This window comes from Microcoleus sp. AS-A8, assembly GCA_039962225.1.
Lineage (GTDB): Bacteria > Cyanobacteriota > Cyanobacteriia > Cyanobacteriales > Coleofasciculaceae > Allocoleopsis.
In genome coordinates this window covers 692,058-807,400 of record JAMPKV010000001.1, presented here as the reverse complement: position 1 = coordinate 807,400, position 115,343 = coordinate 692,058, and the positions used below count along the sequence as shown (strand labels likewise).

At 47.1% G+C, this 115,343-nt stretch carries 87 protein-coding genes, 1 tRNA gene and 1 pseudogene (2 of these 89 cut by a window edge); 42 read left to right on the top strand and 47 right to left on the bottom strand.

The window, feature by feature from the left end:
- On the bottom strand, positions 1-680 hold the 5' end (the start) of the coding sequence (locus tag NDI48_03095) for a DUF3769 domain-containing protein (protein ID MEP0830188.1). Its footprint begins 1,789 nt before the window's first position; only the first 680 of its 2,469 coding nucleotides appear in the window; the start codon lies at positions 678-680; its stop codon lies off the left edge, out of view.
- Positions 681-875: 195 nt separating this feature from the next.
- A complete protein-coding gene (locus tag NDI48_03090) occupies positions 876-992 on the bottom strand; it encodes a photosystem II reaction center protein I (GenBank protein MEP0830187.1) in 117 nt (38 codons plus the stop codon).
- 416 nt (positions 993-1,408) lie between these two features.
- On the opposite strand from NDI48_03090, the gene glgP reads away from it, so the two are divergent.
- On the top strand, positions 1,409-3,970 hold the full coding sequence (gene glgP / locus NDI48_03085) for an alpha-glucan family phosphorylase (protein MEP0830186.1): 2,562 nt from the start codon (positions 1,409-1,411) through the stop codon (positions 3,968-3,970).
- A gap of 43 nt (positions 3,971-4,013) precedes the next feature.
- On the opposite strand, the gene NDI48_03080 is transcribed toward glgP, so the two are convergent.
- The 3 genes from NDI48_03080 to recN form a co-directional block, all read right to left on the bottom strand.
- A complete protein-coding gene (locus NDI48_03080) occupies positions 4,014-6,245 on the bottom strand; it encodes a CHASE2 domain-containing serine/threonine-protein kinase (GenBank protein MEP0830185.1) in 2,232 nt (743 codons plus the stop codon).
- A 767-nt stretch (positions 6,246-7,012) separates the two neighbouring features.
- Positions 7,013-9,640: a GAF domain-containing protein gene (locus tag NDI48_03075; protein ID MEP0830184.1), complete on the bottom strand. Its 2,628-nt coding sequence runs from the start codon at positions 9,638-9,640 to the stop codon at positions 7,013-7,015.
- A 508-nt stretch (positions 9,641-10,148) separates the two neighbouring features.
- On the bottom strand, positions 10,149-11,951 hold the full coding sequence (gene recN, locus NDI48_03070) for a DNA repair protein RecN (GenBank protein ID MEP0830183.1): 1,803 nt from the start codon (positions 11,949-11,951) through the stop codon (positions 10,149-10,151).
- A 387-nt stretch (positions 11,952-12,338) separates the two neighbouring features.
- Between recN and NDI48_03065 the strand changes: the two genes are divergently transcribed.
- The 3 genes from NDI48_03065 (at position 12,339) to NDI48_03055 (ending at position 18,094) form a co-directional block, all read left to right on the top strand.
- On the top strand, positions 12,339-14,405 hold the full coding sequence (locus NDI48_03065; protein ID MEP0830182.1) for an AarF/ABC1/UbiB kinase family protein: 2,067 nt from the start codon (positions 12,339-12,341) through the stop codon (positions 14,403-14,405).
- Positions 14,406-14,941: 536 nt separating this feature from the next.
- Positions 14,942-16,411, top strand: coding sequence for a hypothetical protein (locus tag NDI48_03060; protein ID MEP0830181.1), 1,470 nt, complete (start codon positions 14,942-14,944; stop codon positions 16,409-16,411).
- A gap of 279 nt (positions 16,412-16,690) precedes the next feature.
- A complete protein-coding gene (locus NDI48_03055; protein MEP0830180.1) occupies positions 16,691-18,094 on the top strand; it encodes a hypothetical protein in 1,404 nt (467 codons plus the stop codon).
- A gap of 83 nt (positions 18,095-18,177) precedes the next feature.
- Here NDI48_03055 and NDI48_03050 read toward each other — a convergent pair whose 3' ends face one another.
- The 5 genes from NDI48_03050 to NDI48_03030 form a co-directional block, all read right to left on the bottom strand.
- Positions 18,178-20,250: a serine/threonine protein kinase gene (locus NDI48_03050; GenBank protein MEP0830179.1), complete on the bottom strand. Its 2,073-nt coding sequence runs from the start codon at positions 20,248-20,250 to the stop codon at positions 18,178-18,180.
- 177 nt (positions 20,251-20,427) lie between these two features.
- Positions 20,428-22,290: a serine/threonine protein kinase gene (locus NDI48_03045; protein MEP0830178.1), complete on the bottom strand. Its 1,863-nt coding sequence runs from the start codon at positions 22,288-22,290 to the stop codon at positions 20,428-20,430.
- Positions 22,291-22,679: 389 nt separating this feature from the next.
- Entirely contained in the window at positions 22,680-23,810 is a 1,131-nt protein-coding gene (locus NDI48_03040) for a CO2 hydration protein (protein MEP0830177.1), read from the bottom strand.
- 235 nt (positions 23,811-24,045) lie between these two features.
- Entirely contained in the window at positions 24,046-25,551 is a 1,506-nt protein-coding gene (locus NDI48_03035; GenBank protein MEP0830176.1) for an NADH-quinone oxidoreductase subunit M, read from the bottom strand.
- Positions 25,552-25,708: 157 nt separating this feature from the next.
- Entirely contained in the window at positions 25,709-27,607 is a 1,899-nt protein-coding gene (locus NDI48_03030) for an NAD(P)H-quinone oxidoreductase subunit F (GenBank protein ID MEP0830175.1), read from the bottom strand.
- A 681-nt stretch (positions 27,608-28,288) separates the two neighbouring features.
- On the opposite strand from NDI48_03030, the gene NDI48_03025 reads away from it, so the two are divergent.
- The 7 genes from NDI48_03025 to NDI48_02995 all read left to right on the top strand — a co-directional run bounded on the left by NDI48_03025 (position 28,289) and on the right by NDI48_02995 (position 34,884).
- A complete protein-coding gene (locus NDI48_03025; protein ID MEP0830174.1) occupies positions 28,289-28,600 on the top strand; it encodes a carbon dioxide-concentrating mechanism protein CcmK in 312 nt (103 codons plus the stop codon).
- A gap of 93 nt (positions 28,601-28,693) precedes the next feature.
- Complete coding sequence (locus tag NDI48_03020; protein MEP0830173.1) at positions 28,694-29,035, top strand: carbon dioxide-concentrating mechanism protein CcmK; 342 nt, start codon at positions 28,694-28,696, stop codon at positions 29,033-29,035.
- 205 nt (positions 29,036-29,240) lie between these two features.
- Positions 29,241-29,543: a EutN/CcmL family microcompartment protein gene (locus tag NDI48_03015; GenBank protein MEP0830172.1), complete on the top strand. Its 303-nt coding sequence runs from the start codon at positions 29,241-29,243 to the stop codon at positions 29,541-29,543.
- 332 nt (positions 29,544-29,875) lie between these two features.
- Entirely contained in the window at positions 29,876-31,636 is a 1,761-nt protein-coding gene (locus NDI48_03010; protein MEP0830171.1) for a ribulose bisphosphate carboxylase small subunit, read from the top strand.
- A 187-nt stretch (positions 31,637-31,823) separates the two neighbouring features.
- Entirely contained in the window at positions 31,824-32,552 is a 729-nt protein-coding gene (locus tag NDI48_03005; protein MEP0830170.1) for a carbon dioxide concentrating mechanism protein, read from the top strand.
- A gap of 160 nt (positions 32,553-32,712) precedes the next feature.
- Positions 32,713-33,498: a BMC domain-containing protein gene (locus tag NDI48_03000; protein ID MEP0830169.1), complete on the top strand. Its 786-nt coding sequence runs from the start codon at positions 32,713-32,715 to the stop codon at positions 33,496-33,498.
- Between the two features lie 426 nt (positions 33,499-33,924).
- Complete coding sequence (locus tag NDI48_02995) at positions 33,925-34,884, top strand: LysR substrate-binding domain-containing protein (protein ID MEP0830168.1); 960 nt, start codon at positions 33,925-33,927, stop codon at positions 34,882-34,884.
- Here the strand turns inward: NDI48_02995 and NDI48_02990 are convergent.
- Both NDI48_02990 and NDI48_02985 read right to left on the bottom strand, forming a co-directional pair.
- The gene (locus NDI48_02990) at positions 34,881-35,996 is read right to left on the bottom strand and encodes an ABC transporter permease (protein MEP0830167.1); all 1,116 of its coding nucleotides are present in this window, start codon (positions 35,994-35,996) and stop codon (positions 34,881-34,883) included. The genes NDI48_02995 and NDI48_02990 overlap by 4 nt on opposite strands.
- A 15-nt stretch (positions 35,997-36,011) precedes the next feature.
- Entirely contained in the window at positions 36,012-36,884 is an 873-nt protein-coding gene (locus NDI48_02985) for a metal-dependent phosphohydrolase (protein MEP0830166.1), read from the bottom strand.
- 255 nt (positions 36,885-37,139) lie between these two features.
- Between NDI48_02985 and NDI48_02980 the strand changes: the two genes are divergently transcribed.
- The 6 genes and pseudogenes from NDI48_02980 to NDI48_02955 all read left to right on the top strand — a co-directional run bounded on the left by NDI48_02980 (position 37,140) and on the right by NDI48_02955 (position 42,445).
- A tRNA-Gly gene (locus NDI48_02980) sits at positions 37,140-37,211 on the top strand.
- 210 nt (positions 37,212-37,421) lie between these two features.
- Positions 37,422-38,330 (top strand): transposase, encoded by a 909-nt coding sequence (locus NDI48_02975; GenBank protein ID MEP0830165.1) that lies wholly within the window; start codon positions 37,422-37,424, stop codon positions 38,328-38,330.
- Positions 38,331-38,361: 31 nt separating this feature from the next.
- Entirely contained in the window at positions 38,362-38,607 is a 246-nt protein-coding gene (locus NDI48_02970; GenBank protein MEP0830164.1) for a transposase, read from the top strand.
- A 98-nt stretch (positions 38,608-38,705) separates the two neighbouring features.
- Complete coding sequence (locus NDI48_02965) at positions 38,706-39,443, top strand: 2-phosphosulfolactate phosphatase family protein (protein ID MEP0830163.1); 738 nt, start codon at positions 38,706-38,708, stop codon at positions 39,441-39,443.
- Between the two features lie 158 nt (positions 39,444-39,601).
- Positions 39,602-40,417, top strand: a pseudogene (locus tag NDI48_02960) (serine/threonine protein kinase).
- Positions 40,400-42,445: an NACHT domain-containing protein gene (locus NDI48_02955; protein ID MEP0830162.1), complete on the top strand. Its 2,046-nt coding sequence runs from the start codon at positions 40,400-40,402 to the stop codon at positions 42,443-42,445. Before NDI48_02960 ends, NDI48_02955 begins: the two are co-directional and overlap by 18 nt.
- 85 nt (positions 42,446-42,530) lie before the next feature.
- Here NDI48_02955 and pheS read toward each other — a convergent pair whose 3' ends face one another.
- Complete coding sequence (gene pheS / locus NDI48_02950; protein MEP0830161.1) at positions 42,531-43,535, bottom strand: phenylalanine--tRNA ligase subunit alpha; 1,005 nt, start codon at positions 43,533-43,535, stop codon at positions 42,531-42,533.
- 230 nt (positions 43,536-43,765) lie between these two features.
- Between pheS and surE the strand changes: the two genes are divergently transcribed.
- Positions 43,766-44,572 (top strand): 5'/3'-nucleotidase SurE, encoded by an 807-nt coding sequence (gene surE, locus NDI48_02945; GenBank protein ID MEP0830160.1) that lies wholly within the window; start codon positions 43,766-43,768, stop codon positions 44,570-44,572.
- 114 nt (positions 44,573-44,686) lie between these two features.
- Here the strand turns inward: surE and NDI48_02940 are convergent, their stop codons facing one another.
- Positions 44,687-45,292 carry an HD domain-containing protein gene (locus tag NDI48_02940; protein ID MEP0830159.1) on the bottom strand — a complete coding sequence of 202 codons (606 nt, stop codon included), beginning with the start codon at positions 45,290-45,292 and terminating at the stop codon, positions 44,687-44,689.
- A gap of 322 nt (positions 45,293-45,614) precedes the next feature.
- Positions 45,615-47,408 (bottom strand): GTPase HflX, encoded by a 1,794-nt coding sequence (hflX, locus tag NDI48_02935; protein ID MEP0830158.1) that lies wholly within the window; start codon positions 47,406-47,408, stop codon positions 45,615-45,617.
- Between the two features lie 428 nt (positions 47,409-47,836).
- On the opposite strand from hflX, the gene NDI48_02930 reads away from it, so the two are divergent.
- Positions 47,837-48,091: a hypothetical protein gene (locus NDI48_02930; protein MEP0830157.1), complete on the top strand. Its 255-nt coding sequence runs from the start codon at positions 47,837-47,839 to the stop codon at positions 48,089-48,091.
- 140 nt (positions 48,092-48,231) lie between these two features.
- Here NDI48_02930 and NDI48_02925 read toward each other — a convergent pair whose 3' ends face one another.
- From NDI48_02925 to NDI48_02905, 5 genes are all read right to left on the bottom strand, one after another.
- Entirely contained in the window at positions 48,232-49,929 is a 1,698-nt protein-coding gene (locus tag NDI48_02925; protein ID MEP0830156.1) for an ATP-binding cassette domain-containing protein, read from the bottom strand.
- A 228-nt stretch (positions 49,930-50,157) separates the two neighbouring features.
- Positions 50,158-51,429, bottom strand: coding sequence for a GNAT family N-acetyltransferase (locus tag NDI48_02920; protein MEP0830155.1), 1,272 nt, complete (start codon positions 51,427-51,429; stop codon positions 50,158-50,160).
- A 23-nt stretch (positions 51,430-51,452) separates the two neighbouring features.
- Positions 51,453-52,253, bottom strand: a complete 801-nt coding sequence (locus tag NDI48_02915) for a PhzF family phenazine biosynthesis protein (GenBank protein ID MEP0830154.1) — start codon at positions 52,251-52,253, stop codon at positions 51,453-51,455.
- A gap of 40 nt (positions 52,254-52,293) precedes the next feature.
- Positions 52,294-53,064: a phosphatase PAP2 family protein gene (locus NDI48_02910; protein MEP0830153.1), complete on the bottom strand. Its 771-nt coding sequence runs from the start codon at positions 53,062-53,064 to the stop codon at positions 52,294-52,296.
- Positions 53,065-53,110: 46 nt separating this feature from the next.
- Complete coding sequence (locus tag NDI48_02905) at positions 53,111-54,328, bottom strand: transposase (protein ID MEP0830152.1); 1,218 nt, start codon at positions 54,326-54,328, stop codon at positions 53,111-53,113.
- A 281-nt stretch (positions 54,329-54,609) separates the two neighbouring features.
- On the opposite strand from NDI48_02905, the gene NDI48_02900 reads away from it, so the two are divergent.
- Positions 54,610-54,747 (top strand): hypothetical protein, encoded by a 138-nt coding sequence (locus tag NDI48_02900; protein ID MEP0830151.1) that lies wholly within the window; start codon positions 54,610-54,612, stop codon positions 54,745-54,747.
- Between the two features lie 43 nt (positions 54,748-54,790).
- On the opposite strand, the gene NDI48_02895 is transcribed toward NDI48_02900, so the two are convergent.
- The 6 genes from NDI48_02895 to NDI48_02870 form a co-directional block, all read right to left on the bottom strand.
- A complete protein-coding gene (locus NDI48_02895; protein MEP0830150.1) occupies positions 54,791-55,168 on the bottom strand; it encodes a response regulator in 378 nt (125 codons plus the stop codon).
- 253 nt (positions 55,169-55,421) lie between these two features.
- Positions 55,422-55,685 (bottom strand): hypothetical protein, encoded by a 264-nt coding sequence (locus NDI48_02890; protein MEP0830149.1) that lies wholly within the window; start codon positions 55,683-55,685, stop codon positions 55,422-55,424.
- A gap of 211 nt (positions 55,686-55,896) precedes the next feature.
- Complete coding sequence (locus tag NDI48_02885) at positions 55,897-57,636, bottom strand: diflavin flavoprotein (GenBank protein MEP0830148.1); 1,740 nt, start codon at positions 57,634-57,636, stop codon at positions 55,897-55,899.
- Positions 57,637-57,710: 74 nt separating this feature from the next.
- Entirely contained in the window at positions 57,711-62,060 is a 4,350-nt protein-coding gene (locus NDI48_02880) for a filamentous hemagglutinin N-terminal domain-containing protein (protein MEP0830147.1), read from the bottom strand.
- Between the two features lie 100 nt (positions 62,061-62,160).
- A complete protein-coding gene (locus tag NDI48_02875) occupies positions 62,161-62,523 on the bottom strand; it encodes a hypothetical protein (protein ID MEP0830146.1) in 363 nt (120 codons plus the stop codon).
- Between the two features lie 59 nt (positions 62,524-62,582).
- Positions 62,583-64,301: a diflavin flavoprotein gene (locus tag NDI48_02870; GenBank protein MEP0830145.1), complete on the bottom strand. Its 1,719-nt coding sequence runs from the start codon at positions 64,299-64,301 to the stop codon at positions 62,583-62,585.
- A gap of 654 nt (positions 64,302-64,955) precedes the next feature.
- Here NDI48_02870 and NDI48_02865 point away from each other — a divergent pair.
- Positions 64,956-65,975, top strand: a complete 1,020-nt coding sequence (locus NDI48_02865; GenBank protein MEP0830144.1) for a CBS domain-containing protein — start codon at positions 64,956-64,958, stop codon at positions 65,973-65,975.
- Between the two features lie 8 nt (positions 65,976-65,983).
- Entirely contained in the window at positions 65,984-66,784 is an 801-nt protein-coding gene (locus tag NDI48_02860; protein MEP0830143.1) for a pantothenate kinase, read from the top strand.
- A gap of 13 nt (positions 66,785-66,797) precedes the next feature.
- On the opposite strand, the gene NDI48_02855 is transcribed toward NDI48_02860, so the two are convergent.
- Both NDI48_02855 and NDI48_02850 read right to left on the bottom strand, forming a co-directional pair.
- Positions 66,798-67,637: an alpha/beta hydrolase gene (locus tag NDI48_02855; GenBank protein MEP0830142.1), complete on the bottom strand. Its 840-nt coding sequence runs from the start codon at positions 67,635-67,637 to the stop codon at positions 66,798-66,800.
- A gap of 137 nt (positions 67,638-67,774) precedes the next feature.
- On the bottom strand, positions 67,775-68,230 hold the full coding sequence (locus NDI48_02850) for an NUDIX hydrolase (GenBank protein ID MEP0830141.1): 456 nt from the start codon (positions 68,228-68,230) through the stop codon (positions 67,775-67,777).
- A gap of 427 nt (positions 68,231-68,657) precedes the next feature.
- Here NDI48_02850 and NDI48_02845 point away from each other — a divergent pair, with 427 nt between their 5' ends.
- Positions 68,658-68,846 carry a hypothetical protein gene (locus NDI48_02845; protein ID MEP0830140.1) on the top strand — a complete coding sequence of 63 codons (189 nt, stop codon included), beginning with the start codon at positions 68,658-68,660 and terminating at the stop codon, positions 68,844-68,846.
- A gap of 221 nt (positions 68,847-69,067) precedes the next feature.
- Here NDI48_02845 and argH read toward each other — a convergent pair whose 3' ends face one another.
- The 8 genes from argH to NDI48_02805 form a co-directional block, all read right to left on the bottom strand.
- A complete protein-coding gene (gene argH / locus NDI48_02840; GenBank protein ID MEP0830139.1) occupies positions 69,068-70,456 on the bottom strand; it encodes an argininosuccinate lyase in 1,389 nt (462 codons plus the stop codon).
- 134 nt (positions 70,457-70,590) lie between these two features.
- A complete protein-coding gene (locus tag NDI48_02835) occupies positions 70,591-70,839 on the bottom strand; it encodes a hypothetical protein (protein MEP0830138.1) in 249 nt (82 codons plus the stop codon).
- A gap of 27 nt (positions 70,840-70,866) precedes the next feature.
- On the bottom strand, positions 70,867-72,324 hold the full coding sequence (locus tag NDI48_02830; GenBank protein MEP0830137.1) for a PP2C family protein-serine/threonine phosphatase: 1,458 nt from the start codon (positions 72,322-72,324) through the stop codon (positions 70,867-70,869).
- Positions 72,325-73,922: 1,598 nt separating this feature from the next.
- On the bottom strand, positions 73,923-75,047 hold the full coding sequence (gene mraY, locus NDI48_02825) for a phospho-N-acetylmuramoyl-pentapeptide-transferase (GenBank protein MEP0830136.1): 1,125 nt from the start codon (positions 75,045-75,047) through the stop codon (positions 73,923-73,925).
- 264 nt (positions 75,048-75,311) lie between these two features.
- Positions 75,312-75,485 carry a hypothetical protein gene (locus NDI48_02820; protein ID MEP0830135.1) on the bottom strand — a complete coding sequence of 58 codons (174 nt, stop codon included), beginning with the start codon at positions 75,483-75,485 and terminating at the stop codon, positions 75,312-75,314.
- A gap of 163 nt (positions 75,486-75,648) precedes the next feature.
- Positions 75,649-77,226 carry a gluconokinase gene (gene gntK / locus NDI48_02815; protein ID MEP0830134.1) on the bottom strand — a complete coding sequence of 526 codons (1,578 nt, stop codon included), beginning with the start codon at positions 77,224-77,226 and terminating at the stop codon, positions 75,649-75,651.
- A 28-nt stretch (positions 77,227-77,254) separates the two neighbouring features.
- Positions 77,255-77,920, bottom strand: coding sequence for a DUF1361 domain-containing protein (locus NDI48_02810; protein MEP0830133.1), 666 nt, complete (start codon positions 77,918-77,920; stop codon positions 77,255-77,257).
- Positions 77,921-78,320: 400 nt separating this feature from the next.
- A complete protein-coding gene (locus NDI48_02805) occupies positions 78,321-78,482 on the bottom strand; it encodes a hypothetical protein (GenBank protein MEP0830132.1) in 162 nt (53 codons plus the stop codon).
- 886 nt (positions 78,483-79,368) lie between these two features.
- Between NDI48_02805 and rfbF the strand changes: the two genes are divergently transcribed.
- From rfbF to dprA, 8 genes are all read left to right on the top strand, one after another.
- On the top strand, positions 79,369-80,139 hold the full coding sequence (gene rfbF / locus NDI48_02800; protein ID MEP0830131.1) for a glucose-1-phosphate cytidylyltransferase: 771 nt from the start codon (positions 79,369-79,371) through the stop codon (positions 80,137-80,139).
- Between the two features lie 460 nt (positions 80,140-80,599).
- Complete coding sequence (locus tag NDI48_02795; protein ID MEP0830130.1) at positions 80,600-81,661, top strand: patatin-like phospholipase family protein; 1,062 nt, start codon at positions 80,600-80,602, stop codon at positions 81,659-81,661.
- Positions 81,662-81,777: 116 nt separating this feature from the next.
- Entirely contained in the window at positions 81,778-82,605 is an 828-nt protein-coding gene (locus tag NDI48_02790) for an SAM-dependent chlorinase/fluorinase (protein ID MEP0830129.1), read from the top strand.
- 103 nt (positions 82,606-82,708) lie between these two features.
- Entirely contained in the window at positions 82,709-83,368 is a 660-nt protein-coding gene (locus NDI48_02785) for a DUF2301 domain-containing membrane protein (GenBank protein MEP0830128.1), read from the top strand.
- 17 nt (positions 83,369-83,385) lie between these two features.
- Positions 83,386-84,150, top strand: coding sequence for a glucose 1-dehydrogenase (locus tag NDI48_02780; protein ID MEP0830127.1), 765 nt, complete (start codon positions 83,386-83,388; stop codon positions 84,148-84,150).
- A 442-nt stretch (positions 84,151-84,592) separates the two neighbouring features.
- A complete protein-coding gene (locus NDI48_02775) occupies positions 84,593-85,204 on the top strand; it encodes a hypothetical protein (GenBank protein ID MEP0830126.1) in 612 nt (203 codons plus the stop codon).
- 157 nt (positions 85,205-85,361) lie between these two features.
- Positions 85,362-86,009, top strand: coding sequence for a YdcF family protein (locus NDI48_02770; protein MEP0830125.1), 648 nt, complete (start codon positions 85,362-85,364; stop codon positions 86,007-86,009).
- Between the two features lie 33 nt (positions 86,010-86,042).
- Entirely contained in the window at positions 86,043-87,203 is a 1,161-nt protein-coding gene (gene dprA, locus NDI48_02765) for a DNA-processing protein DprA (protein ID MEP0830124.1), read from the top strand.
- A gap of 124 nt (positions 87,204-87,327) precedes the next feature.
- Here dprA and NDI48_02760 read toward each other — a convergent pair whose 3' ends face one another.
- Positions 87,328-89,316 carry a hypothetical protein gene (locus tag NDI48_02760; GenBank protein ID MEP0830123.1) on the bottom strand — a complete coding sequence of 663 codons (1,989 nt, stop codon included), beginning with the start codon at positions 89,314-89,316 and terminating at the stop codon, positions 87,328-87,330.
- A 222-nt stretch (positions 89,317-89,538) separates the two neighbouring features.
- Between NDI48_02760 and NDI48_02755 the strand changes: the two genes are divergently transcribed.
- A complete protein-coding gene (locus NDI48_02755) occupies positions 89,539-92,889 on the top strand; it encodes an alpha-mannosidase (protein ID MEP0830122.1) in 3,351 nt (1,116 codons plus the stop codon).
- Between the two features lie 153 nt (positions 92,890-93,042).
- Here the strand turns inward: NDI48_02755 and psbN are convergent, their stop codons facing one another.
- Positions 93,043-93,174 carry a photosystem II reaction center protein PsbN gene (psbN, locus tag NDI48_02750; GenBank protein MEP0830121.1) on the bottom strand — a complete coding sequence of 44 codons (132 nt, stop codon included), beginning with the start codon at positions 93,172-93,174 and terminating at the stop codon, positions 93,043-93,045.
- Between the two features lie 84 nt (positions 93,175-93,258).
- On the opposite strand from psbN, the gene psbH reads away from it, so the two are divergent.
- On the top strand, positions 93,259-93,462 hold the full coding sequence (gene psbH / locus NDI48_02745) for a photosystem II reaction center protein PsbH (GenBank protein MEP0830120.1): 204 nt from the start codon (positions 93,259-93,261) through the stop codon (positions 93,460-93,462).
- Between the two features lie 436 nt (positions 93,463-93,898).
- A complete protein-coding gene (locus NDI48_02740; protein MEP0830119.1) occupies positions 93,899-94,186 on the top strand; it encodes a TatA/E family twin arginine-targeting protein translocase in 288 nt (95 codons plus the stop codon).
- Here the strand turns inward: NDI48_02740 and NDI48_02735 are convergent.
- Positions 94,183-94,398 carry a hypothetical protein gene (locus tag NDI48_02735; protein MEP0830118.1) on the bottom strand — a complete coding sequence of 72 codons (216 nt, stop codon included), beginning with the start codon at positions 94,396-94,398 and terminating at the stop codon, positions 94,183-94,185. The genes NDI48_02740 and NDI48_02735 overlap by 4 nt on opposite strands.
- Before the next feature lie 68 nt (positions 94,399-94,466).
- Positions 94,467-95,186: a response regulator transcription factor gene (locus tag NDI48_02730; GenBank protein MEP0830117.1), complete on the bottom strand. Its 720-nt coding sequence runs from the start codon at positions 95,184-95,186 to the stop codon at positions 94,467-94,469.
- Between the two features lie 413 nt (positions 95,187-95,599).
- Between NDI48_02730 and NDI48_02725 the strand changes: the two genes are divergently transcribed.
- The gene (locus NDI48_02725) at positions 95,600-96,229 is read left to right on the top strand and encodes a CPP1-like family protein (protein ID MEP0830116.1); all 630 of its coding nucleotides are present in this window, start codon (positions 95,600-95,602) and stop codon (positions 96,227-96,229) included.
- Between the two features lie 224 nt (positions 96,230-96,453).
- On the opposite strand, the gene NDI48_02720 is transcribed toward NDI48_02725, so the two are convergent.
- Entirely contained in the window at positions 96,454-97,170 is a 717-nt protein-coding gene (locus tag NDI48_02720) for an SDR family oxidoreductase (protein ID MEP0830115.1), read from the bottom strand.
- Positions 97,171-97,724: 554 nt separating this feature from the next.
- Here NDI48_02720 and NDI48_02715 point away from each other — a divergent pair.
- Complete coding sequence (locus NDI48_02715; GenBank protein MEP0830114.1) at positions 97,725-98,819, top strand: hypothetical protein; 1,095 nt, start codon at positions 97,725-97,727, stop codon at positions 98,817-98,819.
- Positions 98,820-98,850: 31 nt separating this feature from the next.
- On the opposite strand, the gene NDI48_02710 is transcribed toward NDI48_02715, so the two are convergent.
- The 3 genes from NDI48_02710 to NDI48_02700 form a co-directional block, all read right to left on the bottom strand.
- Positions 98,851-99,231 (bottom strand): biopolymer transporter ExbD, encoded by a 381-nt coding sequence (locus tag NDI48_02710; GenBank protein ID MEP0830113.1) that lies wholly within the window; start codon positions 99,229-99,231, stop codon positions 98,851-98,853.
- 77 nt (positions 99,232-99,308) lie between these two features.
- Positions 99,309-99,992, bottom strand: coding sequence for a MotA/TolQ/ExbB proton channel family protein (locus NDI48_02705; protein ID MEP0830112.1), 684 nt, complete (start codon positions 99,990-99,992; stop codon positions 99,309-99,311).
- Positions 99,993-100,201: 209 nt separating this feature from the next.
- Positions 100,202-101,569: an NYN domain-containing protein gene (locus NDI48_02700; protein ID MEP0830111.1), complete on the bottom strand. Its 1,368-nt coding sequence runs from the start codon at positions 101,567-101,569 to the stop codon at positions 100,202-100,204.
- Between the two features lie 117 nt (positions 101,570-101,686).
- On the opposite strand from NDI48_02700, the gene NDI48_02695 reads away from it, so the two are divergent.
- The 4 genes from NDI48_02695 (at position 101,687) to NDI48_02680 (ending at position 106,226) form a co-directional block, all read left to right on the top strand.
- On the top strand, positions 101,687-103,195 hold the full coding sequence (locus NDI48_02695) for a UbiD family decarboxylase (GenBank protein ID MEP0830110.1): 1,509 nt from the start codon (positions 101,687-101,689) through the stop codon (positions 103,193-103,195).
- A gap of 124 nt (positions 103,196-103,319) precedes the next feature.
- Positions 103,320-104,240, top strand: a complete 921-nt coding sequence (locus NDI48_02690; GenBank protein MEP0830109.1) for a hypothetical protein — start codon at positions 103,320-103,322, stop codon at positions 104,238-104,240.
- A gap of 173 nt (positions 104,241-104,413) precedes the next feature.
- Positions 104,414-105,397 (top strand): hypothetical protein, encoded by a 984-nt coding sequence (locus NDI48_02685; protein ID MEP0830108.1) that lies wholly within the window; start codon positions 104,414-104,416, stop codon positions 105,395-105,397.
- Positions 105,398-105,773: 376 nt separating this feature from the next.
- The gene (locus NDI48_02680; protein MEP0830107.1) at positions 105,774-106,226 is read left to right on the top strand and encodes a hypothetical protein; all 453 of its coding nucleotides are present in this window, start codon (positions 105,774-105,776) and stop codon (positions 106,224-106,226) included.
- A 105-nt stretch (positions 106,227-106,331) separates the two neighbouring features.
- On the opposite strand, the gene NDI48_02675 is transcribed toward NDI48_02680, so the two are convergent.
- A complete protein-coding gene (locus NDI48_02675) occupies positions 106,332-107,156 on the bottom strand; it encodes an SDR family NAD(P)-dependent oxidoreductase (protein MEP0830106.1) in 825 nt (274 codons plus the stop codon).
- 1,158 nt (positions 107,157-108,314) lie between these two features.
- Here NDI48_02675 and NDI48_02670 point away from each other — a divergent pair.
- Positions 108,315-110,990, top strand: a complete 2,676-nt coding sequence (locus tag NDI48_02670) for a tetratricopeptide repeat protein (protein ID MEP0830105.1) — start codon at positions 108,315-108,317, stop codon at positions 110,988-110,990.
- 362 nt (positions 110,991-111,352) lie between these two features.
- Positions 111,353-111,640: a DUF3466 family protein gene (locus tag NDI48_02665; protein ID MEP0830104.1), complete on the top strand. Its 288-nt coding sequence runs from the start codon at positions 111,353-111,355 to the stop codon at positions 111,638-111,640.
- A 213-nt stretch (positions 111,641-111,853) separates the two neighbouring features.
- Here NDI48_02665 and NDI48_02660 read toward each other — a convergent pair whose 3' ends face one another.
- On the bottom strand, positions 111,854-113,467 hold the full coding sequence (locus tag NDI48_02660; GenBank protein MEP0830103.1) for a response regulator: 1,614 nt from the start codon (positions 113,465-113,467) through the stop codon (positions 111,854-111,856).
- 413 nt (positions 113,468-113,880) lie between these two features.
- Positions 113,881-115,343 carry the 3' portion of a PAS domain S-box protein gene (locus NDI48_02655; GenBank protein MEP0830102.1) on the bottom strand. The gene runs 3,286 nt beyond the window's last position, so the window shows 1,463 of its 4,749 coding nt (coding positions 3,287-4,749); its start codon lies beyond the right edge, outside the window; the stop codon is at positions 113,881-113,883.

Here is a 115,343-nt window from a genome sequence, read left to right as displayed (position 1 = left end):
TCATCATACTCTTGGCGGTCTGCCGTTAACTCAATCACACCACCTGTACCGAAGGGATTATCGGGTACGTTGGGCGTGGGTGTTGGTGTGGAAGGGGGTTGAGGGTTAACCTCGTCCTCATTGGGTGTGGGTGCGACTTCTTCTTCCGGTGAGGGTTGAGTCTCTGGATTGGGAATACTGAACTCAAATTCTTTCGCCTCTCCCCCACGCTCTTGAGTCACCAGACGCTTCACGTTTTGTGTGCCCAGTGTCACACTTAAGGCATCAGACGGTGAGACGTTCGAGGACGCAGAGGCTTGAAGCGTATTCGCTTCACTGACTAAAACGGGCGGGGAAGAACGGGTTGGGGGAGATAGGGCGGCGGAACTTGAAAAACTCTGGGAGCGATCGCTTTGCTGCTCTACTGCTTCACCTATCGATGGAGCTTCAGGGGATGGTCTGGAATATCCGACGGAAATAGGAGGGCCGAGTAAGGCGGCGCTTTTATAAGCCCTCAATGGAGAAAATTCAGGAGCAAACGCCTCTGGCGGGGTCGGTTTAGGGATTGTTCCGCTAGAAAGCGAACGACTCAGTCTCGCGCCCGGTGCCTCGATTGAAGCTTGTTCAAGAGTAACGGCATCGTTAGTCGTTACGGGCTGGATAATTGCAGGGGTTTCAGGCGGTTGAACGGGTTGGGGCATCTTTCAACAGTAAGAGTCGAAGGGACGGCTCCGAAACGTGAGCGTCCACCGCCCTGAATACTGCCAGGGCAAGGCACGCCTCGCCCTTTCAGACTGGGGGATGAAGCGGTAAGCTTTTTCGGCCTGCTAGACGACCAGCACCATCGGTGCCGCAGCCATCCAGAGTACCATGCTACGCTTAACCGTTGGAGTAAATTACTCCAAATCCCGTCGATTGGGGTTACGAGCCGGATCGTTTGACAAAAAGCCAAACACAAATAGAGCCACGAAGATACTAACAACGATATAGACCACAATTTTGAGGGTCACCATATTGATATCTCCCAGAGAGGATGAACAGCAGAATGTCTTAAGCGTTACAAAACGCTATAACTTTCTTAATCATACCCAAAGGTGGCTTCCTTTTTTTGGCTTGAATCAAGGAAACGGCGTCGCTCTCCAGCCGTCTGTGACTGTATTAGCTGGGCTTTGGTCAGCTATGACGCATCCTGGTTGTGTTGCGTTCCAGCCGATGGCAGAGAAGAGCGGGATCAGTGGATTGTAGCTAGGTAAAATCGGGTGCGTAGGGACACAAATAGAGTTTTTAACACAAGATCTAATTTCTATATGCCCACCCCTAAAAACTGCTTAGTGAGCATTTGTTGACAAAAAGAGTATTAAGGTCTCTCAATTTCAGCACAAGTAAGTACACAATATGATCCGAGTAAGACTTGGAACTTTGTCGCTTTATGCAGCCAATTCGCACGTTTAACGTCTCTCCTTCCCTACCGAAGCCGCTTGAACCCTTACGAAAGCTGGCTTACAACCTCCACTGGGATTGGAATGTCGAGACCAAAGATTTATTCCGACGTTTAGACCGCGATTTGTGGGAGTCCAGCCGCCACAACCCTGTCTTGATGCTGGGCACCATCAGCCAAGCGCGGCTTCAGGAAGTGGCGGAAGATGAAGGCTTTCTGGCCCAAATGGAGCGAGCCTCTCGACAGCTGGACGACTACCTCAAAGAGCGGACATGGTACCGCAAACATCGCGACAAAGGAGAGAAAACTGAATGCTATGCGTACTTCTGCGCTGAGTATGGTTTGACGGATTGTCTACCCATCTACTCCGGTGGCTTGGGTGTCCTGGCTGGAGACCACCTCAAGTCAGCCTCTGACCTAGGTTTACCTTTGGTAGCGGTCGGTTTGCTTTACCAGGAAGGCTATTTTGCCCAGTACCTTAACGCCGATGGTTGGCAGCAGGAACGCTATCCGATCAACGATTTCTACAATATGCCGCTTCACCTAGAGCGGAATGCCGATGGTTCAGAGCTGCGGATCGAAGTAGACTATCCAGGTCGTACTGTGTATGCCCGTATCTGGCGAGTACAGGTTGGAACCGTACCCTTATATCTACTAGACACAAATATTGAACCGAACAATCCCTACGACCACGACATCACCGATGAGTTGTATGGCGGTGACCTGGATATGCGGATTCACCAGGAGATGATGTTAGGGATTGGGGGGATGCGTGCCCTACAAGCGTTGGGATACAAGCCGACGGTCTATCATCTCAACGAAGGTCACTCGGCCTTTTTGATTCTAGAGCGCATCCGTAAGCTGATGCAGGAAGAAGGGCTGAGCTTCCATGAAGCGAAGCAGGTGGCCCAATCTACGCAAATTTTTACGACTCATACACCGGTCTCTGCTGGGTTTGACCTGTTTCCCCCCGATAAGGCCATGTACTATGTGGGTCACTATGCCAATATCTTTGGCTTATCGAGAGAGGAATTTCTCGGTTTAGGACGGGAAAACCCGGCGGATCTGGCCTCCCCCTTTAGTATGGCTGCGTTAGCGCTTAAGACAGCCAGCTATACCAATGGGGTCAGCTCCCTGCATGGAGAAGTATCACGGGTGATGTTCCAGGGGCTGTGGCCGAACCTGCCATTGCCAGAAGTGCCGATTACGTCGATTACTAACGGGGTACATGCTCGAAGCGTTGTGGCGAAGCCGACGCAGGAACTGTATGACCGTTATCTGGGGCCAAGCTGGTCGGATAAAGGGGCAGATGACCCCTTGTGGGAGCGGGTGAACTCAATTCCTGATGAGGAATTGTGGCGCAATCACGAGCGGCAGCGCTCGGAGCTGGTTGTGTATGTGCGGGAGCGGGTACTCAAGCATTTACGCGATCGCGGGGCACCCCCAACAGAACTGGCTCAAGTCAACGAAATCCTCGACCCCAGCGTTTTGACAATTGGCTTTGCCCGTCGGTTTGCCACCTACAAGCGAGCCAACCTGTTCATGCGCGACATGGAGCGGATTAAGAAAATCATGAGGGCCAACAAAGACCGACAAGTCCAGTTTGTGATTGCCGGGAAAGCCCATCCTAAGGACATGCCAGGGAAAGAATTAATCCGCCAAATCATCCGCCAGATTCGTGAAGCGGGCATTGGGGATCATGTGGTATTCGTCCCTGACTACGACATTTATCTGGCGCGGATGATGGTAGCTGGTTGCGATGTCTGGTTGAACACGCCTCGTCGCCCCAGAGAAGCCTCTGGAACCTCTGGGATGAAGGGGGCGATGAATGGTCTACCCAATCTCAGCATTCTCGATGGATGGTGGGACGAAGCGGATTATGTCCGCACTGGCTGGCCGATTGGTCATGGGGAAACCTATGATGACCCAGAATACGAAGATCAGGTCGAAGCCAATGCTCTCTACGAATTGTTCGAGGAGGAGGTTGTCCCCTTGTTCTACAATCGTGACAGCGAGGGAATTCCCAGAGGGTGGGTCGCAAAAATGAAAGACGCCATCCGGTTCAATACCCCGGTCTTCAACACGGCACGGATGCTGCGGGATTACGCCGTAAACGGCTATTTCCCAGCCAGTAATCGCCATTTTGCCATGACGGGCGACACCTACAAGCCAGCGAAAGAGCTAGCGAGTTGGAAGCGGCAGCTATTTGAACGCTGGTACGACATCAAAATTGAAGATGTTGACATCGCCGCCCCCGCCGATCTGATGGTCAATCAATCGGTCGCCGTCAAAACCCGAATCAATCTGGCAGGACTGAGTGCTGATGATGTCCAAGTGGAACTCTATCAAGGAGCTATCAACACCGATGGGCAAATTATGAACGGTATACCGGTCGTGATGGATTATCAAGGCACTGACGAAAGCCACCGTAGTATTTATACGGGTGATGTGGTTTACGGTGCGAGTGGGTTACAGGGTTTGTCCCTGCGGGTGTTGCCTAAACATGACTATCTTTCTAGTCCCTATGAGCTAGGTTTAGTACTCTGGGCTTAGAAGGGGTAAAAGGTTGAAGGTTCAAACCTTCAACCTTCAACTTTCAACTTTTGATTCGCTGCAAGTCTTCCAATACCTCAGCGGCTGATTGGTATCTTGCAGCGAAATGGTAACGCACCATCTTCTCTAAAACCGCAGCAAATTCTTCCCCGACACTCACTAAATGCCGCCAGATGACATCCCCCGATTCTGAATGCCCCAGTTGATAGGGCGGAATGCCCGTGAGAGCTTGAATACCAATCATTCCTAAAGCGTAAATATCACTGCTCAGCGTGGGGTGTCCCGCATATTGCTCGGCTGGAGCATAGCCACGAGTACCAATAGCAACGGTGTAATTTTCTTGATCTGTTGGCTCTTGGGGTTGAATCTGCTTGACTGCGCCAAAATCAATTAAGAAAAGTTGATTGTCAGATTCACGACGCATGATATTGCTCGGCTTGATATCCCGATGAATGACTTTGTGTTCGTGGATAAACACTAGAATTTCTAAAGTTTCCTTCAGAAAGTTAAAAACTTGCGCTTCGGGAAGTTTTTTATCCACTGGCAATTCATCACTCAGAGGATGACCTTCAACATATTCTTGAACTAAGTAAAACTCTTGCTTTTCTTCAAAATAAGCTAGTAACTGAGGAATATGAGGATGTTTACCTAACTTCTCTAAAATTTCGGCCTCAGTTTCAAACAGCCGTCTGGCAACGCCTAAAAATTTGTCATCACGGCGAGCCGGTTTTAAATGCTTGACTACACAAGTCGGTGTACCGGGTCGCTGAGTATCTTTTGCTAGATAGGTAAGACCAAACCCACCAGCACCCAAAACATTCTGAATGTCGTAGCGTCCAGCCAAATGTTGGGAGGTGTCTTGGGGTTGGGGTGCGACCTTATCCTTGGTGGGAGATGTAAAGTCTTCCGGCGTCGCAATTGCTGTGTCCCCATCATCGGGAGGCATATCCGTTGATTCAGGGATCGATACCTGGGAATCTGCTTTAGATGACTGGTGAAGCCTCTCTCTCAAGAGTTCTTGCAAAAGTGCTAGGTTACTCTCTTGCTCCTTCGCTTTTTGCTCAATATAACGGCGCTCTTCATCCGCTTTGCGCTTTTCTTGCTCAGCCTCGTAACCGTTGTAAGCGAGAACTCCAGTACTGGCAAAAATTAAACCTAAAGCGGGGGCTACGATGGGAATCCATCCAGACCCCAAAAATACGAATACTGAACTCCCTAACAACAAACTCAAGGCTCCAATCTCAGCAATGGCTAGCTGTCCGGGGTGACGGACAACCCGCACAACGACACCACCAGCCATTGACCACACCCAAATCCACAAGACTTCTCCCCACTCTGGCCAGAACCAAAACAGGGATTGTCCATCGAGGGCGCTACTGAGCAATTGACTGGCGATTTGACCATGGATCACGACTCCTGGGGTTCTCTCGAAGCGTTGCTGACCCGTACTATAGGGGGTATAGAGGAGATCGTTCAGGCTAGGGGCGGTTAGACCAATCAGGACGATGCGGTTTTTGATCCAGTTAGGGTCTACTCGGTCTTGCAGAACGTCCCTTAAGGTCACGCTTCGCGCCAGCGCGCCTCCAGAGCGGTAATTTAAGAGAATTTGGTAGCCGCCGGTATCCGCTTGTTGGTAGCCCCCGTCATTGGGGTCGAGCGGCTTTAAGCTCGCTTTACCCAGTTTGATGTGCTGTTGTGGGGTCAATTGCGGCTGTATTCCTTTTTGTTCCAAGTAGCGTCGTGCCAGTTGAAAGCTGAACGAGGAGTCACTCATGCAGCGAGAATTCGTCGGTGGCTCGCCAAGTAATAAAGCTCGCCTAACCACACTTTTGGCATCTACCGAAAAGTCACTGAAGCCAACACGTTCGATGGGAACCCCTGGGGGGGGTGGTGTGCCAGGATTATTGGAATCGCTGAGTTTGCAAACGGGAACAATGCGATCGCTATTTTTTAGCCGCGTTGAAAATTCAGCATGACCTGGGGGATAGGCAATATCCCGATAGATATCCAAACCAATGACGGCGGGTTGATGCTTTTCCAGCTTGGTCATTAGCTGATTGAGCAAGGCATCCTTTAGGGGGAACCCATAGGACTGAATATCGGCCTCCGTCCCCTCCACGATCAGCAGGCGATCGTCTAGTGGTAGTGCAGGTCGTAGCTGCATCATATAGTCAAACGCTGTCAGCTCTATAGGCTCCAACAGACGTAGCTGCCGACCCACCAACAGCAAACCCATAACCGTCAGACTGGCGATCGCCGCAGGATGTCTGAACACAGCACGACCGAAGTGCCACAAACTCCTTAGCCCCAGGTTAGAGCTTTTTGAAGGAACCAAGGCTAGAATCCCGCCTTTAGTTGCCTTGGTTAAGAGGGACGTAGTTTCTTTTGAGTTTTGAGTTAACTCCCCACTCGTCACTTTCACGTATCTGACCACTCACAACGAATAAATAAGCACGACGCGTAATTGCACCTTGATTCCCTGTTGTTGAGGTTTGTTTGAGCTTCTAGTGCTTCTCCAACTAGAATTTTTGTCTCTACACCTTCAACCCTATTTTTATGACTAATTTTCAGGGTTGCCATCCTATCTTAAATAACTAGTCTAAGGTTGTAGCCAGAGGTGGTCATGACATTTGGCGGCCTGCTGAATAACTAGGGATATCCTCCGGAGAAAGCTCGTTGCTGCTCAGAGCGTTATTATCCAGTTAGCTGACTTCAGTTTAATCAAAATGCCTAGATAGCATCGGCAATACACAACCGTGTTCATTCAGTAGACGACGATGATTCGATCACCATAAGCCTAATTATAAAAAACTACCCTACCCTAGTCGGCTCACTGCTGAAGATAGCTAGCTTTTCGTTGAGATTTGACAAGCTAGTCAATACCACTATAGAAGCTACAACACCCTATTGAAAGTTATGTCATGATTTATCTTATCTTTGCTCGCTAACGGATGGCTTTCCCAGCAGGGTAACTTGATATCCTTGTGGGAATTGCATCATAAAAAGCCCGCCGAAGCGGGCTGGGTATTTAATGCCTTCGTCCTACTTTTCCGTTAATGTCCAGACACCATCCCAGTCATCGGGTGGAGGGGCTTGGAGAAAATGCTGACAGCGCGTCAAGTGCAATGACGCCGCTTTATTTTCCTTGTCAATATCTTCGAGAATGGTGGCAAACTCAGTCATAGCACGGGTAAATTTCCGATTCAGGTAATGCTCTCGTCCTTTATGGTAAAGCTCGATGATTTCCTGCTTTTGCTCAGAAATGGACTCTGTGCGTAACCCCATCACTTCATAAATTCTGACGGGGTCGTTCTTACCTTTAACGCGAATACAATCTAGCTCCCTGTACCAAATTTTGTCGGCGCAGGGTCGGAAGGTATATTCGCTAATCACGATATCACAGCCGTATTGCTTACTCGCGCCTTCCAAACGAGAGCCTAGGTTAACACCGTCTCCAATAGCGGTGAATTCCATCCGCTTGCTAGAACCAATGTTGCCACTAATCACACTATCGGAATTAATCCCAATGCCAATTTTGATCTGTGGCTTGTTACAGGCTTCGCGACGTTCATTGAACTCTGCCAAACGGTGGCGCATTTCGACAGCTGTTTGCACCGACCTCCAGGCATGGTCTTTGAGGGGTAAGGGTGAACCAAAGACGGCCATGATGGCATCGCCGATGTATTTATCGAGGGTGCCTTTGTATTTAAAAATCACCTCGACCATCGACTCAAAATATTCATTCAACATCCCCACCACCTCTTCTGCCTCTAAACTTTCCGTTAAGGTGGTATAGCCGCGAATGTCGGAGAAGAGAATGGAAACATCCTTGCGATCGCCCCCTAATTTGGTGTCGTCAAGTCTCAGTAATTCCTCCGCCAGCTCCTGAGTCATGTAGCGATACATCGTACTCTTAAGCCGCTTCTCATCACTGATGTCTTCCATCACCACCAACGCCCCCCGCACTTTAGTCTCATCGTTGGCGTCGGCAATGGTATTCAGCGACAAATTCACACTGCGTTGTTGCTCAGGTCCCCCGGAAATTAATGTGCGATCAGGATAGTATTGCTTGCGATCTTTGGCGCTCTTTCCCTTTAAAGCGTCCTCTAACCATTGGGCAAATTTGTTCTCGTCTTTTCGTTCTTGGCCTTCAATGCGGAGGATATTCTTGACCAATTCTCCTTCTACACGTCTTTGTGCATCTAAGCCGAGTAGGTCTCTGGCTCTCTCATTCACCGCGATAATTTTGCCTTCTTTATCGGTCGAGATCACTCCATCCGAAAGACTTCGCAGAATATCGCGCTGCATTCGCTCTTGTTGCTTAACAGTGTCAAACAACTTCGCGTTTTGCAGGGCTACACCCGCTTGGATGTTAAACGCCTTCATGAATTCTTGGTCAACGCGATCGAAACTCGCTTTCCAACACTCCGGTGCGTTAGGCCAATCCGCTGGGTCATAGTCAGGAAATTCGCCCTGTTTCTTCTTGTTAATTAACTGCGTGACGCCGATCAATTCTCCATCGGCATTAAACACGGGCATACATAACAGGCTACAAGTCCGATAACCCGTCCTCTTATCAGTTTCTTTCGAGGTTTCAGAGCCTTCATGGTCATAAAGGTCAAACCCAATATTAACGGGTTCACCGGTGAGAGCCACTTGACCGGCAAAGGAACTCATTGAGCGCGGCAGGCGCATCTCTTGTAAAACGTTATTGATGGGAATTTTTGTCCACAAATCATCGCGATCATGGTCAATAAGCCACAGCGTACTGCGAGACGCATTCATCAGTTGCTGGGCTTCATCCATCACCTTTTTCAGGGTTTCTTCCAAATCTAAGCTGCTTTTGCTTAGGGAGTTGGTGGCGGATATTAAGGCTTGAGCTGCTCGTTGTTTTTGGGTTGCCCGCCGCAGCGATCTAGACGACTCCATAATCAGGCGAATTGAGGGGGCAAATTCCTCAAAAACTCTCTCGTCTTCAGAACTGAAACCGTTCAGGTCAATTTTTTCTTCTAAAGCCGCCTTTGGGTCGTGCTGGGGTTTTAATTTATTTAAGAGTTGGACAACGGCAACTAACTCGTCCTGCTCGTTCAACAGGGGTAACGCCAGCATTGTGTAGGTGCGGTATCCGGTTCTCTTAAATTGCTCTTTAGATGCACCAGAGCGCGGATCGTCAAAGAAATCGTAGGGAATATTAATAACTTTCTTGAAGGTCGCGACCTCACCCGCAATCCCTTGATCGGCAGGAATGCGAATTTCTAGGGAACCACCGCCTTGATCCTTAGCAATAATCGACCAGAGTTGATTTCTTTCTTCATCCAAGACAAAAATGGTGGTGCGATCAGCCGCCAGGAGTTCCCCGGTTTTTGTCGTAATGGAACGTAACATTTCATCCAGGATTGAGTCAAACCCTTGGGCATCCAGCAAGCTATCGAGCATGGATAAGGTTTGATTAACAACCTCTAGTCGGCCTTCTACCTCTGTAACGACTTGTTTAAATGTGTCTTGATTCAGAGGAGCCAGGAAGGCAGAAAAAGTTCCCTTATTAGTTGCTAAGGCACTGACAGATGAATGGTGCTGTGTGTCTGTCTTGGGTTCGTCGGATTGAGCAGAAACATCAATGGTTACTTCACGCGGTTCTAAAGCCGAGGGACGGGGAGATGCAGCGGTCATATGCTTTTCTCTACTGAAGCTCGAATTAAGAGATCTTTATTATCTGTGTGAGTCTTAATAAATTCCACTCACTCCTGTGCGTTGCCCACTTACTTGTTCCTAACCTTGTTGATAACGAAGTCAGTATATCCCACTCTAATTACCAGTTTAGTGTTTCAACAACACTTCAACAGCATCTAGGCGGATGTGGTCGCTAGAACACCGAAAAATTCCCACTCTGCCCATCATCTTGGCATCAACACAGAAAAGATATGTTGTCAGTTTTACAATTTTTTCTGGGTCTTGGCTTAAGGTCGCGTTAACAAAAGCGAACAGGGCACTGAAACAAGAAATCATAGCACATCAGTTTCGGGATTTTTCAAAAGACGGGGAGAGATTGTTTAGGCGCTTAAAAAAGGAATCTACCTGTCGGATTGGGTATCTACAGCATCGCCTTGAGCGTTAACGAAGAGGCTGCTTCAGACCTAGAAAAAGCCTACATTCCCATGGCTTTCTGGGTCGGCCTTCTCTAGTTTTGACGGGAGTGACGTGCTTTGGCGAGGAGAGACTCGGCGAAGGTCATTGCTTCTTGCGCCGAATGTCCACCCGCAAGCTGGGCAATTTCTTCGCGACGCGTTCCATGAGTATCTAGGAGACTGACGCGGACAACTGTGCGTCGATCGGTTAGTTCATCGCTTAAAAGTGGGTCATCAAGTTCTGGCATGGCTTGGCTATTTCGCTTAGAGGATGCTGATTGTTTTAAGGAATGTGAGAGCGGTTGGTCAATCACTTGTTTATCAACTCGGAAGTGTCGGTCTGCCATCGCGGCAATTAAAGGTTGGTGAGTCACACACAGAACTTGGTGTTGTTGACTGAGGTGGTGCAGTTTTTCGGCGATCGCTTGAGCCACACGACCTGACACTCCCACATCAATTTCATCAAAGATTAAAGTTCTGTGTGCGTCGTTCGTCATTGAGAAACAAGCTTTTAAAGCTAGTAGAAAGCGGCTCATTTCGCCACCCGACGCTGTAGCGGACAGTGGTTGCAAGGGTTCACCAGGGTTCGGCGAAAAATAAAAGGCCACTTGGTCTGCACCCGCTGCCGTCGGAGAGATAGGTGCAATTTTGACTTGGAATTGTACCTTTTTCATTGCCAGAGGCTTGAGTTCTTCAACCAAACGCTTTTCCAGTTCTTCAGCGGCTTTCTGGCGGAAATAAGTTAATTGATAACAAAGATTTGTTAACTTATCTTGACATTGAGCGTAGGTTTTTTCTAATTCTTCCAGGGATTGTCCCTCGCCACTGAGTTCAGCCAGTTCTGCCTGGAGTTTTTCATAGTGTGCGATCGCCTCGGTCAGGGTTGGCCCATATTTGCGACAAATTTGTTTGAGTGCCTGTATGCGCTCCTCGACCGATAGGAGACGCTCTGGGTCACTTTCAAGCCCATCCCCATAGGCATTAATTTGATGGGATGCTTCCACCACCTGTGCTAGTGCGGCACTCACCATATCGAGCAAGGGTTGCAACTGAGCATCGAAGCGCACCATATCATTTAACGTGGTTTCAGCCTCTCCCAATAAATCAGCCGCCGCTGTACCACTTTCATTTTGGTAGAGGGCTTGATAAGCTTGATAACTCTGCTGTTGGAGGTCTACAACATGGCTCAGGCGTTGGCGTTCTTGTTCAAGTTGTTCGAGTTCGTCAGCCTCTTTAAGGTTAGCCGCCTTAAGCTCCTGAGTTTGATACTCTAGCCAGTCGAGCCGTTGCAAGCGTTGTTGTTCGGATTGCCGCCGTCTCTCCAGCGCTTGCGCTGCCTCCTGACAAGTCATGTAGGCGGCTGCCACTTGATCGCGCTGCTGGAGTAGGGAAGAACCCCCATATAAATCGAGTAGCCCTCGTTGGTGCGAGGCAGCCATGAGAGAGACGGTTTGACCTTGAGCCGTAATTTCTACCAAGCGCTCACGCAGGCGATCCATCAAGGCGCGATTGACTAACACGCCATTAACCCGTGATCGCGATCGGATATTGCTGGGAGTCACCGCAATCTCCCGACTACAAACTAAATCCGCCTCATCGAGCAAATCTATCTCCTGCTCGCTCAGCCACGCGACTAAGGCGGCATCGGCTCGAAATGTGGCTTCCACCAGCGCCCGTTCTGTGCCGGTGCGAATGATTCGCTGGCTGACCTTTCCGCCCAACGCCACATCAATCGCATCTAAAATAATTGATTTGCCCGCACCGGTTTCGCCAGTCAATACAGTCAGACCCGTACCGAATTCCAGTTCTAGCTGATCAATCAAAGCAAAGTTTTGAATCCGCAAAGCAAGCAGCATAGCCATTTTAAACGTTTAATCGGGGTGCTGGCTGTTGAATCGATCCGAATGTGATCGATGCAGATTGAGTTCGACAGCCAAAATCTTGAATGATCCAGTGAGTAACAAAATTCTCCTAGAGGAAAGAGGCAATCTCAGCAAACCCTAACCATACTGGAAAGAAAGCATCAGGAGATGTAAAGGGCAGTTAAGCCGATAGGTTAGGGTGCCTACCAAAATTTAAGTGTAAATTTATTGTCAAGCGAACGGCGAAAGCAATTTTTGCCGAGCCAGGAAGATTGTGGGCATTGGGGCGAGTCCCATCCCAGAGTCACTGAGTTGAGTCATGCCCATAATCGTTATTGTTACAATACTTTACAGAGTCGCTCCTGTCGGTTCCTATTTAATATGAATCTTAAAACAGTTTCCCCAGCCCCCTCCGAAATAGACTCCAATCCTATGCCGGAAAAGCAGATTGTGTCAGTGCCAGCGGAACCCATCGCCATTGAGTATGAAGTCAGTCCAACGCCAGACCCATCGGAAGCCTTAGCGAATCAACCTCCGGTGTTCGCGACTGAAGCGCTACGCTACGATCCTGTGGCGATTTCGGCTCAATACAGTAAGGCACCCCTACAAGTGTTGGGGCGAATCTGGAATATTACCTTCCCCTGTGTGTCTTTAGCATTAGGGCTATGGTGGGATCGATTCGTGGGTCGCGATGTGATTAACAATCGGCGTCGAGCGATTCAGCTGCGGAAGATTTTGACGAGACTGGGGCCGGCCTACATTAAGGTGGGACAGGCGCTCTCAACGCGACCGGATTTGGTGCCGCCGATGTTCTTGGAAGAGTTGTCGCTGCTGCAAGACCAGTTGCCGCCTTTTCCCAATGAGCTGGCTTATCAATTTATAGAGGAAGAATTAGGCGCTCGTCCCCAGGAAATTTATGCTGAACTTACACCCGATCCCGTAGCGGCAGCTTCCTTGGGACAAGTTTACAAAGGTAAGCTCAAAACTGGCGAAACCGTCGCGGTGAAGGTGCAGCGACCCGGACTGGCACGGCGGATTGCGCTGGATATTTATATTCTGCGACGCCTCGCTCAATGGGCGCAAAACAATATCAAGCAGGTGCGGAGCGATTTGGTTGCCATTATGGATGAATTTGGCACCCGCATCTTTGAGGAAATGGATTATGCCCACGAGGGGCACAATGCCGAGCGTTTTGCTGAGCTTTACGGTCAACTCCAGGATGTTTATGTCCCCAAAATTTATTGGCAATATACGGGGCGTCGTGTCCTGACGATGGAGTGGATCACGGGCACGAAGCTGACCAATATGGAAGCGATTAAGGAGCGAGGCATCGATGCGCGCCATCTGATCAATGTTGGGGTTCAGTGTTCCCTGCGGCAGTTGCTAGAACATGGCTTCTTCCATGCTGACCCTCACCCAGGTAATTTGTTGGCAACGCCGGAAGGAAAGTTGGCGTACCTGGACTTTGGCATGATGAGCGAAGTCAAGCCTTATCAGCGTTACGGTTTGATTGAGGCGGTGGTTCACTTGGTAAACCGGGACTTTTCCGGTTTGGCTCATGACTACGTGAAGTTGGAGTTTCTCACGCCGGATACTGACTTGACGCCCATTATTCCCGCGCTGGCGAATGTGTTTAGCGATGCCTTGGGCGCGAGTGTAGCGGAACTCAACTTTAAGAGTATTACGGATCAGTTGTCGGCCTTGATGTATGAGTATCCGTTCCGAGTACCGGCTTACTATGCGCTGATTATTCGTTCGTTGGTGACGTTGGAAGGGATTGCGATTAATGTCGATCCGAACTTCAAGGTACTCTCGAAAGCGTATCCTTACATCTCGAAACGTCTATTAAGTGACCCGGCACCGGAATTAAGGGCGTCTTTAAAAGATTTGCTGTTTAAGGAGGGTAGTTTCCGGTGGAACCGCCTGGAAAACTTGTTGCGAAATGCGGCTATCAGTCAGGATTACGACCTGAATAAGGTGTTGAATCAGGCGCTAGAGTTTCTCTTCTCAGAACGCGGTGAATTTATCCGAGAGCAATTGGTGGATGAGATTGTCAAGGCGATCGATGCCTATGGGCGTCGGACGCTGGATAATGCGAGTTATTCGCTGCTCAAACGGATTGGGTTGGTAGAAAGCAGAACATCAACTGTGACAACGGGAGCTAATGCCCAGACGGCGGAGCATGTCAAGCGAATTTGGGAGATTTTGCAGGAGACACCCGGTTTTGACCCGATGCAACTGGTGCCGATCATTCCTCAGTTGTTGATGAAGCCGGAAACGCAGAAGATGGGGCAAAAAATTGCGGGGGGTTTGGCGCAGCGTGTGATTGCGCGGATGATTCGCGAAGCTTTACTCCAGGATGCACCCAAGGAAGAGGCACCCAAGGGTCGTAAGCCAGCACCCGCACCTCGGTTAGTTCTACCTCAGGCGGCGATCGTTCAACAATAAATGGGTAGGAATTCCTCTGATGGGGAAGATACCATTTTGTAATTTTTTGTAGTGCGGGTCTCTGACCCGCTTTTGCTTTAAAAGGGGTTTTTGTTGCCAAGACTCAAAAGATATTATCGTGCCGGAGAAAAAATTGTATTAAGAAACTATTAATTTATCCTCTGTGCGATCGCATCATATTTGACTCTCTAAATTTCCTCTGACTAAAGTTTGCAAATTGCCCATTTTTCTCCTCAACATTTCGGGGTTGATTGAGCCAAGTTTTGTCGGTGTCGCTAGTCTTTATGGAATGGGGAATTGATGAGACTCGTTAAGTTATTCCCTCACTTGTAAACCTCGATTGCAAATTAGTGCAGAATCTTTACTGAGCGTGTAAACTGTGCAATAGATCACATGCTTAGGTGACTCACCATTAGACGCTTCGGTGATTCTCCTCACAGAACACAGAGAGAAGCATCATCGTCTCCAAAGGCTTTCGCTCGCTAAGCGCACTCCAGCACTGCTGGTACTAACTGTGTGCCAGTTTACGATCGCCTATGGTATCTCCATGCGTCTTACCTCGTCTCAGTAGTAGACATCCTGTGGTTCGGAGTCTAGAGCAGAGCTTGGTGAATCTACCCAAGAAACCTGACTCTGCCAGCTTAGACCAATCCAACCCAGGATTAAAAAATCTTTCTCTTTCACAAGCACAAGACCTAATTTGTCAATTTTTTCTTGAGCAAATCAAGCAAAATTCGCCTGAATTAGTTTTACAGGAATTTAAACATTTATTTATTGAGCCAACGGGTGCACTGAACTCAATGCATCGTCAAGCCTTAAACTTGATTATTTCTTCAGGCTCCGAAGAAATGTTTTTGACGACCCTAAAACGGTCAATTTATATTCTGGTTAACAACTGGAACACCGAAAGACAGGCAAAGCATATACAGCAATTAGTACATCTGCTTTCAACATCTCTTGAACCCAAAAGAATATGTACGGTTATTCTCAAACGTTCAATATTGTGGCGACGTAACTTTGTCAATAGTCGGGATTATCAAGACCTAAAACTATTTGCCTCAAAATATGAAAATCGCAACCAAGAACACTGGAGCCAACGTTACAAATCTTATTTGCTAGTTTCTCAATCTGTTGATGTGAAAAAACCCTTAGAACAGCAAGAAGCAGCGCGAACCTACTCCCAACAACTGAAAGAGAAGTTTAAAATTGAGCTAGCGATGTATACGGCTCGATATTCGTTGGCGTCTGGTCAACAAAATAGCTTACCGAATCCAACTAGTCTCGGCGATGAAGTACTGCGTTTAATTCAAACAATCTTAAACAAACAAAATCGCTTCAGTTATACTAGTTTAGCTAGGATTTTTCTTGACCAAACTCAACAGCTTCGCTACAAGCATTTTAAACAAAGTCTTCTGAATTATTTATTATTTTCTACCTGTCATCAAGATTTAAGCAAGGCAATAAAGACCCAGATTGAGGCTCAATTAAGCACACTCTATCAATCCTACGATAACCAGCCTTGGGATAATGCTCTGCTGCTGAGAACTTGTAATCGCGTCATTGAGCATTTAACAACAGTCGATGGAGAAAATCCTTCTTTATTATTTATTTTATTGGCAACCCAGGGTAAGGCTCTGACTTTAGCCATTCTTCTGCTCAAGATTATTCTGATTTGTCCGCAAGCTCACACTCATTTAGAATGTCGTCTGGCTCAGCTCATTCAGTGCTATCAATGCCAATCTGAATCTGAATGTCAGTGGCTCACTCATTTTCTAGAAATTATTCAACTGATATTAACAATTTATGCTGACAATGTGCGATACGACTTGGTCAATATGTCAGCACGTAAGCCGGAAATCAATGCAAACGATCAGAATTTCTATCGCATTTTTTCTCAAATAAAATATGAAGTCAAAAAATTCCAATGTCAACTAAATAACCTCTCTGGCTTGATGCAGGGAGAAAAGTTAACTGGAGAGAATGCAACCGTTGTAGGAGCTGGATGAATGTAGTTTTAGCGTAGGAGAAGCGTGTACTTGTTGAATATCCTTAACTCACTTTAAGATAGATGCCAAAATTCCATCAGGTTCTCTACGGCGTAGGGAAATCGCCAACTTTCTGGGAACGAATACCAACCCTTGTGGACTGTGCCTAAGATCACCATCAATAAGTAATTCTGCTCACCGAAACTGAGAGATAGCTGTCATCACCTCAAGTAGGTTTCAATCACTCAACATAGTTAAGAAATCCTGGATACTAATTGGGTGACGGTTTCCTACTGTGGTATGGTATCTGCAAGTGTCTTGCCCCAACTCACTACTAAAGAGTCTCTAGTTCTGAGTCTAGAGCAAAGCTTGGTGAGCCTACCGAAGGAACCTTCCAGTTCAAAATTGGATAAATTGAACCGATCAGTACAGCATCTTTCATTTTTACAAGCGCAAGAGCTGATCTGCCAGTTTTTTATGGAAGAACTCCGGAAAAGCTCTCCTGAGTCAGTTTTAGAGAAATTTAACCATTTATTTATCGAGCCAGCAGAAGCTATCAACTCAACGCCTTGCCAAGCTTTAAAGATTATTATTCGTTCAGGCTCCGAAGAAACCTTTAGTTATACATTAAAACGGTCAATTTATATTCTGGTCAATAACTGGAGTTCGGCAAGACAGCAAAAGTACGTACAGCAATTAGTGCAACTCCTCTCCACTTCTCTCAATATTCAAACTCTATATAGTTTTACTCTGAAACGCCTAACACTTTGGCGACGCAACTTTGTTAACAGCCCAGATTACCAAGAACTGAAACTATTTGCTGCCAAATATGAAAATCGCAACCAAGGACACTGGAGCCATCGCTACAGCTCTTACTTGTTAGTTTCTCAAACCGCTGATGTGAGTAAACCCTTAGAACAGCAAGAAGCAGCACGAACTTATTCCAAGCAACTGAAAGCGCGATTCAAATATGAATTGGCTATGTACACGGCTCGTTCTTCATCTACCACCTGTCAACCCAATCCTTCACCCAACCCAACAAGCCTTGGTGATGAAGTAGTACGTTTAATTCAGAAAATATTAAAAAAGCGTAGCCGCTTCAGTTATTCTAGTTTAGCTAGAATTTTTCTTAAGCAAAATCAAGATATTTGCTACAAAAATTTTAAACAAAATATTCTCAATTATTTGTTTTTTTCTACAGATAATCCAGGTTTAGCCGAGACACTGAAAACTCATCTTGCTTCCCAGCTAAATATGCTTTATCAAGGGTACGAACACCAGCACTGGGATAATCGCTTACTGCTAAGAACTTGCAAGCGGTTGATCGAGTATTTAACGACAATGAATCAAAGGAATCCTTCTTTACTATTTGTTACTCTAATAACCCAAGGAAAATCCTTAACGCTGGCGATTCTTCTGCTCAAGATTGTGTTGCTCTGTCCCCAAACACACTCTCATCTAGAATGCTGTCTGGCTCAACTTATTCAATATTACAAGAATCAGCAAGAGGCTGAATGTGAATGGCTAATTAATTTCTTAGAAGTGATTCAATTGACCTTAACAATTTACATTGAAGATGTACAATATAATTTGGTCAATATGTCAGAAGGTAATCCCAATTCAAGGGCAACTGATGAGGAGAATATTTATCGGATTTTTTCTCAAATAAAATGTCCAACGGAATCGGATCAAAAGGCTGCTTGATTCAGCAAAATCAGCAACACGGTTGATTAAAGTGGGGCAGGTACAGGGGCGCTGATTTTACGGAAAATCGTTGTGCATGGTGATTACTGAACCGATGTTCTAGAGTTCAGTGAAACACACTGCCAAATATAGATCATAGGATCGCCTCCACCGCTGACTAGGGTCTGCCCAGAGGGGCTAAAAACGACACGATGAACCCAACGAGTATGACCTGTGAGAGTGCAAAGTTCTTGCCCCGTACTGGTGTCCCAAAGCTTAATCGTCCTATCATCACTACTACTGGCTAATATTTGTCCAACTCCTAACTCTTGAGCTTTGCCAAATGCCTGGGTGAAGGGAGCAGTTGAGGCTTGATTTCCACTCGCAGAAAACGTCATTCCCTCAACCGTGCCTTGTGAACGATTATCACCGGGGCTACGTCGGCTGTCCTTAGGGATATGACCCGCAAACGGCTCATAGATGGGACTAAAAGCAATAGAATAAATCGGTCCAAGATGACCTGTCAGGGTGCGAATTTCCCGTCCTGTCTTGAGATTCCACAGCTTAATCGTCGCGTCATCGCTACCAGTGGCAAGAGTCTGTCCATCTGGACTAAAGGTAACAGCACGAACCCAACTATTATGACCCCTGAGAATAGGAAATTGTCCCCCTGTCCTGAGATTCCAGAGCTTAATCGAATCCCCACTAGCTGCGACGAGGGTTTTGCCAGTGGGACTAATAGCGATCGCATTAATCCAACTGGTATCCCCTTTGAGGCGGCGAATTTCCTGCCCCGTCTTCAGATTCCATAGCTTAACCGCGCCACTATGATCAAGGCTGGCGAGAATCTCCTCCTGTGGACTCATCGCGATCGCATAAACACAGCCTGAATCCCTAGAAAACCAGTTCCCTAGAGTCAGGGTACCGATTTGCATCCCCGTACTGAGTTGCCATAGTTTAATGGTTTTGTCTTCACTGCCACTGGCGAGAATCTCTCCATCGGCACTCATGGCGATCGCAGAAACGGTCTTAGAATGCCCTCTGAGCGTACCAAGTTCCTCCCCTGTGGCTAGCTGCCAGAGTTTGATCGTGTTGTCATCGCTGCCACTAATCAGAATCTCCCCATCCGGTGTGATGGCAAGGGAACGAACGGGTTGAGTATGACCTTGAAGAGTATAAACACATCTCCAGTTCTGGAGGGGTGAGTTTGAGGCTGGAGTCACTCTAGGGGTTGGCGTTTGCGGGAACGCAGTCGCGGATGGTGCAGAAATGACTCTTGGCGTTCTGGTGCGGGGATAAACCGGAGAATTCAGGGCGTCGAGGACTTCTACAGCCGATTGAAAGCGCCGACTCGTTGCCATCTCCACCATTTTGTCTAATATTCGACCCAGACGACGAGTGACGGGACGGCTTAAATAATTCCGCCACATCCAGGTGGCTTCGCTAAAGGAATACAGATCAAAGGGTTCCGTCTGAGTCAGCAGATGCAGGCAGGTTACACCTAAACTATACAAATCACTGGAAAAAACAGCCTTGCCGCCAGCCTGTTCCGGTGCGGCATACCCCGCTGAACCAATGACAGTTCCGGTTCGGGCAAGGGCAGTCTTCGTAGTATATTTAGCCGCTCCAAAATCAACTAAAAGCAATTGCCCATCATCGCGACGAATGATGTTTTCTGGCTTGATATCTCGGTGAATAACGTTGTGAGTGTGGATAAATTCAACCACAGGCAGCAAACTGTGGAGTAAATCTCGAATCTGCCTTTCGCTCAAAATGCCTTCGGCTTTGAGAACTTGGGATAAGTTTTCCCCTTCAATAAACTCCTGCACTAAATACTGACGGTTATCCTGCTCAAAATGCGCTATCAATTCGGGAATTTGAGGATGTTTGCCCAACTCTTCCAAGCGCACGGCTTCTTGTTCAAAGAGTTCTGCCGCTTTCTGTCGGTTTGCCAGACTTTGGGCTTGTGGGAAAAATTGCTTGATCACACAGCGAGGTTTTGCGGGTTGGTCTTCATCCACCGCTAAGAAAGTTCTGCCAAAGCCACCTTGTCCAATGAGTTGAAGGGCGCGATAACGTCCTTGCAGGAGTAACTTAGAGCCGCAACTCTGGCAAAATTTCGCCCCAATTGGGTTGCTGGTAGCTCTGGCGCAATCAGGATTGAGGCAATAGCTCATAGGGGAAGGCAATCCTCAGATTGAATCTATAGTAAATCGTCAGGAAATGCCTCTTGGGTTGTGGGCGAGAATTCGTCCGGAAAGAGCGATCGCTCTCAACTAATCATCTTGCAGTAATTGTAGTTAATTATTATAGCGAGCTAACTGAGGTTTGTTCACACCGAGCCAATAAAAGCCTCAATCACATCGCCAAATCTTGATCGTTTTATCCTTGCTGCTACTCACTAAAATCTTCCCATCCCCGCTAAAGACAACGGAATAAATAGAGTCACTATGACCCGTAAGAGTGCGAAGTTCCTTCCCTGTACTCAAATGCCACAACTTGATACTGTTGTCATCACTTCCACTGGCTAAAATTTGTCCATCGGGTGTTATGGCTAGAGTCCGAACCCCTTCCGTATGACCCTTGAGTGTGCCAATTTCTTGCCCTGTTGAAAGTTGCCACAACTTGATCGTTTGATCATAGCTCCCACTGGCTAAAATCTGCCCATCGGGTGTGATGGCTAGAGATCGCACCCAGTCACTATGATCCGTAAAAGTGTGAAGTTCTCTACCTGTACTGACATTCCACAATTTGATGGTTTGGTCATTGCTACCACTCACCAGGATTTGCCCATCGGGTGTCATAGTTAAAGTACTCACCCAGTCATTATGACCCGTCAAAGTATGAAGTTCTTTGCCCGTCGATAGTTCCCACAATTTGATGGTTTGGTCGTTGCTAGCACTCGCCAAATTTTGCCCATCGGGTGTCATCGCCAGAGCACGAACCCAACGACAATGACCTTTGAGAGTGCGAAGTGGCTTCCCGGTTGCTAGTTGCCACAACTTGATTGTATTGTCATCGCTGCCACTGACTAAAATCTCCCCATCAGGTGTGATAGCCAGAGTCCTAGCCCAGTAGTTATGACCCTCTAAGGTGCGAATTTCTTTCCCCGTTGATAATTGCCACAACTTGATCGTTTGGTCTCCACTGCTACTTGCCAAAATCTCACGATCGGGACTAATCGTAACTGACCAAACGCGGCTGGAATGTCCTCTAAGAGTCTGAACACATTTCCAGGTTAAAGGTGGCAACTGTACAGTCGGCTGTGTTGAAAAAAGCGTTGAATTAAAGTACTGAGATTGTCGGACGGAGGGTGATTTAGTGGGAGCGATAGGTGTTTGAGACTCTAAGTCTCGAAGGACTTCAGCCGCAGATTGATAACGCTTTTTGGTACCATTTTCAATCAGTCGATCTAAGATATAGCCCAGTTGCTCACTCACCGGATTATTCAGCAAATATTGTCGCCAAACCCAGCTATCTTCACCGACATCAAACAATTCTAACGGGGAAATCTGAGTCAAAAGATAGAGGCAAGTCACCCCTAAACTATATAAATCACTTGCAAAACAAGCTTTGCCCCTCGCTTGTTCCGGCGCGAGATATCCAGGCGTTCCAATCGTCGTTCCTGTCATCAACAAGGCCGTTTCTTTGGCAAATTTAGCGGCACCAAAATCAACCAAAATGAGTTCTCGATTGGGACGACGAATAATGTTCGCGGGTTTGATGTCGCGATGAATGACTTGCTGAGAGTGGATGAATTCCAGAACGGGAAGTAAACTTTCCAGCAATTGTCGAATATGAGCTTCCTGAAAAACTCCTTCTGCTTCCAGTTTTTGGAGTAAATTTTGCCCGTTGATAAACTCTTGGATCAAATATTGGCGATTATCTTGAGTAAAATGCGCCAGCAGTTCGGGAATTTGAGGATGTTGCCCCAACTCATCCAGTCGCATCGCTTCTTGTTCAAATAAATCAGCGGCTTTTTGAATATTATTCGCGCCCTGAATTTGGGGATAAAACTGCTTAATAACACAACGGGGTTTTGAGGGTTTGTATTCATCCACAGCGAGAAACGTTCTGCCAAATCCCCCTTGTCCAATGAGTTCGAGGGCGCGATAGCGATCGCCCAACAGCAACTTTGAACCACAAGATTGACAAAACTTGGCTTCAGCTCGATTACCACTCGCTTTCTGGCATTCGGGATTTAGGCAATAGCTCATAACGCTCTTGAATGACTCTGAGGTGAAATGTTGATTTTTGTTTGGCTGTATCCTCGCAAAATCTTCAATGTATTGATTGATAGGATTCATCTACAATCGGGTTGGCTAACAACTCTCAAGAAGTTCAGTTATAGAGTTCCCCGAAACCTTGCGGAGTGGAACCATTTAGAAATAAAAATTGCAATTTATTTCTAAATCTTAGCAGCCCATGATTTGAGACGTTGGGCGATTCCTAATTCCCTTGGCGACTGCTATACATAGACGAAACAGTAGGGGGAAGGCATAAGTTCCCCCTACAGACTACCGATATTTGATTCTTGGGAAAAGCGCTATAGTTTTCCCTGGCAGGCTGAGCCTGTTTATTAGCGATTTCTAAGGGTTACAGCTTGCTATCCATTCACCTGATTGATGCGTGACTCTCTCAACCGATCCATCCACCCTTCCAAATACACGCGATTTTTCTGTTGTTGTTGGGGATCTGTGGTGTTAATTGGATAAGGTGCTAGCCCCAAAATTGCCGCTGTCGTGACACAAAACATTGATTTCTGGAAACTGATGCAAATTTGTACCCGTGCATCATCCTCTCCCCGACGCGATCGCTTATAAATATCGTGCATATAATCGGGCAGATAATGGCGCATATCTTGCATCAGCAGCGTCGGCGGAATTCCAGCCCCCCCAATGGGTAAGGGGTCGGCATACAATGCCCCATAAGCAAAGCGGCTTTGATCGGGAGAAATCTGGTTCGCCTGTGCATTGTAAGAAACCGTGCCAGGGAAGGGTGTGCCTCGGAAGAATACCGCCTCAACATAGGGCACGGCTGTATCCATCAGGAACGTCAAACCAGCGGATTTGGGGATAATTTCATAGGATTTACCCCGAATGTTTACCGAGTAGGTAATCGGTAGATTCGCGCTTTTTACTAAAGCGCTCTGGATCAGTTCGACAACTTCGGGAATTGTTGTAATTTTCCCCTGGTTATAGAGTTCCGACAGTTCTAAGAACATGTCACTCATCACCCGCCAGAATTGCCCTAACCCGCTGTAATAAGCCATCTGACGCGATTGTTCTAACAGAAAATCAGGGAACAGAAAGGAGAGTCCCTGTATCAGAGGGTTAGCCCGAAACTTGGCATCAATGGCTTGGCGCGATCGCTTCTCAAATTCCGGTGAATCCACATAGGCATCTAAACCACCCCCACCATGCCAAAACATGGCTTTCATGCAATATTCGGCATACTCAAAATTAATCCGATCTTGCCACCAGTGGCGGAGCAGCTTCTGAAAGGAAATTTCCCCATTAAAGTATTTAAAGAAGGGGAAAAATACCAAAAATTGATGTTCGGCAATGTAATTTAGATTTCGGGAATAGGCATCAAGCACGATACCGTAACTATGAAGAATTCCCACAACCTCCATGACATTTTCTGGCGAATCCTCTAACAATGCCCCACCAGCCATCAGTCGAGCAATATAGGATTCTAGTGGATGATTACGGGACTTTGTTTTGCTGAGTACCATTTAACTTCTCGTGATCTAACTGTGTTTTTAAAGCTGGGATTGAAAACCGTAGAACTCAGAATCTTTACATAGTTTAATATTTTTAGCTCTTCCAGCTACCCCGATTGCCCCAAAGACGAAAATTTTTCTTTTCCCATTTCCCAAATTCCTCAGTCTGAGAAGGATTGGCATTGCCCTCAGCCAAGGGAAGCAGGGGACAAAAGGGGTAGGGAGAAACTCGACCTTAGTCCTCCAGCTACTGTTCAGGCGGCTGTGGAGATACCTGAAGTGCAATAGTAGGTGATGACTTGATCATGGCGGCTGTCGTCGTTTCACTTAGAGTAACCAACCATCCGGGTTGGATTCCGAAGATCACGATCAAAATCGCTAAAACAATGGCTGGCATACGCTCTTTCCAGAGTACTTTCGGTAAATCGATCACCCGTATAGACAGACGGCCAAAAAAGGCGCGATCTAGTAACACCAAAAAGTAAACAGCGGTTAATCCCGTACCGATCATACACAGGAGAGTTTGTGTCGGGAAAATTGGGTAACTGCCCCGAAATACCAGAAATTCGGAAATGAACCCGACCATTCCCGGAATTCCCGCACTGGCCATCGCACCCAAAACCATCAAACTACCAATGAGTGGTAAACCCCGTTCCGGATTAAGTAGGCCATTGAGAATGTCTAAATCCCGTGAACCTGTCTTCTTATAAACGAGACCGACTAATAAAAACAGTAGCGCCGATATCAGACCGTGACTCACCATCTGGATGACAGCACCCACCAGCGAGAGGGGTGTGGCAGCAGCGGCAGCCAGGAGGATATAACCCATGTGAGCTACAGAGCTATAGGCTACCATTTTTTTCATATCGCGTTGGGAGAGTGCATTTAAAGCTCCATACAGCACACTCACCACTGCCCACAAGGCTAACCAAGGAGCCAGAATTGCCCAAGCATCAGGAAACAACCCTAAGCCAAAACGCAACAAACCATAGGTGCCTAATTTCAGCAGTACACCAGCTAGCAGGACAGAAATAGGAGTTGATGCCTCAACGTGGGCATCGGGTAACCAGGTGTGAAAGGGGACTAAAGGAATCTTAATTCCAAAGCCAATCAAGATAGCTCCCAGTAGCAGAAGTTGTTTGCCCATCGGGAGTAAAGACGCAAGATTCAGACTCTCTTGATAAGCAAAGTTTGGGGTACCACTCAAAAACACGACGCCCAGGAATGCCGCCAGAATTAACGCTCCGGAAACCGCTGTGTAAATCAAAAATTTGGTGGCTGCATAGCCTCTGCGTTGTCCACCCCAGATGGCAATCAACAAATAGAGGGGAATCAGTTCCAGCTCGTAAAACAGGAAAAATAGTAGCAAATCTTGCGCCAGAAAGGCTCCTGCCACCCCAGCATTCAATAACAGAATTAGCCCGTAATATAAACGGGGTCGTTCGATATTTTCTTCACTGCTATAAATCGCAATTCCCGTGAGCAATCCATTTAATATCAGCAAGGGTATAGATAGACCATCCACGCCCAGACTATAGGTCAAACCCAAAGCATCAATCCAGGATAGATGCTCCTGAAACTGCTGACTCCCTTCCCCAGGATTAAACTGAATTAGTAGTACAACTGACCAGATCAATAGCCCTGTAGTAAAGGCCAACGCCACTTGACGGGCACCCTTAGATGTGATGATTCCAGGCCAAAATCCCACAATTGCGGCACTTAATATTGGTACCCAAATCAAGGCACTGAGCATAATTTACGAGTCTCCTTTCTAAAACCATTCTGTCCTTGATCGAGTTAAAAGGTAGGCAATTCAAGGTTCACATCTGGGAAATCGGACGGTGAAAATTTATAACCTATAACCGACTCATCTTGCTCAATTACTCACCTTTTAACCTTCCATCCGTTGATTAGCGACCACTAATCAATGACCACTGCTCTAAAGACCACTGACTCAACGACCATTGACTCAAAGGCCAAATCATCAAAAGAGCCATCAGGCTGACTCCCAACAAAATAGTCAGTGCATAAAACTGGGTTTTACCTGAAGTGTTGTACTTCAAAGTTTGACCACTAAAAACGGTGACTAGACCTACGAGGTTGACTAATCCATCGACGATATAGCGATCAATCCATACCGTAATTTTAGAAGACAAATCCACGGCAAAAACAATGGTCAATCGGTAAAGGCGATCAATATAAAAGTCATAAGCCAACAAGTCTTGTACAAACTTTAAAGGCATCAGGACAGACCGCGACCAAGTTCTGGGAAGGTAAACAATTGACCCCAAAATGCAACCCACTAAGCTAGAGCCTGCCAATAAAAGCTGGGCGGGTTGAAATAAGTATTCGTACTTTGAGGGAGGCAACAGGGATAGTTGCTGTAGTAAAAGAGGCATGATCAGCGTCACTACAGTTAATATCACCATCGGTAAAGCCATGGGCCAAGTGACTTCTGGTGCGCGACGCGTCTTGGGCTGAGGGCTTCCTAAGAAAACTAAACGAAAGACACGGGTCAAACCAAAGGCTGTCACACCATTAACGACTAAAAAGACGACCACGAGCCAGAGATAGTCACTCCACAAAGAGTTAATCCCTTTACTCAGCGCCCAATAACCTCCCAGTGGCAAGAGTCCGATTAAACCTGCCGCACCGACCACAAAAGCACTGGTTGTAGCGGGCATTCGTGACCATAAACCCCCCATTTCCGTGAGGTTTTGGTTACTTGTGGTGAGAATGACGGAGCCAATGCTCATAAACAACAGGGCTTTGGCAACGGCATGGGCAACCAGCAAGGCGGCAGCCACATCGGGTCGCTGCACGCCGATGGCGATAAAAACTAGACCCAGCCAAGCGCTGGTGGTATGGGAGAGCGATCGCTTAATATCAATTTGGGCGATCGCGACAAAGGATTCTCCAATCGCCGTCACGGTTCCAATCACGATGAGAGTGGATAATCCCACGGGCGACAGCGATAAAACCGGCACTAGCTTAATCAGCACATAAGCACCGCAACTGACCACTAATGAATTCCGCAACAATGAGGCTGGGTTTGGCCCTTCCATGGCTTCATCGAGCCACAAGTGTAGAGGGAATTGGGCACATTTTCCCAGAGGTCCAGCAATCAACCCTAATCCCAGCAAGGTTGCCGTTGTTGGCGATAAGTTAGCGGTTTCTGCCCAGCGATACAAGTCCGGAAAGTTTAAGCTTCCCGCCATCGTCGCCAGCGCTACGACACCCATTAACAGCAAGACATCTCCCACCCGTTTGGTTAAAAATGCATCTCGTGCAGCGGTTACTACCAACGGCTGAGCATACCAAAAGCCTACGATTAGGTAAGTGCTGAGGGTGAGCATTTCCAGGAGGGCGTAAGTGAGGAATAGGGAATTACTAATCACAATTCCACTCATCGCTGCCTCAAAAAATCCCATTAAGGCAAAAAACCGAGCTAACGCCCAATCCTTCTCCATGTAACCCAGAGCATAGAGTTGCGCCAAGAGGCTCAGAGACGTTACCACCTCCATTGCCCCAGCACTAATGGGGGAGATTTCTAGTGCTAAAGATAGGTCTAAGTCAGCCACCTGCAACCAATGAATGACTAACTCTTGTGGGGGCTGGCTCAAGGCCGACCCTAAGAGTAACCAGCCATGAATACAAGCCAAGACCGTCATTGACAGGTTGAAGTAGGCTGCCGGTCGAGGGCCAGTGCGACGAATCACTCCTGTTGCCCAGGGGAGGGTTAAAACGGCTCCCACTAGACCATAAAAAGGAACCAACCAGCTTGTCTGAGTGAGAAACTCCTGAGTCACGCTTTCATACCTCCTTATCTCTCCTAGTTAATTAAATTTCCGGGAAAATAACTCCACAATTGTTTTTTAAAGAGCCAATTTTTATTTATCTCTAAGGAGTTAATATCGTTATTTTTGCTGGTTTTGTTGATTCTTAGACTTCCTCATCTCACGAATGCTTATTTTCCCAATATGCTTCCCTGATGGGTTTCTTTCATTCCCTAATTTAACCCCCAAAGATGCAGAAGGTTTACTGAGAAAAGCTACCCTAATCAAACCCATAAAACTAACTTATGAGTTTAAGTCGAGGAACTCCTTCACTTCTGGTCTGTACACTTAGGGTTGCACCCGTCAACCGTGAAGTTTTCTCAGAAACGTCAACTGTCAGGAATTTTAGCTACTAGGATTCCAGCTTAGAGACTTTATAAAGAAATTATAAATCAAAAGCGTCCCTTCTCGAAAACAGGGCGTTTTCCTTAAATCCTATAGCCGATAAACTAATAATGTTAAGTTTTTTTAACCTGTTTCATTGAGAATTATTATAATAAATTATATTGATAAAGTGCACCAAGCTTCTCTATGCTGGGTTTAGCACTAAATGAGAGAACTTTCTCACAGTAAAAATTGCACCCCTCGTCCGATTTTTCCTAAAGACTGATGGGTCGATGCTGTATTTGAGGAATCCACAGGAGAAAAGCACCAATGCCAATTGCTGTAGGAATGATTGAAACTAAAGGCTTTCCGGCTGTTGTCGAAGCGGCAGATGCGATGGTAAAAGCCGCTCGTGTCACCCTTGTGGGTTATGAAAAAATCGGTAGCGCTCGCGTCACCGTGATTGTGCGAGGAGATGTCTCTGAGGTGCAAGCTTCAGTGTCGGCTGGGGTTGAAGCCGCTAACCGAGTCAATGGGGGTGAGGTTTTATCAACCCACATCATTGCTCGTCCCCATGAGAACTTAGAGTACGTCCTGCCGATTCGTTATAGCGAAGCGGTCGAGCAGTTCCGTACTTTTTAGCGAATAGCCCCGACTGAGTCGGTTGACTTTCTTCGCGCTTGTTCTAGCAACACATATAAATCAAAAAAATCTTAGAATCTTGGAGCTAAATTCATGTCAATCGCCGTCGGAATGGTAGAAACTTTAGGTTTTCCTGCTGTTGTTGAAGCCGCAGACGCAATGGTGAAAGCCGCTCGTGTCACCCTAGTCGGTTACGAAAAAATTGGGAGTGGTCGTGTAACTGTAATTGTGCGGGGGGATGTCTCCGAGGTACAAGCCTCGGTAGCGGCTGGAGTGGATAATGTGAAGCGGGTGAATGGGGGTCAGGTCTTGTCTACTCATATTATTGCCCGTCCTCACGAAAACCTGGAATACGTTCTGCCGATTCGCTACACCGAAGATGTGCAGCAGTTCCGCGAGAGTACGAATGCCATCCGTCCGCTCAACCGCCCGTAGGACAGTCAAATCACTTGAGATTTTAGATTGCCGATCGCCTATTAAGGCGCTTTCTTCGCACCGGATTTGGATTAAAGGATTTTGGCAATCAGCGAGAGAATATCAAAACTGAGCTGCGGATTAATCATTTCCAATCCCCAATGAGGTGGGATGAACAGGAATAATCCTTGCACCTAAAATCCTAAATCCCAAATTTGGAGGGTTAATGCAAATTGCCAAAGTTCGCGGCACGGTTGTCAGTACTCACAAAGAACCGAGTCTAAGAGGCGTTAAATTCCTCTTGTTGCAACTCCTGGATGAAGAGGGACAGCCACTGCCCCAGTACGAAGTGGCAGCAGATATTGTCGGTGCGGGAATAGATGAGTGGGTTCTGGTGAGCCGTGGGAGTGCGGCTCGTCAGGTGGGGGAAAGTAACACTCGTCCGATCGACGCCATGGTAGTGGGCATTATCGATACTGTGAGTGTTGATAATCAAACTCTCTACAGCAAAAAAGATCAATATCGTTAGTAGGTTACAAGAGTGATAACGTTGGAGTGTTAGAAGCGCTCTTTAAGCCGCTAAGACTCACCAACGGTAGTGGCAAAAGCATTAAAGGATGAAGAATGAAGCATGAAGGCTAAACTTTCTCAGTTGTCGATGGTAAAAACTTGTGACTCCAACTCCCTTAATCCAACCCAACATTGATTGGCTCGGACAGAAGAGTCAGGAGGCATCCCATCCAACGGAAATGTTCGATGACTTCATACTTCAAACTTCACACTTTATCCTTTTTCATCTACTAGCTTTCAAGCCTATCCCTTACGCTTGTGTATCGCTTTTTCAGATAGGAGGAAGACTCGATGGCAGTCCGCAGCTACGCGGCTCCGCCGACCCCTTGGTCGAGCAGTTTGGCGGAACCTACAATTCATGAAACGGCCTACGTACATTCTTTTTCTAACATTATTGGGGATGTACATATTGGTGAGAATGTTTTGGTTTCACCAGGAACTTCCATTCGCTCCGATGAAGGGGGACCGTTTTACATTGGGGCAGGAACCAATATTCAAGATGGCGTTGTGATGCATGGCCTGGAAGATGGCCTGGTAGTGGGAGATGACCAGCAGAACTATTCAGTCTGGATTGGGAAAAATACCTCCATTACCCACATGTGCCTGATTCACGGTCCAGCTTACATCGGGGATGATTGCTTCATTGGCTTTCGTTCCACAGTGTTCAATGCCCGGATCGGAAGCGGTTGTATTGTGATGATGCACGCCTTAGTCCAGGATGTGGAAATTCCCCCCGGTAAATATGTGCCTTCAGGGGCGGTGATTAACAGCCAGCAGCAAGCCGATCGTTTGCCTGATGTCGAAGATGAGGATCGGCAGTTTGCTCTCTATGTCGTGGCCTCCAACGAGACATTACGCACAGGTTATCAATGCGCTGAGGATGAAGCCTGTATTGCACCGCTCCGAAATAAAATTTCTCATAAGTCTGACTCCAATGGTGTAAGCGAAGGCAATAACTCTTCCTTCAAAGCGCAAGCCACAGAAGCTTCACACCCTCTCAATAGTTCTCATAGTTCTAGTTCTAATAGTTCCATGTCTTTAACTACAGGATTAAATTCAGACGTTCAACAACAAATCCGTCAACTGTTAGCCCAGGGTTACCGGATTGGGGTCGAATATGCCGATGAGCGCCGCTTCCGCACCAGTTCTTGGAAGAGTGCCACCTCAATTCACTCGGAGCGCCAGTCTGAAGTGATAAGCGCTCTAGAAGAAGCGCTAGCAGAACATGCAGGTGAGTATGTGCGCCTAATCGGGATTGACCCTAAGGCCAAGCGCCGGGTTCTAGAGGAAATTATCCAAAAACCAGGTGATAACGGCTCAACGTTGAATGGCAAGACTACCGCCTCCCGCAGTAGCTCTAGCGCCGCCGCTCCTCGTAGTCAAAGTTCGGCCTCAGCGTCCAGTGCAGGATTAAGTTCAGACCTGACAACAAAGGTACGGCAACTGTTAGCCCAAGGCTACCGGATTGGAGTCGAATATGCCGATGAGCGCCGCTTCCGCACCAGTTCCTGGAAGAGTGCTACATCGATTCACTCCGAGCGCCAGTCCGAGGTGATGAGCGCCCTAGAGGCCGTCCTAGATGAACACGAGGGTGAGTATGTTCGCCTAATTGGCATTGACCCCAAGGCTAAGCGCCGGGTTATGGAGGAAATTATCCAAAGACCCGGTGGCAAACGGCAAGCAGCGAGTTCGTCTTCTGCCGCCACCAATGGGGCAGGCAGCTCAAGTAGCTATTCCTCGCGAACCGCAGAAACTTCAACATCTGGGAGTTCAAAATCCTCTAACACATCTTTAAAAAAAGAAGCTGTTGAGCAGATCCGTCAACTCTTAGCCCAAGGCTACACCATTGGGACCGAACATGCCGATAAGCGGCGCTTCCGGGTAGGCTCTTGGCAAAGCTGTAGCCCTATTCAATCGAATCAAATATCGGAAGTTCTCAATGGCCTAGAAGGCTGCATGGCTGAACATAGCGATGAGTATGTGCGGATGATTGGGATTGACCCGAAAGCTAAGCGGCGCGTCGTAGAGACGATTATTCAATCGCCTAACTAAAAAAGGATGAAGTGTTAAGGCTGAAGGATGGAAAATCTGAATAAGTGACACAAAAGGGTGGTAGCGCCTTTGGGTATTAGCACCTGATCAAGCCTGGGAGTCAGGAAAATTTATTCCCCTTCATACGGCATCTTTCATCCTTTAGCTTTGACCCTTCATTCTTTATCCTTCATCGTTATTAATAAGAATGCATTTGCCTGCACTGCCATGGAGCAGTAACTCTCATGTATATGCGGAAGGCGATGTGAGCATTGATGCTAGTGCCGCGATCGCGCCGGGAGTGATTTTACGCGCCGATCCAGATAGTAAGATTGTTATAGCTTCTGGTGTGTGTATCGGCATGGGATCAGTCCTTCATGCTCACGGAGGTACCCTGGAAGTGGAAGCAGGTGCAAATTTAGGTGCCGGTGTTCTGATCATTGGCAAGGGCAAAATCGGAGCCCATGCCTGTATCGGTGCCATCACTACAGTTTGGAACTCATCCATTGATCCGTGGCAAGTGGTGCCAGCCGCTTCGGTGGTGGGAGACAAAGGGCGTCAAATTTCTCAGCCCTCTCCAGTATCCACCCACACTCCTATCACTACAGCTCCGAGCGTGCCCGACTCGCCCACTAGCCCAACGAGTGGCGTTAACGAGAGCGATACTTACCCATCAACCTTCGTGAACCCTACGATAGATAGCTATCCCACAGGTCAGGAATCACTCAATGGGCAAGCCACCTCCAACCGAACGGTAACATCCGACGACGAGAAACAAGGATACCAGCCCCAGGAAGACACCCCAACTGAACCAACGGCAGCACAACCGACTTCAGAAGCGGGTCAAGCCGTTTACGGGCAGGGTAGCCTGGATCGAATTCTCAAGACCTTGTTTCCCTCCAACTCATCCTTAAACCGTCCGCCTGAAGACGGTTAACTTGTAGAGTTGTTAGTTTTTAGTTGTAAGTTCTTAGACTTGATAACAATAGACCCCTTGCAAAAATCAGATATCTATCGTTAAAAATCCATGCCTTGGTCTTTTTGCAAGCCGTCTCACCAACAACTAACAACCAACAACTACTATAGAGGTCATAGTCATGGAGTCCTACCGACCGGGGATAGTCCCCCAAGACCCGTTAACCGAGCACAATGCCCTTCGCTCTCGTGATCATCGCCGTATGCAGTCCTCCTTAGGCTTGGTCTCCACCCTGAGTTTTCCCGTCATCGTGAGCACCGCAGATGCGATGCTCAAATCCTCTGGGGTAACGCTGATTGGGTTTGAGAAAACTGGCAGTGGTCACTGTACAGCCATTGTTCGGGGGGCGACAGCGGAGGTGAGAATTGCGGTTCAAGCCGGTATAGAACATGCGAAACGAGAAGGTCAACTGCTCTCCTCTCTCGTCCTTCCCCGACCGTTCCCTAATTTAGAAGTTATATTTCCCATTGGTTCTCACTTACTGGATGAGGCATCTCAACCTAATCGCCCTCGCCATAGTAGTCATGCCGTGGGTTTATTGGAAACACGGGGATTTCCAGCTATTGTTGGTGCCGCCGATGCCATGCTCAAATCCGCCGATATTGAACTAACGGGTTACGAGACTATTGGAGCAGGTTTGTGTACGGTCATCATCCGGGGTCGCGTGGCAGAGGTGGCGATGGCTTTACAAGTTGGCATGGCAGAAGCCAAGCGGATTGGTGAACTGGTTTCCGTTACTATTGTCACAAGACCTCTAGAGGATTTGGAGAGAGCGCTTCCTTTGGCGAGTTGTTCGATTGAGGAACAACCTCAACCCCTCCGGTTACCGATTAGTGTTAAGGAAACGGAAAAAGAACTAGTAGAACTGCCAGATTTGCGAAAGCTGTCCAGCCCCAAAGATTTATGATGATTACCCCATCATCTGCCAGCTTGGGAGTGGAAATCTCTCCTATCCAACAGAATTTCTTTTTATATCACTTTTGGCTGCAAGGGAATGGCTAATCTTTTTGCTCCTACTGGCTTCGCTCTTGTGCCAGCTACGACGATATAATTCTGAAGCCAGCAGATTTGATATTATTTGGTACTGCTAAACAAGAAAAGTGTTGCACAGACTAGACGAAGATGGAAGAGTGGCTCTCCTGTGAAATACAGCACGGGAAAAGCCTAACTCTCCACAGCATACAATCAGCTATCTGTGCAACACTCGTTGGAAGGAAGACTGTCACTTGTTCCAGTTATCAGAAATGATAACTTGGAATATCCATAGATAAAAACTTAGTTTTTTATGATTACAATAGACTAAAGTCTATAACTTTTTGCAGGAGAAGCATCCTTGAAGCAATCTACGCTGCACCAGCTAAAGGTTTTTGAAGCGGTTGCTCGGCACAATAGCTTTACACGAGCAGCAGAGGAACTCTTTCTCACTCAACCCACCGTTTCGATGCAGGTTAAGCAGTTAACGAAAGCTGTGGGAATGCCTCTGTTCGATCAAGTTGGCAAGCGTCTCTATCTGACACAAGCTGGAGAAGAACTGGTCAAGACCTGTCGCGAAGTCTTTGAAAAATTAGACCAGTTTGAGATGACAATAGCAGACTTAAAAGGTTTGAAGCAGGGACGCCTGCGGTTAGCCGTGATTACAACGGCCAAATATTTTGTGCCCCGATTATTAGGGCCATTTTGCAAGCGTTATCCAGGAATTGATGTTTCTCTCCAGGTAACCAACCACGAACACATCCTCAATCGCCTGGGTGAAAATTTGGACGACTTGTATGTGATGAGTCAACTGCCCGAAAGTATTGAGGTTACCTACAAACGAATTCTAGACAACCCCTTAGTTGTCATGGCACCCGCCAATCATCCCCTAGCTGAGGAAAAAAATATCCCGATTGAACGCATTGCGGCTGAGCCTTTTATTATGAGGGAACCTGGCTCAGGAACGCGCAAGGCCGTGCAATCCCTGTTCGATGAGCATAAACTGTCATTGAAGGTGCAGCTAGATTTAGGAAGTAATGAGGCTATTAAGCAAGCCATCGCCGGGGGTTTAGGAATTTCTATCTTATCGCTGCACACTTTAGCCCTGGAAGGCCCTAGCAGTCAGTTGACCGTTTTAGATGCACAACACTTTCCTATCGAGCGCTATTGGTATGCCATCTATCCAAACGGCAAACAACTGTCGATTGTGGCTCGGACTTTCCTGGATTATTTGTTGACCGAGGGCAAGCAGGTTGCCGAACAAACGTCGGGGCGAAAGGTTTCTCAATCCGGTTTCACCGAGCAGGAACAAAACAGCTAACGCTGAAGACTTCGAGGATCGAGAGCATCGCGCAGACCATCCCCCAGCAAATTAAAGGCCAACACTGTCAAGATAATCAGCAGCGCTGGAGGCCAAATCAACCAAGGTTGTAAGACCAACATTGACGCATTGGTTGCCACCGACAGCAGATTACCCCAAGAGGGGTCGGGTGGCTGAATACCAAGACCAATCAAGCTCAGTACAGATTCGGCGACAATGAAGCCCGGAATCGCCAGGGTTGTCCTGATAATGACATAGGTTGCCGTCTGGGGCAAAACATGGCGAACAATGATGTAGAAGGGGTTGGCACCCATGGCTTTCGCGGCTTGGATAAATTCTCGCTCTTTAATGGAAAGAACCTGCCCTCGAATCACCCGCGCCATGCCAGCCCAGTCAATAAACGAGGTAATCAAGACAATTAATAAAAATCGCTGGGCGCTGGTGATACTGGACGGTAGCACGGCAGCAAGGGCGACTAGGAGATAAAGCGATGGAATCGTCATCAGCACTTCAACTAGGCGCATCAAGATAGCATCTGTCCATCCCCCGAAATAGCCGGAAATTCCACCCACCAATAGACCAATGGGAAAAGACACGGCAATACCGACCAGGCCAATACTGAGGCTAACTCGACCGCCATGCAAGAGGCGGCTGAACTGGTCGCGAGCCGATTCGTCTGTCCCTAATACATTAATTTTGCCTTCACCCACCGTACCGAACAAATGTAAGTTACAGGGAATTCCGCCAATCACGTCTACCAAGGCAAATTTAGGGCCTATCGGTAGTCGGAGTTGAAAGAGTTTGTAGCTGGCACCTCTCACAAAAAGGCGTATCGGCGATGGTTTGGAAAGGTCGCGCTTGATTTCGCGCTTGCCTGTTTCTAGATCTGTCTGCCCTTGGGTGGTTGGATAAACGTGTGGCCCGATAAACTGTCCGGCTTGGTTACGCCAGTAAATTTGGGTGGGGGGTAGCAGCGAACCATCTATCTGGGGTTCATAAGGATTATAGGGAGCCACAAAATCAGCGGCGATGACGCTTATATAGAAAATTAAGAGCAGCAAGGCTCCCAACCGAGCAAGTGGATTCTTTTTGAGTTTCTGCCACCAATTCATGTTGTTAGAAGGTTATTAGTAAACTTGTTGTGCCAGTTGCCGATGTTCTTCCTCAGTTTTTTCATGTTCGATGACGAACACATTTGAGTAGAGGTTGGCAACAATTTGTTTACCCTGCTGCGTCAGCCCTAGGTATCGCAAAGCTTGTTGAATATAAGGGTATACTCCATTCCAGTAAAACATAGAGTAGTGGCGACGCAGATCTCCAGGATGCCGATATCCTAGCGCTTGATTGACACCTGTTTCTTCAAATTCGTAATATAGAGCACTAATTTTTTTCAGGTAGCGTGGGTCACTCATTTGACCAATCAAGTCAGAAGCGCGAATTAATCCGGGGAAGTTGACTGTATCTTGATGATCGCCCTCTTTCGGTACAGGGAAACGAGTCAATTCAATATTGCGCTTAATGACCTCAGCCTCGATTAGTTTATGACCTCCAAACCGCTCCTCAATGAAGAGTTTTGCCCGATCCACATGATATGCCGTTAGAGACGCATCTGAGGCTCCGGGTGGGAGATACACCATTTCTCCATCTTGACCTGTCGCATAGAGCCTTTCCGTGTCGCGATCGCTGCGACACACTCCTTTGACATAGCCAATGTCATGACAGACCAAGGAGATGATAAAGTGCAACCAGTCATCGGAGGTTATGCCACCTTCACGGATATGTTTGCCTCGTAAAATCTCTTGTCCCACTAAGGCAACCATAATGGAATGTTCAACATTGTGATAAAGAGCATCGCTGTTGGCAATATTTTCCATTGCCATACTTCCGGCCCATGCAATAATGTCTTCGTTATCGGTTTTTAGCCCCCCATAAGTCCGGCGGTAACCTTCCCGCAGTTTTTGCACAAACGCATTAATTAAAATTTCAGTTGCGTTAAACATCCTTGATACTCGTTGATAGCTTTGACCTCAGCGGCGCACCCGTCGTGATCACTACATACACTTTCTAGGATGCAACAAAATTTTGTAGCCTAGTCCTTTACGTGTCATGGTCGCTCGGTGTTTTCCATCACAGGTTATTGTTTGAGGCATTCATCGAGAGAGGCGCGATCGCTCTTTGGGCACTGCCATAGGCAATCGCACCTGCCGAGGCGGCTCTTAACTGAAAAAGCATTGTATAATGATAGGTAAATGTTTGCGGGTGTAGTTCAGTGGTAGAACGTCAGCTTCCCAAGCTGAATGTCGTCGGTTCGAGTCCGATCATCCGCTTTTAGAAAAAAAGCAAAAATCCTATAAATTAAGGGGTGCTAGAAGCTGTCATCTATTCTTAGTGTGACAGTTTTTTAGTCTATTGGGGCAAATTTTGACTATGAATTGACGATGAGGCGGTAGAACTTCAGTTTCCATAGTCAATAGAAACGTTGAAGGCATTCTACATTTTGCAGTAATTTGTGGTAAATTCATGTTTTTGAGTTTTTCGTGAACGTGAAGCAAGTACTGACGCTAGTTGTAAAACTTCAACTTTCGAGTGAACAGCAGCGATTAATTGCTGCTACAGCAGAGAGTTTTGCGTGTGCTTGCAACACCATTAATCAAACGGTTAATCCAAGGTTGACCAACCGAAACTCCATTCAAGCAATCTGTTACCACGACATCAAAAAAGAGTCAGGATTAACAGCCAACCACGTTGTAAGAGCTTGCGCTAGGGTTGCTTCCAACCGTTTAACAGCAAAGCCAAAAGGCGAAAAAGTCAAGTCTTTTAAGCCAACAAGTTTTGACTGTGATGCCAGGACATTCCAGTTTTTTGAACAAGAGTGGAGTGTGAGCATCAGTACAACTGGAAAACGAGTCAAATGTCCGATTCGAGCTAGTAATTATCATAGGGGAAAGTTAGCAGGAATTCAGCCAACTAGCGCTCAAATTTGTCAGCATCTTGATAGAGAATGGTACGCACACATTCAGATTAAGAATGATGCACCGTCACCCATTAAGGCCAAAAATGTAATTGGCGTTGATTTTGGGCGAACAGAGATAGCTAAAACCAGTACCAATAAAGGTTGGGACGGTAAGCAGCTCAATCAAGTTAGAGACAAGTATTCTCGTGTCAGGTCTTCTTTCCAGAAAAAAGCTACCCAAGGCACAAGGACAACTCGGCGTAGATGTCGAAATATCTTGAAACGGCTATCGGGTAGAGAGAGGAGATTTCAACAGGCGTTGAACCACAGCATCAGTAAGCAAATTATAAAGGAAGCGAAGGCGCACCATTCAATCGTTGCCATTGAAGACTTAACAGGCATCAGGGACAGAACGAATCAACAACCCCGTTCTAAAGCTGAAAGAAGACGCTCAAATTCTTGGGCATTTTATTCAGTTAAGACAGTTCCTTAAGTACAAAGCAATTAAGGAAGGTGTTGAAGTCATAACGGTTCCTCCTGCTTATACATCCCAGACTTGCCATTGCTGTTTGCACATTGGAGTGAGAACCCACAAGCACTTTAAATGCACCAACAAAGCCTGTGGATGGCTTGGAGATGCAGACTTTAATGGTGCAAAAATGATTGAACTTTGGGGCTGTTCTGTAAACCAGCCTAGAGGCTCGGAGCTATTGTCTTGTGCAAGAAATCCAGGGCTACCGAAAGCCCCACCTGCATTGACCAGCCTTTAGGCGCACTCAATCAGGTGGGGTAGTTTACATTAGGAATTTGGTAGGGCTGACCCATAGAATAATATCTCGGCAGTTAACTATGCAGGTACAGTCCGCCAGTGAAGTTATTCGTTTACCACACCCCAGAACTGACTCCAACCGATCAAGTACCAGACTGTGCGATCGCTATTGATATTCTCAGAGCCACAACCACGATCGCCACCGCTTTAAATGCAGGTGCTGAGGCTGTCCAAGCCTTCAGTGATATGGAAAAGTTGATGCAAGTCAGCGAACAATGGCCACCCGAAAAACGTCTTCGCGCCGGAGAACGCGGCGGTGCTATGGTGGCTGGCTGTGACTTGGGTAACTCCCCCCTAGATTGTACGCCTGAACGAGTCCAGGGTCGGCGATTGTTCATTAGTACAACCAATGGCACCCGTGCTTTACAATGCGTGCAGAATGCCCCCATTGTTCTGGCAGCAGCCTTTGTGAATCGTCTGGCAACCGTAGAGTATATTTTGGCTCAACAGCCAGAGACGCTGTGGCTTGTCGGCTCAGGTTGGGAAGGCAGTTTCTCCTTAGAGGATACCGCTTGTGCTGGTGCGATCGCTCACAGTCTCCAGGAAAAACTCAACGTCCCCTTAGACGAACTCGCAGGAAATGATGAAGTCATCGGTGCGATCGCACTCTACTCGCAGTGGCAAGACCAATTATTAGAACTATTCCACCATGCTAGCCACGGAAAACGCCTGTTGCGTCTCGATTGCCATGAAGACCTAAAATATTGCGCTCAGACGGATATTTTAAATGTCCTCCCCATCCAGAAAGAACCAGGAATTTTAGTTAAGAAGGAGTAATCCTCTGGCTAAAAATTACCTGTCCCTTGCTGGCAAACGCTCCCTCACGGAGCAATATCAGTATCAGGCATTTTAGATGCTTTCCCTGAGCCAATGTGACATCCTGCCAGCGCTGCCTTAAGGGACAGCGTTGGGCTTCCCAGAGATTTAGCTAGTTGATGATTCCAGCGCTTTTGAACAATCGCTATCGAATTATTCAGGCTCTTGCGACGGGCGGATTTGGTGAAACCTTTCTGGCACAGGATACGCATATGCCTTCAGGTCGTCACTGCGTCATTAAGCAACTCAAACCGATCGCAAACAATCCTAATGTTTACCAACTGGTTCAAGAGCGATTTGAGCGGGAAGCCGCAATTCTAGAGCAACTGGGTGAGGGAAGCACTCAGATTCCTCAGTTGTATGCTTATTTTGCCGAGCAGGGACAGTTTTATTTAGTGCAGGAATGGATTGAAGGCGTCACTTTAAATGCCAAATTACAACGGCACGGCTTATTGGGCGAAAGTGACGTGAAGGAAATACTGTTGAGTATTTTACCCATCCTGGATTATGTCCACAACCGAGGAATTATCCACCGAGATATCAAACCCAACAACATCATTCTGAGACAACACGATGGCAAACCCGTTTTAATTGATTTCGGCATTGCCAAAGAAACGATGGGTATGGTGGTCAATCCTCAAGGGGAGATAACTAGCTCCATTGTGGTCGGAACAAAAGGCTTCATGCCTCTAGAGCAAGCAGCCGGTAAACCGGTCTACGCCAGTGACCTATACAGCTTGGGTCTCACAGCAATTTACCTTTTAACGAGTAAACGCCCTCAAGAATTAGAGACAAATCCTGAGACGGGTAAGTTCGTTTGGCACACAGATGCGGTGAAGATTAGCCCCAGCTTAGCAGCCATTTTAGACAAGACGACTCAGCCTCATCCGCGCGATCGCTTCTCAACAGCCAGAGAAATGCTCCTTGTCTTGCAGGCGGATACTCCAGTCTTAAAAAATATCCCAGAAATAATTCCGGCAGAGCCAACTCTCCCATTATCCCAGACTAAAACAACCCAGGCATCCGATCTAGAAACCACAAAACTCCCCACCCCTACTGAGGGTGCTCTTGACTGGGGAGTAGGAGGGCAAGGAAGACTTGGCAATACTCCCTCGTATTCCAACTCCCCACTTCCCAAACCTCAATCCCCAATCCCTTCGCAAGAGGTACTGGAAGCGAAAACGCTCTACTCCCGACAAGAGTATCGCCATCGCCAAATCTTGCTCAACAAAGTGAAAAATTATTGGATTAAAGGTGTTCTAGAAACGTCTCTACACGATAAGGCACTGATTGCCCTCGGTTTAGAAAAACGCCTCGACGCCCTCGATCGCCCTTGGGGTATTGTGTGGGAAACACCTGAGCAACCCCGGCAAACCCTGCCCCCAAATACCCGAATTATTGACCAATTCGATCAACTCGGAGCCGGACGAACGCTGTTAATTTTAGGCGCTCCCGGCGCAGGCAAAACAACGACACTGTTGGAACTAACTCGCGATCTGATTTCCCGTACCGAGCAAGACCTCAACCAGTCTATCCCTGTAGTATTTAACCTTTCAGCTTGGACAAATGACAAGCAAGCGCTTGCTGATTGGCTGGTACAAGAACTCAATACCAAATATCAAGTTTCCCAAGAAATCGGTCAGGCTTGGATTAAAACTGAGCAGATATTGCTACTTCTGGATGGCTTAGACGAAGTCAATCCTAATCGTCGAGCCGCATGTGTTCAAGCGTTAAACGAATTCATCCAGTTACACGGAACCACTGAAATTGTAGTGACGAGCCGCATCAAAGACTATGAAGTCCTCGACCACCACCTCCGGTTTCAGGCCGCTTTGTTCATCCAACCCCTCACCTTAGAACAAGTCCATCACTATCTTGCTAGTGCAGATCTAGAACTAGCAGCTCTCAATACCTCCCTGCAAGCCGATACTACACTTCAAGAATTAGCCAAGTCTCCCCTGATGCTTAGTATTATGACCCTCGCGTACCAGGGGATGTCAGTAACAGACTTACCGGGAATGAATTTGGAAGAACGCCGCCAACATTTGTTTGATAACTACATTCAACGCATGTTTGACCGCCGAGGTGCCACTCGCCAGTATTCAAAACCACAATCAATGCAGTGGCTGATTTGGCTAGCGCAACAACTATCTCAGCAGTCTCAAACTGTATTCTTAATCGAGCGAATGCAGCCAGATTTGTTGCCCAAAAACTGGCAAAAACGGATTTACGGACTCAGTGTCGTTCTCTGTTTTATCCTGTTTGGGGGGCTGATAGGAATATTGGTTTTCCCGCTCAACCGAATGCTTCTACTACTCTCAGCAACAGGGTTAGCTTTTTGGCGTATTTTCGGTATTTCTCGCATCAAACCTGTTGAGAAGCTAAAATGGTCTGGAAAAAACGCCAGGAAAAATCTGATTCGTGGAGTAGTTTTTGGTTCGCTTTGGGGATTGCTCCTCAAAATCCCTTATTATTTATTATTTAACCCCCTGCCTTTTAGTCTTTCCCATCCTCATTTTAGGGATTCATTACTTCGTGGGCTAGTGTTTGGGATGACTATGGGGCTGACTGTTGGGTTAGTTCGTGGGTTAACTAGCCCTGGGATCGAGATGCTCACAGTTCCTAATCAAGGAATTTGGCAGTCTGCTAAAAATGCTGTTGTTTTTTCTTTAATAGGATTTTGCGTGGCGTGTGTAGGAGCCGCGCTATTGCATTGGCGAGTTTTGTATTGGGGAATGTTTGGTCTATCCTTTGGACTGTTAGCTGGAGGCGGTGAAGCTTGTATCAAACACTTCATTCTGCGCCTTATCCTCTACTTGTGCGGGTATATTCCTGGGAATTATGCTCGTTTTCTCGACTGGGCGACAGAGCGAATTTTTTTACAAAAAGTTGGTGGAGGTTACATTTTTATTCATCGTCTACTGTTGGAGCATTTTGCACGAATGCCCCTGTTGAGGGATTAGAGCAAAAGCTTAAACTTGAAAGTTGGTAAATTGAAAGTTGAAAGTTGAAAAATTGAGAGTTCTCACCTTCAACCTTCAACCCGCTTTAGAACTGCCGCAAAAATCGCAAGTCACTGCTGTACAATCGACGAATATCATCAATTTGATGCAGCACCATAGCAAAGCGTTCTGCACCAAAACCAGCGGCAAAGCCTGTGTAAATCTCAGGGTCGTAGCCGACGGCTTTGAGTACGTTAGGGTCAACCATGCCACAACCCCCCATTTCTAACCATTTCCCTCTCCACTTCACATCTACTTCTGCCGAAGGTTCTGTAAAGGGGAAATAACTGGCGCGAAAGCGTAATTCTATTTCCTCGCCAAACAAGTCTTGGAAGAATTCTTTGAGAGTACCTTTCAGGTCAGTAAAGGTTATCCCTTCATCTACGGCTAGTATTTCTATTTGATGAAACACAGCCGAGTGGGTGGCATCCACAGTATCCCGACGATAAACTCGACCGGGTGCAATAATTCGGATTGGGGGTTCATTGGCTTCCATGTAGCGAATCTGCACGGAAGAGGTATGAGTGCGTAGCAAGTTACCATCCGGCAGGTAAAACGTATCCTGCATATCCCGGGCTGGATGATCAGGGGGGGTGTTGAGTGCCTCAAAGTTATAGTAATCCGTCTCCATTTCCAGACCGGCGGCGACGGTATAACCTAATCCCACGAAGATATCCAACACCCGATCAATCGTGCTATTGAGGGGGTGAATCCGACCCTGAGGGCGATAAACCCCTGGCATCGTCACATCAAGGGTTTCGGCTTCCAATTGTGCCTGGATTTGGGCGGCTTGTAATTCAGTGCGCTTCTTTTCTAAACCCTCTTGGAGGGCTTCTTTAACAACATTGGCAAAAGCACCAATGCGACGTTTGTCTTCTGGTGCTAGCTTGCCCATACCCCCCAAAACCTGAGACAGTTGCGCTTTCTTGCCCAGGTAACTGATGCGTAATTGTTCTAATTGTTCTAGGGTATCAGTAGCAGCGATCTTGGAAAGTGCTTCTTCTTTGATGGCGGCTAATTGAGTCTCAAGCTCGTCAGGCGAAATGGTCATGCTAGGTCGTGAAGAAAGTTACCGAAGCTAATTACCTTTACCAGTGTACCCATCTGAGCTGTCATTCTTTTAGCGGTATTGTCAAAGGCTGAGTTGAGGAGGAGCGATGGGTTGTTTGACTGTCGCGATCGCTAAACTCGGACTGAGCTTTCCCAAAAGCCGTATTGCAACCCAAGCCTCAAGATAGAATCAAACAACGACTTTCATCTTTGCGGCGACATTACTTCTTCATGAAATTGCTCATCAGCAACGACGACGGGATTTTCGCACTGGGTATTCGCACCCTCGCCGATACGCTTGCCCAAGCCGGCCATAACGTTACGGTTGTTTGTCCGGATCGAGAGCGATCGGCTACGGGCCATGGTCTTACCTTACACGACCCCATTCGTGCCGAAAAAGTTGAGTCAATCTTTCACCCATCGATCAAAGCCTGGGCATGTTCAGGAACGCCCTCAGACTGCGTGAAGCTGGCGTTAGGGGCATTAATTGACAGCCCACCGGATTTTGTCCTTTCTGGCATCAATCACGGTTCTAACCTGGGTACAGATATCCTCTATTCGGGCACTGTCTCAGCGGCGATGGAAGGCGTCATCGAAGGTATTCCCAGCATTGCCTTCAGTCTGGCTAGCCATACCTCACAGGAATTTCAAGCTGCCGCGCTGTTTGCCAAACAGCTCATTGATCAATTCTCCAAGCAGCCCCTACCTGAGGTGATGCTGCTGAATGTGAATGTACCCCCCCTGAAGCCAGAAGAAATTGCCGGAGTCAGTATCACTCGTCAAGGCATTCGCCGCTATTTCGATACCTTCGAGAAACGAGTCGATCCACGCGGCAAAACCTATTACTGGTTAGCCGGTGAAGTTCTCGAAGATGTGGAACAACCCGCCCATCTCCATCTCCCCGAACATGTACCAACAGATGTCCAGGCAATTCGTGATAAATATATCACTGTGACACCGTTGCAATATAACCTCACCTACGTAGGTGGAGTATCTAGTTTACAGAACTTAGGGCTTCGGACGGAGGATTGGGGATAAGTTCCAAGTTGGCAAGTTGAAAGTTCTAACCTACCCTTACCCTTGGGGTTCTGCTTCCGAGTACGGGGAACGCTACGCGAACAATCGGCTAACCTTCCAACCTTCAACCCCCAATCAACCGCCGCCTCGGTAGTAAAGCTCCAGAAACCGGAAAAACTTCTCACACAGTTCCGCGTCTCTGGCTCCTACCTCCATTTCTTTGGTAATTTCCTCAACAGCTTGCATCCAGTAGGGGCGATCGCTCGCAGAGGTGTTGCTGGTACGGTGAAGCCGCTTACTGATAATGGCATCCGCGATATTGACCAGTTGAAAAACCTGAACAATATAAGGAATTTCATCGCCCTGCAACCCATCGGGATAGCCTGTACCATTAAGCCGCTCTTGATGAGAGCGAACTAAAGGGGCAAACTCCCTGAGAACAGGAAGCTGATTACAGATTAGCTCGGACACTTCTGGGTACTCGCGAATTTTCGTCCACTCCTGCTCGTTCAGAGAACTGGGTTTGAGCAGAATTGCGTCAGGGATACCAATTTTCCCCAGACCGTGGCAGTAACTCAAGAAAATGAGCTGGCGTATTTGTTCTTGATCCAATCTCAGCCAGCGTGCCAAATTTAGGCACATGGTTCGTAGACGATAGCATCGTAAGCCAACTGCAAGGTTTCGAGCCAGCTGGATTTGCTCTAGAAAACTTAAAATCTCAGCGTCGCCAGAACGAAGCATCAAACTGTAAAGTTAGACTTTTTTAGGTTGGCCTGATGGATTAAGAGTGGCAATACCACGAGTAATACGCCTTTCCCAATCCAAAGCACATTTGGATAACTGACCCCTGAAATCATCTCTCATCGGGTCAAGGTAATTTATGGTATCACCCATCCGCAAAAGATTTTTCTTGTCTGTCATCTGGGCAAAAACGAAAAAACTGACTTTTTGGCAACATTGGTGCCATTGTCAGCTCTACGAGGTGCGGACGACCATAACCGTTAATTCTACACTCTCACAAAGGCAAAATATCTCTTTTGACTGAGCCATGGCAAGCATATGACTAAGGATTGAGGGCGTAATGAACTAACTGAGCTAATTTTTGACGCAGTGTTTCCAGTCCGAACCGCTCACTGGCGGAAACGAATACGCCTTGAGGAAATTCGTCTTGAGCCAGCGTCAAGGTTTCACTATCTACCTGGTCAATTTTATTAAACGCCACCAAAATCGGGCCCGGTGTAACGGGCATCTCCGACAAAATGGTCATCACCGAGCGGATGTGACTTTGCCATGCCGGATGAGATAAATCCACCAAATGAAGCAGCGCGTCGGCTTCTGTAACTTCTTCTAAAGTGGCACGGAAGGAATCCACTAAAGGGGGAGGGAGTTCGTGGATAAATCCGACGGTATCGGTTAGCAGAATTTCCATCGGTTCACCGGTCACGGCATTGGGAATGGGTAAGCGTCGTGTGGTGGGGTCAAGGGTCGCAAACAACTGGTCAGCTGTGTAGACCTCAGCATTAGTGAGTGTATTCAACAGGGTGGATTTTCCAGCATTGGTATAACCGACGACTGCAATCGTAGTAACTTCCTGTCGCTGACGCCGCTGCCGCAAGCGGGAACGATGGGCTTGCAACTGGTTCACTTCCTGTTGGAGTCGGTTGATTCGACGCTGAATCGCTCGGCGTTCCGTTTCCAGTTTTGTTTCACCGGGGCCGCGTGTTCCGATACCGCCCCCTAACCGTGACATCGCCTGACCGCGTCCTGTGAGACGGGGCAGCATGTATTCGAGCTGAGCCAGTTCTACCTGCAATTTTCCGGCGCGGGATTGGGCGCGTTGGGCGAAGATATCCAAAATGACTTCAGTACGGTCTACGACCCGGACACCAGTTTCCAATTCTAGGTTGCGGACTTGAGCTGGTGAGAGGTCGCGGTCAAACACGACGAGATTAGCTCCTAGAGTTTGAACGATGAGGGCAATTTCCTGAACTTTACCAGCCCCAACCACGGTTTGAGGATGCGGACGCGATCGCTTCTGCCGCATCGTCTGTAATACCTCTCCCCCTGCCGTTTCCACCAACCGGGCGATTTCTGCTAAGCCATCCTCAAATCGCTCTTTAGTCGTCTCGTCCGTCATCAACCCAACGATCAGCACTCGGTCTTGATCGACATCAACCTGTTGTGCAACAAATTCTCGCCGGAACTCAGATTCTAGCCCTTCGACCAACTCCAGGAAATCCTGCTTGGTCAGTATATCCAAGCTTAGGGGTGGCGACACACTCCAGCTCTGTTCAACGCCAGTTGCTAGAGGGCGGTCATCTGGATTTTGCACTCCTTGCTCCGTGGGAGGAAGTAAGTGAACTAAGTAAGTCTCTTTGACATAACCGGTAGCACCCCCTCCCCGCCGCTCAAATCCTGATTCTGTAACCGTCAGTACCACTAAAGCATCGAGTCGTTGAATCACCATGGCGGTTAAGGCCGCTTCTTTCGGAGTTTCTGACTTAAGCTGAGTGGCAAGACAGCGAATGCCCGACAGTCGTTCTGCGCCGTAGCGGGGCAATTCCAACGGCGGGATTTTCGTCTGAGAGGGAGTACCGACTCCCACGCGAATCACCTGTCCCCGGCGATTGATGTAGGTACACACCGGTTGTTTGATGTCCGTGCTGATGGCGGCCAGTCGTTGGGCAAACTCTGGTGTTGTCAAGCTATCGCTCGGTAAGCGCTGCTGATACAGCCGTTGGAGCTGCTTGAGTTGGCTGGACTTTAAACCCTGAAGATTCCCGTAGATAGTCTCGATAGGCGTTTCTGACCAGTTACCTGGCTCCTGAATCCATCGATTTCTATTGTACAGAAACACTCCGACACCGCATCTATACCTAGATGAGGGCAATAGCGGGAAAAGCGTTTTCTGCTAAACTTCTCATCGCTTTCCGGAAGCTTTCATTAAATTTAATGAATAAATTGTATCATAAAGCACATTTTTAATTAAATTAATATTCTTAGGATTATTACTCTACTCATTGCCATATAGCCTTCTCGATTGGATGAGGTACAGGCATAGAGGCGCACAGCCTTATGCCCCTGCCATTGTGTCTATCACTCCAGTTGAGAACGGCTATGATTCCTTTTTAAGAGGAATATCTTATATCTTATAGATGTAGAGCAAACTCAAAACAAAGTCGCTAATTGTCTGCCTGAGACCTTTGCTCGAAGGGTGCCTATGGGCTTTTTAAAAGCCTAAAGTCTATCGTCAAGACAACCAAACTATTAAAGGGTATTATGTCGATGTGTATAATCGACGCAGCAAGCTATCAAGAATTATCCCTAATTCTGACTGCACTTTATGTTAGCAAAGCGATCCAATGCTTTGCTAACTGGTTTCAACGTTTTAGGCAGGATACTAGCTTGTCGGAGTCAGAAAAACGCTTGTGTTTAAAAGTATTGGCACTAGCAACAATCTTTTGGCCGATTGTGCTTCCGCTTTCTGCAATGGAGAAGTGGCTTTGTGCTTCTCCTTATGAAGGTGCGTTTCGGCATTAGCGGGATAGCTACATCAAAGGTAAGACTAACACGCAAAATCTCTTGTATAGGCTGGAAAAAATAATAGGGGGTATCTTCACGTCGTGCTGCGGAAGGCTTACCCCCTATTTTGAGGACTAGATTCCACAAAATATTAAAGATTAGCGGCGTTTGGTGTCAGCTTTTTTCGAGGCTTTTGCCGCTTTTTTCGCGGCTTTTTCGGCGGCGATCGCAGCTAGTTTGGCTTGCTGTTTTTCTTCCGCGATTTTATCTAAATAATAGTGGTAATCTCCCAAATAGGGGCGAAATTCACCCTCTCGGATTTCCACAATTTTGGTAGCCACTTTGGAAATGAAATAACGGTCGTGGGAGACAATCAGCACCGTACCATCATAATTCTGGATCGCTTCTTCCAGCATTTCTTTCGCAGGAATATCCAGGTGATTGGTCGGCTCATCCAACATCAGTAAATTAGCGGGACGTAAAAGCATTTTAGCCAAAGCAAGACGCGCTTTTTCTCCCCCACTCAGGGACTCAACTTTTTTAAACACCGTCTCACCACTAAACAAAAACCGTCCTAATAAGGTGCGAACTTCCTCGTTTTTCCAATCCGGCACCTCATCATGGATCGTTTGCATGACGGTTTTGTTTAAATCCAGAGCTTCGGCTTGATTTTGCTCGAAGTAACCCGGAAGGACATTATGTTGACCCAATTGAACCGTCCCTTCCGTGGGTTGTTCCATGCCCATAATTAAATGGAGCAGGGTCGATTTACCCGCACCATTAGGACCGAGAAACGCCACGCGATCGCCACGTTCAATCAGTAAATCGGCTCCTAAGAACAGAATCTTGTCATCATAGGCATGAACTAAGTCTTTGATTTTCACCACCTCCAAACCACTGCGAGGTGCCGGGGGAAAGCGGAAGTGCAGGGTTTTTAAGCTATTGGTTGGCGCTTCAATTCGCTCAATTTTGTCTAATTGTTTCTCGCGGCTTTTCGCCTGGGTGCTGCGGGTGGCGCTAGCGCGGAAACGATCCACAAAGACTTGCTGCTTCTCCAGTTCCTTTTGCTGACGCTCATAAGCACTCAGTTGAGCTTCCTGCATCTCAGCTTTCTGTTGCAAATAAGCAGAGTAGTTACCCAGGTATGTCGTCGAGACACCGCGTTCAGTTTCGACAATTTGGGTACACAGGCGATCCAGAAACTCCCGGTCATGGGAAACAATAACCATTGGGGTTTTTAGACCCTTCAGGTAAGTTTCCAGCCATTCAATGGTTTCTAAATCCAGATGGTTTGTTGGCTCGTCTAGCAGCAAGAGGTCGGGTTTTTGCAGCAAGATTTTGCCCAAACTCATCCGCATCTGCCAACCGCCACTGAACGCACTCACGAGGCGATCGCCATCTTCTGGCTCAAATCCCATTTCTGGCAAAATCTTCTCAATTTGAGCCTCTAATCCATAGCCATCTAAGGCTTCAAAGTGGCGCTGGAGTTTGTCTAGTTTGTGGATCAGTCGGTCTAGTTCTTCTGGATTAGCCGTTTCCATCTGTCGCTGCACCTGCGTCATCGAATGCTGCACAGCGTTCGCTTCCTTAAACACCGTCCAAAATTCTTCGCGAACGGTGCGCGTCGGATCGACTTCAAATTCTTGGGTGAGGTAAGCGATGTGTAAGCTAGCGGGACGGATAATTTCTCCCGCCGTGGGTTCCATCTCCCCAGCAATGATTTTCAGTTGGGTGGATTTGCCTGCGCCGTTAACGCCGACGAGTCCAATGCGATCGCCTACTTTGACTTCCCAGTTGACATCCTTGAGGACTTCGCCTGTAGGGTAAATTTTACTAATATGTTCGAGTCGCAGCATTAGGAGTGTCTCCAAGGACAATTGCAGTAGGTTTCGTGATCAGCGACAGACGAGGGTGGAGTCGCCAATGGCTGAATATCCCAATTTATCGTAACAAAATTTAACTACCAATTAGGGGCTGGTCATTCCGGAAATTTTAGCGAGAGGGGAGGTATCACAACGCACGAAGGCTGGAATGAAAAACTCTTTCCTCTCCCCCCGACGCCCTAAGCCCTCATGGTTTTCCTTTCACTGCTGCAACCAGTCACTTTTGAGGATGCCATACTGTACAAGGTCTTCAAACTTTTCCCACTTGCGTATATGTTGGCGGCGGCATCCCTCGTAGTGCATCCCAATCTTCTGCATCACTCGTCCTGATGCTAGATTGTGGGGAAAGTGGGCAGAATGAATGCGATGTAAGGCAAGTACCTCAAAGCCATATCTCACCACGGCTCTAGCGGCTTCGGTGCAGTAGCCCTGTCCCCAATAGGGTTTGCCAAGCCAGTAGCCGAGTTCAGCCTGGTTATTATCGGCATCGATGCCTAATCCGAGCGCTCCACACAGTTCTCCACTCTCACACAGGGCGATTGCCGAAGGCACCGCCCGGAGGGCGATCGCAAAGTTGACGACTCTTCCCTGCTCCAATGCAGTTGAATGGGTGTTAATCCACTCCTGAGCCATACCATCTTTGTAAGGATGGGGAATTGAGAGCGTCATGGCAGCAATTTCGCGTGCGCCCGCTAACCGTTGCACATCTGGTGCATCTGCTAGGGTGAAGGGACGTAGAATGAGCCGTTGAGTCTGGAGGGTGGGTTGTTGAAGATTGTTTTTAACCTCTAACTGAGCAGGGCGATATCCCCCAAAAACGGCAAAGCTGAAATTTTTGTAGCAGCAATCCACATCTTGGAAACCTGCCGCTTCCAGCCAACCCAATTGTGCCTCAAGGGTTGCCATGCGATCGTATTCCATGCGTTTTTGGGCGGCTTTGAGTTCCTCCTCTGAAATACCGAGGGTACGGACTGAATCGAGCCACTGTTGTCGATAGCGCTTCTCTAATTCGGGTGTCTTACCCAAAACTTGGTCGGCATTGACGAACATACCCCCAGGCTTCAGCGCTTGATAAATCCGCTGATAAAGACGCTTTTTATCCGAGTCGGACAGATGATGGATGGATAAACCGGAAATCACAAGGTTATATGGGCTTTCCCAATCACTCTCGACATAATCACCCATCAGGATTTTTGGGGACTTCCCCATCTGGCTAAATCGGCTCTTCGCCTTTTCTAACATCTCAGGGGCTAAGTCGATCAGCGTGAACTCGGCATTCGGGAAGAGTGCCTGAACCATACCTGAATAAAGACCTGTTCCTGCGCCCAAATCAAGTATCTTTAGGGCTGCACTGCGATCAAAAGGGATAATTTCAACTGCTGTTCTGTAAAAATCCTCAAAGCACGGAATCAGGATGCGCCTTAATCGGTCATAATCGGCGGCGGCGGCATTAAACGCTTGTTGAATGTTCACGTTGGCTGTTCTCCATTCCCCCATCAAGTGGCGATTAATTCGCCTCGCAGCACGGTAACGGCTTGTCCTGCGAGAAAAACGCGATCGCTCCCCGTATAGCGCACTTTCACCACCCCACCTCGACTGGATGCCTGATAAGCTAAAAACTCATCCTTACTGAGGCGATCGCGCCAGAAGGGAGCAAGGCAGCAATGAGCGGCTCCCGTTACTGGGTCTTCATCAATGCCTACGCCAGGTGCAAAGAAGCGAGAAATAAAATCATAATCCGAATCTTCGCTAGAAGAGCTGGTGACAATGACTCTGCCATGGTGCAGGCTTTTGAGTTGCTGGAAATTGGGTTGCATTTGCCGCACCCATTCTTCAGACTCTACTTCGACCAAATAGTCCAAAGCCGTCTGAAAAACTGATTTGATCGGCACACCCAAAGCTTGAGAGAGTTCGGGAGGGGGGATTATTGCTTCTGAGCGATTGGCCGGAAAATCGAGTTCAATCCAATCTCCTTGGCGCTGGGCGATGAGTAAGCCACTTTTGGTGTAAAAACGAGCCACTGCATCCGATGGCAAATGTCCTTCTGACCACAAGACATGAGCACTTGCTAGGGTGGCATGACCACAAAGCGGCACTTCTACGGTAGGGGTAAACCAACGTAAATGGAAGCCATCGTCCTGCCTGACGAGAAAAGCCGTCTCTGATAAATTCATCTCCCTGGCTACGTTTTGCATCCAGTCTCCATCCTGGGGAGCCGGCAAAACACAAACAGCCGCCGGGTTTCCGGCGAAGGGTGTATCAGTGAAAGCATCGACCTGAATGATGGTTTGTCTCATAAGGTTGCTCCGGTAGAGTGCAAGAACGTGGTGGAAATCTCTACTTAGTTTTCTCCGTTACAGCCTCTTGTTCCCTCGGTGTTAGCTGATCGGCATGAGCCGGTTCTCCATCCTGTGCAACCACGGGTTTAGTTAAATGGGGTCTAATCAGTAAACTCACCCCAATCGCCCAAGCAATCGAAACCATCCATCCGGCGAGAATATCACTGGGATAGTGAACTCCTAGATAAAGACGTGTCCAGCCAATGGAAAGCACAAATACGCTTCCAATCAACCAAACGGGAAAGCGCCAACGGCTGTTCCAACTCAGAATGATCAACGCCGCTACCAGTGTCATACTCGACATGGCATGACCACTAGGGAATCCGTAGTCCAACTCTGGAGCGGGTGATGACCATAGGTGGGGACGAACTCGATGTAATAATACTTTGGCGGTGCGGTTAATGATGATGCTGCCGAAGAGAGTGGTGAGTAAATAAGTTAGCGATCGCCACCGTCGCCGCAGCAATAATACTAGCCCGATCACACTAGCGACGGGAAACACGCCCCAAAATACCCCTAGCTTCGTCAGGATGGTAGCGAAACCATCCATTTGGGTTGAGGATGTGCTATGAACCGCCAGCAGAATAGGCACATCCCAAGGAAAGCCGCCTTCATTTTCCCAAACTTCTTCTGCTAGCTCCCCAAAAACTTGTAAGGGTAAGTAGACACCAATAAATAGAATGAGCAAAGAGCGCCAATGAGCAGCAATCAGCTTTTTGCCAAAGCTCAGGAAAGACTGAAGAAATGCCCTAAAATCTAGTTCAAACATTCGCAAAAGCTAAACGAGAGTACAGACGCCTCGTGAACTACCCCCACTAAGTCGGAGTACCGAATATAGTGGGGGCTTCGACAATCACGAGAGAATGCCTTTGCTTGGGCTTGCGTCCAAGTTTTGGTCTTACATCTCCTCCTGCCGCAGGAGCGCTGGTTCCCAACGCCCATAACAATCTGATACCCTCTGCTCTTATGTTTCTTGCTGCATTTTCGTCTCTATCATGATGAGTGCCGCAATTCGGACAAGTCCAACTACGGACATCTAATGGCATCTCCGACATTTGATAGAGACACTTTGAGCAGAGTTTGGAACTAGGAAACCATCTATCAATTTCTATAAGCTTTCCACCCTTACGTTCCAGCTTGTAATCTAAGAAATTGACAAACATGCCCCAGCCAACATCAGAAATAGCCTTGGCTAGATTGTGGTTGCGAACCATGCCCTTGACATTGAGGTTCTCCACTACGATGACTTGGTTCTCGTCAACTAACTTCCGTGAAAGCTTATGGAGAAAATCTTGACGGACATTTCTAACTCGTTCGTATACTCTAGCCGCAAGCCTTCTTGCCTTCTCTCTAGACTTGCTCCCCTTCTGCTTTCTGGCTAAGTTAGCCTGTTTTCGAGCTAAGTTGCGTTCGTATTTAGCTAAATGCTTAGGGTTAGCAAACTTAGAGGTTTTTTCACCATTATGAACAATGGCAAAATCTTTTATTCCTAAATCAATACCTGCGACCTTACCTTCAGTTGAAACTTCAGGTTCATCACCTTCCACTTCAAACAAGATAGATGCAAAGTATTTGCCTGATGGGTCTTTTGATATTGTGACAGTCTTAATTCCACCCTCAAATAACCTGTGAATTTTAGCCTCAATCAAACCAATAAAAGGAACTTTAAGACAGTTTCCTTCAATCTTGATACTCTGAGGGTATTGAATAGACTGTCTAGCTTTTCTAGATTTGAAACGAGGAAAAGCCGCATGCTTTTCAAAGAAATTGAGGAACGCTCTAGACAAATTACGAGTGGTTGATTGATATACCTGTGAATAAGTCTCTTTTAACCACTCGTATTCTTTTTTGAGCGATGGCAGAAGCGCATTAAGCGCCTTGTCTGACAACCCTTTTCCTGTCTCTTGGTAGGTTTGAATCGTTTTATTGAGTGCGAAATTCCACCACCAACGACTACAACCAAACGCTTTGGCTAGCGATTGTTGCTGTTCGTTTGTTGGATAGAGCCTAACTTTCGCTACTCGACGTTTCATCAGCTTTCAGTCTCTAAATCTAAATCCCAAATAGGGTTTCCAATCTCAACACGAGGGGCATCTATTATCTGACCTTGCTGATTGTACTTGTGGTCGTACCAAGCATTTACTGAGAATACTTTTGCACTGTACCCTTCGGTTGACTCTGCAACAATCACAACTCCCGCCTGAGCACCCAAGCTATCTTTGGGCGTTACATAAGTTTTCCCAACCTTTATTTCCTTTATTTCCTTGATTAGCCTAGGTTTTACTGTGAATTTATTTAATCGTAAAACCGTAAGATGGTATTGTCAATTGCGCTCCCGTTTGACCGGACGCAATTGACCGCCTTTCATCCCGCCGCTAAACCTGTGGCGGTACTCGCCTCACGCCTCGATGTATCCGCCTTGGCTATAGCGGGGGACTTCCCGGCGAATTAGTTAAAAAATTTTTACAGAGGAGTGAGTTTAGCGATTAGCTGCGCTAATTTCTAGGGTAATCGCGAAGCCCTTGACTAATCGCTTGTAAGAGTTGAACAGTTGAAAAGGGCTTCGTCAGATAGCCGTTTGCCCCTAGAGCCTCTCCTTGATCCATGACGTTTTGCATATTGTCTGCCGTTAGAAAGAGTAAGGGAATACCGGCCGTCAGTGGATCTTGACGCAGTGTTTTTAATACTTCGTACCCAGAGAGCTCCGGCATCCTAATATCACACAAAATAAGATCAGGAATCCGCTCTTTTGCCAAGCGTACTCCACTTTGGCCATCTCCTGCCTCAATCGTACTAAACCCATTCGTCTCTAGGATATTCAGGATACTCTCGCGCAGGATTTCTTCGTCTTCGATGATTAGAACCCTTGTCATTAGTTGCTTTTCAGTCTTTTGACCCAAAGAATCAAGGCGTTAGCCTGGGAGCTGACAATAACCTTGTGGTTGCCGCCTGCTGGCAGCAATCGTTGTAGCTCCTCATCCTCATGGGTAATGCCATTCTGGTAGCCAGAATGGCAGTCGTTTCATCCTTCTGGTTACGGTATGGCGACAAAGGTGGTACTTCGCAAATCCCTATGTTCAGACTCTTTATTCCAACTCTTATACAGATTACCGAGTACTCGAAGAATTAGGTTGTTTCTTGAGGTAGATTTTTACCAATCCCTAATGCTTTCTTGCTGTGCTTCAACTGTTTCCACAAACCTTTAATCTTCGTATAAGCCTCTTCCGGAGACAGCTTTCCTCCCGTCTCTAGAGCCGAGATGTAAGAAACATTCTGAGCAAATTCTTGCAAATTGGCATTGAAGGTTAGATGCTCTGGTGTAAACCGTCCGTAGTAGCGGCTCTGAGGATAGAGAAAGCTGTTCTTGCTCATCCGAGCTGAATCTGCCATAGCTACCTCCTATCGAAAGTAAATTTCAATGTTAACAGATTTTCTTTACCTATTCTTAACCTTAAATTAACCTAAAAACCAGATTCCAGAAGAGGATTTTGGCAAAACGCCTTGTTTGACCCCAGTCGCCATCAAGCAAGGATAGTGCAGCCGTCCGACAGGGGCAGCGTTTGTTGCTGAGTCTGGTGCTACCCCTGCGTTCAATTCGTCATTAGTAATGAGTACCTGATTTGCGATGATGCACAGCAGTAACGCCGTCAGCTTGCAGTAATTGGCCCTGTTTAACCACCCCATAGACGACCCAGTGATCGCCACATTCCATGCGATTTTCTACCGTACATTCTAAATAAGCTAAGGCATCGCCTAGAATCGGGCAACCATTCTCAGCCTCTTGGGTCGTGACCCCAGCAAATCGGTCTTCCCCAGGCCCAAAGGGTTTGAGGAAGTGCTTCATTAAGCCCAAATGCTTCCCTTGGGCGAGAATATTCAGGACAAAGGAATCGCCCGTGTGCATCAGCGACTCAATTGCTCGGTCTTTGGCCACTGCAATGGTAAGACCCGGAGGTGTAAAGGTGGCTTGAGAAACCCAATCAGCCAGCATTGCCCCCTTGAGTTCCCCTTGTTTGGTTGTAACAATACACAAAGACCCGATTAAACGTCCCACCGCTTGCTCGGTACGCGCGGCTTGGGACTCACCAACAGGTTGCCGGGGGGTACGGGATTTTTTGGCTTTCTTCAAAGCTTGGGCAAAGTCGGTACCTGCTTCTTCACAGTATTTGAGGGTAACTTCGTTGGGCTTAAATTTAACTCGAATGGTTTCAAAGCCGAACTGGTAACCGGCATCGCTGAATTTACTTTCAATCAAGTCAATGGCTTCACCACTCCAGCCGTAGGAACCGAAGACACCCGCGAGTTTTGTTTTGCTGGCGGTCGAAAGGACGATTCCCAGTGCGGTTTGGATGGGCGTTGGGGCATGACCGCCTAGGGTTGGGGAACCCATAATGAATCCGTCTGCTTTCTCCACCGCTTTCTGAATCTCTGTGGGGTCAGCCGCTTCGCTGTTAATTGCTTCAACCCCAACACCGGCTTTCGTGATGCCCCGTGCGATCGCTTGGGCTAAGGTTCCGGTATTTCCATAGGCAGATGCATAAATTAGGGCAACCGTCAAGTCCTTTGTGGCATTTTCCTCACTCCACTGTCGATAGGACTGAGTTAGGGGGATCAGGCTATAGCGCACCAAAGGGCCATGACCCGTAGCATAAAGCCTTGCCTGGAATTCAGTTAGTTTGTCCAACGCCTTTTCCACTTGCCTCGCGTGGGGTGCCATGAGGCAATCGAAGTAATAGCGTCGGTCTTCGCTAATCGTCATCCATCCTTCGTCCATTACCTGGTCACCACAGACATGTGCCCCAAACAGCTTATCGGTGAAGAGAATTTCGGTTTGGGGGTCGTAAGTACAAAGTGAACCAGGCCATCGAGGACTGGGGGTTGGGATAAATTGTAGGTGATGACCTTGCCCTAAATCCAAGGTGTCATCACCTCGCACAACCTCAATTTTCAGTTCTTGGTCTGGCAAGAGAGTTCGTAGGTTAATTGATGCCGGATTGGAGCAAACAAATGTAACTTGAGGTGCAAGTTCAAGCAGGGCTTTGAGGGTAACGGCTCGGTTGGGATTGACGTGACCGAGAATTATGTAATCTAGCTGGGTTGGGTTGAGGCGTTGTTGGAGTGCAGCGAGAAAAATTTCGGTAAAGGATTCACCAGGGGGGTCAAACAGGGCAATTTTATCGGCTCGAATTAGGTAAGAGTTGGCGGTGGTGCCGCGTTGCAGGGCATACTCGATTTCAAACTTGAGTCTATCCCAAGTGCGCGATCGCAATACGGTGGTTTCTGCTCCAATGGGGAGAACTTGAACATCGCGTTGCTTTGTTGTTGGCGTGACTGTGACCATGATTGTGACCTCAATAGGTTTTTAGATAGACACGAAATTTAAAACCTCTTCCCCTCCCGCTCTGCCCTCCCTGCCTAGTTAGAGCTAGGCTTAATGTCGTGACAGGATGGGGATGTTTGCCAAGATTTGTCAGGTGTAACGCTGGATGCTTGGGCTGTGAGAATCACCTCTCCATGGGCACCGTATATCCAGCTTTGTGCTTCCACCAATTGTTTAGGCGTGCTAGGAGTGAGATTGGTTTGAGGGGTAACACCAGAGATGTTTTCTGCCTGGGCGTTGAGGGTTATCCAATTAGGAGTTATTCCTTCATCATTCTGGAGCAAGTCGTTCGGACTAGGAGGTAAGCCACCCCGTCCTATAATCACAAAGCTGCTTTTTTGGTCTGCTGCTGCGGGGGTACAACGGCGGTCAATTTGCTGTGAGGCATCGACTACGTTAGTCGGTAACTCGGCTAACCCCCGACTGGGGTCAACATTGGTGAGTAAATCGAGTTGAAATTCACCGTCTAAACCAAACTGAGAACTGGCGGTAATATCACTGCTTGCGGGAATGTCCTGTTCTCGGAATGTCAGACCATAGATGCCTTGAGTGGTGATGTTAATATTGCCGCCTCGTCCATTGAAAGCATTGGCGGTGATGTCGCTATCTTCTTTAGGGACGGCGACAGCGAAACCTGCATTAATGTTGATGTTGCCGCCATCGCCACCCGCACCTGCGACTCCTGCGGTGGTGGAGATATTGCTGTCGTTACGCATCACTAATAAATCTCCCATCCGCAGCCTAATATTACCGCCGTTACCCGTTTGGGTGGTGGCAAGGATTGAGGAACGATTCATTTCCAAGTTTTGCGTCGTTTGGAGAGTGATGTCACCCGCTGTACCAGTTCCCCGGCTTTCAGAGGATATGAGGGCATCAGTCAAGGAAAGTGAGCCAGTGGTAATCTCAATGTCACCGCCCTTACCTTCCGCTCCGGCTTCCACTGAGCTGTAGGCTGTCCCCCGATCAAAGCTAACGGTATCAGAGGCAGTAATCTTCAGACTGCCAGCATTCCCTTGACCAAGGGTACTACTCAACAGAGAAAGGCCATTGGTAACCTCAAGGGAGTCAGTGGTAATCTCAATGTTACCGCCATTCCCCACCGCTCCTGCGTACACAAAGCTGGAGGCGTTACCCCCATCAAAGCGCACGGTATCCGTCGCAGTAATCCTCACACTGCCAGCATTGCCCTTTCCAGCCGTGAAGGCATTCAGTCCAGCACCATTGGTAACCTCAAGCGAGCCAGTGGTAATCTCAATATCACTGCCATCCCCCACAGCTCCCTCTCCCACCGCGCTGAGAGCAATGCCCCCATCAAAGCGGACGGTATCCGTCGCAGTAATCCTTATACTGCCAGCATTGCCCTGTCCAGCCGTTTGGGCAGCCAGCCCAGCGCCATTCGTAACCTCAAGCGAGTTAGTGGTAATCACAATGTCACCACCATTGCCCACCCCTCCTGATACCACCGAGCTAGAGGCTTCGCTGGGGAGTCCATTGCTGCCAACCCCATCAAAGCGGACGGTATCCGTCGCAGTAATCTTCACACTGCCAGCATTGCCCCGTCCAGCAGTAGCGGCAAACAGCGAAGCGCCATTGGTAACCTCAATGGAGCCAGTAGTAATCTCAATGTCACCACCATTGCCTACCGCTCCCAATCCCACGTTGCTGAAGGCACCACCCCCATCAAAGCCCACGGTATCGGTGGCGCTAATCCTCACGCTGCCAGAATTTCCCTGTCCAAAGGTGCCAGCTGACAGTTGAGCGCCATTGATAACTTCAAGGGAGCCAGTGTTAATCTCAATGTCACCACCAACCCCCACCGCTCCTATGCCTAAAAAGCTGTCGGCATTACCCTTATCAAAGCGGACGGTATCCGTCGCAGTAATCCTCACACTGCCAGCCTTGCCCTGTCCAAAGTTGCTGGCAGACAGGTAAGCGCCATTACTGACTGATAGGGAGCCAGTGTTAATCTCATTGTCACCGCCATCCCCCACAACTCCCGCTCCCACCGAGCTGGTGGCACTACTGGGGAGTCCATTGCTACCAACGCCATCAAAGCTAACGGTATCGCTGGCAGTAATCCTCACACTACCAGCCTTGCCTTGTCCATTAGTGCCAGCAGACAGGTAAGCGCCATTGGTAACCTCAAGGGAGCCAGTGTTAATCTCAATGTCACCACCATCCCCGGCCCCTCCCTCTCCCACCGAGCTGATGGCACTACTACTGGAGAGTCCATTGCTGGCAACGCCATCAAAGCTAACGGTATCCGTCGCAGTAATCCTCACACTGCCAGCCTTACCCTGACCAAAAGTGCTGGCAAACAGCACAGCGCCATTGGTAACCAAAAGTGAGCCAGTAGTAATCTCAATGTCACCGCCATTGCCCACCGCTCCTGTTCTCACCAAGCTGAAAGCATCACCCCCATCAAAGCTAACGGTATCGGTGGCACTAATCCTCACACTACCAGCCTTGCCTTTTCCAGCAGTACTGGCAGATAGCAAAGCGCCATTGGTGACCGATAGCGAGTTGGTGGTAATTTCAATGTCACCGCCATCCCCCAGTGCTCCTGCTCTCGCATTGCTGAAGGCCGCACTTGAGAGTCCATTGCTGGCAACGCCATCAAAGCTAACGGTATCCGTCGCAGTAATCCTCACGCTGCCTGCATTCCCCTGTCCAGCAGTATTGGCAATGAGTTGAGCGCCATTGGTAACCGAAAGTGAACCAGTAGTAATCTGAATGTCACCGCCATTGCCCAATGCTCCTGCTTCCACTGAGCTGAAGGCGTAACCCCCGTCAAAGCGCACGGTATCCGTCGCAATAATCCTCACACTGCCAGCATTCCCCTGACCAATGGTGCCAGCAGATAGTTGAGTACCATTGGTAACCTCAAGGGAGTTAGTGGTAATCTCAACGTCACCGCCATCCCCTACCGCTCTCTCAGCCACCGAGCTAGCGGCATAACCCCCATCAAAGCGCACGGTATCCGTCGCAGTAATCCTCACACTGCCAGCATTCCCCTGTCCAGCAGTACCAGCAACCAGTTCAGCGCCATTGGTAACAAAAAGCGACCCGGTTGTGATGTTGATATTGCCTCCGTTCCCCACGGCTCCCTCTGCTACTGTACTGACGGCTCTACTTGTTCCTCCATTGGGGTCAGTGCCATCAAAAGAGACTATATCGCGGGCATTTATTGTTACATTGCCTGCATCACCCTGTCCTTGAGTTGAGGAATTAAAATAACCGCCCTCTTTAACAAAAAGTGACCTGGTTGTGATATTAATATCACCCGATTTGCCCACACCTTCAGGCTGCACCACATTAGCCAGAAAACTCAGCTCTCCTGCAATAGTTGTTGTGCCTGTCGCGTTAACTTCAATGTCTCCTGCCTTACTCTCAGCCGAACCTAATCCTGACGCTATTCCCGCCCGTACTTTGCTTCCTCCCAAAACCTCCACGTTCCGGGCATTGATGGCAATACTCCCGCCACCGCCAGCGCGTACATTTACTTCAGCTTCATTCGTGAGGAGTACATCGGATCTGGCTACATCAGTAGGAAAACCTAAACGCAGTTCGTTACCATTTGTAGTCAGTTCTAATGTTCCATTCTGAGCCACTCCTCCTAATTCAATTCGACCCCCTAAAGCGAATAAACGCCCACCCTCCAACCTGACATCACCACCGACTAACAACAAACTCCGACCATCCGGAACCTGAAGCCCAATGGTAGGAGTACCTAACACCGTTGTTGTTGCCGTAGAGCGGTTGACAATTTGCCCCTGATTAGAGAGTTGATTATAAAAAAAAGCATTGGGGTTGATTGCGAGTAAATTGCTGGTTTGAGGTTCTGACGCACTGAATAACCCAGTATTACCAAGGCGAATTGCATTTGCTGTCGTTGCCACGAAAGAACCCCCCACATCCAAGCTGGCCTTCTCCCCAAAGGAAATGCCGTTAGGATTAATCAAAAATAGGTTGGGCGTCGAATTGCCAAAGGTTCCAATCGTACCCAGAATTCGTGATGGATTATTACCCGTCACCCGCGCCAAAATATTCTGAATGTCCGCGTTAGGACTGAAGAAATAAGCTCCTCTATCCGCGCTAACGTTAAACTCAACAAAAGAGTGGAAGAGATTTTGACCTCTTGCTGTCCCGCCTGCGATCGCTTCCACAGGCAAACCGTTAAAGTTGGGTACAACAAAGGAACTTTCACCACCCAAGGTGTTATCGGGAACGATATTGCTCTGAGCTAAGGTACGATTTCCAGAAAACGCGATCGCACAACCTCCCATCAGCGCGATCGCACCGGCAATCCTCCTATCTTGTTTTTTTAACGCAGAGGGTCGCAGAGGTAAACGCTGAGGGGCGTTGAGGGGGTTTGATAATTCCAATAATCTGCCTCGATCGCACATTCTCTGCATCCCTTCCTCCGCGTCCCTCTGCGTTAACAACTCTCCTTTTCCCAGAGTATTGAGGAGTTTACCTCAACACCTAATTAGGTTTTTTGAATAGCATCAATGGAATCAGCCCTGCAACAATTAAATAAACTGAATTGTCATAATGACAAATCCACAGGACTATCCCGACTAAAAAACTTATCCCCGCAAAGGCTAGCCCATAAATTAATCGGCTGGTTTCCAGAAAACGTCGGTGATTTTCCTCCTTAACCTCCTCATTTTGGCGAAGGATTACCTCGCGCACTCTAGCCCAGTCTAAAGCTTCGTTAGGCGAATCTGATCTTGCTAAACGTTCCTCAACAAATGAAATCGTTTGAGGAGAATTTCGAGGCTTCTGATTAGAAAGGTTGGGTGACGACGATAAAGTTATCGCCAGTTCGTCTGGTTTTTCTGACATCCTTTAACCTTGCCCTGTAGGCAGTTGTAGGGTGAGCCTTGCCCACCCTACTGATAGCTTTAATAGTAGTTCCCAACCTTACGATGGTGAACCGCAGTTAGGGCATCGGGTTTGGAAACGCGACCATTATCAACGGTGGCGTACACAATCCAATGGTCGGTGAGTTCCATGCGGCTGACAACATGACACTCCATATAGGCAAGGGCATCTGTCAGAATGGGGGAACCGTTTTCAGCCGCTTGAGTTTTCACTCCAGCAAAGCGATCGGCACCCGGTGGGAAGCGCTTGAGGAAGTGCTTCATTAAGCCTTGGTAGTTGCCTTCTTCTAACACATTGAGGACGAAGCGATCGCCGACATGCATCAAGGACTCAATCGCCCGATCTTTAGCCACGGCAATGGTTAAACCCAAGGGTTGGAAGCTAGCCTGTGATACCCAGGATGCCAACATTGCCCCCTTAATATCACCCTTGGTGGCTGTAATAATGTACAGTCCACCGCTAATCCGTCCCAAGGCTTTATCAAGGTCACTATCAAGGGCTTTCCGTTGCTTGATGTCGCGATCGCGGGTTAACATTTGCCCCATATCTGTACCCGCTTCTTCACAAAGTTGGTACGTTGCTTCTGTGGGTGTATCCTTCACTCGAATGGCGGGAAAGGCTTGTTTCAGTCCCAGATTTCTGAATTGATTGAGTAAGGGATCGATCGGTTCGTCATCTCCCCCGTAGGACTCGAATATGCCAACCACTTGCTTGGACTTCGCTGCCGCCAGAACTGTGCCTACAGCCGCCGCCGCAATTTTACTGGAGGCTGGGGGCATTCCAATTGCCATTCCTGCCGCACGCCCCACCATTTCCTGTACTTCTTGGGGATCGGCGGTTTTTAGGTCGATCATTTCCACGCCAACGCCCGTTTTGGTAATCCCTCTAGCAACGGCTTGAGACAGGCGATCGCTATACCCATAATCGGAGACATAAAACACCACCACCGATGTCTCTGCCTTGGCTTGGGCTTGACTCCACTTGCGATAGCGACCGACCAGTTCTGTCACATTATGACGCAGCAAGGGGCCGTGACCATTCGCGACTATCGTCACCTCTCCCAACTGATCCATCCGCTTGAGGGCAGACAGCACAGAACGCGCATTGGGAGCCATTAAACAGTCGTAGTAAAAGCGATAATCCGGTTCAATCGCCCTTAAATCTTCGTCAAACGTGCTGTCTGAACAGTAGTGCAGGCCGAAGGCGTCGCAAGTAAACATCACCTGCGTCCCCGCATCGTAACTGAAAATAGTGTCAGGCCAGTGCAGGTTAGGGGCATTGACAAATTCCAACACATGTCCTTTGCCCAAATCTAGCTTGTCGCCATTTTTAACAACCAGCCGCTCAAAGGGTTGATGCACAAAATCTTCGAGGAACTGAATGGCTACCTTTGACCCTACTACTGTTACTTGAGGCGCTAACTGGAGGACATCTTTGACTAAACCACTGTGGTCTGGCTCGGTATGGCTAATAATGAGGTAATCAATTTCAGCGGGATTAATCTGTCCTTTAAGGGTGTCTAAATACAGTTGACGGAACTTTTCATGGGAGGTGTCTACTAAAGCCGTTTTCTCACCTCGAATCAAAAACGAGTTATATGTCGTGCCGTTTTGGAGGCCGAATTCGATATCGAAGCGATCGCGATCCCAGTCCAAAGAGCGAATCGTGGTTGTATCGGGGGCAATTTCGCCCGTTTGCATCGTTAATCTTTTTTGGGTTTTGTCGGTCAGCAATACCATTTAATGACTCCTAAATCAACTACTTTTTACTGCTTTTTTAAAAAACTTTTTATTTTGTCTTTATTTTTACACAACTAACTCGTCAGGCTAAATTAGAAAAAATGATAGTGATGCTAAGAAGTTTGAAACGTAGGGGCATCAGTTTTTTCGTTTTTAACTATCAATTTCTCTGATTTTGAGCATAGACCCTTGGTTAGGCTGGGATGTTTTACACCGTTTTGTAGGGGAGGCAGTCTGTTCAACGGTTACTCTTTGTATGGTAACTGAGTAAAAATACTTATGACAACCAACCCGTCTTAACCGGTCGTCAGTGGTGAATGGTGTAATGTGTATAGTTTCTAGGGGCGATTGCAAAGTCCCCATGTAACCTCTGTGGAGAAAACTGGATATATAGCTGTCGCCATAAAGGTTAGAACTTTCTTTAACGGCTCAAACAACCACGTAGTACTAATAAACATAAAAGCCTCGTCGTATGAGCTCAGGTGCCTTCTGCCTTTTGCCTTCTGCCTTTTGTCTTCTGCCTTTTGCCTTCTGCCTTTTGCCTTCTGCCTTCTGCTGTAACCAGGGTCTAGGTTAGGTTGGTCGCCTTGAAATTTCCACAGCTTTGACCATTGATCGACGTTTTAAGAGTGCCTGCACCCCTATCGATTAACCATGCAACCTGACGATCCGCTGATTTATTCACCCGTTCTAGAGGAAGCCATTGATCGTAACCCCCTGATAGTTACACCTGACACCTTACTGTTAGACGTGCTCGCATTAATGAGTCAGGTCCGAGGGAGTTGTTGTTCGCTGAGTGAGGTCAATACCCCCTTAGAATCAATCCCCCGCTATGGGACGCACTCTAGCTGTGTGTTAGTCATGGAGGGCAGCCAGCTACTGGGAATCTTTACAGAACGGGATATCGTGTGGCTCACGGCTGATGGCATACCCTTCGAGGGGATAAAAATTTCTGAGGTGATGTCCCAGCCAGTGCTAACTATGCCTGAGTCGAATTTTCAGGATGTCTTTGCTGCCATATTCCTATTTCGTCGGAATCGGGTTCGCCATCTGGTGATTGTGGGCGATCAAAATCAACTGGTTGGCATTGTCTCACAAGAAAGCATTCGTCGTATCCTTCGACCCGCCAACCTGCTGAAGTTGCGGCGTGTGTCAGAGGTGATGACGACTCAGATGATTCATGCTCCGGCAACAACTTCCGTATTAAATTTAGCCCGACTGATGACAGAGCAACGAGTCAGTTGTGTTGTGATTACACAAGAAAATGGCTATGGAGGCTTTTTTCCGCTAGGGATTGTGACAGAGCGAGATATTGTGCAATTCCAAACCCTAAGGCTGAATTTAGCCCAGACGTTAGCTCAAACCGTGATGAGTACACCGCTATTTCTGCTCCACCCACACGATACGTTATGGAAAGCTCATCAGGAGATGCAACGACGACGTGTCAGACGATTGGTGGTGTCTTGGGATTTGGGAAGAGCACTGGGAATCATTACTCAAACCAACCTGATGCGAGTGTTCGATCCTGTGGAAATGTATGGTGTGATCGAAGTATTACAACGGACGATCGAGCAGTTAGAAGTGGAAAAAGCCGAACTCTTGCAAAGTCACAAAGCTGCATTAGAGCAACACATACCCTACCTTCCAGCTCAATTGAACCCACAGGCTGAATAGAGAATCTCGTGAACGAAAGCTGGCTGGCGTTAATGATCGGAAATTCCCGCTTACACTGGGCTTGGTTTGTAGGTACCACCCTTCAAGAAGCCTGGGATAGTAGCCATTTACCCGCGTCAGCCGTTGAGCAACTCATTCAGCGTTGGGCGTCCGGCATTTTGCCAGCAGCCATCTTGCCACCTCAATTAATTTCTCTACACTTATCGAACACGACAAGCCTTTTACCTCTTTATGTCGCTTCGGTAGTCCCCAGCCAAACAACTCTTTGGCAAACCTACCCGGCGGTAAAAGTGATTACCCTAGCCCAAGTACCGCTTTTGGGAGTTTATCCTACCTTGGGAATTGACCGTGCCCTCGCGTTGTTGGGTGCGGGTGAGACGTTTGGTTATCCGGTGCTTGTGATTGATGCAGGTACGGCACTGACATTAACGGGTGCGGATGCTCACTCTCAGTTAATAGGGGGAGCCATTTTACCGGGGCTAGGGTTACAGTTAAAGTCTCTGACACGAGGCACAGCCGCCCTGCCAACGACCCAACTCCCCACCCAGCTACCACCCCGTTGGGCGATGCAGACAGCGTCGGCGATTGAGAGTGGTGTAATTTACACCGTACTGGCAGGAATGCGGGACTTTATAGAAGACTGGCAATCTCAGTTTCCCACGAGTCAAATCGTTCTCACGGGCGGCGACTCACCTGTACTTCTGACCTATCTCCAATCCCAGTATCCCGAAATAGCACGTCAGCTCATCTGGAATTCACACTTAATTTTTTGGGGAATTCGGTCACTGAGGTTGAAAATTGCAAGTTAGGCAGTTAGGCAATTCACCCTTCAACTTCAACCTTCCAACTTTCGACCCGATGGACAAAATCATGAATATGCCCCGCTAATAAACCCGGTAAGGCTTCGGGTAAGTCATTTTCCCCAGGTTCAACCATTTGCAGGTGGGCTTTTGGGATTTGGGAGGCATAGACTTGAGATTGCGCGATCGCATCTGGATCATCCTTTGCGCCTTGCAAAATCATCGTCGGCACATTGAGCCATTCGAGTTGTTCTTGCAATAATTCCGCTTGAATTTCTGCTCTCCGTCGTTGGCATAACAGCTTGCCAGCCGTGGGTGAACTGAGTATCTGTTTGCGCCATTTCAGCGCTCGCTCAATGGATTGGTGTCGCCCAATCAATCGTGCCAGGGGATAGAGGCAGCGCAGGATGAGATAGGCGATCGGGGGACGCCCAATCAACCACCTCGTCCACCCTTCACCCAAACGCTTCCTGGGTGTCTTAACGCCTTCTGGTGCTATTAACACGAGACCGCTAACATTTTCCACATGTTTCAGAGCATAACTCGCCGCAATCCAGCCGCCCAGGGAGTGACCGACTAAATATACCTCTGGTAGATGTAGCGCCTCTAGATACTGAAACAAACACTCAACTTCTAACTGGATTGAGTAGTGGAGTTTAGGTCGTTCAGATTCGCCAAACCCTAACAAGTCAAGGGCAAAGCAATGGTAATTCTCACTTAACTGATCGATGACCGGTAGCCATTGACTGCCATCGTGCCAAGATCCATGGAGAAATACCAGTATCGGTCCCCGACCGACTTCACGCCAGAAAACTTGCCCTAAGGGTAGCCTAATTCGAGAATTGCGTAAGGGTAGATTCATCCTGAGCTTAGGGTCTTATTTCAGAGTTGGACAGGTCAAGAGAGAGGATTGAGGACTGCGAGAAGGAGACACAGGAATACTGAGACACCAAGACGCTCTTAATTTTCCAGCCAGTCTCTTCCGGTTGCCCTAGCTGCTTAAGCGAAGGTTGTCTTGCCATCGAAGTAATCCTGCAACTGTTGGTCATGGTCATGGCTAAGCTCACCTAGGGGGATAGCTGAGCGGTCAAACGCTTTGACGTCACTGATTTCTAAGGTATCCTGGACTTGCATTGTTCCTTGAACATCGGCTTCTACTACAACACATATTGAATGAATCCTGGGATCGCGTTCAGGCGCAGAGTAAATTCCAACCAATCGACGAACCTTTAGCAACTCTAAACCCGTCTCTTCTTCTAACTCCCGCTTCACGGTGGTTAGTAAATCTTGACCCCAGTTCACCATTCCTCCTGGTAGTCCCCATTTACCATTGTCGCGACGCCTGATCAGCACAATTTGCCCATTCGGCAAAATCGGGATGATACTCGTACCTGTGACAGGATGGCGGAATATAATTCCCAATACCGTTTGTACAAATTGCCATGTTCGACGCATTACAAAAAAAGGCTATGTTTGCCTCGTGAATAGGTTGCTTACAGACTGTTATCATAGTCTCTACGGATACCAGTTCGGTATCAGCAGTCCCGGAAAAATCAGTTTTTTGACGCCAGTGATCATCTCTCCTGACTCGAAAATCGCTCGGGTGTGTAGATTAGCTTTTGTTAAAATGGCTGAAGTGCCTCAGCTAGACTCAGCGATTTCTTTGACTCGATGGTTCAGAAAGGATGATATTCGAGAGGCGGGTCAATCCAGCTAAACTTCAGACTCCTAGTTGGTTATAGCACCTGGCTCTTGTTTAGCACCTCTTGCTGTCTGTTTTCAGACTGCCACCTTCTGATGAGCAACACTGATAAGATAGACAAGCCAAGCTGAATCTTTCGCAAGAGTTTGCGAGGCATATTTTTTTATCAATGAGGTAAACATGGCAAAGCGCCGCAACCAAAAGAAAGAAAAGGCGCAACGGAATCAAGCCTACGCCCGTAAGTTTCGTAAACGTAAAAATACGGGTCGTTTCTCTAAAAATCGGCGGTATAACAGACCTCCGGCAGAAGAGGAACAGGATGAAAACAGTGAACTCGGAGACGGTGTTCAAAAAACTCAAATGCGCTAATGAAGGCTGAAAAGGATACTCTCCTTGTCCCTGAGCCGTTGCCTGGTGGGCACATTTAAGCGGCTTTGAGGCAGGCTGAGTTGGGCATCATAATAGTACCGATACTATGGATGCCCGCTTCCTACCCCAAGACTCGCCCCCCCAGAAATGGGAAGAGGGCGAGCCAAATATATATATGAATGATGGAATTTCCGACGGTAGCTGTAGCGCCCTCAGGATGATTAACGCGACTCTACGCGATCGCGTGCCTCTTGCAGAGCTTGACGTACCTGCTCAAAACCCGTACCTCCGTAGCTGTTTCGTGCAGCAACCACCTGAGTCGGCGCGATCGCTTGATAAATATCGCCCTCAAAGGCTGGGTGCAGTGCCTGCCATTCCTCCAGGCTTAAATCTTTGAGCAATTTATCACTCTTGAGGCAAGTTCTCACCACTTTACCCACTAAGTTGTAAGCTTCCCGGAAAGGAACACCTTTGGAGGCTAAATAATCGGCAACATCGGTGGCGTTAGAGAAGTCTTCGTCCACGGCTTGTGCTAACCGTGCGCTCTTGAATTCCATTCCCTCCCGCAACAGAATGGTCATGGCTTCAAGACACCCTTTCACGGTTTTCACCGTATCAAACAGCGCTTCTTTGTCCTCTTGCAAGTCTTTGTTATAAGCCAACGGTAACCCTTTGATCAACACCAACATGGCTTGGAGATGCCCGAAGACACGCCCTGTTTTCCCCCGTACCAGTTCCGGCACATCCGGGTTTTTCTTTTGGGGCATGATACTGGAGCCAGTGGAACAAGTGTCTTTGAGAGTCACAAAGCCAAATTCCTGGGAAGCCCAGAGAATAATTTCCTCTGACAATCGGCTCAGGTGTACCAGAATCAAGCTGGCAGCGCACAGGAATTCGATCGCAAAATCGCGATCGCTGACACCATCCAAACTGTTACGATAGACCCCTGAAAATTCTAACAGCGAGGCTGTATAGTGGCGGTCGATGGGAAACGTCGTCCCCGCTAGCGCACCACATCCCAAGGGAGAAGTATTCACCCGCTGCGCGATCTCACCCAGGCGCTCCCAATCCCGCTGGAGCATTTCAAAGTAGGCTAAGAGGTGATGAGCTAAACTCAGCGGTTGAGCGCGTTGTAGGTGTGTGTAGCCGGGAATTAGAGTTTCTACGTTGGCTTCGGCAATGTTGAGGAGGACACCTTGAAACTCACGCAACTGGATGCGAATTTGGGCAATTTGAGCGCGGAGGTAGAGTCGTGTATCGGTACCCACTTGATCGTTGCGCGATCGCGCCGTGTGCAACTTTTTCCCCACATCTCCAGCAATCTCCGTCAGGCGTCGCTCAACCGCGAAGTGAACATCCTCGGCATCAATACCAGGGTTAAAGTTGCCTTGGCGGTATTCTTGGCGAATTTGTTCTAAACCGGCGATTAGTTTCTCTCCCTCGGCTGGGGAAATGATGCCGGTATGAGCCAGCATTTGGGCATGAGCGATCGAACCTGTGAGGTCGTACTCAATCAATTCGATATCGAAGCCAATACTGGCATTGAAGCGAGCGATCGCTGGATGTAGTGCGGATTCAAACCGTTGGCTCCAGGTTGTTTGTTCAGTCACAGTTGGAAAGTTAAAGGGTTTGGAGGTTTGAAGGTTAAGGGTTTGGAGGTTTGAAGGTTAAAGGTTTTGAAGATAACCTGTCAACTGTTTGCCTTGCTAACTGGCAACCTGCTAACCTTCAATCTGCAACTTTTTCAAAACGAGGTGAAACTCTTAATGAAGTAACCGATAACGATCCCGATCACCAGTGCCCAGGCTTGACCTGTTCTCACAAAGTTGTTCCACGCATTGGCGACCTGACCGAACAGATCGGTATTCGTTTTGAGTTGAGCTAACCCATGCCAATCGACCGAGAATAGATGACTTGCTCCTTGCAGGGCATCAGGCCCAAAACTGATGTGATTCAAAAAAGTGGGTACGACTTGCATCCCTTCAATGACCATGACGATTATTGCCTTTTAAAAAATGGGTCACTCGGTAGATTTTACCTGCATCACGACCAGCGTCATATCATCTCCGTGAGGGTTTGTTGAACCAATAAACTGTTGCACTTGATCAAACAGGTAATCCAAAATGGCTTGAGAACCACTGCAATGCTCACACGCCCACTGGAAAACTTGTATCAGTCGTTCCTCATCAAAGCGATCGCCAGATTGATTCGCCGCATCAGTAAACCCATCGGTGTAGTAAATGATTGTATCTCCAGGCGCTAACTGCACTTGAGCATCTTCATACTGAGAATCGGCCTCTAGGCCAATCAGCATACCAACGGTATCTAAGCGTTGGATGGATTGGGTTGATGCCTGCCACAAGAACGGTGGATTATGGGCGGCGTTACTATAAGACAGAAGTTGCGTCTGCGGGTCGTACTCGGAATAGAACAGCGTGACAAACCGATGGGAGTTTTCCAGGTCAGCATACATAACCCGATTCAAGTGCTCTAAAATCCGCCCTGGGGAGTGACGATTCAGAACTTCTGCCCTGAGCATCCCTCGCGTCATGGTCATAATCAAACCAGCGGGGACGCCTTTACCCATGACATCGCCAATCACAACACTCCAAGGTAAAGAGGCTCGCTTGCAGTCGGTTACTTCCTGATCATCCGGCTTTTTAGGACGCAATTGGTCGTAGTTGGCGGGAATGAAATCGTAGTAGTCGCCACCGACTCGGTTCGCGGTTTTACACATTGCTGCCAATTCCACCCCCTCAATTTGAGGACATTGGCGCGGCAGCAGGCGCAGTTGGATTTCGGCACCAATTTCTAACTCTCGATCTAAGCGCTCTTTCTTACGCAGTTCGACGGTGAGTTCATCATTGGCGATGGCAACGGCGGTTTGGTCGGCGACCAATCGCACTAATTTCTGTCGCGTTGGAGTCCAGTTGTAATTAGAATCATGGCTAAACACATAAAGACGACCTCGTTCGCTATTGCGAATCAGAATCGGCGTCCCAAATAGCTGCACATCTGCTCCTAGACTTTGACTCACCTGCTCGTCGAGGGATGCTTGGAGCAGCTCTAAGGGTACGGGAGCATTCGAGTCAGTTCCCCCCTCACTGTTTGTTGCTCTGACTTCACGAGTTGCCTTTTCAATCGCTTTACGAATACTGTTACAAGCTTGACTTTCTTGGCAATGTAGCTGCTCCAGCCTAACTTGACCGTTTGGCTTGAACAAAATTAAAGCACCACCATCAGCATCCGTTACGCGCGCCGCCATCAATGGAATTAACTCCAAAAATTGATTCAAATTGTTAAAGCTGCGTAGGGCAAACCCTAGTGAACTCAACAAATCTTGAATCTTGTGTTGTTCCCGGTGTAAGCGTGCCACTAGTTCTTTCAGGGCAGAAACAGGTGTTCCTTCAGCAGTAGTTTTATGGCTATTGCTGTCAGTTGAGCTTGAGGGTTGGCGCGGAGCAGGCCGTGCTGTCATAGCATCAGGCGTAGGGAACATTTATTCAGTAGAGAAACAATTAATCTAACTATTGCCAGAAATAGGAATCAGGTATCTCCTCAAGTGTTGTGAGGTCACTCTACAGTTAAGCTAGAGGCTCCACAAGCCGCATCGGACTTTCCTGACATTCTCCCGGAGAAATTTATTCAACGGGAGAGCTATCGAAAAACTGTATGAAATCATACAGTACCACTGCTTGCCATTGTGAGCTTTCCTGAAACCCATTCCAGCTATTGTATAAGGCATTGAGCTAACTTGAGTTGTAAATAATAGCGCTGATTAGGAACCCTGCCAATGTCCGGATGGGATATTTCCAGAATTGTTCGGTTTTCTTTACTTGATGCTCCTTTGAGTATTACAACTCTTCATGAAAAATTGTGTTACTGGAGACTTATCCTACCGGAGTTAGCGGTTTAACGAATCTCTGAGCATTCCTCTACTTTCTGAGCCGTATTTGAGGTCGGCAACTTGGAGTAATCGAGAGATCAGCTACAATTCACTCCATGAATCCATAGGGAGCCTTTGTGCTCAAATTATCCCTAAAGAATACGTTGTTGTAATACAGGTTCAGGGTATAGCAAATCTGGGTCAAACTTTGTTTAGACATTCACAGAGCTAGTTCAGTGGAGGTGTCTGCAAGTTGTAGGATTATGAATCGACCCGAAGGCGTGGGGAGGCTCTACACACTCCGGAGGTTCCACATGCCATTTGAATGATCATTAGCTCAGAACTTCAATGGCAAGGACTGTAATTCCTTTTGAATCAGCCGATAGTATCTTCGAGAGCGAGAATCGGTATCCGGATGATGTTTATAGCAAAAGGCAGAAGGCAGAAGGCCGAGGGCAGAAGGCAGAAAGTTTATTACTAGTGCACCCAGGCAGAAATAACCCACCACTGAAAAAAGGTTAAAAACCTTACTGTACAAACTTTCTTCCCTTCTGCCTTCTGCCTCCAGACTTCTGCCTTCTTGCACTAGTACGTGGTTGTTTGGGCCGTTAAATCTGTCCTAACCTTTATGGGGACAGCTATAGCACGAAGGCACTAAGTACGAAGTTACGTTATTCTGAGATAAGCGCAAAAATCTCATATCCTTGAACTGCTGTTACGGTGCGTAAGTCTTCATGTTTCGATGGGGCATCCCATGTTGAAATGACGGAGTGATGGCTGGTTTTCGTTGTGTGTACCACAAAGTAGGGGCACGACATGTCGTGCCCCTACTTAGCTGAAGTATTCTACTCAATGGAGAACCGCTATAGTTATCTAGCTTTAGTCCCTGTGCATCTACGGATTTTGACGCACTCCTCAGCCTAAAGGCGTGAGGATTCTGGGTTCAAACAATAGTTGCAGCTCATTTCCCGTCTTACACTATCTAGCCCAATGGACAACGCCCTGCCCATACTTTGATTATACATTTGTACGCCCTGAAGGGTGCGGAGCTTTAGTGAGCAGCTTTAAACCCGTGATGTTTTGGTAAAAAAGCTGGGTAAGGACAGTGTTACGCCGTTGACAGTACGAGAGAATCTTCCGGGATAGTCTCTAACCTCAACCAGCTTTCAGCGGCGTAAATCCTAAAAGGCTCAACGACCCATCTTCATCGCCAAACTCAACACCGCGAGAAGACCATTCATTAGATAAAACACACCAACAATCTGTGTTTCTGACCAACCGCTGAGTTCAAGATGGTTATGATACGGTGACATTTTCAAGAGACGCTTACCAAGGCCATTCGCATCCTTTGTCGCTTTGTAGTAACCCACTTGGGCAATCACGGAGAGGGACTCTATAAAGAAAATACCGCTGATGATAAATAAGCCCCAAACGTTGTGAGACAAAAGACCGACCGCAGCTAGTGCGCCTCCTAAGGCCAAAGAACCCGTATCACCCATAAAAACCGTAGCTGGGTTGCGGTTATGGACAACAAACCCCAGGCAAGTGCCAGCCATGCAAGCACAGAAAACCATTAAACCTGGTGCACTCGGGCCAACGATCGCCCCCAGTCCTAAAAGCGCGATCGCACAAGTCCCTGCTGCCAATCCATCCACACCATCGGTGAGATTGGTGGCATTGCTTTCGGCTACCTGTACAAAAACGGCAAACGGCCAAAACAAGAAGCCTAAGGGTATGGCTATCCCTAAGGGCAAGTTAATGGTGGTGATACTTGCCGATTGAGTGAAAGCCAGCCATACACAAAACAAGGCACCGACGCCAATTTGTAGGGCTAGTTTCGTGCGGGGTGAAATTCCTTTATTGGAACGGCGTCGGACAATTTGCCAATCATCCAGCCAGCCCACTCCAGCATAGGCCAGGGTGACCACACACACCGCTAGTACAGAGCCAAAGTCTTGCCCCCTCATCACAACTCCCGACCACAGGAGGGCGACAACCACCGCCACGGGAACAAAAAACAGGCCACCCATTGTCGGGGTACCTGCTTTACGTAGGTGTGATTGGGGGCCTTCCTCGCGGATAATCTGCCCCATTTTTAGAGCTTGTAAAAGAGGCACTGCCCAGTAGCCGAGAGCAGCCGTAATTATGGCGCACATCAACAGCGGTAGGGTCATTGAGAAATCTGATATGAGCGATCGCCCCGCTGTCCAATCTAGTATTAATGATCCCAGGCTCAAACCAATAGTCAGTAACGTCAGAAGTCTAGGACCGGTTGGATTTAACGACCGTCCAGAAGATAACTTTGCATCAACCACAGACTTTTCATTCCTTTATCGAACTCCTCACAATAGACGCAACGAATTGCGTCTGTACGATTCCCGTTTGACCCACGGTACTCATGGGAATCGTAGCATCATATTCGCTGCTTTCAACCTACCGAGAAAGCAAATCTACTTATAGGCGGCTTCGGATGAGTAACTACAGGTTTAGGTGCACAACAATGAGTAGCGGTAAATCGCCGTAAGTGTAGATTTGGCTGGAATTTGTTCAGCTTTCACAGCTATTACAATCGCACCGCTTCAAAGGTTATGAATGGCTGCAAAATCTAAAAAATCCTTGTCCCCAGCCTGCTTTTGTTCGTGCAGCTGCACCGTGCTCTTGTGTGGGTCGAAGCTACCCCACTGCTGATGACCTTTGGCAACGAACAACGAATCAACTCGTTGGTAGTCAGCCGCCTTGACTACTTCTTTCATATCATCAGAGGCAAGTTCCTGATTATTTGCAGAAATTTCTCTGTAACGTTCGATTGCGTATTGTGGTGAAGGTTTAGAAGTAAGCTTCTATAAGTTCTCTAGCTTGTTCATGGAAGGCTTCAAGGCTGGGGCGCTCCACGAGACCAAGAGAGATTCTCATGAATTATTGAGGATTGCTATATCGAGCTGTAGAAGTAGAAGGAGTGAGTTCTTCTTGAAGTTGAGCAACGCTTTCATACTCTCCTTGAAAGGCTTTGAGAAGACGAGTGTAGATGGGGAGAATCTTTTTGTAGGTGGCGACGTGAGCGGCAATCGGTTGATGCCGATACGTTTCACCGATCATTTGACAGACAAGATTGAGCGAAGAGATTTCTTTGAGGGCATAAAGTCCTAAAACCGCCGCCCCCAGGCAAGAACTTTCGTACTGTTCGGGTACAATTACATCTTGATCAAAGATATCTGCCATCATTTGCCGCCACACAGGTGATCGCGCAAAGCCTCCGGTGGCTTGAATTCGTGTGGGTTTACCGGTGAACTCTTCCAAGGCTTGTAAAACCAAGCACAAATTAAAGACAATGCCCTCTAAGACAGCTCGGACCAAATGAGCTTTGGTATGGTTTAAACTCAGACCAAAAAAGGAGCCCCTGGCATTCGCATCCCAAAGTGGCGATCGCTCCCCCATGAGGTAAGGATGGAAAATCAGTCCCCCCGCACCGGGAGGAACCGTTTCAGCCAGCATTGTGATCAAATCATAGGGGTCTTTCCCTAAGCGTTGAGCTGCCCGAACTTCTGTATCCGTGAGTTGGTCACGCACCCAACGCAAGGCAATCCCGCCATTGTTCACGGCTCCCCCAACCACCCAGTGGTTTTCGCTCAGAGCATAGCAGAATAAGCGCTCTTGAGGGTCAGTGATGGGACGCTCCACCATCGTTCGCACCGCCCCACTCGTACCGACAGTGACAGCGATCATTCCAGGCTGAATCGCTCCCACTCCCAGATTCGACAACACCCCATCATTGGCACCGATGACTGTTGGTGTATCGGTTAAAATTCCCATCGCTTGAGCCAAGGAGGCTGGCATGGGTTTGACAATGTGCGTTGTTGGCACCAATTGGGATAACTGTGTTGTGGTGATCCCAGCCATTTCCAGGGCTTCGTGATCCCAGTCGAGGGCTTTTAAATCGAGTAAGCCTGTTGCCGAGGCGATCGAGTAATCAACGATATACTGTTGAAAAAATCCATAAAAAACGTATTCCTTAATTGAAATAAACTTAGCCGCCTGCTCAAAAATTTCGGGATGTTCGTTCCGTAGCCAAATTAATTTTACAAACGGGGACATGGGATGAATTGGCGTCCCCGTCCTCAGATAAATTTCATGCCCGTGCTGCTCTCGCTTAATTTTTTGGGCCCAATGGGCGCTGCGATTATCCGCCCAAGTGATGCTCTGAGAAAGCAGCTTTCCTTGTGCATCAACCGCTATTAAACTATGCATAGCAGCGCTAAAAGACAAACCCATTAATTGAGTTGGCTCAATCTGACTGAGCGTCATCACTTTTCTCACCGTTGTAATCACGGCTGAGAAGATTTCTTCGGGGTCTTGTTCCGCTGCACCGGGTGTTGGTGCATACAAAGGGTACCCCACGGCATACCGACAGACCGTATCGCCTTTGGCTGTAAACAATACAGCTTTCGTACTGGTAGTGCCAATGTCTAGTCCAATAACGTAGCGCTGATTATTCACCGCTTCACCAGAGTCAATCTTTCATACTTTATACTTCAGTTGACGTGCCTTTAGTCCTGCTTTTTTTACCAAAGCGACTTTGGCGCATTCTCAGCACTAATCCTAGCGTCACCTGCTTCATCACCCAGTACAATACCGTAAGGACTACAAAGGTTACTACGATAACCAACACAGGACGTTTAGCTGTTAAATCATCGACTACACTCCTTGCCAAATCATCCGGTTGAGTGAGAAAATCCCAACTGTTGAAGCGCTTGAATCTCCCTAGATAAACGCCAATAGCACACAGAGCATGGGTGAGTAACTCAGCCCAAAGGACGTATTGACCCACTCTCTGCTGCTTCAGGTAATGACCTAGGTTGATTAAAGACACTACATAGGCTTCAAACCCAGCTAAAATCGCGATTATGTGAGGGGGGATGAGAACCAGGGTAATGATCCACACTGAATAGTAATCGCGAATCGCCTTAATCAGGTGAATGATGTCCGTTAACAGATAAGGGGCATTGGGCAAAAAGGCAATAAAAACCAAAAAACCCACCCACCATAACAGCGATCGTGACTGAGACGCTCTGCGGAATAGCCAAAAGCTCAAAGCCAAAGGAATAAAAGCAAGAAACAAATTCCAGGCTATCCAGCCACTGTGGATGTTCCAAGCCTGCCACGCATTAGCAAGTAGGTCTCTTATCGACATTTCCTTAGACGCGAATGAGGGTGCTGAGTCAGATTAGGAAAGTTGCAACCACTAGTATAGCTATCTGCAAAAAGACGATTTTGCTGTCGGTAAGTTTCTCTACTATTTCCACGCAGATGATTCACTCGTCACTCTCAGCGTGATCCAAGAATCGATATCCTCTTGCTTCTAGAGTTTGAATAGTACATTTAAACTATTTTTGTGGCGACAAAGCTCTTTTCAGCGTCTAACTCAATCCCTGGAGCAAGGGTGGGGTCAACTTATGTTTCAAGACTAATGAGTAAGCTAACTTAAACAGGGATATCACCCTTCTCGGCTGATATCCCTGTTATACTTTCCTGACATACTAGGAAGGGCAAATTTTCAGGTCTCCATTCGCAAATGGAGCGTTTCAAGCAGGTTAGTCCAAGTTTAGGTAGCTGGCTTCTTGCTCTAGCTGACGAATCAAAGCCTCGTCGCCTTTGGCTCTAGCTACTTCTAAGCGATGTTCTAAAAGTTTTTGGAGAGTAGCACGATGAGCGGCAGCGGCTTTTTGAGCTTGGTTATTCCGGTTTCTGTTCACTGTAAACAATCCCTTCGGTTCAAATCATGTATTATCTTCCTCCCTCAAAAATAACATGAATCGAAGCCGGCTGGATAGGCAAAAAGTATTTTTTGATACAGAAATTAGTAAGGACTTCAGGGTAATGACCGAACAGAGTACACTCACGAGCGCAGCCATTAGGGGTTAATCCTTGCTGCCGAGGTTCTTATCGTTCCTGAGCAGAGCGTTCTTAGCGATTGAGGAGCCGATGGGATAAGATAGGCGCTAAGCTGTTCCAAGCAAGTGATTTGAACAGAAAATTGTCAAGGCGATCGCCCGCATCCTGAATTTATGCACCTATTCAAAAGTACGTCCGTGTGAGCCCACCAGGAAAAAGCAAATAGAAGTGAATTATTCTACATACACGCTCCCACATGAAGCCAAAAAATTGTGAGATGGTGCTCCAATCGTTCTAGTTGTCAAAAGCGAGGGGCTATGCACTAAGCTTACAACTATTGTTTGAAGCTACCTCTACCTGATGTAGGTTAACGCATTAGAAGTTCATCACACTCCGGAAGTCTCGGTGGATTAATCACTCAATGGTTTGCCTAGCTCTTAAAAAAGGATGATGCATCCTATGGCTCAATGAAACAATTGAGGTATGCAAGATTTCTAGCCATCAACAACCCGTTGTGCGATCGCAAACCTCAGCTCTTGCTTCTTATTTGACGAAAAGTCTATTCTAGAGCTAGAAAATAACCATCAGTTTTTCCCTAAGCTGTTGTGCATTTAATTTGTGAGTTAGGTTTTAGCCTTTTTCTTGGGGGATGGGCATCCTGCCCGTCCAAGCTATGCAATTTAAATGCCGATTAGCTTATTCAACTTCAGTGTCAATCAATCTAATTGAGAATTACGAGGTAATTAAATGAAAGCTGTGATCCTTGCTGGGGGGCTTGGGACTCGCATTAGTGAAGAAACTTCTGTGAAGCCAAAGCCTATGGTTGAGATTGGTGGAAAGCCAATTCTCTGGCACGTCATGAAAATTTACTCAGCTTATGGCATCAATGATTTTATCATCTGCTGCGGGTACAAAGGATATGTCATTAAGGAATATTTTGCTAACTATTTCTTACACATGTCCGATGTTACTTTCGACATGCGATTTAATCAAATGAACGTTCATTGTGGTTATGCCGAACCTTGGCGAGTGACACTAGTAGATACAGGTGACAATACGATGACTGGCGGTCGTCTGAAGCGGGTTCGAGATCATATTGGCAATGAAACATTCTGCTTTACCTACGGAGATGGTATTGGAGATGTCAATATTAAAGAATTGCTAGAGTTTCATAAAACACAAAAAACTTTGGCTACGCTAACCGCAACCCAACCCGCAGGGCGTTTTGGTGCGATATCGTTTAAAGATCAAGAAAAAGTTAGTAGTTTCCGAGAGAAAGAAGACCTGAACGGAGCTTGGATTAATGGTGGTTTTTTTGTGTTAGAGCCAGAGGTGATTAACTTCATTGCGGATGACTCTACCATTTGGGAGAAAGACCCTTTAGAGAAGCTGGCTGTAGATGATCAACTTTCGGCCTATAAACATTTTGGTTTTTGGCAACCTATGGATACTCTACGAGACAAAAATTACCTGAATGAATTGTGGAATAGTGGAAAGGCTCCTTGGAAAGTTTGGTAAAAGGATATTTCTGTTTCAAAAATAATTTTCTCTTCTTCATTTAGATGAAGATGTCTAACAAAACGTCACCATCCAACGAACTTTTAAGTAGCAGGTGCATCTAAACAAATTGATTTCATGAGGATGGCATTTTTGGGTGAACAACGCTTTAGACAATCTCATAGATCAGCGAGTGCATCTGGGCAAAAGCAAGCCATAACATAAGCCCGGATGCTGCTAATTTCTGAATTCTGCCATTATCTGACAGGCGTTGCTGTCAGATAAAATTTATTTCACTCAGTTTCAAGAGGGTAAATACTGAAAAATTCATGACATAATTTTTTAAAAATAACGAAAAAATGTAAAATATTTAACCTTAGTAGACACAAAAATTAAATACATAAAAATTCACAAATTTCCTAGATAAATCCGGAAAAGTTAAACTACAAAAAGTAAAAAATCAATTCTAAGGTAGAGAGAGATGACAGAGAAAGATTTTAAGTTTAAATTAAAAATATTATCAATTGATGGTGGTGGTATTCGAGGAATTGTCCCAGCCAAGATTCTTGCTGAGATCGAGAAGCGAACAGGGAAAAGGATTTGTACCTTATTTAATTTGATTGCTGGTACCTCAACGGGAGGAATCTTAGCGGCTGGCTTGGCGTTGCCAAAGCCGAACACTAAAGAGCCGAAATACACGGCAGCAGACCTAATTAACATTTATCGGGAGCGTGGAGGAGAAATATTTTATGAGCCATTTCTTGAGAAAGTAATGAAATTAGACGATATCAGTAGACCTAAATATTCTTCAGATGGTAGAGACAAGGTCTTAAAAGAATATTTTGGTAACACTCCTCTCGTAGATGCACTCACAGAAGTTTTCGTCACCAGCTACGATATTCAGCTAAGGACACCTGTTTTCTTTACCAGTCAAACCAACAAAGAAGAGAGAACTAATCGATATTACCGGAAGATTTCTAGCGGCTTCACCATGCACCAAGCCGCAATGGCGACTTCAGCAGCTCCAACTTATTTCAAACCACATAAGGTTGAGGCTTCCGTCAAACACGAGACCCAAGGAAGAGGTTTTTATGCCTTGGTTGATGGTGGAGTTTTTGCCAATAATCCAACATCCCTAGCTCTAATGGAAGCCATCATTGATTCTAAAAAACCCGGTAAAACCCCACTTGAACTCCAAGACATACTCGTAGTCTCCTTGGGCACTGGCTCACTGACCCGTAGATATGATTACGAGAAAGCTGCGAATTGGGGATTAGTGGGATGGGTACAACCCCTTCTTAACATCACGCTCGATGGTTCTAGTGAATCCGTGGCTGTTCAATTAGAACAACTGTTGCCGAAAGCTCAGGATAGACCACCTCAGTACTATCGCTTCCAAGCCTTGTTAGATGCAGGCAAAGGTCTGGATGATATGGATAAGGCAGAGCCAGAGAATATCAAAAATTTAGAAAAACTGGCAGAAGAGATCATTGCCAAGGAAGATCAGAATTTGAATGCACTCTGCAAATTGCTGGTGAACTGATAAGAGCCTATTCGACACGGTTAGAATCAGAGAGAAAGTAGAGAGTATGTCAATCAGACATACTCTTTTAAAGTATTTACTAATAAGGAAAATAAACCTATCCTAAACCATTTTAAATGACTGAAAATCGGCTCATTACTCTTTTAACTGACTTTGGCTTAAAGGATGTGTATGTGGGTGTCATGAAAGGCGTCATTGCTGGAATCAACCCGCATTTGACTGTTGTAGATTTGACCCATGAAATCCCACCGCAAAATATTGCAGGAGCCAGATTTAACCTGATGAATGCCTATTCCTACTTTCCAGTTGGGACAGTGCACATTGCGGTGGTCGATCCGGGGGTGGGGAGTCAACGCCGAGGAATTGCGCTCCAAATCGAGCAGAGTTTCTTGGTGGGGCCGGATAATGGATTGTTTAGTGGCGTTTTGCATCAATCGAGAGTCTTAGCCGCTGTTGAACTCACCAATCCCAACTACTGGCGGACACCGACACCTAGCACCACGTTTCACGGTCGAGATATCTTTGCACCCGTGGGTGCTCATCTGGCGAGTGGTGTCCCAATCGAACAACTGGGAGAAAGCTTTGACCCCAAAACACTCACGGCACTAGCGATTGGTGATCGCATCCCAACAAGTTCTGGTATCGTGGGTTGCATTCAATATATCGACCACTTCGGCAACCTCATCACCAATATTTCGGCGGCGGAGGTTCAGGAAAAAACCTGGGCTGTTCTCGTGGGTGATGCTTGTACACCCACACTGGGCGATCGCCGGATCGAGAGTAGCCAAACTTATAGCGATCGCCCGGTTGGAGAAGTTGTTACCCTGATAGGCAGTCACGGTTGGGTAGAAATTGCCGTTAATGGCGGCAGTGCTCAGCAAGCGTTAAACATGGATGTCGGTTCACCCGTGGAAGTAGTGGTGAGCCTAGAAATGAAAGGTTAAAGTTGAAGAAATAGCAAAATCGATGTTAAAACCGGGACAATATTCAGGTTTTGTCGATATAGCTACTCCAAAGGCGTTCCGTATTGAGGTGAAAGGATAAGTTATGGGGTTACAACAGGCGTTGGAACCAGAGGTTTATCAGGGTCAATTCGGGGAATTTACGATTAATCAGGGCGATCGCACGGGTGTTATCGTCTACCGTAGCAGTTTGCTCACAGCTGCGTTGAGTTTCGCTCTAGGGAGTGGACTGGTTTTAGCATGGGGTGACACTCTCACTGTTTGGACTGAGGTGATGGCCTGTTATGCCGTGTTTTGGTTAGCCTTAGGGGTGAGTTTGGTCACCATTCATATTTACCTAGTACCCTTGCACCGACTCTTACAAATTTTTTGGGCGATTGGTGGCATTGCCTCAATGGTGATAGCACTCTCGACGCGTGAACCCTTTGCCGTATTTGTTTACAACCATCCCATAGCCATTTTTGGCGTTGGTTTTACCTTTGCAGCCTTAACAGGAATCTATTTTAAGGAAGCATTTTGCTTCAACCGCTTTGAAACTAAGTTCCTCACACCCTTAGTGCCTATCCTTTTATTAGGCCATCTCGCGGGTGTCCTGCCCAGCACTTGGGAACAGAGTTTCTTAGCCATCTGGGCTGTTTTGTTTATGGTGTTTGCACTGCGTAAGCTGGTACAACCCATTGCCTCCGATATTGGGGATAAGTCGGTTTTTGCCTATCTCCAAGAAAAGCGTGCTGCTCATTCATAAATTCAGCAGGAGGACTTATGAGCTTGCGGGGGAAAGTAGCGATTGTTACGGGAGGTGGGCAGGGAATTGGCAAGGCGATCGCTAAACAATTTTTAGAAAAGGGACTCTCTGTCGTTATTGCTGACATTGATGAACAAGCCGGACGAGAAACCGAGGAAGAATACAAGCCGCTCGGCTCTATCCGGTTTATTTTTACTGATGTTGCTAATGAAGAATCCGTTAAGAATTTAATTCGAGAAACTGTAAATAGTTTTGCCAAAATAGACGTATTAGTTAATAATGCGGCACGGTCTAACCCTGAAAATCATCCAATAACGGAACTAAGTTTAGAAGATTGGCATCATATCCTGTCTATTAATTTGACTGGGGCATTTTTGTGTACTAAATATTCTGTTCCTTATTTGAGAAACAATCAAGGCACAATTATTAATATTGCCTCGACAAGAGCGTTAATGTCAGAAGCGAACACAGAAGCTTATTCAGCATCTAAAGGAGGAATTGTAGCTTTAACTCACGCCTTAGCAATTAGCTTAGGCCCAGACATCCGGGTGAATTGCATCAGTCCGGGCTGGATCGAAGTGAGGGAGTGGAAAAAACAAGCCATTAGACAGAAGCCGCAACTTACGGAACAAGAGCATCAACAGCATCCTGTTGGACGAGTTGGTAAACCAGAAGATATTGCTTCATTCGTGATTTATCTAACCTCTCCTGAAGCCAGTTTTATTACAGGAGAAAATTTTGTCATTGATGGTGGCCTGACAAAAAAAATGATTTATCTGTAAGGGGTTTGTGCTTGGGGGCGAACCGCTAATTTTTCTAATAAGTTTTCAGTTTAGGCTCGATTGTGCAGAGCGCGGATAGGCTTAAAGAGCCGCAAATCAAGAGCATTCTATCCTTCGATATCAATAGTGTTTGTTGTTAGTGACGCGCAGTAATTTTGCTAAGTATTTTTTCCACAGCCCAGGGTGAAGTCATCTACCTCTTCCGTATGGCTCAGCTTGCTCAGGCAACTATAAAACACATTTTTTAATCCCAAACTAAAACTCAAAAACTTTAAGCCTGAGTGTGTATCAATCTGTTGGCCTATAAACTGTCAACCTAGACATTTCCTGCCTCTTTATAAAAACATTACGCGTGTCTAATCCTGAATTTGAGGAGACACTCTCAGCGAACACTCCCGATCACAGATAGCGCTACTCCAAAACAAATTATTAGAAAATTATCATGGGGATCTTAATCATCACGAGTTATCTGATAGCCGGACTTTCTTCTGTGTTGCTGCCTCCTCCCCAGTTGTTCCCACTAGAAATGCCTCAACAAAATTTCCGGATCTCCGCCCATCCGGCTGGTTTTACGCCGAAAGACACTGGAGATTCGGGGCCATCACTAGGGACTTTAATTGAACGTGAATGTCGGAACGTTCCCAGTGGCATTGGTGTTCCAGCATTTCAGCCAGGAATCGAGAGAAAAGATGTTTTGCGAATGTTGGGTACCCCGACTAAAACATCACACGGATACTGGCCTAATACCCGTGCTGTCTCTTATGAATTAATCCCCGAACAAATCAGCTTAGGATTTTTGTTTGACAAAAAATCTGAACGGATTCGTCAAACGGAAGCCTCTTTTACATCTGAAGTAGATATTCAACTGATATCGATGACATTAAATGGAATGTTAGGCTGCAAGCTCAATCAAGAAATCCAGCAAGGATTACAACAAGTACAGCAGAGAGTGTCTCAACAGTACTCGTTTACCCTCAATTCTCTCAAGGGTGTGATTCAATGGCAAAAAGGCGATCGACTCTACATCGGAATTTGGGATTCTGGCTTACACTAAGCTGATGATTTGGAATGGAGATCGGAATGGCTAATGTGTAGGGAGAACGCCAACAGTCTAAAAAGAATTTTTCGGATAGGCTCTCAAGCCAACGGAATAAACTCTTAGCGATAGAGTCATTTCTGATAAAATTATTGATTCCTGAATGCTCTTAATTATGCGTTTAATCCAGCGGAGAGAAGTCTGGGTACCAACAAGCCAGGGATGGTTATTCATCCTTGGGTGTGTCATGGCTTTAATGCTGTTTATAGCTAATCATATCCATAGTTTCCTGGCTCCTAATTATCCCATTAAGGGTGATGTTTTAGTTGTAGAAGGTTGGATAGGAGACTATGCCCTAGAAAGCGCGATGCAGGAATTTAAACGAGGAGGATATCAAAAACTGATTACTACAGGAAACCCGTTAGAACAAGGATACCATTTGTCCGAATATAAGACGACTGCCGAACTTGCAGCCGCCACATTGATTGCACTAGGATTCGCTCCAGATCAATTAATTGCTGTTCCAGCACCTAAAGTGATGAGAGATCGTACCGCCGCCTCTGCCGTTGCCCTGCGTGAATGGATCAGCCAGTCAAATTTAAAGATAAAATCCATGAATCTTTATTCCAGTGATGTCCATGCCCGCAGGAGTTGGCTAATGTTCAAGCAAGCCCTTGCTCCCAAAATTCAAGTCGGCGTGATTAGCGTAGACTCAGATAGTTACAATCCAAAACAATGGTGGATATATAGTGCAGGAGTGCGGTCTATTATTTCTGAAGCCATTGCTTATCTCTATGCCCGTCTTGTGAGTTGGAACGCTTAAAAGAAGAGACAGGCTTGAGGCACACTTAAAAGGATGGCTGTAGCTGCTGGTGCATCAACAGGGGGAAATGAAGTGGAAGAACGTACCTACTGGCTAGGTTGGGCACAGGTTAAGGGTGTGGGGCCAGTGTTGCTCCGGCGTCTACAACAACATTTTGGTACACTGGCAGAGGCTTGGAACGCGAATGCTACCCAGTTGCAACAAGTAGAAGGTTTTGGGTATCAGTTGGCTGGGACGGTAGTGACGGCGCGATCGCAAATTAATCCGGAACAGCTCGTAGAACAGCATACCGCCAAAAATCCCCAGTTCTGGACACCGGCTGACACCGACTATCCCCGCTTACTGCTAGAGATTCCCACCCCACCCCCAGTTTTGTACTATCGAGGGCAGGTGCAATCCCAGGAAAATCATGGGATAAAGCCGATGGTAGGCATTGTTGGCACCCGCGAACCCACAGAGTACGGTAAACGCTGGACGCGGAAAATGAGTACCGCTCTGGCTCGGCATGGTTTTACCGTTGTTTCCGGCATGGCAGCAGGAATTGATACAGAAGCACATGGCGGCTGTTTGCAGGCGGGCGGACGGACATGGGCTGTTTTGGGAACCGGTGTTGATCTGATTTATCCCCCACGCAACCGCAATCTTTACGAACAAATTCAGCCGCAGGGATTAGTGTTAAGTGAATATCCCGCCGGAACTCAGCCCAATCGCGCTCACTTTCCCCAGCGCAATCGCATTATTGCAGGTTTGTGTCGCGCCATTCTGGTGATGGAAGCCCCCACTAAGTCTGGGGCACTGATTACGGCGTATCAAGCCAATGAGTTTTGTCGGGATGTTTATGTGTTGCCAGGGCGACTGGATGATGAGCAGTCCAAAGGGTGCTTGGGGCTATTGAGTCGAGGTGCCCATGTGATTTTAAATGAAGGTCATTTGTTGGAAATGTTGGGAGCCATCCCAGAACTTGACTCTGTAACGCAGTTACCTCTGTTTGCCCAAGAGCCACCTCAACCTGTCCCTCAGTTGGAGCCAGAATTGGCTAAGGTGTTGCAAACGTTAACACCTGAACCGACTCCTTTTGATTCAATTGTGCAGCAAGCCGGTTTGGCAGCGGGTTCTGTTTCTAGCGCCCTGTTGCAGTTAGAACTCATGGGACTGGCGTCTCAGTTGCCAGGGATGCGCTATCGACGGAGTTGAAACGATAGCGGTTCTCGGTTGTATAGCTGACATCTTGCACCCCCCCAGCCTGCCTTGTTAAGGGGGGAGCTATCAGAGAATATGTATCAAACTCAAATCCAGTTGGTATCAGGAGATTTAGATCTCAACGCCCCAGCCGCCGCAACCACCGCCACAGTTTCAAGGCGAACTCTTCCAACCAAAGCATAGAGCGGTCTAACCACCCTAACAGTCGTTCTAAGGGGTGCTTGACGTATCCGGTGGGAGTTGCTTTCGTTTCAATCCAATCGGGTGAGGGTTCAATCCCAGTATCTTGAGCAGGGGTCGAAGGATTTGCGATCGCTGTACTCTCTGTCTGACGCGACGATACACCACTGGGACGGCGGGAAGCCACGTCAACAGAAGAGGGCGTTTTAGGTTGTTTGGTCGGAGTACTGCCTTTGCCTTCTGTCGGAATTGCCAAAGGTGATGTCTTTTGAGCGGCTGTCAGTTTGCCAGCCTGGGGAACCGAGGGATCTGGTTCGACAGTCGGCCTTTTCCTACCCGGTGCAGAACGCTTGCTGAGAGCTGAATTAGGATTCACAAAGCGCTTGAGGTTATCCCAAACAGAATTTCTGGGTTGGATGGGCATCTTACTATTGAACCCTTCAGGCAGTTGATTTGGGGATTTTGGATTTGGGTTTTGGGACTGTATCCCTTGACGAATAGCCTTAGATTGTGCTGTAGATTCAGGGGATTCTGGTTGACCAAATAGATCGCCCCAGGATAACCAAGGATCGGATTCCTCCGTATCAAAGAACTCGGAATTTTCACGACGCTGCGCTGGAGACAAGGAGGGAGAATTACGCCCCGAAAGTGGTGTTCTCCCCGGAGAATCTGTCCCCGATAAATCAGAGCCACGTCTGCCAAAAAAGTACTTGATCGCCGCGTGAATTAAGGTTTGAATTTGAAATGATTCATGTTGAGATGTCTCGGAAACCGAGGTTTGATCTTCAGGAGTGATGGATTGTGGTTGTTCCTGTTTGCTGAGTTTTTGAGAGCGATCGCGAAGCGTGAGGATACCCTCAGAAACGTTAGCCAAAGAAGAATTCCAGCGATCTTGTAAGGAATCTCGGAGTTGGACTAAATTTTCCGTTCCGGGTACAAGCTGGTGAGATTCCAGTTCAGCGATCGTGCGATCTAGGGAAGCTAAGGCTTTTGGGGGTACTCGCTGATTTGCGATCGCTGGGTTATTCAACCCTCTTAGTTGACGCCTGGGTTTTCGCGCTGGGCGAGTGGGTAAAATTTGACCGGAATCGAGAGCCTCTTCTCCAATTAAGGTAGATTCTTGGAAAAGATTGGCGGCGATCGCCACTGGACTGGTTTGCACCCATGCCATCACCTTCCAAAACAGCCTCACCGGCAGCAAAACACGAGGCTGATCCAAGCTGGAAAGCCGAGGTGCTGCATTTTTGAGCTTAGATGCTTGGACTAAACGCCGTTGACGCCATAAGTTCGCCACTTCCCAGCTCATCTTAGAGGCAAGTTTCTGCTGCTGCTGGGGCGTCAAAATATCCAGAATTTGATTTTCGATGGTAACGAGTACCAAGGAACGTGTTTCCAACAGACTCGCTACCCCCTGAATCTCATGACGGACTTCATTGGTTCGCGTTTGGGCAATCGTCCGCTCACTCCCAGTCTGCGGCGGCGCAAACTCCAACCGAGAGGGAGTCGTTAGTTGTCCGTTATCAGCCGTTTGCCCATCTAACGCCTGACCATTGTCCTCTACCCACAAATCTGGTTGTAACACCACTGAGCCAGATATTTCGGGAAGGGGCAAGGTCGTGACTTCACGGAGGACTCGTTGAATAGGGGTATCCGCTTGGGGTGCTGTCTCCTCGTGTTCTGGTTCTTTATGGGTCAATTCCTTTAATTTAGGCCATCCCGCTTCTGCCTCCGACGAGAGTTGACGACCTGCTGATAGACTGACTTGTGTCAGCAGGTAGGCCGGATAAAGCAGAATTTGCACTCCCCAGGTTGCTGCGACTTTAATCTGGCGTACCGCGCGATCGACTCGACCGCTCAAGCGAACGGATTGTCTGTTAAGAAAATTGAAAAATCGACTTTGGTAGCGACCAGGGGAATCGGAGGGCATGGTGGTTAGTTACTGAGTCTGCGAATAGCTGGCAAACTGGAGAGCCATTAACGTTAGAGCGCAAAAATCGGCAGTGGAAAATTATACTCAGTTGCAGCCTAACGTAAAATTTAACAAACCACAGAGGCACTCCAGCACGCTGAGGTAAGAGAAAGAGAGAGTGATACCTTTGAATGCAACTTGGTATCAACAATAGTAAGTGCCCTGATTTTATCGAAAAAGATGACTGACCCTGCGACCTCGTCAGAGCGAGGGCACAAAATTAATCAAGCCATTCTCCGGTTAAGTGCGCTAACTCAAGTGAATGTTCAGCCTCACTGGCGCTGCTGCCCTCAAGACCTTCCAGTAGCAATGGCTACTCATCCAGAACAGTGGAACGACTGGTCAACCGCTGAACTTAACCCCAAAGAATATATCGTCTGGTCAGCAGGACGGCAGGTGATGTGGTTGGGTCAACTCTTTGTCATTCCCCAAACTTTGCAGGGGTATCCTTTAGCGGGATTAGCCTTGCGACTCGCGTTGACTTGGTGGGCAGAAGATGCACAAATTTTCGTCAATGGTCAGTTAGTGCAAGAAGGAGATTTGTTTGATTCCTCTGCCAGAGTACTGCTGAGTGAGGCAGTGGTGCCAGGGGAAAAGATTTCGGTTGCCTTGCGACTGGTTAGTCCGGGGCATGATATTGGGGCATTAATGCGATCGCAGTGCGTATACGAAGTAAACTCGTACTGCGTGTACGAATCAACTAATTTTATAGACCCCGGTTTTGTGGCTGATGAATTAACTGTATTACAGAACTATTTAGAGGCTTTTGAGCCAGAGAAAATAGATAGACTTACCGCCGCTTTGGCTGAGATTAATTGGGGGGTAGTATCGCAGAAGGAAGAATTTGAGCGATCGCTCTCCACATTACGCCAAAATCTTCAATCCCAAATCCCAAATCCCAAATCTAAAATCCATTTATTGGGTCATGCTCACCTGGATTTGGCTTGGTTGTGGCCTGTCAGTGAAACTTGGGAAGTGGCGCAACGAACCTTTGAATCCGTATTAAAGCTACAACAAGAATTTCCTGACTTAACATTCTGCCACTCCACACCCGCCCTGTATGCCTGGATTGAACAGCATCGCCCTGATTTATTTGCCGCCATTAAACAACAAATCGCCGCAGGTCGTTGGGAAGTTGTGGGTGGGATGTGGGTCGAGCCAGAATTAAACTTAATTAACGGTGAATCGATTGTCCGACAAATCCTCTACGCCCAGCGTTACGTTCAGGAAAAATTCGGTCAATTAACAACCATTGCCTGGGTACCCGATAGCTTTGGGTTCTGTTGGCAGTTGCCGCAGATTCTGAAACAGGGAGGAATTGAATACTTTGTGACCCAAAAGCTGCATTGGAACGATACCACTAAGTTTCCCTACGGTGTATTCTGGTGGCGATCGCCGGATGGTAGCGAAATCTTCAGCCTCATGTCTCCCCCCAATACCACAGGCGTCATGGATACCAATCCCCTGACAATGGCATCCTACGCAATTAATTGGGAAACTCAGACTCATCTCAAAGACGCCTTCTGGCTACCTGGTGTGGGCGATCATGGGGGTGGCCCGACCCGTGATATGTTACAGGTCGCAAAGCGCTCTCTTGCATCTCCCTTCTTCCCCCGTCTGGAATTTACGACTGCTCACGCCTATTTGCAGCATATCAAGGCTCCGCTAGAAACAGAGCAAAACAACCGAACTTTAGGGGCGAGTTTCGCAGACGAATCTGTAGGAGAACCAACAACCTCTCCACAAAACCCGCCTGCTTCAGCCGTCCCAGAGAGGCCAGCCCCCATTCCGGTTTGGGATGATGAACTCTATCTAGAATTCCATCGCGGTTGCTACACCACCCACGCCGACCAAAAGCGCTGGAATCGTCGTTGTGAGGGGTTATTGTACCAAGCCGAACTCTTCGCTTCTCTGGCAACCCTCAGTAGTGGCACTGACTATCCCCACAATGAATTAGAAGACGCCTGGAAAAAGGTGTTATTTAACCAATTCCACGACATTTTGCCAGGGACATCGATTCCGGAAGTGTTTGTGGAGGCAAACACGGCTTGGCAAGAAGTGGAGCAAATGGGTTCAAAAATAGTGGAACAGTCGTTAAGAGCGATCGCATCCCAAATCGCCTTACCCCCACCCCCACAACCCAATGCCCAACCCATTATCGTCTTCAACCCTCTCAACTGGCAGCGTTCCGAACTAATTGCCCTTTCTCTGGAAGGGATTGGAGACTGGGGACAGCAGCAAGTTAGCCGTCAAAAGTCCAATTCCCCATCTTCTTCGCCGTCAACAGAAGCATCATGGGAAATATACGATTTTTCAGGACAAAGGCTTCCCTCCCAGCTAACGGAAGAATCAACACTGTTGTTTCTGGCAAGAGATATTCCTTCCATCGGGTATCGTGTGTTTTGGCTTTGCCCACTCGCAACTGGCAATTCCCAATTCCCAATCCCCAAATTTCCAGACGATTTTGTTTTAGAGAACGAATGGCTGAGGGTTGTGGTTGACCCCGATACGGGCGACTTAAGCAGCGTCTTCGACAAAAGCCACCAGCGAGAAGTCCTCAGTGGTGCAGGAAATCAGTTGCAAGCTTTCCAAGATAGCGGTCAATATTGGGACGCTTGGAACATTGACCCCAACTATGCTCAGCACCCCTTACCCCCAACCGAACTGAAATCAATTCAATGGATGGAACGAGGAGAGTTGCGATCGCGTTTGCGGGTTGTGCGCCAACTCGGACAATCCCAGTTTTGTCAGGATTATATCCTTGATACTGAATTACCCCTGCTTAAAATTGCGACAACTGTAGACTGGCAGGAACGCCATGTCTTAGTCAAAGCCGCTTTCCCCTTGAACTTGGAAGCGAACTATGGCACTTATGAAATTCCCTGTGGTGCTATCGAACGTCCCACTCGTCCCCAAACTCCCGCAGAGGAAGCAAAATGGGAAGTTTCGGCTTTGCATTGGGCAGACCTTGGGGATACAGCATACGGCGTTAGTTTACTGAATGATTGTAAATACGGCTACGATGCCCAAGCTGGTCAATTACGCCTGACGTTACTCCGAAGTCCCTGCTGGCCTGACTCTGAAGCCGACCGAGGCATCCATCAATTCACTTATGCGCTCTACCCTCACAGTAGCAGTTGGCAGTCAGCGGGTACGGTTCAACGAGGTTATGAGCTCAATATGCCGCTGATAGTCCTCAATAACTCTCCTGTAGGGATATGTAGCCATAGACCTCTACAACCGATGGGTCGATTGTTAGATTTGCAATCTCCCAATCTGGTCTTGATGGCTTTTAAGCAATCAGAACACACCTCTAATCAATGGATTGTGCGGTGTTATGAAGGTGAAGGCAAATCAGCCGAGTTATCGTTCACAAGTGATTTAGATTTAGCGATCGCACACCCTGTGGATTTATTAGAACGACCCATTCAGACTTGTGAACCGTTGTCAAGTGGGCAAACTTTTAAAATATCTGCCTGGAAAATTGCCACGTTTTCCGTGATGCCTACCTCAAATCACCACGTCGGGTGAGACAACTCTCAGACAACAATAGATTTCCCGATTCCCGTGATTATCCTAAAACCTGAAACGGCTTGAGCCATCGCTCAAGCCGATGGAGTCCTTCCCTGAACTCTGAATGTTTTCAACCATGACGCTGCTTCCCTACAACAGCTTAGGAAGGTATCAGTCTTCGTGATCTTCAAACGGATCGTTCAATTGGGCAGAAGGGGGTCCAAAAGCAGTGTAGATTGAGAAGACAGTAACAGCGAGAACAAACACGCCGATTGAAATGCTAAGAACTATTGCGGGCTCCATAGATTAGATAAATTATGAGAGTTATACCTTTATAATATTACGGAACATTACAAAAAATCTATTGAGATCGATCATAGGTGACACATGGCACAACGGACGCGGTTAGGAGATGTTCTCAAGCCCCTGAACTCGGAGTATGGTAAAGTGGCTCCAGGATGGGGAACGACGCCATTGATGGCAGTCTTCATGCTGTTATTTTTCGTTTTTTTACTGATTATTTTGCAGCTCTACAACTCTTCCCTGTTGCTTGAGGGCATTAATGTCGATTGGAGAAGCTTAGGCCAGTAGTCGGCTGCTCTAACAGTTCAATCAATCCTTCACTTCCCGGCTAGTCCGGGTTTTTTTAGTGACTGAGGGTCGAGGGGCTAGTGCTGGCTGGTAAAAGTTTGTAAGCCCTCTGGGGGAGTGGAGCCGGAGCCTAAGTGAGGATGGGATAGATAGGTGCTGGTCAGTTATTTTACCTAGGTACACTAAGCAAGGAAGAGTGGAGAAATTAAGCCTCCCTCTAATCCACTCTCTGGATCAAGCGCCGAGCCAACGATGGCTAACAGCGAGATTGTGAAATCTTTATATGCTTTGCTGGCTCTAGGCATTAGAGTCTATTTTGTAGGTATAGACGAACTCCACTGAAAGCCTCTCAAGCATGACAAGCATGAGAGCCGTGGCTGGTACCAAAGGCTGAAGACTGGAATTTAAAGAATTGTATTGTTAAGGAGCTCATTACATGAACGTTTTTGGTATTGGTCTGCCGGAAATGGCGCTGATTCTGGTCATCGCCCTCTTGGTATTTGGCCCCAAGAAGTTACCAGAAATAGGTCGCAGTCTAGGTAAGGCCATTCGGGGCTTTCAAGATGCATCTAGGGAATTTGAATCTGAATTTAAGCGTGAGGCTGAACAAATTGAGCAAGCCGCGAGGATACCAACACTTCCTGAGTCTGGGGAAGTCGCGGTGAAGGAAGCTGCCACAGCGGAGTCTAACAATCAAACGACTACTTCCTCTCAGCAAAATTAGGACATCCAAGGCTTGCTTGCTTGTCGCCCGCAGACGCGGGCATGAATCGTTGTGGCAGTTGGTGTAAGAGTTTCGTCAATCTGTGGTACTAGCAAATTCTGCTTTTTTGAAGCCTTCATTGGCTTGCCAACTGCACAGGTAAATGCAATAGTCGGGGCACCCTGTTCAACCCGCTTTTGCCAGACACACCGACTCGAAAAATGGTCAAACACCCTGTCGTTGGTTGTTGAAAGTCACCTGTAATTTGACGCCAAACCTCATAGAGTTTGAGGAGTCCATGTTAAGATTCAGGCTTGCCATTTTTGTGGCTGTTAGGAGCCTCAAACTTGTAACCCACACCTCGGACAGTTTGAATTAATGACGGTTGACTAGAATCAATTTCAATCTTTTTGCGAATTTGACCAATATGAACGTCAACCACCCGCTGATCTCCGACATAATCGTACTCCCACACTTCCTGGATGAGTTCGGAGCGGCGCAGTACCCGACCCGGATGACAGGCGAGAAAATGCAGGAGGTCAAATTCTAAGGCGGTCAAAGGCACAGGTTGTTCGTTGATAGTTACCTCCCGACGCCCTGGATCGATAACCAACTTATCGAAGACGAGACGCTGTTGTTCGGTCGGAGTCACTTCGCGCTTGCGTTTCAAAATCGCCCCGACGCGGTTTTCTAGCTCCTGCAAATCAAAAGGCTTCGTGAGGTAGTCATCAGCACCTCGTTTAAACCCTTGGTCTTTATCGGCGGCATCTCCCCGACTGGTGAGCATGAGCACAAAAACATCGGTACGGCTCTGCATTTCCTGACACAGGTTGTAACCAATGGCATCAGGCAAATTCACGTCCAGAATTACCAGGTCTGGGTTAAATTGCTCAAACAGGGTGAGAGCCGTCTTCCCGTCTTGAGCAGATTGCATTTGGTAGTTCTTCTTGCTTAAAAAGCGAAGAATTAAATTTCGGATGGCCGGGTCGTCATCCACGACAAGAATTTTGGCAGAGGCCATGGTCATAGCTTTTCACGGAGAACTGGATTGTTGGGATCAACACGCAGGATGTTTTACACCATTGGTGTAATCAGCATTCTAGTCAATTATCCGTCGTAGAATTAGGGGATGCCAATAGTTTGGACATCCCGCTTAGGTCAGAGAATCAAGAAATTTCTCAAGTGCCTAACTACTTTTAGCACTTGCGGAAGTGTTTCTCAAATCTTGAACGTCTTGGTTCAAGGAAGCGCTTGTCTTCAAAGATCAGGCTAAACTAGCTTCCAGGGGAGTTGGCCTAACACTCAATCATATTTAACCTGTTACCCTGTCAGTAGTAACAGCATCACTGAGCGTGTGCGATGCCTAACATCTAAACTACTAGTGTAAAGTTGCTTTCATACGAGTGAATAGAAGGGATGTCTCGGAGGTTTTGAATGAGCGATCAAAATCCCTACGAAAAGCTTGGGGTCACGGAAGATGCTTCGTTTGATGAAATTCAAGATGCTAAAATTCGCCTGATGCAGCAGCATCGTGGCGATCAAAAGCTGTTAGAGTCGGTTGAGGCTGCCTACGATGCGGTTATTATGGATCGCCTGAGAATGCGTCAAGAGGGCAAAATCAAGGTTCCAGAGCGCATTCGCTTTGCCGAGAAATTGTCTCAAGCTCCGCCGAGTTTTTCCCAATCTCCAGTGAATAACTCTCCGGCTTGGCTGCAACGACTGGTGGATACTCCAGCTCCTGGAGACTTGATCTGGCCGGCTGTCTCATTCCTGCTGCTTGGGGGTGTGACTATTTTTTATCGTGCTCAGGATATGTCCTCAATGCTCTCGCTAGTTTTGGCGCTGGGCGTGGGATGTAGTATTTACTTCCTGAATCGTAAAGAAGGACAATTTGGGCGTGCTGTGTTACTTACCCTAGTCGGTCTGCTGGTCGGGGTGGGTTTGGGGAGTTTGTTGGGGGGTTCTCTAGCTCCACAACTCAGCTCCATTGGCATCTCACCCGATCAATTGGCTACACTGGTGACATTTTTGGTTCTCTGGCTCATTAGTAGCTTCTTACGTTGAAAAAAGTCTCCCAGTCACAACCCTCCCTGACTTCAGGGCCAGGCGTAGATTTTGGCTGCAACGTATTATCCGACCTGAGGTAGTGACCAATGTAGCACTAATGGGCACAGGTAAACACAGCTCATTGGAATTGTGAATCGCGATTTCCAGGGGAAACGTCTGAACATTCAACGTCTTCCAGGTTTCCCCAACGGCGTCGCTGACGCAAACCCCTGCGTGAGATATCAAAAAAATAAGTGACTTTCCGGCTGAATATTAATTTCCATCGGTACGGCTTGGGGGTCAGCCTTGAGGGCAAACAGAATGGCGTTAGCGGCAGTTTCCGTCGTCAGCATTTTTGAGCGGTCTACCTTCAAATTAGCGTTGTCCCAGAAGGAAGAGTCAACACCACCAAAGTAGAATAGGGTGAACTTAATACCGTAGCGCTTCAGTTCCTCCGCCATGCATTTACTGAAACCCACGACCCCAAATTTGGATGCACAGTAAGCTGATGCCATCACCATGGAGTGCTTACCCAAGATTCCGACGATGTTGCAGATGTGACCGACTCTTTTTTCCTTCATCACCTCAGCCGCCGCTTGAGAGGTGTAGAAGCTGCCTTTCAGATTCAGGTCGAGCATGGCGTCTAAATCAGCAGGTTCAATTTTGTTGTACTGCTTCATGACGGCAGCTCCCGCCGCATTTACTAAGACGTCAATTTTACCGAACTGCGCGATCGCCTTGGATATCAGCGTCTCAACCTGAGCAGGCTTTGTAATATCGGTAGGGACACTCAAGATTGACTCTTTGTTGCTAATCGGCACTTCAGACACCAGTGCCGCTAAACGAGAGCTATCTCTTGCTGCTAGTACCAGACTTGCCCCTTCTCGTGCCAGTTTGTGCGTTAACGCGGAGCCAATACCGCCAGTGGCACCTACAACAACAACGACTTTATCCTGCATTATTATTTACATTTCTTTACATCTTTCCCCATGATACTGATTTAGAGCTGGGAAGTAGGCATCCTCTGCGTTGCAGAGACAATACACCTTTTCTAGTTTTTGTCAAGATGTACATTCTCAAACCAAAGCGCTCGGCGACGATGTCGCGGCGGCGAGATTGGGTAGCCTCTGTAAAAATATTGGGAGTGAACGTAGCATAAGAGCAACGACGCGACTAAAGCCTCGCTTCACTAATGTCCAATCGGCGGTTTGCCAAGCATGGTGCGAAGCAGCAAACGTCTCTACTCTTGTTGTGTGGGTTACTAAAAAAGGGGCTATAGAATCCGGATTTGGTATCACTGGTCAAGAGGTCACTGCTCGTTGATTCCTTAATCGGGTAGTTTTTTTAACATTTGTGCATCCAATTTGCTAGTTTGTACGTCTTGATCTGGGTGATAGGGGAGAACCCACACTTCTCTAACCCATATACCTCTTCTATTTCTGATGCTGATTTCTGAACCCAGCTAAGATGAGTTCAGCTGAGTCTCGCCTAGTCAGAACACCTAAGTACGTCCATGACGCCTGACTTCCTGAAGAACTTGCCGATTCCCGCACGAATGCTATTCCGACCCATGCTGATGATTTCCTTAGTGCTACACGGTGTAGTACTAATGCTGCCGATCTCGTCCGACCTAAGGGTAGAACAGCCTAAAACTTCTAAACAGTATAAACAAGTCAAGCTCGCGCAGTTACCAACAACTCGACCTTCTCCCATTTCCTCTCCTCAATCTTCAGCAAAACCGAATCCTCAACCTAGCCAGTCAACTCCTACCAAGCTGCCAACTCGTCCACAATCCTCATGGGAACTAAATCCTCAGCCTAGCCCTCAGCGAAGCCAGTCCTCTCCTCTCGATTCGCCAACTCGTCCAAAACCGATAACGATTCGCCGACAGTCGGCTGAATCTTCCGTGCCTATACGAAAGTCAAGCTCTCAATCAGAGCAACAGCCTAAAAACGAGGAAGAGCAGCAGCCATCTCCACAACAGCCAACGCCATCGCCATCTCCACAACAACCAACGCCATCGCCATCTCCGCAACAGCCAACGCCATCGCCGTCTCTACAACAACCAACGCCATCGCCGTCTCCACAACAGCCAACGCCATCGCCGTCTCCACAACAGCCAACGCCATCGCCGTCTCCACAACAACCAACGCCATCGCCGTCAACCGATAACCCAAACCCCTCCAACGAGGAAGGCAGTTATACTGCCTTATTAAATCAAAATCAAAATCAATTATTTTTTAAGGCTGCCATCGAGCAAGTTAAATATAAATTGAGTGAAGATAAATTAAAAGAGTTTAAAGCCGAGCTAGACATCAATAAGCTTAGCAAAGCCGACAAATTTAAAGACGCTACGGGTAAACCAGATACCAGATTCGATTTTCGTCAAAAAGCCATATCGCCATTATCAACTCAGGACATCGTTTCGGCCTTAGAAGAACAATTGAAAACTCAAAATTTTAGTTTTGATAAAATAGGCACTTATGGCGATGGGCCTATTTATGAAGTCAAGAAGGGAGGGTTCAAACGTTATCTAATCCTGGCACCTGGAAAAGATGAGACAGGTGATATAACAGCGATAATCGTTTCGCAGGATTATCCAGGCTAGAGTTCAATAAATTTTGAACGCTCGTTTCTTCTCAACTGTCAATTGCTAGAGAAACGCGATCGCCCCCAATATCCCGCAGTCTACCCAGAAGCTGAATCACCTTTTCGTAAGGCAGTTTGCGGTCTGCATTTAAAATAACGGCTCCATTCGGATTGTTCTGCAAATAAGCTTGCATGGGTTGAACTAATTGAGTTTCAGTAATCGGTTGATTACCTAAATAAAGTTGTCCCTGAGGATTAAGACTCACAACCAAGGGATCGGGGGTTTTCTGTGCGCTTGCTCCGTTACCCGCACTGGGAAGGGTAATATTGACAGCATTTTGCTGACTCGTTAACGTCATGGAGACAATGATGAAGAATGTCAAAATTGTCATAATGACATCCATCATCGGCACTAGATTAACTTCAGGCATTTGTGAGCTTTTTTGCTGGGATTTGAATCGCATTATCAAGTCTTCTAGATTTTTGGTTTTGGATGAACTTAAAAGAATTAGTTCCCCGCCGAATGCCGCTCACTGATTGATTGAGATTTCTCAGAAACAGAGGGTTCGTACCAAACTTCTCGATAGATTAATTCAAGTTCGCTGCCAATTTCAGAAAAATAATCTACCTGCTGAGACTGTAAGCTTATAAAAATCCGGAAAAACGCCAGAGCGATAATGGCGACAATCATACCACCTGCGGTGGTAATAAGAGCCTCACCGATACCAGCCGCTGCCTTAGTGGCACTTTCACTACCACCACCTCCACCAATATTGAGGTTGTTGAAGGTGATGATTAGACCGGTTACGGTACCCAAAAGACCAAGTAAGGGAGCAATCCCCACGACACTTTCTAGCATTTTGTCACCCTTTCGCATTTTGACAAACTCTTTATCTCCTGCGGCTTCTAATGCTAGACGAAAGGTTTCGGGAGTAGGTTGCCTGAGCTTCAAGGGGGCTAATAAATAGCGCCCGATGGGTAGGGATTGAGCTTGACGTGCGATTTTTGCGGCTTTGTCCAAATCTACACGAGCTGCCTCTAGTACATCGTGGGCAATTTTATGCTCTTGTCTCAATAACTGGAACCAAAACAATCCTCGCTCCAACGCGCACGAAATCGTAGCGACAGATAGTATAACAATCGGCACCATAACTGGGCCACCTTTGATAATGATATCTAATATTCGGCTCATTGATGCGATCGCCAATAGGCGGAGTCAGGGCAATTCTTTGTTGTTAGCATATCCGGCATCTGTAGGGCAACGGGTTGAGTGACACTAAGGGGGAAGCACAGTAACGGTTAAGGCAGTTAAGGAGGTGCGATCGCTAATTCATAGACAGAGTCAGCCATTCTACGGGTTGTTGCCTATCAGATATTAGATAAATTGATTTTTGGAAAAGATTACTTGGAAAGCGTTACCTGAGCTTTAGTCCCACTATTCCCAACTTTGAAGGTTTTACAGGACTGTAAGAATTTAGTGAAATTTCCTCCAAGCTTTAGCTTTTTTATAACTGAATTAGCCGATTCGCCGCAGACTATCTTTAGTGCTGCACTTAGCTGTGGCACCTCGACTTGATCTATGGAATAATTGGCTTGAATTGAAGTAATAAGTTCAACTAATGTTTGCTCAAATTCCTCTTTAGAATTAATACTTTTTATGGATGTCTTCGCGCTAGGCTTCACAGAAGTATTCGCTTCTACATCTACTTGAGTGGGGGGAGTTAATTTAGTTTTCTGTTCAGCGACGGAAAGAACTGAGTCTTGCTTTTGAGGTTCCACCAGCGGACTATTGGCACGATTCTCCTTGAGAGTGAGAAGACGTCGTTCTTGGAAAAGGGCAGTAATAGTTGATAATCGCGCTATTCGCTCAGTTAAGGATTCGTGTTCGGCCTGAAACAGCTCAGTGATTTTATCAACAAACTCTTCAAAAGAAGGAATTTCCGTTCCTATTGTTAAAGAATATTCCCGGCTTTCGCCCGTATTTCGATTTTCAACACTCAGAAGGTTGTCTTGTCTACGCACCCGATAGACGGTCATACCTTGAGTTTGTAATGAATTACACAGATGAGTCAATAACCAATCACAAGAGCAGACAAAAACTTCTTTAGTCTCTGGGTAATGACGGCTAATCGAAACTCCCATCGTAATCATTTGGGCATCAGCACTATTTTGACCGATTGGAACGTGGATTAGCTGATAACCCCGCTCATAAAGCTCTGCATCTAGCTTCCCAAGAGTATGACTTCTCCAGTTAGCAAAGGCAATCTTGACTTGCAGTGGATAATGACTAACATTGGCTAAGAATTTTTCAGCATTGATATCGAGTTTCAAGTTTTCTGCATCTAGCAGCAAAATCGCTATTCCTGTAGGAGATGGAGGGGAAGCTCTCACCTGCTCTATTAGTTGCGATGACGACACTGCTAAAGGATTCAGTATTGATGGGACTGAAATTAACTCGGAGTTAAAGTGTCCGTTACTAGTTGCCTCTATTTGATCACTCTGAAAACTGGGTAACTGAGACGAAGATAACGATTCAAAAAATTGCCGACCACATGCTTTGCACAAATACCGTTGCTTACCACTTGAACGACCGTTTTTACGCAGTTGCTCAGATTCACATCTAGGACATTTCATATTATTTCTAATATTTTCCTTCAACAATTCAGGCTGTTGCTGCTGGATTTCCAGGATAGCTTGATAGACACAAAGACTAATTTGGTGAATCACAGCAGAATCATGGGCTGGTGTCACGCTGGCGTTATCTAGCATGGGTGTCCCCAGTAAGTGATGGTGAGGCGACTAGCCCCCAAAGTTTCCAGGAGGCGATCTTACTGTTTCAGATTCCCATCATAATAGAAATGGCTTCATATTTCTTAATTCATCACTATGGCGAGAGACCTGCGGGGATTCATCAAACAGTTGGAAGAACGGGGGCAATTGCGCCGAATTAAGGCTTTAGTTGACCCAGACTTGGAAATTGCGGAGATTTCCAACCGAATGCTGGCTGCCGGCGGCCCTGCCTTACTGTTTGAGAACGTGAAAGGGTCATCCTTTCCAGTGGCGGTGAACCTGATGGGTACCGAGGAACGGGTGTGTTGGGCGATGAACATGGAACATCCCCAGGAGTTGGAAACGTTGGGGAAGAAGCTGGGAATGCTGCAACAGCCGAAGCCGCCGAAGAAGATTTCCCAGGCTGTGGAGTTTGGCAAGGTTTTGTTTGATGTGGTGAAAGCCAAGCCAGGGCGAGACTTTTTCCCGGCTTGTCAGCAGGTGGTGATTGAAGGAGATGCCCTGGATTTAACCCAAATACCGCTGATTCGGCCTTATCCAGATGATGCTGGCAAAATTATCACCCTGGGATTGGTGATTACTAAAGATTGTGAAACGGGTACGCCCAATGTGGGGGTTTATCGGCTACAGCTACAATCCCGGAACACGATGACGGTTCACTGGCTATCGGTGCGGGGGGGGGCGAGGCACTTACGCAAGGCGGCGGAACAGGGGAAAAAGTTGGAAATTGCGATCGCCCTGGGTGTCGATCCGTTAATCATCATGGCAGCCGCGACTCCTATTCCGGTTGAACTTTCCGAATGGCTTTTTGCCGGACTTTATGGCGGTTCGGGTGTAAAGCTAGCCAAGTGCAAGACAGTGGATTTAGAAGTGCCAGCCGATTCCGAATTTGTCTTAGAAGGGACGATTACACCAGGGGAAGTGTTACCCGATGGCCCTTTTGGGGATCATATGGGTTATTACGGCGGCGTGGAAGATTCGCCCTTGATTCGCTTCCAGTGCATGACGCACCGCAATGATCCCATCTATATGACGACGTTTAGTGGGCGTCCACCCAAAGAAGAGGCGATGATGGCGATCGCACTGAACCGCATTTATACCCCCATTCTGCGGCAACAAGTTACGGAAATCGTGGACTTTTTCCTACCCATGGAAGCCCTCAGCTACAAAGCCGCCATTATTTCCATTGATAAAGCCTACCCCGGTCAAGCGCGACGGGCGGCCTTGGCCTTCTGGAGCGCATTGCCACAATTTACTTATACCAAGTTTGTAATTGTTGTGGATAAAAGCATTAATATTCGCGATCCGCGCCAGGTGGTGTGGGCGATTAGTTCCAAAGTTGATCCGGTGCGAGATGTGTTTATTTTGCCAAATACGCCTTTTGATAGTTTGGACTTTGCCAGCGAGAAGATAGGGTTGGGAGGACGTATGGGAATTGATGCGACAACCAAAATACCTCCAGAAACCGATCATGAATGGGGTGCACCCTTGGAATCCGATCCAGATGTGTCTGCGATGGTGGACAGGCGATGGATAGAGTATGGCTTAGCCGATTTACAGTTAGGGGAAGTTAATCCCAATTTGTTTGGCTACGATATCCGTTAATAGTTTTGGAAGGGGCGAAGCTAGCAGCCTTACAGCCCTTTCGAGGAGTGGCAATATTTTCTGTTTATAACAGAATAGAGCAAACTGAATGCATTTTCTGGAATGGTAACGATTGAGAGGTTGTATGGAGACTAAGAGACGGCAAGGGTTTCGATGGGCTTTACAGCAGAAAGGTTCAGTCGTTCCAGTCGTTTTTAAGCGGGTACTTCTGTGTGGATTGTTTGGCTTTTTTATTTCGAGCGTACACAATCTCCGCAATTTAGGATTTTCTGTAGCCATCCCCCTTTGGGCAGGCATAATTCCTACAATTGTGATCGCTTTATTGTTAGTTATCCGAACCCAAACGGCTTATGAAAGATTTTCGGAAGGTCGTAAAAGCTGGGGGAACTTAACCAATACGGTACGGAATCAAGCGCGTCAGGTTTGGGTCGCGGTTAGAGAAATTGAGCCAACCGATCGCCCCAAAAAACTGGAAACCATCCGCTTATTAGTCGCCTTTGTGGTTGCCACTAAGTTACATCTTAGGGGCGAACCTGTAAACAGCGAGTTAGAATACTTGCTTTCCGCGGAGCGCTCTTTAGAGTTAAAAAACCTCACGAATCCACCGCTGCAAATTTCATTTTGGATTGGCAATTATTTTCAGGAGCAGTACTCTCGAAAAAGCATCAATAGTACTCAACTGGTAGCCCTGGATAAGTTGTTGGATCGGATGGTGAATAATTTAGGAGCTTGTGAGCGGGTGATCAAAACTCCAATACCGCTAGCCTATGCCCTTCACCTGAGACAGCTAGTGTTGATTTATTGCTTGACATTGCCCTTTCAATTGGTTGGTGCTTTCTTCTGGTTAACTGGGCCGATTGTGGGGTTGATTAGTTTTGCCTTGTTAGGGCTGGAAGAAATCAACTGTGAAATGGAAAATCCTTTCGGCTACGATGACAATGATTTGCCTTTGGATTTAAACTGTGACACAATGTTACATAATATTGAGGATTTAATATCTCAGGAACTGAGTCCAGGCAATTGGCAATTGACCTCAGTGAATTAGCAGTTTCAACAGCAATTCAACATCAGATAAACAGCTCTTAATGGGTGAGAGCAAATTCTGCTATTTCAAATTTGAAATGCTCACATAATCGAATAAATCAAACCAATGGGGATTTACCTCAAGTAAGTGGCAAGAACAAGGCAACGCTAGGGTATGGGTTGGTAATCTTGTAGATGTGGAGATTAACCCCAATGGGTTTGGGTGCGATAGACAGGAAAGGGAATAATTCTAAGCCAATAGCACTCCAGGATACAGATTGGAAGAAACGACACTGGTTTCGAGTGGCTTTACGCCTGCAAGGATCTGTTATTTTCGCTATTCTTCCACGAGTAATATTGTGCAGCACCTTTGGTTTTTTGATTTCAGGATTCCATGAATTTGGATTTTCTTTATCCTGGCCTGCACTAAGCGGTGTTGTTCCGAGTATTGTCTTAGGGTTACTATTAGTTTTTCGGACAAATACGGCTTACGAACGATTTTGGGAAGGTCGTAAACTTTGGGGAACGTTAGTCAATACGGTTCGTAACTTAGCTCGTCAAATTTGGGCGGCGATCGCAGAAAATAAACCTCAAGATAGAACAGCAAAAGTAGAAACGCTACGATTATTAATTGCTTTTGCGGTGGCGACAAAGTTACATTTACGCGGAGAGCGGTTGAACAGTGAGTTAGAACCCTTAATGTCAGCCGAAAGGTATCAAATCCTGCAAACCATGAATCACCCACCCCTGGAAATTGCCTTTTGGATTGGAGATTATTTACAAAAACAGCATGAACGCGGTTGCCTTAACACCTATCAGCTCTCTGCCATGCTGAAATTGCTCGATACAATGGTGGATGTTTTGGGAAGTTGTGAGCGAATATTAAAAACGCCTATACCCTTAGCGTATTCGATTCATTTAAAGCAATTGTTATTACTTTATTGCCTCTCACTGCCTTTTCCCATGGTCAATGATTTACATTGGTGGACGGCGGCGGTAGTGGGTTTAATTAGTTTTGCAGTATTTGGGATTGAAGAGATTGGAATTGAGATTGAGAATCCCTTTGGTTATGACGCAAATGATTTACCCTTAGATACGATTTGTGCCACCATGGAGCGCAATATTGAAGATTTAATTACACTAGCTCCTTGTGTAAGGCATTGGAAAACACATCGATAAAAGAGCGATCGCATCCTCAACCCTCAGTCAAATCTCTTAGCCCCCTCCTCGCTTGCGGGGAGGGGGAACATGAATCTTCAGTCATGGCTGGTCAACCACTTTGATTTTGAACGGTTCAGCCGATGACCGACGGCGACGTGGGCGGGTGGGACTGGTGTCGATCATGACCTACTCCTTCAATCCTTCACTTCAGGTGGACTAATAGTAATGTTATTGAGTAAAAAATCTGTTCAGAGCGATCGCCCTATTCCACAAAATGCGATCATTACTTTCAGGTTGTCAGATATTAATGAATACTGGTTGGGGATAAGCGCTCCAATCGCCGCCTGTTCAAAAGATTTTTACCACCTACAAAACAACTACTGAGGACAAACCTATGGAGCCTATAGCGAAAGATTATGGACTACCACTCCTCCCACCCTTCCAATGTTTCATGGGTCAGTGGGAAGGTTTATGTAAAACCTTTGGCCTTGATGGGAATTTCCTGGAAGCCTCAGCCGTCCACGCTGATATCTACTGGATTACTCCTGAAATCTGGCATTTCCATGAACACTTTGAAAACCTTTATGGGTATGGTGAAGCCGTCTTTCATAGTGATATTAAAGTGACTGGAAAGGCGTGCTATGCAGAAGACGCGCAGCTCAAACTTCACGGAACTGAATTAACTCCCTACAACTACATCTTCAAGGTTGAGAGTACCGTATCTCAATCTGTAATCTTTAACAACCACTACTTCATCGACCCTAACAATCGCCGGATAATAACTCATAAGTTACGCGACGGCGAAAGCTATATTTTTCAAATCCAGGATTTTGTGAGAGTGGCGTAGTTATTAGCAATTCTCAATTCGATTGATTTGTCCCGTCAATCTCAAAAGATACTCTAGTTTTCAGATGGGGGGTATTAATTTCAAACCCCCCATTTAAAAAAGACTCTAACGTGAGATTGCCGCCGCTTGTCTCAGTTTCGGGTAGTGTTTTTGTCTATCCTTGGGTAGAGGAGCTGCCATCAGCAAAACCTTCTCCAAAAACCAAGGCGCAATCCGGCTGCACCAGACGGCTAAATGACTTTGCCATCCCACCAAGATTTCCGGCGTGTCTTTACGCAGTCCAGTAATCAGTGCTTGTGCGACTTGCTGAGTCGTCATCGGCACAACCCACCGAAACAACTGTAAGTCTCGCACCATATCCGTATCCGTCAGGGTTGGCAGCAAAGCCACCACCCGGATATTGTATTCAGCGAGTTCACCGCGCAAAGCTTGGGTAAACCCTAAAATCGCAGACTTGGTTGCGGAATAGGTTGCCATTGTGGGCGCGGCTATTTTACCCATCAGGCTAGAAACGTTAACGATTGTCCCTTCCTCTTGTGCTGCCATGCGTCGGGCAACCAGACGGGTAATTGTGTACATGCCCATTAAATTCGTCGCGATTTCTTCCTGCATTTTGGGCAGGGGTGACCGTAAAAAGGGCGCTTGGTGGGCAACTCCAGCACAGTTAACCAGCAGATGAATCGGGCCGTAATTTCGCCAAGCTTGTGCGATCGCAATATTCACTTCCACCGGCTGACTCAGATCCAACGCCAAGATCACGACTTCTACACCTAGCGCCTCGATTTGTGTCGCCACTTCCGTTAAGCGCTGGCGATCGCGTGCCACCAGTAATAGGCGTTTTGCGCCTTGTTGCGCTAATTCAATGGCGATCGCTCGCCCAATTCCACGCGAAGCCCCGGTAATCAGGGCTGTTTTGCCTTGAATGTTCATAAATTAAAACCTTTGGATGTTGGAGTTCTTTGGAGTTTTGGAGTTAACGTCTCACCAGGCAGTGCAGGGGTGTTGATCACAAAGAGGGGAACACATGAAGCAACTCACTCACTCGCAATGAGACGAATAGGGAGGGGTAATGTCGGTATGAGTTGGACTCAACCTTTAAGAACCAGACATTCCTCAAGGATTTTGTAGGGAACACTTCTTGTTGCAGGCAAAGTGAGAGAAATGTCCTCAGCGTGAGACTTCTGTAAAATTTGAGGCTGACTTGCAACAGACACGGAGGTTGCTAGTCAGTGACGTGATGGAGTTGTCCTACCCGTAGTCAAATAATCCACAGCGATATCTCTGAGCCGTCTTTTCGGAAAGGTTGTGTAGAGCCGTCCAAGAAATATCGTTAACCCATTGTGGAGTCAGTGAATCGGTGAAAAGACAAAATTGACATAGAGCATAAATGGCACATCTCCTAAAAATGAGAATTGACCAGAAGCAACACTTAATGCACACGTTAGCAACTTCCCAAGTAAAACCGCAATATTTTTTAATAAAATCTGCTTAATGCTTGTTCACAAAACAGCGATCCCGATTAATGAAGTCGTTAATTGTCTGCCTGTAAGGGTTTCAGCTTCTGTCAAATACGAGGGTTACTGGTTGGTTGGAGATAGCGCACGCCATGGAATTGATTTACATCACTGCGTAATCTTGAAGAGTTCTTTTACAGTGCGATCGCCTTCACCTATTCAGTAATAATACCTAGTCCATGAGGGGAAAATCCATGAGTGGAATTTGTAGGGTGGGTTAGGTGTAGTGGTAAACCACCAAAGGTTTCGAGACGGTGTGTTTGCGATCGGGCAACGTATCCGACGAGTGTCTTCTGTCTCTTATGAGAGGAGAGAGATGAGGCAGAGATGAGCTCTCATATTTGATGGCACAAGGGAATCCTTTGTTTGCAAGAAATTCTGCCACTGGGAAAGCTAGCTTCAGCTAGGGATTTAAGGCAATCAGCTTCCTGGTGCCGTAGGCGATCGCACCTTAGCAGCTACGCTTACAGGCAGATCGATTAGCAATCCAACAGTGAGAATTACGTGTTAACCCGGATGCTTTCTAGTGACTCAAATTGATAAAGGTAGTCATAACCCATCTATTCAACTGGATATGGACTGGACTACTCTGCTGCGATCACAACAAGCTGACTTCATCCAAAAGCTCAAAACTCTTTGTGGGAAACGAGTTCAACAACTCTCCAAGCTGGCACTTTACCTTTTACTTGCATTGATTCTCAGCATGGCAGGGGTTGTTATCCCTGGTGTGCCTCTCACAACCCATGAAGTAGCTGAGGCTCTCCCTGTCAATAACGCTTTGCCACCCTCCCTGGTGCAAAATACGCTGAAGGACTTGCAAACAGCCAGGAATTTTATTCCCTCTGGTAATTCTTTTTTAGCTGATAACTCTATTTTTAGGACAACTATTGCACCGACTTTTGCGCCAACTATTGCACCAACTATTGCACCGACTTTTGCACCGACTTTTGCACCAAGCCTTTCTTTGTTCCGGTTTGATTTCTATTTTGACATTAAAGAGTTTAACTTAGTTAAAGTTATTAAGGAAAATTCTTCTAGAATTTCTCCTGCTCTTGAGCATTATAAAGAGGCCGTAGAAAAAAGTAAAAATGGAGATTATAAGGGTGCTATTAAGCATTACAGCGAGGCATTAAGTAAAGACGGCAACTTTGCAGAGGCTTACGTGAGCCGAGGTCGCACGTATTCAGAGTTAGGAGAGCAGCAAAGAGTAAATGACTATCAGCAACTAGCGATTAATGATTATACCAAGGCGCTGAATGCAAAGCCTAAGTTTGAAGAACCAGAGGTATATGTTGAGCCATTACTCGGACGAGGTGCTGTTTACATTAAACTTGGTAACTATCAGTCAGCGCTTGATGACTTCAGTCTAGCGATTCAGCGTAATCCTAACTTTTACGATGCTTATTTAGGTCGCTCAACTATCTACCTCTTACTTGGAGATTATCAGAAAGCCATTGAAGACTTGAACGTAGCACTATATCTCGATCTTGACTATCCTGCTGCCTTTCTCAGACGGGGTTCAATTTGGGCTGACTTGGGAGAATATGAGAAAGCTCTTGTAGATTTTGATCGAGCCATTGAGAGTAAAGAGGAAGATGCTAGCCAATACTACACCGATACTTTCTATAAAAGAGGTCTTGCTTACTTAAATTTAGGAGAACAGCAGAAAGCGATTGCCGACTTAACCGAGGCAATTAATCGCGATTCCAACTATAGCGAAGCCTACTACAGTCGAGGCATTGCACAAGTTCTACTTAGAGAAGATAAGAAAGCAATTGAAGATTATAACAAAGCGGTACAACATAACTTAGACTATACTAACGCCTATTATCAGCGAGGTATGGGTTACCTAAACCAGGGAAACCCTCAGAAAGCCATCGCGGACTTTACCGAAACAATTCGACTCAATCCAAAATATGCTGAAGCCTACTACAATCAGGGGAATGCTTATCTGAACATTGGTAAAGAGCTAGCAGCGATTGAGAATTACACCCAGGCGATTCAGGTTGATTCTGATTATCCTGAAGCCTATCTTGGGCGAGGTATAGCTTATTATTTTGCAGGAGACAATTTTGCAGCTATTCAGGATTACTACCAGGCAATTTCGCTCAAGCCTGACTATGCTGAAGCTTACTTTTGGCGAGGTAATTCTCATTATGCGTTAGCTGACTACAAGGGAGTGATTCAAGACTACGATCAGGCAATTTCGCTCAAGCCTGACTATGCTGAAGCTTACTTTTGGCGCGGTAAAGCTTATTATCAGCTAAAAAACTATACAAGAGGAATAAAGGATTTCCACCAAACAAATCGGCTCAATCCTGAATATAAAAAGGAAATTGACGCCTTTATTCAAGAAGAAATTTTTCCTGTAGCCTATACCCTTGAACATTCAGGAACGGTTGCTGCGGTTCGTTCAGTGGCTATCAGTCCTAATGGAGAAATCTTAGCTAGTGGTAGTGAGGACAACACTATTAAACTCTGGAATCTCAATACAGGGCAAGAAATCAACACCCTCTCTGGACATTTACTATGGGTTCGTGCCGTCACCTTCAGTTCTGATGGACAGGTTGTAGCTAGTGGGAGTGATGATAAAACTCTTAAATTGTGGAATGTAAACACTGGAGAAGAAATCCGGACTCTATCTGGGCATTCAAACTATGTTACTGCCGTCGCTATCAGTCCGGATGGACAAACCCTTGCTAGTGGGAGTAATGATAAAACTCTTAAGTTGTGGGACGTGAATACTGGGCAAGAAATTCGTACCCTCACTTGGCATTCCGACTATATTCAGTCCCTCGCTTTTAGTCCTGACGGGCAAACCTTGGCTAGTGCAAGTTGTGACAATACCATCAAGCTATGGGATTGGAAAACTGAGAAAAAACTTCGTACCCTTAAGGGTCATGACAATTGTATTCGTTCGATCATCTTCAGTCCGGATGGTCAGATTCTTGCTAGTGGCAGTAGTGATAAAACCATTAAACTGTGGAACTTGAAAACTGAGAAAGAAATTCGTAAACTTGGGGGTCACACCGACAGGGTGACAGCAGTGGCGTTCAGCCCTGATGGCCAAATCCTCGCCAGTGGAAGTGATGACAAAACTATTAAACTATGGGACTCGCACACTGGACTAGAAATCGCTACCCTTTCCGGGCATGAATCTTATGTTGAGTCAGTCGCTATCAGTCCCAATGGAAAGACTCTCGTTAGTGGGGGTTATGACAAAAAGGTGAAAGTGTGGCTGGTACCGTAGCAGTGAGTTGAGGATACTACTGAATGAGAGTTCGCACGGATTAATTTCCATGTGCTAACTCTCAACATCAGAAGCTTCTTATCTCAGAAATCCTCACAGTGATGGAACAGGGTTGGCTGTGGATAAGTCTACGGAAACTGTATTATCACAACCACCGGGAATTTGAATGAAGCCCCGCCATTTTTATCAGGCGATCGCAAGCCTCGTCCTAGCAACTTTTGCGCTGTTGGGAGTTGTTCTATCCGAACCGACTAGCGCCAAACCCTTGTATACTCTCACTAAACAACAAAGGTCAAATTGTTGGTGAAGCAGCCACCAAAAATAATGCAGGCACTCACGCCTTCCTTTATACCAATGGAAAGATGCGTGACCTCGGTAGTCTCACTCGCGCAGACAGCTTCGCAACCAGCATTAATAATAAAGGGCAAGTCGTCGAGTATTCGAGAAGCGATCGCCCAGGAAGCGATCGACCGTTCCTCTACAGCGACGGTAAAATGAGAAACCTTAATGACTTAATTCCTGCCAACTCTAACTACGAACTGGTTGGAGCACTAGCCATCAATGATGCTGGACAGATTTTGGTCAATGGTTCAACCAAACCTCAACGGGAATCTCGTGCCTTTCTCTTGACTCCCGTTTCTGCTCGTTAAGCCGAACTGCCACTTTTGAGTCATATCATGTCTGCTAAGACACACTATGCGGAAGCTTGTAGTGAGGAATGCGAATCCTCTCTGATTGCGCGCTATGAAGCGCTTACTACAAACATGCTTTTATTCAGGATAATCAACCGGACATTATATCATTCGTGATTAGTAGCGCCAAGTACTAATAACTGATAACTATTTTAAATTTATTTCTTAAGTTTACATCGGATTTAATGGCAGTATAACCGTAACCGTTGTTCCGACGTCTACTTCACTTTCTAAGGTTATTTGGCCCCCAAGCAAGTCTACACATTTTTTGGCGATCGCAAGCCCTAACCCCGTCCCCTGAATTGTGCCTGCATTGCTGGCTCGATAGAAAGTTTCAAACACTCGCTCTTGATCTTCCGCAGGAATACCAATACCTTCATCCTGAATCCGGAAAATAGCCTGACCTTGTTGAGACACTAAGTCTACACAAACTTTCTTGCTCTGAGGAGAATATTTGACTGCATTGGAGACTAAATGGGTCAGAATTTGCCGCATCAATTTCCCATCCAACTGCGCTTGAGCCTCGTCTACCTGGCTCGAAAAAACAATAGTTGGAACTATTCTTTTGTTTCCTACCGACTGGCTTTCCCAACCGTGTTGTAACTCCTCGAAAATCTCGCGTGTTATCACTTCTACATCCAGTTTGGTGGGATTAACCTCTAGTTCTCCCGCCTCGGTTTGACCGATAAGAATTACATCATTGAGTAATTTAGTGATCTGCTCAACAGCATACTCAATTCGCTGGAAATGTTTCAGCTTTTTCTCTTCTGACCAGGTCTGACCATAATGTTTGAGTAATTCAGTAGAACCCATAATCGTGGTTAAGGGAGTACGAAATTCATGGGAGATAGTCGTAATGACACGAGATTTAAGTTCCCCTAATTCTTTTTGCTTTTCCAGGGTGCGACGAATCATTTCCTCTGCGCGTCTCTGCTCCAAAATTTCGCCTTCCAGTCTGAGGGTTTCTTGTTCCAAGGCTTCGGCTTGCCGACGCTTCGTTATGTCCTGGAGGATGCCGGAAAGCCCAGTAACGGCTCCATCAGTAATCAGAGTTGAGTGAGCATGTATTTCTGCCCAAAAAATCTGACCAGCTTTTGTTAAAAATCTCATTTCGTGCCGACAAGACTCTTGTCTACCTTTAATGAGTGACTGCCACAATTCCCTTGATATCAGTTGGTCATTAGGGTGGACGTAATTTAGAAAGCTGGTTCCCAGGCTCTCTTCAACCGTGAAGCCCGTAAAAGTTGTCCAAGCCGGATTGAGAAATGTCCAGTCCCCAGAAGCGTTGGTCTGGAAGATCACTTCTCTCACGTTTTCTACCACCGAGCGATACTTTTTTTCGCTCTCCCACAATGCTTTTTCTGCCCAACTCGCTTCGAGGAGACGCCGAACGCGCCGACGCAGTACGGGTGGATGAATCGGCTTCGTGACAAAATCTGTAGCACCGGCTTCAAATGCCCAATCCACAGATGCCTGGTCGTTCAGTCCAGTGATCATTAACACAGGGATGCGGTCACTCCCGGCTTGAGTTTGCAGTTGGTTGCAGCATGTAAAGCCATCCATCACGGGCATCATCGCATCCAGGAGCACCATATCGGGTTGTAGCTCTCTATAAGCCGAGAGGCACTGTTCGCCATCTGCCACTTCTTGTACCTGATACCCTTCTTCTTCCATAATTTGACGCAGGAGCATCCTTGTAAATCGATCATCATCTGCTATCAGAATCAGAGCCGAATGCTGTTGAGTATTGGTGTTTTTACTTAAGCTCTCTAATGTTTTATTCATAGCGCCACCTAATTCCTTCTAAGATAAAACTGAATCTGTAATGCGAATTTTTGATAGATTGGTCGAATAGCTTGAAGCTCTAACAAAACACAGATGTATCAATTGACGTGAGTTATTCAGCGAAAATTCAACACCGATGGTTATCCAGGTGTTTAGTTATTAATGACCAATGATTCAAATTTACTAAATATTTAAACTTTTATAGCCCGTATTTTTACGGATTTTTAGTATTACGTATTTCTACCTTCTAGATAAATGCTCCTCTGACGCTTGAAAGCTTGAGGATTGGTGACTCCCGGACACGAAGAGAGCCAATAGTTCATAAACCTTAGGATGATAAGTAGTTCAGCTCATGTATTATAAATTTTCCATGAGCCATAAGGAAAAACGGGAAAGTTTATACCTAAAGGATCTTATGTTCGCTGACGTTCTAGTTGCAAAGCAGTTTTGACTCGTTCATACTCGGCTTGAAGTTGGGTAAGCAGGTGTTTTGTCTCAGTTGTCGTGCCAGATTCCCCCAGCCTCTCCAACTCCTGACAAAGTTGAGAGAAACCCATCGCTCCCAAGGACGCGCTGCTCGATTTCAGAGTATGAGCCGCCTGTTTTATCGCCGTCCCATCCGCTTGGCTCATAGAGATAATCAGGGTTTGCACCAATAATGGCGTTTCTTCCAGGTATATATCAATGAGTTGCCTCAGGAAAACCGAGGCGTTGGCTCCCATCGTACTGCGAAAGGCTTGCAAAACCGTATGATCAATTGCGGCTTCAAGAATTAAAGCCTCCTCACCGTTTGGGATTGGATCAGAGTTTTCCAGATCGAGCTGACAACAATTGTGGGATTGCTCACAAGGCTGACACTTCTTCAGAGATTGGACTAGCTGCTCAACTCGGATCGGCTTGCTAATATAGTCGTCCATTCCAGCCTTCAGGCACTTGTCGCGATCGCCTTGCATCGCATTAGCCGTCATGGCGATAATTTTGGGGCGGAAAGCAGGTGACCATTCTTGACAAATGTGTTGCGTCGCTGTCAATCCGTCCATTTCAGGCATATGCACATCCATAAACACGAGGTCATAAGTCTGACGGCGTAGGGCTTGAATGGCTTCGAGTCCATTACCCGCCACATCCGCCCGGTATCCCATCCGTGCCAACAATTGCAGGGCTAACTGCTGATTGACCTTATTGTCCTCTGCGACCAGAATTCGCAGAGGTAGCTGTTGAGCCATGGTGGGGTCAAGTTTGACGGGTTGAGAAAAGGGTAGCGCTAACGAAGCAGTAGCAACACCAGGAACATCAGCACTCGCGAATCCTTGAGTATCGGGCTTCACTTTAACCGGCTGTCCGTTAAAGATATGAACCAAAACATTGTAGAGTTGAGATTGTTTAATGGGCTTATTCAGGAAGGCTGCGAAATCTGCCGCGATCGCTTGGGACTCTAGCTCTGGTTTACCCCTTGAGGTCAACATCACCAAGGGCAAGTGTTGACCATTCGGCTGCTGTTTAATTTGAGCCGCTAGAGTCAGACCATCCATTCCAGGCATACACAGATCCAGAATCGCCAGGTCAAATGTTTCTCCCTGACTCAGCCAGTGGAGTGCCTCAGCCCCTGAATGTGCAGCCTGAGAAAGCATACCCCAAAGCTGGGCTTGCAGGGTAAGAATTTGTCGATTTGTCGCGTTATCATCTACGAGCAGCAACCGTTTTCCTGTTAACTGAGGCTGAATCAGGTGCCGATCAGTTTGTAAAGAGCGAGGAACAGACTCAGCAACCACTGTGAAATAAAAGGTAGAGCCTTCCGAATAGAGATTTTCGCTGTTAAATTCTGGATGAGCCAGTTGCTTGTGAGGAAAAAGAGTTTCTATATTCTCAGGTTTCA

Excerpts from the sequence above, each read along its gene's own strand:
- NDI48_03090 (MEP0830187.1), bottom strand. The coding sequence starts at position 992 with ATGGTGACCCTCAAAATTGTGGTCTATATCGTTGTTAGTATCTTCGTG.
- glgP (MEP0830186.1), top strand. The coding sequence starts at position 1,409 with ATGCAGCCAATTCGCACGTTTAACGTCTCTCCTTCCCTACCGAAGCCG.
- NDI48_03075 (MEP0830184.1), bottom strand. The coding sequence starts at position 9,640 with ATGACCGCTGCATCTCCCCGTCCCTCGGCTTTAGAACCGCGTGAAGTA.
- recN (MEP0830183.1), bottom strand. The coding sequence starts at position 11,951 with ATGCTGCTTGCTTTGCGGATTCAAAACTTTGCTTTGATTGATCAGCTA.
- NDI48_03065 (MEP0830182.1), top strand. The coding sequence starts at position 12,339 with ATGAATCTTAAAACAGTTTCCCCAGCCCCCTCCGAAATAGACTCCAAT.
- NDI48_03060 (MEP0830181.1), top strand. The coding sequence starts at position 14,942 with ATGGTATCTCCATGCGTCTTACCTCGTCTCAGTAGTAGACATCCTGTG.
- NDI48_03055 (MEP0830180.1), top strand. The coding sequence starts at position 16,691 with ATGGTATCTGCAAGTGTCTTGCCCCAACTCACTACTAAAGAGTCTCTA.
- NDI48_03050 (MEP0830179.1), bottom strand. The coding sequence starts at position 20,250 with ATGAGCTATTGCCTCAATCCTGATTGCGCCAGAGCTACCAGCAACCCA.
- NDI48_03045 (MEP0830178.1), bottom strand. The coding sequence starts at position 22,290 with ATGAGCTATTGCCTAAATCCCGAATGCCAGAAAGCGAGTGGTAATCGA.
- NDI48_03040 (MEP0830177.1), bottom strand. The coding sequence starts at position 23,810 with ATGGTACTCAGCAAAACAAAGTCCCGTAATCATCCACTAGAATCCTAT.
- NDI48_03035 (MEP0830176.1), bottom strand. The coding sequence starts at position 25,551 with ATGCTCAGTGCCTTGATTTGGGTACCAATATTAAGTGCCGCAATTGTG.
- NDI48_03025 (MEP0830174.1), top strand. The coding sequence starts at position 28,289 with ATGCCAATTGCTGTAGGAATGATTGAAACTAAAGGCTTTCCGGCTGTT.
- NDI48_03020 (MEP0830173.1), top strand. The coding sequence starts at position 28,694 with ATGTCAATCGCCGTCGGAATGGTAGAAACTTTAGGTTTTCCTGCTGTT.
- NDI48_03015 (MEP0830172.1), top strand. The coding sequence starts at position 29,241 with ATGCAAATTGCCAAAGTTCGCGGCACGGTTGTCAGTACTCACAAAGAA.
- NDI48_03010 (MEP0830171.1), top strand. The coding sequence starts at position 29,876 with ATGGCAGTCCGCAGCTACGCGGCTCCGCCGACCCCTTGGTCGAGCAGT.
- NDI48_03005 (MEP0830170.1), top strand. The coding sequence starts at position 31,824 with ATGCATTTGCCTGCACTGCCATGGAGCAGTAACTCTCATGTATATGCG.
- NDI48_03000 (MEP0830169.1), top strand. The coding sequence starts at position 32,713 with ATGGAGTCCTACCGACCGGGGATAGTCCCCCAAGACCCGTTAACCGAG.
- NDI48_02990 (MEP0830167.1), bottom strand. The coding sequence starts at position 35,996 with ATGAATTGGTGGCAGAAACTCAAAAAGAATCCACTTGCTCGGTTGGGA.
- NDI48_02985 (MEP0830166.1), bottom strand. The coding sequence starts at position 36,884 with ATGTTTAACGCAACTGAAATTTTAATTAATGCGTTTGTGCAAAAACTG.
- NDI48_02955 (MEP0830162.1), top strand. The coding sequence starts at position 40,400 with ATGCTCCTTGTCTTGCAGGCGGATACTCCAGTCTTAAAAAATATCCCA.
- pheS (MEP0830161.1), bottom strand. The coding sequence starts at position 43,535 with ATGACCATTTCGCCTGACGAGCTTGAGACTCAATTAGCCGCCATCAAA.
- surE (MEP0830160.1), top strand. The coding sequence starts at position 43,766 with ATGAAATTGCTCATCAGCAACGACGACGGGATTTTCGCACTGGGTATT.
- NDI48_02940 (MEP0830159.1), bottom strand. The coding sequence starts at position 45,292 with ATGCTTCGTTCTGGCGACGCTGAGATTTTAAGTTTTCTAGAGCAAATC.
- NDI48_02930 (MEP0830157.1), top strand. The coding sequence starts at position 47,837 with ATGTGTATAATCGACGCAGCAAGCTATCAAGAATTATCCCTAATTCTG.
- NDI48_02925 (MEP0830156.1), bottom strand. The coding sequence starts at position 49,929 with ATGCTGCGACTCGAACATATTAGTAAAATTTACCCTACAGGCGAAGTC.
- NDI48_02915 (MEP0830154.1), bottom strand. The coding sequence starts at position 52,253 with ATGAGACAAACCATCATTCAGGTCGATGCTTTCACTGATACACCCTTC.
- NDI48_02910 (MEP0830153.1), bottom strand. The coding sequence starts at position 53,064 with ATGTTTGAACTAGATTTTAGGGCATTTCTTCAGTCTTTCCTGAGCTTT.
- NDI48_02905 (MEP0830152.1), bottom strand. The coding sequence starts at position 54,328 with ATGAAACGTCGAGTAGCGAAAGTTAGGCTCTATCCAACAAACGAACAG.
- NDI48_02900 (MEP0830151.1), top strand. The coding sequence starts at position 54,610 with ATGGTATTGTCAATTGCGCTCCCGTTTGACCGGACGCAATTGACCGCC.
- NDI48_02895 (MEP0830150.1), bottom strand. The coding sequence starts at position 55,168 with ATGACAAGGGTTCTAATCATCGAAGACGAAGAAATCCTGCGCGAGAGT.
- NDI48_02890 (MEP0830149.1), bottom strand. The coding sequence starts at position 55,685 with ATGGCAGATTCAGCTCGGATGAGCAAGAACAGCTTTCTCTATCCTCAG.
- NDI48_02885 (MEP0830148.1), bottom strand. The coding sequence starts at position 57,636 with ATGGTCACAGTCACGCCAACAACAAAGCAACGCGATGTTCAAGTTCTC.
- NDI48_02875 (MEP0830146.1), bottom strand. The coding sequence starts at position 62,523 with ATGTCAGAAAAACCAGACGAACTGGCGATAACTTTATCGTCGTCACCC.
- NDI48_02870 (MEP0830145.1), bottom strand. The coding sequence starts at position 64,301 with ATGGTATTGCTGACCGACAAAACCCAAAAAAGATTAACGATGCAAACG.
- NDI48_02865 (MEP0830144.1), top strand. The coding sequence starts at position 64,956 with ATGCAACCTGACGATCCGCTGATTTATTCACCCGTTCTAGAGGAAGCC.
- NDI48_02855 (MEP0830142.1), bottom strand. The coding sequence starts at position 67,637 with ATGAATCTACCCTTACGCAATTCTCGAATTAGGCTACCCTTAGGGCAA.
- NDI48_02850 (MEP0830141.1), bottom strand. The coding sequence starts at position 68,230 with ATGCGTCGAACATGGCAATTTGTACAAACGGTATTGGGAATTATATTC.
- NDI48_02845 (MEP0830140.1), top strand. The coding sequence starts at position 68,658 with ATGGCAAAGCGCCGCAACCAAAAGAAAGAAAAGGCGCAACGGAATCAA.
- NDI48_02835 (MEP0830138.1), bottom strand. The coding sequence starts at position 70,839 with ATGGTCATTGAAGGGATGCAAGTCGTACCCACTTTTTTGAATCACATC.
- NDI48_02830 (MEP0830137.1), bottom strand. The coding sequence starts at position 72,324 with ATGACAGCACGGCCTGCTCCGCGCCAACCCTCAAGCTCAACTGACAGC.
- NDI48_02820 (MEP0830135.1), bottom strand. The coding sequence starts at position 75,485 with ATGAAAGAAGTAGTCAAGGCGGCTGACTACCAACGAGTTGATTCGTTG.
- NDI48_02810 (MEP0830133.1), bottom strand. The coding sequence starts at position 77,920 with ATGTCGATAAGAGACCTACTTGCTAATGCGTGGCAGGCTTGGAACATC.
- rfbF (MEP0830131.1), top strand. The coding sequence starts at position 79,369 with ATGAAAGCTGTGATCCTTGCTGGGGGGCTTGGGACTCGCATTAGTGAA.
- NDI48_02795 (MEP0830130.1), top strand. The coding sequence starts at position 80,600 with ATGACAGAGAAAGATTTTAAGTTTAAATTAAAAATATTATCAATTGAT.
- NDI48_02790 (MEP0830129.1), top strand. The coding sequence starts at position 81,778 with ATGACTGAAAATCGGCTCATTACTCTTTTAACTGACTTTGGCTTAAAG.
- NDI48_02785 (MEP0830128.1), top strand. The coding sequence starts at position 82,709 with ATGGGGTTACAACAGGCGTTGGAACCAGAGGTTTATCAGGGTCAATTC.
- NDI48_02780 (MEP0830127.1), top strand. The coding sequence starts at position 83,386 with ATGAGCTTGCGGGGGAAAGTAGCGATTGTTACGGGAGGTGGGCAGGGA.
- NDI48_02775 (MEP0830126.1), top strand. The coding sequence starts at position 84,593 with ATGGGGATCTTAATCATCACGAGTTATCTGATAGCCGGACTTTCTTCT.
- NDI48_02770 (MEP0830125.1), top strand. The coding sequence starts at position 85,362 with ATGCGTTTAATCCAGCGGAGAGAAGTCTGGGTACCAACAAGCCAGGGA.
- dprA (MEP0830124.1), top strand. The coding sequence starts at position 86,043 with ATGGCTGTAGCTGCTGGTGCATCAACAGGGGGAAATGAAGTGGAAGAA.
- NDI48_02760 (MEP0830123.1), bottom strand. The coding sequence starts at position 89,316 with ATGCCCTCCGATTCCCCTGGTCGCTACCAAAGTCGATTTTTCAATTTT.
- NDI48_02755 (MEP0830122.1), top strand. The coding sequence starts at position 89,539 with ATGACTGACCCTGCGACCTCGTCAGAGCGAGGGCACAAAATTAATCAA.
- psbN (MEP0830121.1), bottom strand. The coding sequence starts at position 93,174 with ATGGAGCCCGCAATAGTTCTTAGCATTTCAATCGGCGTGTTTGTTCTC.
- psbH (MEP0830120.1), top strand. The coding sequence starts at position 93,259 with ATGGCACAACGGACGCGGTTAGGAGATGTTCTCAAGCCCCTGAACTCG.
- NDI48_02740 (MEP0830119.1), top strand. The coding sequence starts at position 93,899 with ATGAACGTTTTTGGTATTGGTCTGCCGGAAATGGCGCTGATTCTGGTC.
- NDI48_02730 (MEP0830117.1), bottom strand. The coding sequence starts at position 95,186 with ATGGCCTCTGCCAAAATTCTTGTCGTGGATGACGACCCGGCCATCCGA.
- NDI48_02725 (MEP0830116.1), top strand. The coding sequence starts at position 95,600 with ATGAGCGATCAAAATCCCTACGAAAAGCTTGGGGTCACGGAAGATGCT.
- NDI48_02720 (MEP0830115.1), bottom strand. The coding sequence starts at position 97,170 with ATGCAGGATAAAGTCGTTGTTGTTGTAGGTGCCACTGGCGGTATTGGC.
- NDI48_02715 (MEP0830114.1), top strand. The coding sequence starts at position 97,725 with ATGACGCCTGACTTCCTGAAGAACTTGCCGATTCCCGCACGAATGCTA.
- NDI48_02710 (MEP0830113.1), bottom strand. The coding sequence starts at position 99,231 with ATGCCTGAAGTTAATCTAGTGCCGATGATGGATGTCATTATGACAATT.
- NDI48_02705 (MEP0830112.1), bottom strand. The coding sequence starts at position 99,992 with ATGAGCCGAATATTAGATATCATTATCAAAGGTGGCCCAGTTATGGTG.
- NDI48_02700 (MEP0830111.1), bottom strand. The coding sequence starts at position 101,569 with ATGCTAGATAACGCCAGCGTGACACCAGCCCATGATTCTGCTGTGATT.
- NDI48_02695 (MEP0830110.1), top strand. The coding sequence starts at position 101,687 with ATGGCGAGAGACCTGCGGGGATTCATCAAACAGTTGGAAGAACGGGGG.
- NDI48_02690 (MEP0830109.1), top strand. The coding sequence starts at position 103,320 with ATGGAGACTAAGAGACGGCAAGGGTTTCGATGGGCTTTACAGCAGAAA.
- NDI48_02685 (MEP0830108.1), top strand. The coding sequence starts at position 104,414 with ATGTGGAGATTAACCCCAATGGGTTTGGGTGCGATAGACAGGAAAGGG.
- NDI48_02680 (MEP0830107.1), top strand. The coding sequence starts at position 105,774 with ATGGAGCCTATAGCGAAAGATTATGGACTACCACTCCTCCCACCCTTC.
- NDI48_02675 (MEP0830106.1), bottom strand. The coding sequence starts at position 107,156 with ATGAACATTCAAGGCAAAACAGCCCTGATTACCGGGGCTTCGCGTGGA.
- NDI48_02670 (MEP0830105.1), top strand. The coding sequence starts at position 108,315 with ATGGACTGGACTACTCTGCTGCGATCACAACAAGCTGACTTCATCCAA.
- NDI48_02665 (MEP0830104.1), top strand. The coding sequence starts at position 111,353 with ATGCGTGACCTCGGTAGTCTCACTCGCGCAGACAGCTTCGCAACCAGC.
- NDI48_02660 (MEP0830103.1), bottom strand. The coding sequence starts at position 113,467 with ATGAATAAAACATTAGAGAGCTTAAGTAAAAACACCAATACTCAACAG.